The sequence below is a fragment of the Nonomuraea sp. B10E15 genome, from assembly GCF_039871615.1.
In the GTDB taxonomy this organism is placed as follows: Bacteria; Actinomycetota; Actinomycetes; order Streptosporangiales; family Streptosporangiaceae; genus Nonomuraea.
Genome location: NZ_JBDPMB010000029.1, coordinates 1 through 108,618, shown reverse-complemented (window position 1 = coordinate 108,618; position 108,618 = coordinate 1). Strand labels below are relative to the sequence as shown.

Annotated in this window: 100 protein-coding genes; 61 read left to right on the top strand and 39 right to left on the bottom strand. The window is 70.5% G+C overall.

Features of this window, described 5'->3' with window-relative positions; all coding sequences use genetic code 11:
• Positions 1–313: 313 nt before the first annotated feature.
• From ABGB14_RS44755 to ABGB14_RS44740, 4 genes are all read right to left on the bottom strand, one after another.
• Positions 314–1,084 (bottom strand): ABC transporter ATP-binding protein, encoded by a 771-nt coding sequence (locus ABGB14_RS44755; protein ID WP_347649969.1) that lies wholly within the window; start codon positions 1,082–1,084, stop codon positions 314–316.
• A gap of 158 nt (positions 1,085–1,242) precedes the next feature.
• Positions 1,243–2,049 carry an ABC transporter permease subunit gene (locus tag ABGB14_RS44750; protein WP_347649968.1) on the bottom strand — a complete coding sequence of 269 codons (807 nt, stop codon included), beginning with the start codon at positions 2,047–2,049 and terminating at the stop codon, positions 1,243–1,245.
• Positions 2,046–2,861 carry an ABC transporter permease gene (locus ABGB14_RS44745; protein WP_347649967.1) on the bottom strand — a complete coding sequence of 272 codons (816 nt, stop codon included), beginning with the start codon at positions 2,859–2,861 and terminating at the stop codon, positions 2,046–2,048. The genes ABGB14_RS44750 and ABGB14_RS44745 overlap by 4 nt, the downstream gene beginning before the upstream one ends.
• Positions 2,858–3,859, bottom strand: coding sequence for an ABC transporter substrate-binding protein (locus tag ABGB14_RS44740; protein ID WP_347649966.1), 1,002 nt, complete (start codon positions 3,857–3,859; stop codon positions 2,858–2,860). Before ABGB14_RS44740 ends, ABGB14_RS44745 begins: the two co-directional genes overlap by 4 nt.
• Before the next feature lie 608 nt (positions 3,860–4,467).
• Between ABGB14_RS44740 and ABGB14_RS44735 the strand changes: the two genes are divergently transcribed.
• The 4 genes from ABGB14_RS44735 to ABGB14_RS44720 are packed head-to-tail and all read left to right on the top strand — an operon-like array spanning position 4,468 to position 8,630.
• Positions 4,468–7,224, top strand: a complete 2,757-nt coding sequence (locus ABGB14_RS44735; RefSeq protein ID WP_347649965.1) for a nitrate- and nitrite sensing domain-containing protein — start codon at positions 4,468–4,470, stop codon at positions 7,222–7,224.
• Positions 7,221–7,643, top strand: a complete 423-nt coding sequence (locus ABGB14_RS44730) for a roadblock/LC7 domain-containing protein (protein WP_132339573.1) — start codon at positions 7,221–7,223, stop codon at positions 7,641–7,643. The genes ABGB14_RS44735 and ABGB14_RS44730 overlap by 4 nt, the downstream gene beginning before the upstream one ends.
• A 38-nt stretch (positions 7,644–7,681) precedes the next feature.
• The gene (locus ABGB14_RS44725) at positions 7,682–8,062 is read left to right on the top strand and encodes a DUF742 domain-containing protein (RefSeq protein WP_132601579.1); all 381 of its coding nucleotides are present in this window, start codon (positions 7,682–7,684) and stop codon (positions 8,060–8,062) included.
• Positions 8,043–8,630, top strand: coding sequence for an ATP/GTP-binding protein (locus ABGB14_RS44720; protein WP_132339571.1), 588 nt, complete (start codon positions 8,043–8,045; stop codon positions 8,628–8,630). The genes ABGB14_RS44725 and ABGB14_RS44720 overlap by 20 nt, the downstream gene beginning before the upstream one ends.
• A gap of 16 nt (positions 8,631–8,646) precedes the next feature.
• Here ABGB14_RS44720 and ABGB14_RS44715 read toward each other — a convergent pair whose 3' ends face one another.
• The gene (locus tag ABGB14_RS44715) at positions 8,647–9,630 is read right to left on the bottom strand and encodes an ABC transporter substrate-binding protein (RefSeq protein WP_347649964.1); all 984 of its coding nucleotides are present in this window, start codon (positions 9,628–9,630) and stop codon (positions 8,647–8,649) included.
• 539 nt (positions 9,631–10,169) lie between these two features.
• Between ABGB14_RS44715 and ABGB14_RS44710 the strand changes: the two genes are divergently transcribed.
• The 5 genes from ABGB14_RS44710 (at position 10,170) to ABGB14_RS44690 (ending at position 16,724) form a co-directional block, all read left to right on the top strand.
• Positions 10,170–12,725, top strand: a complete 2,556-nt coding sequence (locus ABGB14_RS44710) for a nitrate- and nitrite sensing domain-containing protein (protein WP_347649963.1) — start codon at positions 10,170–10,172, stop codon at positions 12,723–12,725.
• 173 nt (positions 12,726–12,898) lie between these two features.
• Positions 12,899–13,882 carry a DUF1838 family protein gene (locus ABGB14_RS44705; protein WP_347649962.1) on the top strand — a complete coding sequence of 328 codons (984 nt, stop codon included), beginning with the start codon at positions 12,899–12,901 and terminating at the stop codon, positions 13,880–13,882.
• Positions 13,879–15,264 (top strand): aldehyde dehydrogenase family protein, encoded by a 1,386-nt coding sequence (locus ABGB14_RS44700; protein ID WP_347649961.1) that lies wholly within the window; start codon positions 13,879–13,881, stop codon positions 15,262–15,264. Before ABGB14_RS44705 ends, ABGB14_RS44700 begins: the two co-directional genes overlap by 4 nt.
• Before the next feature lie 2 nt (positions 15,265–15,266).
• Positions 15,267–15,710: a hypothetical protein gene (locus ABGB14_RS44695; RefSeq protein WP_347649960.1), complete on the top strand. Its 444-nt coding sequence runs from the start codon at positions 15,267–15,269 to the stop codon at positions 15,708–15,710.
• Positions 15,711–16,724, top strand: coding sequence for a nitrilase-related carbon-nitrogen hydrolase (locus ABGB14_RS44690; RefSeq protein ID WP_347649959.1), 1,014 nt, complete (start codon positions 15,711–15,713; stop codon positions 16,722–16,724).
• On the opposite strand, the gene ABGB14_RS44685 is transcribed toward ABGB14_RS44690, so the two are convergent.
• The 3 genes from ABGB14_RS44685 to ABGB14_RS44675 are packed head-to-tail and all read right to left on the bottom strand — an operon-like array spanning position 16,714 to position 19,231.
• Positions 16,714–17,499, bottom strand: coding sequence for an ABC transporter permease (locus ABGB14_RS44685; protein WP_347649958.1), 786 nt, complete (start codon positions 17,497–17,499; stop codon positions 16,714–16,716). The two genes, ABGB14_RS44690 and ABGB14_RS44685, sit on opposite strands and share 11 nt — an antisense overlap.
• Entirely contained in the window at positions 17,496–18,275 is a 780-nt protein-coding gene (locus ABGB14_RS44680; RefSeq protein WP_347649957.1) for an ABC transporter permease subunit, read from the bottom strand. Before ABGB14_RS44680 ends, ABGB14_RS44685 begins: the two co-directional genes overlap by 4 nt.
• Positions 18,272–19,231 (bottom strand): ABC transporter substrate-binding protein, encoded by a 960-nt coding sequence (locus ABGB14_RS44675; RefSeq protein WP_347649956.1) that lies wholly within the window; start codon positions 19,229–19,231, stop codon positions 18,272–18,274. Before ABGB14_RS44675 ends, ABGB14_RS44680 begins: the two co-directional genes overlap by 4 nt.
• Before the next feature lie 225 nt (positions 19,232–19,456).
• Between ABGB14_RS44675 and ABGB14_RS44670 the strand changes: the two genes are divergently transcribed.
• Positions 19,457–20,266: a methyltransferase domain-containing protein gene (locus tag ABGB14_RS44670; protein ID WP_347649955.1), complete on the top strand. Its 810-nt coding sequence runs from the start codon at positions 19,457–19,459 to the stop codon at positions 20,264–20,266.
• 4 nt (positions 20,267–20,270) lie between these two features.
• Here ABGB14_RS44670 and ABGB14_RS44665 read toward each other — a convergent pair whose 3' ends face one another.
• The 4 genes from ABGB14_RS44665 to ABGB14_RS44650 are packed head-to-tail and all read right to left on the bottom strand — an operon-like array spanning position 20,271 to position 24,287.
• A complete protein-coding gene (locus ABGB14_RS44665; protein ID WP_347649954.1) occupies positions 20,271–21,719 on the bottom strand; it encodes a dihydroorotase family protein in 1,449 nt (482 codons plus the stop codon).
• A 38-nt stretch (positions 21,720–21,757) separates the two neighbouring features.
• Positions 21,758–22,534, bottom strand: coding sequence for an ABC transporter permease subunit (locus ABGB14_RS44660; RefSeq protein WP_347649953.1), 777 nt, complete (start codon positions 22,532–22,534; stop codon positions 21,758–21,760).
• Entirely contained in the window at positions 22,531–23,340 is an 810-nt protein-coding gene (locus ABGB14_RS44655; protein ID WP_347649952.1) for an ABC transporter permease, read from the bottom strand. Before ABGB14_RS44655 ends, ABGB14_RS44660 begins: the two co-directional genes overlap by 4 nt.
• A complete protein-coding gene (locus tag ABGB14_RS44650) occupies positions 23,337–24,287 on the bottom strand; it encodes an ABC transporter substrate-binding protein (protein WP_347649951.1) in 951 nt (316 codons plus the stop codon). Before ABGB14_RS44650 ends, ABGB14_RS44655 begins: the two co-directional genes overlap by 4 nt.
• 503 nt (positions 24,288–24,790) lie before the next feature.
• Between ABGB14_RS44650 and ABGB14_RS44645 the strand changes: the two genes are divergently transcribed.
• The 14 genes from ABGB14_RS44645 to ABGB14_RS44580 all read left to right on the top strand — a co-directional run bounded on the left by ABGB14_RS44645 (position 24,791) and on the right by ABGB14_RS44580 (position 36,481).
• Entirely contained in the window at positions 24,791–27,634 is a 2,844-nt protein-coding gene (locus ABGB14_RS44645; protein ID WP_347649950.1) for a nitrate- and nitrite sensing domain-containing protein, read from the top strand.
• The gene (locus ABGB14_RS44640) at positions 27,631–28,053 is read left to right on the top strand and encodes a roadblock/LC7 domain-containing protein (protein WP_132515580.1); all 423 of its coding nucleotides are present in this window, start codon (positions 27,631–27,633) and stop codon (positions 28,051–28,053) included. Before ABGB14_RS44645 ends, ABGB14_RS44640 begins: the two co-directional genes overlap by 4 nt.
• Positions 28,054–28,184: 131 nt before the next feature.
• Positions 28,185–28,508 carry a DUF742 domain-containing protein gene (locus tag ABGB14_RS44635; protein ID WP_132335392.1) on the top strand — a complete coding sequence of 108 codons (324 nt, stop codon included), beginning with the start codon at positions 28,185–28,187 and terminating at the stop codon, positions 28,506–28,508.
• Positions 28,489–29,076, top strand: a complete 588-nt coding sequence (locus ABGB14_RS44630) for an ATP/GTP-binding protein (protein ID WP_347649949.1) — start codon at positions 28,489–28,491, stop codon at positions 29,074–29,076. The genes ABGB14_RS44635 and ABGB14_RS44630 overlap by 20 nt, the downstream gene beginning before the upstream one ends.
• A 57-nt stretch (positions 29,077–29,133) precedes the next feature.
• A complete protein-coding gene (ffh, locus tag ABGB14_RS44625; protein ID WP_347649948.1) occupies positions 29,134–30,684 on the top strand; it encodes a signal recognition particle protein in 1,551 nt (516 codons plus the stop codon).
• Between the two features lie 584 nt (positions 30,685–31,268).
• Entirely contained in the window at positions 31,269–31,712 is a 444-nt protein-coding gene (gene rpsP, locus ABGB14_RS44620; RefSeq protein ID WP_132601374.1) for a 30S ribosomal protein S16, read from the top strand.
• 1 nt (position 31,713) lies between these two features.
• Positions 31,714–31,959: an RNA-binding protein gene (locus ABGB14_RS44615; RefSeq protein WP_132335352.1), complete on the top strand. Its 246-nt coding sequence runs from the start codon at positions 31,714–31,716 to the stop codon at positions 31,957–31,959.
• Positions 31,960–32,026: 67 nt separating this feature from the next.
• Entirely contained in the window at positions 32,027–32,527 is a 501-nt protein-coding gene (gene rimM, locus ABGB14_RS44610; protein WP_347649947.1) for a ribosome maturation factor RimM, read from the top strand.
• On the top strand, positions 32,527–33,306 hold the full coding sequence (gene trmD, locus ABGB14_RS44605) for a tRNA (guanosine(37)-N1)-methyltransferase TrmD (RefSeq protein WP_347649946.1): 780 nt from the start codon (positions 32,527–32,529) through the stop codon (positions 33,304–33,306). Before rimM ends, trmD begins: the two co-directional genes overlap by 1 nt.
• Positions 33,307–33,443: 137 nt before the next feature.
• The gene (rplS, locus tag ABGB14_RS44600; protein ID WP_132601383.1) at positions 33,444–33,806 is read left to right on the top strand and encodes a 50S ribosomal protein L19; all 363 of its coding nucleotides are present in this window, start codon (positions 33,444–33,446) and stop codon (positions 33,804–33,806) included.
• A 141-nt stretch (positions 33,807–33,947) separates the two neighbouring features.
• The gene (gene lepB, locus ABGB14_RS44595) at positions 33,948–34,805 is read left to right on the top strand and encodes a signal peptidase I (protein ID WP_347649945.1); all 858 of its coding nucleotides are present in this window, start codon (positions 33,948–33,950) and stop codon (positions 34,803–34,805) included.
• Positions 34,805–35,398, top strand: a complete 594-nt coding sequence (gene lepB / locus ABGB14_RS44590; RefSeq protein WP_347649944.1) for a signal peptidase I — start codon at positions 34,805–34,807, stop codon at positions 35,396–35,398. The genes lepB (ABGB14_RS44595) and lepB (ABGB14_RS44590) overlap by 1 nt, the downstream gene beginning before the upstream one ends.
• 51 nt (positions 35,399–35,449) lie before the next feature.
• A complete protein-coding gene (locus ABGB14_RS44585; protein ID WP_347649943.1) occupies positions 35,450–36,118 on the top strand; it encodes a ribonuclease HII in 669 nt (222 codons plus the stop codon).
• Between the two features lie 39 nt (positions 36,119–36,157).
• Complete coding sequence (locus tag ABGB14_RS44580; RefSeq protein ID WP_026215037.1) at positions 36,158–36,481, top strand: DUF2469 domain-containing protein; 324 nt, start codon at positions 36,158–36,160, stop codon at positions 36,479–36,481.
• A gap of 230 nt (positions 36,482–36,711) precedes the next feature.
• Here ABGB14_RS44580 and ABGB14_RS44575 read toward each other — a convergent pair whose 3' ends face one another.
• From ABGB14_RS44575 to ABGB14_RS44560, 4 genes are all read right to left on the bottom strand, one after another.
• Complete coding sequence (locus ABGB14_RS44575; RefSeq protein ID WP_347649975.1) at positions 36,712–37,620, bottom strand: tyrosine recombinase XerC; 909 nt, start codon at positions 37,618–37,620, stop codon at positions 36,712–36,714.
• A 530-nt stretch (positions 37,621–38,150) separates the two neighbouring features.
• Positions 38,151–39,401, bottom strand: a complete 1,251-nt coding sequence (gene dprA / locus ABGB14_RS44570; RefSeq protein WP_347649942.1) for a DNA-processing protein DprA — start codon at positions 39,399–39,401, stop codon at positions 38,151–38,153.
• A gap of 601 nt (positions 39,402–40,002) precedes the next feature.
• Positions 40,003–41,553, bottom strand: coding sequence for a YifB family Mg chelatase-like AAA ATPase (locus tag ABGB14_RS44565; protein ID WP_347649941.1), 1,551 nt, complete (start codon positions 41,551–41,553; stop codon positions 40,003–40,005).
• On the bottom strand, positions 41,553–41,912 hold the full coding sequence (locus ABGB14_RS44560; RefSeq protein ID WP_347649940.1) for a YraN family protein: 360 nt from the start codon (positions 41,910–41,912) through the stop codon (positions 41,553–41,555). The genes ABGB14_RS44565 and ABGB14_RS44560 overlap by 1 nt, the downstream gene beginning before the upstream one ends.
• Before the next feature lie 375 nt (positions 41,913–42,287).
• Between ABGB14_RS44560 and ABGB14_RS44555 the strand changes: the two genes are divergently transcribed.
• The gene (locus ABGB14_RS44555) at positions 42,288–42,464 is read left to right on the top strand and encodes a hypothetical protein (RefSeq protein WP_347649939.1); all 177 of its coding nucleotides are present in this window, start codon (positions 42,288–42,290) and stop codon (positions 42,462–42,464) included.
• Between the two features lie 866 nt (positions 42,465–43,330).
• Here the strand turns inward: ABGB14_RS44555 and ABGB14_RS44550 are convergent.
• Positions 43,331–44,746 (bottom strand): MFS transporter, encoded by a 1,416-nt coding sequence (locus tag ABGB14_RS44550; RefSeq protein WP_347649938.1) that lies wholly within the window; start codon positions 44,744–44,746, stop codon positions 43,331–43,333.
• A gap of 73 nt (positions 44,747–44,819) precedes the next feature.
• Between ABGB14_RS44550 and ABGB14_RS44545 the strand changes: the two genes are divergently transcribed.
• Positions 44,820–45,434 (top strand): helix-turn-helix domain-containing protein, encoded by a 615-nt coding sequence (locus tag ABGB14_RS44545; RefSeq protein ID WP_347649937.1) that lies wholly within the window; start codon positions 44,820–44,822, stop codon positions 45,432–45,434.
• 60 nt (positions 45,435–45,494) lie between these two features.
• Here ABGB14_RS44545 and ABGB14_RS44540 read toward each other — a convergent pair whose 3' ends face one another.
• Positions 45,495–45,635, bottom strand: a complete 141-nt coding sequence (locus ABGB14_RS44540) for a hypothetical protein (protein ID WP_347649936.1) — start codon at positions 45,633–45,635, stop codon at positions 45,495–45,497.
• 128 nt (positions 45,636–45,763) lie between these two features.
• Between ABGB14_RS44540 and ABGB14_RS44535 the strand changes: the two genes are divergently transcribed.
• From ABGB14_RS44535 to ABGB14_RS44505, 7 genes are all read left to right on the top strand, one after another.
• Positions 45,764–46,912, top strand: a complete 1,149-nt coding sequence (locus ABGB14_RS44535) for a histidine kinase (RefSeq protein WP_347649973.1) — start codon at positions 45,764–45,766, stop codon at positions 46,910–46,912.
• Complete coding sequence (locus tag ABGB14_RS44530; protein ID WP_347649935.1) at positions 46,876–47,529, top strand: response regulator transcription factor; 654 nt, start codon at positions 46,876–46,878, stop codon at positions 47,527–47,529. Before ABGB14_RS44535 ends, ABGB14_RS44530 begins: the two co-directional genes overlap by 37 nt.
• Before the next feature lie 231 nt (positions 47,530–47,760).
• Positions 47,761–48,687, top strand: a complete 927-nt coding sequence (rpsB, locus tag ABGB14_RS44525) for a 30S ribosomal protein S2 (protein WP_347649934.1) — start codon at positions 47,761–47,763, stop codon at positions 48,685–48,687.
• Between the two features lie 255 nt (positions 48,688–48,942).
• Positions 48,943–49,776 carry a translation elongation factor Ts gene (gene tsf / locus ABGB14_RS44520; protein WP_347649933.1) on the top strand — a complete coding sequence of 278 codons (834 nt, stop codon included), beginning with the start codon at positions 48,943–48,945 and terminating at the stop codon, positions 49,774–49,776.
• A gap of 145 nt (positions 49,777–49,921) precedes the next feature.
• Positions 49,922–50,620, top strand: a complete 699-nt coding sequence (gene pyrH / locus ABGB14_RS44515; protein WP_347649932.1) for a UMP kinase — start codon at positions 49,922–49,924, stop codon at positions 50,618–50,620.
• 43 nt (positions 50,621–50,663) lie between these two features.
• Positions 50,664–51,221 carry a ribosome recycling factor gene (gene frr, locus ABGB14_RS44510; RefSeq protein ID WP_347649931.1) on the top strand — a complete coding sequence of 186 codons (558 nt, stop codon included), beginning with the start codon at positions 50,664–50,666 and terminating at the stop codon, positions 51,219–51,221.
• Between the two features lie 117 nt (positions 51,222–51,338).
• On the top strand, positions 51,339–52,178 hold the full coding sequence (locus tag ABGB14_RS44505) for a phosphatidate cytidylyltransferase (RefSeq protein ID WP_347649930.1): 840 nt from the start codon (positions 51,339–51,341) through the stop codon (positions 52,176–52,178).
• Here the strand turns inward: ABGB14_RS44505 and ABGB14_RS44500 are convergent.
• Complete coding sequence (locus ABGB14_RS44500; protein WP_347649929.1) at positions 52,175–53,194, bottom strand: suppressor of fused domain protein; 1,020 nt, start codon at positions 53,192–53,194, stop codon at positions 52,175–52,177. The two genes, ABGB14_RS44505 and ABGB14_RS44500, sit on opposite strands and share 4 nt — an antisense overlap.
• 119 nt (positions 53,195–53,313) lie before the next feature.
• On the opposite strand from ABGB14_RS44500, the gene rlmN reads away from it, so the two are divergent.
• Positions 53,314–54,414, top strand: a complete 1,101-nt coding sequence (gene rlmN / locus ABGB14_RS44495) for a 23S rRNA (adenine(2503)-C(2))-methyltransferase RlmN (RefSeq protein WP_347621931.1) — start codon at positions 53,314–53,316, stop codon at positions 54,412–54,414.
• Between the two features lie 45 nt (positions 54,415–54,459).
• Here rlmN and ABGB14_RS44490 read toward each other — a convergent pair whose 3' ends face one another.
• Together ABGB14_RS44490 and ABGB14_RS44485 are read right to left on the bottom strand one after the other, a co-directional pair.
• Positions 54,460–55,131: a hypothetical protein gene (locus ABGB14_RS44490; protein WP_347649928.1), complete on the bottom strand. Its 672-nt coding sequence runs from the start codon at positions 55,129–55,131 to the stop codon at positions 54,460–54,462.
• Positions 55,128–55,949 (bottom strand): ATP-binding cassette domain-containing protein, encoded by an 822-nt coding sequence (locus ABGB14_RS44485; protein WP_347649927.1) that lies wholly within the window; start codon positions 55,947–55,949, stop codon positions 55,128–55,130. Before ABGB14_RS44485 ends, ABGB14_RS44490 begins: the two co-directional genes overlap by 4 nt.
• A gap of 112 nt (positions 55,950–56,061) precedes the next feature.
• On the opposite strand from ABGB14_RS44485, the gene ABGB14_RS44480 reads away from it, so the two are divergent.
• Positions 56,062–56,610 carry a DivIVA domain-containing protein gene (locus ABGB14_RS44480; protein WP_347649926.1) on the top strand — a complete coding sequence of 183 codons (549 nt, stop codon included), beginning with the start codon at positions 56,062–56,064 and terminating at the stop codon, positions 56,608–56,610.
• A 41-nt stretch (positions 56,611–56,651) separates the two neighbouring features.
• Positions 56,652–57,134 carry a GNAT family N-acetyltransferase gene (locus ABGB14_RS44475; protein ID WP_347649925.1) on the top strand — a complete coding sequence of 161 codons (483 nt, stop codon included), beginning with the start codon at positions 56,652–56,654 and terminating at the stop codon, positions 57,132–57,134.
• Here ABGB14_RS44475 and ABGB14_RS44470 read toward each other — a convergent pair.
• From ABGB14_RS44470 to iolC, 5 genes are all read right to left on the bottom strand, one after another.
• Entirely contained in the window at positions 57,100–58,116 is a 1,017-nt protein-coding gene (locus tag ABGB14_RS44470; protein WP_347649924.1) for an AI-2E family transporter, read from the bottom strand. The genes ABGB14_RS44475 and ABGB14_RS44470 overlap by 35 nt on opposite strands.
• Positions 58,117–58,178: 62 nt before the next feature.
• Positions 58,179–60,029 (bottom strand): 3D-(3,5/4)-trihydroxycyclohexane-1,2-dione acylhydrolase (decyclizing), encoded by a 1,851-nt coding sequence (iolD, locus tag ABGB14_RS44465; protein ID WP_347649923.1) that lies wholly within the window; start codon positions 60,027–60,029, stop codon positions 58,179–58,181.
• Between the two features lie 39 nt (positions 60,030–60,068).
• A complete protein-coding gene (gene iolB, locus ABGB14_RS44460; protein ID WP_347649922.1) occupies positions 60,069–60,950 on the bottom strand; it encodes a 5-deoxy-glucuronate isomerase in 882 nt (293 codons plus the stop codon).
• Complete coding sequence (locus ABGB14_RS44455) at positions 60,947–61,843, bottom strand: deoxyribose-phosphate aldolase (protein ID WP_347649972.1); 897 nt, start codon at positions 61,841–61,843, stop codon at positions 60,947–60,949. The genes iolB and ABGB14_RS44455 overlap by 4 nt, the downstream gene beginning before the upstream one ends.
• A 5-nt stretch (positions 61,844–61,848) precedes the next feature.
• Positions 61,849–62,799 (bottom strand): 5-dehydro-2-deoxygluconokinase, encoded by a 951-nt coding sequence (gene iolC, locus ABGB14_RS44450; RefSeq protein ID WP_347649971.1) that lies wholly within the window; start codon positions 62,797–62,799, stop codon positions 61,849–61,851.
• A gap of 288 nt (positions 62,800–63,087) precedes the next feature.
• Between iolC and ABGB14_RS44445 the strand changes: the two genes are divergently transcribed.
• Genes ABGB14_RS44445 through ABGB14_RS44405 form a run of 9 tightly spaced genes read left to right on the top strand, consistent with a single transcriptional unit; the run spans position 63,088 to position 73,941 of the window.
• On the top strand, positions 63,088–64,479 hold the full coding sequence (locus ABGB14_RS44445) for an extracellular solute-binding protein (protein WP_347649921.1): 1,392 nt from the start codon (positions 63,088–63,090) through the stop codon (positions 64,477–64,479).
• On the top strand, positions 64,454–65,386 hold the full coding sequence (locus tag ABGB14_RS44440) for a sugar ABC transporter permease (protein WP_347649920.1): 933 nt from the start codon (positions 64,454–64,456) through the stop codon (positions 65,384–65,386). Before ABGB14_RS44445 ends, ABGB14_RS44440 begins: the two co-directional genes overlap by 26 nt.
• Positions 65,383–66,201 (top strand): carbohydrate ABC transporter permease, encoded by an 819-nt coding sequence (locus ABGB14_RS44435; RefSeq protein WP_347649919.1) that lies wholly within the window; start codon positions 65,383–65,385, stop codon positions 66,199–66,201. The genes ABGB14_RS44440 and ABGB14_RS44435 overlap by 4 nt, the downstream gene beginning before the upstream one ends.
• Positions 66,201–67,265 carry an ABC transporter ATP-binding protein gene (locus tag ABGB14_RS44430; protein WP_347649918.1) on the top strand — a complete coding sequence of 355 codons (1,065 nt, stop codon included), beginning with the start codon at positions 66,201–66,203 and terminating at the stop codon, positions 67,263–67,265. Before ABGB14_RS44435 ends, ABGB14_RS44430 begins: the two co-directional genes overlap by 1 nt.
• Positions 67,262–68,446 (top strand): CehA/McbA family metallohydrolase, encoded by a 1,185-nt coding sequence (locus ABGB14_RS44425; RefSeq protein WP_347649917.1) that lies wholly within the window; start codon positions 67,262–67,264, stop codon positions 68,444–68,446. Before ABGB14_RS44430 ends, ABGB14_RS44425 begins: the two co-directional genes overlap by 4 nt.
• Before the next feature lie 25 nt (positions 68,447–68,471).
• Positions 68,472–69,371 (top strand): TIM barrel protein, encoded by a 900-nt coding sequence (locus ABGB14_RS44420; protein WP_347649916.1) that lies wholly within the window; start codon positions 68,472–68,474, stop codon positions 69,369–69,371.
• Positions 69,372–69,376: 5 nt separating this feature from the next.
• Entirely contained in the window at positions 69,377–70,474 is a 1,098-nt protein-coding gene (locus ABGB14_RS44415) for a Gfo/Idh/MocA family oxidoreductase (RefSeq protein ID WP_347649915.1), read from the top strand.
• The gene (locus tag ABGB14_RS44410) at positions 70,471–73,212 is read left to right on the top strand and encodes an alpha-mannosidase (RefSeq protein WP_347649914.1); all 2,742 of its coding nucleotides are present in this window, start codon (positions 70,471–70,473) and stop codon (positions 73,210–73,212) included. The genes ABGB14_RS44415 and ABGB14_RS44410 overlap by 4 nt, the downstream gene beginning before the upstream one ends.
• Before the next feature lie 30 nt (positions 73,213–73,242).
• A complete protein-coding gene (locus tag ABGB14_RS44405; RefSeq protein WP_347649913.1) occupies positions 73,243–73,941 on the top strand; it encodes a hypothetical protein in 699 nt (232 codons plus the stop codon).
• 28 nt (positions 73,942–73,969) lie between these two features.
• Here the strand turns inward: ABGB14_RS44405 and ABGB14_RS44400 are convergent, their stop codons facing one another.
• Positions 73,970–74,461 carry an Lrp/AsnC family transcriptional regulator gene (locus tag ABGB14_RS44400; protein ID WP_347649912.1) on the bottom strand — a complete coding sequence of 164 codons (492 nt, stop codon included), beginning with the start codon at positions 74,459–74,461 and terminating at the stop codon, positions 73,970–73,972.
• 270 nt (positions 74,462–74,731) lie between these two features.
• On the opposite strand from ABGB14_RS44400, the gene ABGB14_RS44395 reads away from it, so the two are divergent.
• The 8 genes from ABGB14_RS44395 (at position 74,732) to ABGB14_RS44360 (ending at position 83,523) form a co-directional block, all read left to right on the top strand.
• Positions 74,732–76,165 (top strand): gamma-aminobutyraldehyde dehydrogenase, encoded by a 1,434-nt coding sequence (locus ABGB14_RS44395; protein WP_347649911.1) that lies wholly within the window; start codon positions 74,732–74,734, stop codon positions 76,163–76,165.
• 21 nt (positions 76,166–76,186) lie between these two features.
• Positions 76,187–77,254: an ABC transporter ATP-binding protein gene (locus tag ABGB14_RS44390; RefSeq protein ID WP_347649910.1), complete on the top strand. Its 1,068-nt coding sequence runs from the start codon at positions 76,187–76,189 to the stop codon at positions 77,252–77,254.
• Between the two features lie 9 nt (positions 77,255–77,263).
• Positions 77,264–78,469, top strand: coding sequence for a spermidine/putrescine ABC transporter substrate-binding protein (locus ABGB14_RS44385; RefSeq protein ID WP_347649909.1), 1,206 nt, complete (start codon positions 77,264–77,266; stop codon positions 78,467–78,469).
• A gap of 52 nt (positions 78,470–78,521) precedes the next feature.
• The gene (locus ABGB14_RS44380) at positions 78,522–79,373 is read left to right on the top strand and encodes an ABC transporter permease (protein WP_347649970.1); all 852 of its coding nucleotides are present in this window, start codon (positions 78,522–78,524) and stop codon (positions 79,371–79,373) included.
• Complete coding sequence (locus tag ABGB14_RS44375) at positions 79,370–80,164, top strand: ABC transporter permease (protein ID WP_347649908.1); 795 nt, start codon at positions 79,370–79,372, stop codon at positions 80,162–80,164. The genes ABGB14_RS44380 and ABGB14_RS44375 overlap by 4 nt, the downstream gene beginning before the upstream one ends.
• A 39-nt stretch (positions 80,165–80,203) precedes the next feature.
• The gene (locus tag ABGB14_RS44370) at positions 80,204–81,598 is read left to right on the top strand and encodes an FAD-dependent oxidoreductase (RefSeq protein ID WP_347649907.1); all 1,395 of its coding nucleotides are present in this window, start codon (positions 80,204–80,206) and stop codon (positions 81,596–81,598) included.
• A gap of 14 nt (positions 81,599–81,612) precedes the next feature.
• Entirely contained in the window at positions 81,613–82,485 is an 873-nt protein-coding gene (locus ABGB14_RS44365) for an alpha/beta hydrolase (RefSeq protein WP_347649906.1), read from the top strand.
• 114 nt (positions 82,486–82,599) lie between these two features.
• Positions 82,600–83,523, top strand: coding sequence for a serine hydrolase (locus tag ABGB14_RS44360; protein ID WP_347649905.1), 924 nt, complete (start codon positions 82,600–82,602; stop codon positions 83,521–83,523).
• 22 nt (positions 83,524–83,545) lie between these two features.
• Here the strand turns inward: ABGB14_RS44360 and ABGB14_RS44355 are convergent, their stop codons facing one another.
• The 7 genes from ABGB14_RS44355 to ABGB14_RS44325 all read right to left on the bottom strand — a co-directional run bounded on the left by ABGB14_RS44355 (position 83,546) and on the right by ABGB14_RS44325 (position 92,184).
• On the bottom strand, positions 83,546–85,054 hold the full coding sequence (locus tag ABGB14_RS44355; protein ID WP_347649904.1) for a DHA2 family efflux MFS transporter permease subunit: 1,509 nt from the start codon (positions 85,052–85,054) through the stop codon (positions 83,546–83,548).
• A gap of 35 nt (positions 85,055–85,089) precedes the next feature.
• Positions 85,090–87,915 carry a BTAD domain-containing putative transcriptional regulator gene (locus ABGB14_RS44350; RefSeq protein ID WP_347649903.1) on the bottom strand — a complete coding sequence of 942 codons (2,826 nt, stop codon included), beginning with the start codon at positions 87,913–87,915 and terminating at the stop codon, positions 85,090–85,092.
• Positions 87,916–87,922: 7 nt separating this feature from the next.
• Positions 87,923–88,726 carry a cytochrome P450 gene (locus ABGB14_RS44345; protein WP_347649902.1) on the bottom strand — a complete coding sequence of 268 codons (804 nt, stop codon included), beginning with the start codon at positions 88,724–88,726 and terminating at the stop codon, positions 87,923–87,925.
• 48 nt (positions 88,727–88,774) lie between these two features.
• On the bottom strand, positions 88,775–89,452 hold the full coding sequence (locus ABGB14_RS44340) for a DUF998 domain-containing protein (protein ID WP_347649901.1): 678 nt from the start codon (positions 89,450–89,452) through the stop codon (positions 88,775–88,777).
• Entirely contained in the window at positions 89,449–90,654 is a 1,206-nt protein-coding gene (locus ABGB14_RS44335) for a glycosyltransferase (RefSeq protein ID WP_347649900.1), read from the bottom strand. Before ABGB14_RS44335 ends, ABGB14_RS44340 begins: the two co-directional genes overlap by 4 nt.
• Before the next feature lie 63 nt (positions 90,655–90,717).
• Entirely contained in the window at positions 90,718–91,530 is an 813-nt protein-coding gene (locus ABGB14_RS44330; RefSeq protein ID WP_347649899.1) for a DMT family transporter, read from the bottom strand.
• Positions 91,531–91,566: 36 nt separating this feature from the next.
• Positions 91,567–92,184, bottom strand: coding sequence for a DedA family protein (locus ABGB14_RS44325; RefSeq protein WP_347649898.1), 618 nt, complete (start codon positions 92,182–92,184; stop codon positions 91,567–91,569).
• Between the two features lie 389 nt (positions 92,185–92,573).
• Between ABGB14_RS44325 and ABGB14_RS44320 the strand changes: the two genes are divergently transcribed.
• Together ABGB14_RS44320 and ABGB14_RS44315 are read left to right on the top strand one after the other, a co-directional pair.
• Positions 92,574–93,788, top strand: a complete 1,215-nt coding sequence (locus ABGB14_RS44320) for a histidine kinase (RefSeq protein ID WP_347649897.1) — start codon at positions 92,574–92,576, stop codon at positions 93,786–93,788.
• Complete coding sequence (locus ABGB14_RS44315; protein WP_347649896.1) at positions 93,778–94,752, top strand: hypothetical protein; 975 nt, start codon at positions 93,778–93,780, stop codon at positions 94,750–94,752. Before ABGB14_RS44320 ends, ABGB14_RS44315 begins: the two co-directional genes overlap by 11 nt.
• Here the strand turns inward: ABGB14_RS44315 and ABGB14_RS44310 are convergent.
• Together ABGB14_RS44310 and leuE are read right to left on the bottom strand one after the other, a co-directional pair.
• Positions 94,660–95,301 carry a VC0807 family protein gene (locus tag ABGB14_RS44310; RefSeq protein WP_347649895.1) on the bottom strand — a complete coding sequence of 214 codons (642 nt, stop codon included), beginning with the start codon at positions 95,299–95,301 and terminating at the stop codon, positions 94,660–94,662. The genes ABGB14_RS44315 and ABGB14_RS44310 overlap by 93 nt on opposite strands.
• 214 nt (positions 95,302–95,515) lie before the next feature.
• Positions 95,516–96,175: a leucine efflux protein LeuE gene (gene leuE / locus ABGB14_RS44305; protein ID WP_347649894.1), complete on the bottom strand. Its 660-nt coding sequence runs from the start codon at positions 96,173–96,175 to the stop codon at positions 95,516–95,518.
• Between the two features lie 287 nt (positions 96,176–96,462).
• On the opposite strand from leuE, the gene ABGB14_RS44300 reads away from it, so the two are divergent.
• From ABGB14_RS44300 to ABGB14_RS44290, 3 genes are read left to right on the top strand one after another with little or no spacing between them, the layout of a single operon-like run.
• Positions 96,463–98,028, top strand: coding sequence for a cellulose binding domain-containing protein (locus ABGB14_RS44300; protein WP_347649893.1), 1,566 nt, complete (start codon positions 96,463–96,465; stop codon positions 98,026–98,028).
• Positions 98,029–98,042: 14 nt separating this feature from the next.
• On the top strand, positions 98,043–99,446 hold the full coding sequence (locus tag ABGB14_RS44295; RefSeq protein ID WP_347649892.1) for a carbohydrate-binding protein: 1,404 nt from the start codon (positions 98,043–98,045) through the stop codon (positions 99,444–99,446).
• 57 nt (positions 99,447–99,503) lie between these two features.
• Entirely contained in the window at positions 99,504–101,300 is a 1,797-nt protein-coding gene (locus ABGB14_RS44290; protein WP_347649891.1) for a glycosyl hydrolase family 18 protein, read from the top strand.
• Here the strand turns inward: ABGB14_RS44290 and ABGB14_RS44285 are convergent.
• Positions 101,293–102,873 carry a molybdopterin-dependent oxidoreductase gene (locus ABGB14_RS44285; protein WP_347649890.1) on the bottom strand — a complete coding sequence of 527 codons (1,581 nt, stop codon included), beginning with the start codon at positions 102,871–102,873 and terminating at the stop codon, positions 101,293–101,295. The two genes, ABGB14_RS44290 and ABGB14_RS44285, sit on opposite strands and share 8 nt — an antisense overlap.
• Before the next feature lie 117 nt (positions 102,874–102,990).
• Between ABGB14_RS44285 and ABGB14_RS44280 the strand changes: the two genes are divergently transcribed.
• Positions 102,991–104,385 carry a hypothetical protein gene (locus ABGB14_RS44280; protein WP_347649889.1) on the top strand — a complete coding sequence of 465 codons (1,395 nt, stop codon included), beginning with the start codon at positions 102,991–102,993 and terminating at the stop codon, positions 104,383–104,385.
• Here ABGB14_RS44280 and erm read toward each other — a convergent pair.
• Positions 104,374–105,120 carry an ErmE/ErmH/ErmO/ErmR family 23S rRNA (adenine(2058)-N(6))-methyltransferase gene (gene erm / locus ABGB14_RS44275; RefSeq protein WP_347649888.1) on the bottom strand — a complete coding sequence of 249 codons (747 nt, stop codon included), beginning with the start codon at positions 105,118–105,120 and terminating at the stop codon, positions 104,374–104,376. The genes ABGB14_RS44280 and erm overlap by 12 nt on opposite strands.
• 446 nt (positions 105,121–105,566) lie before the next feature.
• Here erm and ABGB14_RS44270 point away from each other — a divergent pair, with 446 nt between their 5' ends.
• The gene (locus ABGB14_RS44270) at positions 105,567–106,421 is read left to right on the top strand and encodes a hypothetical protein (protein ID WP_347649887.1); all 855 of its coding nucleotides are present in this window, start codon (positions 105,567–105,569) and stop codon (positions 106,419–106,421) included.
• A 36-nt stretch (positions 106,422–106,457) separates the two neighbouring features.
• On the top strand, positions 106,458–107,165 hold the full coding sequence (locus ABGB14_RS44265; RefSeq protein WP_347649886.1) for a DUF6597 domain-containing transcriptional factor: 708 nt from the start codon (positions 106,458–106,460) through the stop codon (positions 107,163–107,165).
• Here ABGB14_RS44265 and ABGB14_RS44260 read toward each other — a convergent pair.
• Positions 107,142–108,182 carry an AI-2E family transporter gene (locus ABGB14_RS44260; RefSeq protein WP_347649885.1) on the bottom strand — a complete coding sequence of 347 codons (1,041 nt, stop codon included), beginning with the start codon at positions 108,180–108,182 and terminating at the stop codon, positions 107,142–107,144. The genes ABGB14_RS44265 and ABGB14_RS44260 overlap by 24 nt on opposite strands.
• Positions 108,183–108,618 lie beyond the last annotated feature (436 nt).

Here is a 108,618-nt window from a genome sequence, read left to right as displayed (position 1 = left end):
ACGCCACGTCCGGTGGGTGCAGGCGAGCACTTCCCGCTCAGACCGACAGATCCCGTTGAAGACCCGAGGTCAGTCAGAGGGTGGGTCAGGACTGGCGGGAGGTGCTCCCCTACATCATCTCTGTCAGCGGGCGTCCCCCTGGAGGCGCTCAGCCACGTGCGGCGTGTGGCGTGACCTTGGCGCCAGCCGTAAAGAATGCTGTTTTTCCGCACGGCCCACGTGGCTGCGGACCCCAGGGCCGGACGCGGCCCTGAAGAGGGATGGTCGCACGTCCGCGTGGCTGCGGGCAGAAGGGGCGCGGACGTGCGGATGATCACACGGTCGCGTGGCCGCGGACCAGACGGCCGACCTCGGCGCGCAGGTGCACGAAGTCGGGGTGCTCGCGGGTGGAGATCTGGTCGCGCGGCGCGGGCAGCTCCACCTTGAGGTCGCCCACCACGTGCGCCGGGGCCTTGGAGAGCACCACCACGCGGTCGCCGACGTAGACGCTCTCGTCGATGTCGTGCGTGATGAGCACGATCGTCATCTGGTGGTGGCCGCGCACCTTGAGCACCAGATCTTCCAGGTCCTCGCGGGTCTGGGCGTCGACCGAGCCGAACGGCTCGTCCATCAGCATCAGAGTCGGCCGGTACGCCAGCGCACGCGCGATCGCCACCCGCTGCTGCATGCCGCCGGAGAGCTGGAACGGATATTTGCGCCCCGCGTCCTGCAGCCCGACCGATTCCAGGGCCTCGTGGGCGGCCTCGCGGCGCTGGCGCTTGTCCATGTTCTTGCGGCGCAGCGGCAGCGCCACGTTGTCGGCCACCGACATCCACGGGAACAACGAGCGGCTGTAGTCCTGGAAGACGACGGCCAGGTTGTCGGGGGTCTGGCGCACCACGTCGCCCTCGACCCTGATCTCGCCACCTGTCGGGTTGATCAGGCCGGCGATCGAGCGCAGCAGCGTCGACTTCCCGCACCCCGAGGGGCCGACGATGCACAGCAGCTCACCCGCCGCGACGCTCAGGTTGAGCCCGTCGATGGCGTGGTGCGCGTTCGGGCTGCCGCCGCCGTAAACGTGGGAGAGGTTGTCTATCTCGAGCAATGGATGTCCTTGGGGGCGAGGCCGCGGATTGCACGGCGGCTCTTGCGGAGCCGGGGACGACAACTTTATCGGAGGGTAAATTGCCGGACATGTCGGTTAGGTAACCTATTGGGAACGTGATCTCAGTCTTTCACGGGCGCAACCGCCATGGGGGACGCTCACGGAGCCGCCAGTTGCTGGGCGGCGTGGTGCCAGCCGAGCACCCGGCGCTCCGCGACCAGGAAAAGCTCGTTGAGCAAGTATCCCAGCACGCCCAGCAGCACGATCCCGGCCCAGATCCCGGGCAGGTCGAACGTGGAGTACGCGTCGGTGATCTGGAAGCCGATGCCGTTGGTGGTGCCGGGCAGCAGTTCGGAGAAGACCATGACGATCAGCGAGAGCGACAGGGCCAGCCGCAACCCGGCGAACATCTTGGGCAGCGTGGACGGCACCACCACCCGCAGCAGCAGCTCGGCCCGCGACAGCCGGAACGCCTGGCTCGTCTGCAGGTGCAGCGGCTCGACCGAGCGGGCGCCGTCGGCGGTGTTGAGCAGCACCGGCCACACGATGCTGAACATGATGAACGCCAGCTGCATCCGCAGCCCGAACCCGAACACCACGAGGAAGACGGTGACCAGCGCGGGCGGCGGGATCGCGCGCAGGAACTGCAGCACCCCGTCGAGATAGTCGTACGCCCTGGCGGACAGCCCCACCGCCAGCCCGAGCACGACCCCGGCCAGCGCGCCCCCCGCGAACCCCGCGGCCATCCTGCCCAGGCTCGGCAGGATGTTCTCCACGGCCGCGTCGGTCAGGAACAACGCATCCGGCGGGCCCGAGAACCACATGGCGTGCATCCGGGTCACGATCGCGCTCGGCGGCGGGAAGAACGTGCTGCCCGCCACCCGCGTGGCCGCCTCCCAGACCAGGACGAGCACGAGCAGCACCACCCAGCGGAACGTCGCCGTGCCCAGCCCTCCGCGCCTCATGGCCGCTCTCCCAGCTGCGCGTGGTGCCAGCGGAACGCCCGCCGCTCGGCGGCCACCAGCAGCGCGTTGACCACGACTCCGAACAGGCCGACCCAGAACACGCCGGCCAGGATGTCGACCATCCGGGCGGGCACGGCGATGCCGGCGAAGAAGATGAACACGCCGATGCCCTCACCCCGCCCGGCCACGATCTCGGTGCTGACGGTCAGGATGAGTGCCACTCCGGCGGCCAGCCTGATCCCGGTGGTGATGAAGGGCGCCGACGACGGCAGCGAGACGCGCAGCAGCACCGCCGGAGGGCCGAAGCCGTACGACCTGAGCGACTCCTTGGCCAGCGGGTCGACGCCGCGCAGGCCGTACATCGTGTTGTAGAGGATGGGCCAGAGCGAGGCGTAGACCACCAGCGTGACGCGCAGCTGGAGCCCGGTGCCGATGACGAGGGCCACCAGCGGGATGAGCGCCACCGACGGGATCGGCCGCAGGAACTCCACGACCGACCGCATCGCGGCGTCGACGATCGGGACGCTGCCGAGCAGCAGGCCGAGCGGCACCGCGATGGCGGCGGCGATGCCCAGCCCCATCGCCCAGGCGAGCAGGCTGGTCAGGGCGTGCCCGAGGAAGGCGGGATCGGCCGACAACGTGACCGCCCGCCCGACGATCTCCGTGGCCGGCGGCAGGAACTCCGGATCTGCCAGGCCCGTCCGGCTTGTCAGCTCGATCAGGGCGGCGAAGGCGAGCGCCCCAGCCGCCCGGCGCGACCATCGGGTGGTCGTGGACGCCGGACGGGCACGGGACAGGGTCTGCGCGCTCACCCGGACGTGGTGGGCGACATGAGGGTCTTCACGTCGATCGCCTTGGACAGCCACTTGGCCTCCAGCATCCAGTCGGCCACCCGCTGGAGGCGGACCGGATTGTCGTTGCTGGAGAAGTAGGGGAAGGTGACGGTGGCCGCCGTGGCGGCGTTGATCTGGGTGAAGGTCGGCAGCACCTTGGCCACGACCTCACGGTTGTTCTCCATCAGCTTGCCCGCGTTGTGGATGGCTCGCTGGAACGCCGCGGCGACCTTGGGATTCTTGTCGTACCACTCCTGCGTGCTGACGTAGCCGGAGATCGGGAACTCCGCGGCGGGGCCGGATGCGGGGTCGAGGATCTTGCGGGCGCCCATGGACGCCGTGGCGGCGGTGACCATCGGCTCGCCGAGGTAGGCGGCGTCGATCTGGCCGCCCTTCCAGGAGGGCATGATGTTCTGGAACGTCACCTGCACGTATTTGATCGTGGCCGGATCGACGTTGTTGGCCTTGAGCACCTGCGTGAGCGCCAGTTCCTGGAAGTTGTGCAGGACGTTCACATTGATCGTCTTGCCTTCGAGGTCTTTCGGCGCCTTGATGGGCGAGTCGGGCAGCGCCATGATGCTCAGCGAGTCGGGGGAGGCGCGCGAACCCTCGGCCAGGATCCGCAACTGGAGCGAGCCCTTGTCGTGGGCGGCGAACATCGAGACGTAGTTGCCGAACATGGCGTCGATCTCGCCGTTCAGCATCATGGGGATGGCCTCGGGGGAGGCCTGGACGACCTGCGGGGTGACCTCCAGGCCCTCCTTCTCGAAGAGCCCCTGGTCGATGGCCACGTAGAGGGCTGCGCTGTCGATGGCGGGCAGGGTGGCGACCTTGATCTCCGTCTTCTCCAGGCCGCCGTTGGCGGGTGCGGACGATGGCGCGCCGGCGGTCGTTGAGCCGCCGGTGCTGCACGCGACTACACCGAGTATCAGAGCGATCCCGATGATGGCGGTCCTGGCGGGACGGCCAAGCCTCATGTCAGGGACTCCCTTCAGATGGAGCCAGGGGGGAAACCGGGGGGCTTCTGCTCCCGGCGGGCTGCGTGCCTGACGCACAACAGAGATCGACCGTAGCACCAAATTAGTGGTCATTATCGCGAGAACAACACTTGTGGTTGCAATGTCTGTTTCGGGCTCTATCGTGAAATTCTGGTGACCGATACCCGCCCGAATGTTTGTCCGGTTTGGGACTGGAGGTGAACGCGAGGCAACAGTAACTGATGGTGCATACTATTCGATCTTTTCTGCGAGTCAAGAGGTGGCCCGCGGACGGCCCTCTATTGCCTGTTTCTCCTGATGAGAGGCCCTCTACCGATTCTGTCGAATTTTCTGGACACTGGGGGATAAACACCCCATACGGGCACTAGTGGTGGTTGGCCCTTGGCGACCCCTGTGCTCAAATGGCGCTTATCTGGACGTACATATTGCCCCACCTGCAATAACCTGCACGGCCCCCGAGAATTCCCCCTCCAGGCGAGAGGTTGCGAAGGCAAGTGAGAACGCAGAGCGCCGAAGCTTCCGCCGACCGCGAGCCGCACGGGCATGAGAAGCGACGGTTGTCTCAGCCGACCTCGAAAAGGTTCGGATTGGGCAACTGGCACGTACGGTCGCGGCTCGTCGCGCTGATCGTCGTTCCCACGGCCGTGGCCGTGGGGCTGGGCGGACTGAACGTGATCACCTCGCTCAGTGACGCCAACACCTATCAGACCCTCAGGGAGGTCGCCGAGTTCAGCCAGCAACTCGGCACCGTCACGCACGAGCTGTCCTTCGAACGCGACGAGACCGCGCTCTTCATCGCCCAGGGCCGTCCCGACAACCGCGAAGCCCAGCTGCGCACCACCTACAGCGCGGTGAACGGCCACATCGAGGAGGCCAAGGAGCGGGCGGCGGCGATCACGGACACCCACGCCGACGCCGTACGCCCGGTGCTGCGCCGGCTCGACGAGATCCGGACGGTACGCGACACCGCGGTCAACGGGAAGATCCAGCCCCTGCCGATGATCCAGAAGTACTCGCAGATCATCGCGGCCCTGCTGCAGTTCCACGACCAGGTCGGCCAGGTCGCGGTGGACGACGAGGTGTCACGCAGCGCCGGCTCGCGGGCCGCCATCGCCAGGGCCAAGGAGCAGGCGTCCGAGCAGCGCGGCATCCTGGCCAGCGCGCTGGACAGGAAGGGCTTCGACAGCGGCGAGCTCGACGCGCTCACCGACGCCAAGTCGCGGGAGGAGAGCGAGACGACGCTGTTCGCCACCCTGGCCAACCTCGAACAGCTCGAGCTCTACCGCAACACGGTCGTGGGGCACGACGTCGACCAGACCGACCTGTTCAGGCTCCGGGCCATGGCGCAGGCGGCCGAGGGCAAGGACCTGAGCATCGGTGGCCGGCCCGCCCAGGACGCGGCCACGTGGGTCGAGGTCAGCACCGGCAAGATCGACGCGCTGCGCACCGTGGAGAAGGAGCTGTCCTCCTCGGTCATCCTGCGTGCCAGGGCTCTGGAGGAGAGCGCCAACCGCTCGGCGCTGATCTCCGGCGGCTTCATCCTGGTGCTGCTGCTCGTGGTGCTCGCGATCATCTCGCTCATCGCCCGCTCGCTGATCAGGCCGCTGCGCAAGCTGCGCGGCGAGGCGCTCGACATCGCGGGCAACCGCCTGCCGGGCACCGTACGCGAGCTGCGTGAAAGCGGGGAAGGAACGGTCCCGCCGGTCGACCCGATCGGCGTGGACACGCACGACGAGATCGGTGAGGTCGCGCGGGCGTTCGACGAGGTGCACCGTGAGGCGGTGCGGCTGGCGGGCGAGGAGGCGCGGCTGCGGAGCAACGTGAACGCGATGTTCGTGAACCTGTCGCGGCGTAGCCAGACGCTGGTGGAGCGGCAGATCACGTTGATCGACGGTCTGGAGCAGGGTGAGCAGGACGAGCAGCGGCTCGGGAACTTGTTCAAGCTGGATCACCTGGCCACGCGTATGCGGCGTAACAGCGAGAACCTGCTGGTGCTGGCGGGGCAGGACCCGCCGCGCCGCTGGAGCCAGCCGGTCAAGCTGGTCGACGTCGCGCGCGCCTCCCTTTCGGAGGTGGAGAACTACGAGCGGGTCGTGTTGCAGGTGCCCGACGGGGTGTCGGTGGCCGGTCAGGCGGTCAACGACGTCATCCACCTGATCGCGGAGCTGGTGGAGAACGCTCTGTCGTTCTCGCCGCGCGAGACGCGGGTGACGGTGTCGGGCAGCAGGATCGACGGCGGCGGCGTGATGTTGTCGATCACCGACTCCGGCATCGGCATGACGCAGGAGGAACTGGCCCAGGCGAACGAGCGACTGACCGACGCGCCCACCGTGGACGTGTCGGTGTCGCGGCGCATGGGCCTGTTCGTGGTCGCCCGCCTGGCGCACCGCCACGGCATCCGGGTGCAGCTGCGCCCCCACAGTTCCGGCGGGCTGACCGCGATGGTGCTGATCCCGGAGAACATGCTGGGCACGCAGGCGCCTCCCCTCACCGGCACGCCGTCCTTCTCCGGCAACCAGCCCTCCGCGTTCTCCGGCAACCAGCCTCCCGCCCTCGCGGGCGCGGCGAGCGGCGGGCCCAGGGACGAGCCGTACTCCGGCCCGCATCCGGCCCCGCCGGCCGTGGACTGGCCGCAGCCCCCGTACCAGCTCGGCCCCGGCCACCCGTCCTTCCCGTCGAACCCGGACCAGGGCGGCAACTGGCCGCCGTCGGCTCCCTGGCAGCCCGAGCCCGGCGGCTGGCCGCAGGAACCGCTCGGCTACGACGGGGCCGACGTGTGGAACTCGGGCGGCCCGCACCGGGGCCCCGCGCAGAACGGCGACCGCGGCCTGCCCAGACGGCCAGGACCCGAGCGCCCGCCGGGCGGCTGGAGCAACGACACGATGCCGCCGCAGCGGCCGGGGTTCGACCGCCACGACCCGGATCCGGGCACGTCGGGGTCCATCCCGGCGTCCCCGCCCGCCTCCGGCGGGGACGACTACCTGCCGATCTTCGCCGCCGTCGAGTCCGCGTGGTTCGGCCGCGACGGGAGCGGCGCGAGCTGGGGCCCGTCCAAGGCGGACGAAGGCTGGAGTGCGGCGGAAGCGGTGGTGGAGCCTGTGCGTAATGGATCGACGGCCGCCGGGCTGCCCAAGCGGGTGCCCAAGGCCAACCTGGTGCCCGGATCGGCGGACACCTCGTCGTCGCCGAAGGGAGTGACGCCGATGCCGTCGGTGTCGCCGGACCGGATCCGCAACCGGCTCTCCAGCTTCCAGCAGGGGTTCCGGGCGGCACGTGATGACATCAGCGAGGGCAGGGCGTTCCCCTCTGGCCCAGCGGACGACAACAGGGAGGAGGACGCATGAGAGACCTGAGTCACGCGGCACGCGGAGTCGACTGGCTGATCACCGACTTCGTCAGCACCGTTCCCGGGGTCGCGCACGCGGTGGTGGTTTCGTCCGACGGGTTGCCGCTTGCGGCGTCGTCGGGTTTTCCGGCTGATCGGGCGGATCAGCTGGCGGCGATCGCGTCGGGTCTGGTGAGTTTGACGCAGGGTGCGGCGCGGGTGTTCGAGGGGGGTGCGGTCAATCAGACGATCGTGGAGATGCAGCGTGGGTTGATGCTGATCATGTCGGTCAGCGATGGTTCGTGTCTGGCTGTGTTGGCGGCTCCGGATTGTGACATGGGGTTGGTGGCGTACCAGATGACGCTGATGGTGGATCGCGCCGGTCAGGTGCTGACTCCGGCTGTGCGTGCGGAGCTGCGCGCCAGCCAGACAAGGTGACGTAGGTGACAGACCCCCGATGGAACAGCGGCGACTGGGTGCCTCCGCCTCAGCCCCAGTCCCAGTCGCCGCTGAGTCCCGACCCGGCGTCGCCCGTCCGCCCGTACGCGGTGACAGGCGGACGGACGGCGCCGCGGGTCAAGCTGGCGATGGAGGCCCTCGTGTCCTCGGCGACCGCCGAGCAGCGGGAGTTCTCGCACATCACGCCGGAGTACCAGGCGATCAGCCAACTGTGCCGGCAGGTCCGGTCGGTGGCGGAGGTGTCGGCCCTGCTGCGGATCCCCCTGGGCGTCGTACGGGTCCTGATCGCTGACATGGCCGCCGAAGGTCTGGTCCGCGTGCACCAGCCGCAGCTGGATGAGGGTAGGCCGGACGTCAACCTGCTGGAAAGGGTGCTCAGTGGACTTCGCAGGCTCTAGTCCCGGCCTCACCTCGACGAAGATCGTGGTGGCCGGGGGTTTCGGGGTGGGCAAGACGACGTTCGTCGGTGCGGTGTCGGAGATCATGCCGTTGACCACGGAGGCCGTCATGACGGATGCCTCCAAGGGCATCGACGATCTGGGCATGACGCCGTTGAAGTCGACGACGACCGTGGCGATGGACTTCGGCCGGGTCTCGCTGGATCGTGATCTGATTCTTTATCTGTTCGGGACGCCCGGACAGCATCGGTTCTGGTTCATGTGGGACGACCTGGTGCGGGGTGCGATCGGTGCGGTGGTGCTGGTCGACACGCGCCGCCTGGCCGACAGTTTCCCCGCCATCGACTACTTCGAGGAGGCGCAACTGCCGTTCGTGGTGGGCGTCAACGGTTGGGACGGACAATATCCGCACAGCGACGCCGAGGTCCGCGACGCCCTGACCCTGGCCCCGCACATCCCGATGGTGCGCCTGGACGCCAGGTCGAAGGACTCCGTGAAAAGCGCGCTGATCAACCTGGTCGAACACGCCCTCTCGGTCAGGATGGCCGTGCCGGGCTGGGGCGGCTGAGCCTCTTCCGCGAGCGTCACCGCCCGGGGATGGGCACGACCATCGAGGCCACGTCGACCTTCGACTCCAGGTAGCCGAACTCGTACATGAGGTCCGCCACCCGCTGGATGCGCGTGGCGTTCAACGACGTGGGAAACGTCCCCATCGCCATGGTCATCACCGCGTCCTTCGGGGTCTGGGTGTAGAGCGGGACGACCTCGGCCAGCACCGCGCGGTCGGTCACGGCCAGGCGCTGCGCCCTGGACACGGCGCGCTGGAAGGCCGCGGCGGTTCGCGGATGCCGGGCCGTCCATTCCTCCGTCGCGGCCCAGCCGTCGATCGGCAGCGCGTCGGTGGGGCCGGTGTTGGTGTCGAGCAGCAGCCGCGCGCCCGCCTGCTGCGCGGCCGACAGGAACGGCTCGACCATCCACGCGGCGTCCACCCGCGACTCCTTGAGCGCGGCCAGTTGGGCCTCGAAGTTCACCACGACGAACTTCACCTGGTCGGGGGCGACCTCATAAGCCTTCAGATGGGCGCTCATCGACATCGTGCCCAGGTTGTCGAGCGAGTTGACGGCGATCGTCGCGCCCTTGAGGTCCTTCGGGCCCTGCAGCGGGGAGTCGTTCATGACCACGACGCCCGCGATGCCCGGCGCCGCGGCCAGGCTGTCGTGCAGGATCTTGATCTTCGCCGCGCCGCTGTCCTGGATGTTGACCAGGGACACGTAGCTGCCCTTGAAGATGTCCATGGTGCCGTTGAGGATCTTCGGCATGACGGTCTGCGGCGCCTGGATGACCTCCGTCCTGACGGTCAGGCCCTCCTCCTTGAAGAACCCGCGGCGGTCGGCGATGAAGACCGGAGCCGACGAGGGCGTCGGGCTGACGCCGATGGTCAGCGCCGTCTTCTCAGGGCCTCCCTGCCGGCCGCCTGCGGGCGGTCCGGGGTCGGCGCCGCCGCAGGCGGTGATGACGATCGTGGCGGCGAGCGCCACGCAGGCGCGGAGGGCGGGCCCGGATCGCATGGTCCTCCTTGGCCGGGGCATCGAGGCCGCCGTGGACGCTGGGAAGTGGACGCGGGGAGTGGACGCGGGGAGTGGACACCGGGAAACGGAACCGGAGGCGGCGGCACGCGGACAGGCGGTGATCGTACAGCAGGAGTGTCGCGAATGCCATGAATGGTCCTGGGGCACGGCTCAGTGAAACATCGCTGATTGTCGGTCGCTGTCCGGCTTTCGTGACGTCTCTGCTTCGCTGGGGGTTGTTTTGCTGTACGTCATCCTTTCCAGGCAGTCAGGTGATTTGTAAGGTTGGCGCAACCTGCCTGGCGTGTGTTGAAATTGCTCTTCGTCTCGGGGGCGCATCAGATGCCGATGCCGGCGTATATGTAGGCCAGAGAGTGGAACCAGTGAGCAACCGATCGCCTGCGGACGTCCACCGTCCCCATCCGCCTTCACCGTCGAAGCCGCATGGCCGAAACGGCGGAAAAGGACGGCGTAAATTCCGGTTCCGGGATTGGCGGGTACGCTCGCGGCTCATCGCCCTGATCGTCATCCCGACCGGAGTGAGCATCGTGGTCGGCGCGCAGCAGGTCATCACGTCGTGGACGCTGGCCGGTCAATACCAGCGCGTCATGGACAAATCCGAGCTCAGCGCCTCCGTCACCGAGCTGACCCACCAGCTGGCCCTGGAACGCGACCTCGCCGTTCACTACGTGGCCGCCGGCCGTACCCCCGAACGCGAGGAGCCGCTGCGCGCGCAGTTCGGCCGAGTGGACTCCGCCGCCGAGGCGTTCCGCGAGAAGGCCGCGACCATCACCCCCGCGTACGGCGGGAGCGCGTCGACCCTCACCCGGCAGATGCTCAGCCGCCTGCCGGAGATCGCCGCCACCCGCAGCACCGTGCTCGGGTCCGCCCTGCTCGCCCTGCCCACCGTCACCAAGTACTCCCAGATCATCGCGGTGCTCGCGCAGTTCCACGACGAGATCGGCAAGGGAGGCGACCAGGAGGTGCTCGCCGGCGACGTGGCCGCCCTCTCCGCCCTGTCCAAGGCGTACAACGCCGCCTCCGAGCAGCGCGGCCTGCTCACCGGCGCGGCCGCCGCCGGGCGGTTCCAGAGCGGCGAACTCGACCGGTTCATCGCCGCCCGCGCACGGCAGGAGAGCGAGGTCAGCGTGTTCAAGTCGGTGGCCACGCCCGACCAGCGCCAGCTGTACGACGACACCGTCACCGGCGCCCTGGTGGACCGGGCCGAGGCGATCCGGCTGCGCGCGCTGGCCCAGGCCGCCGACGGCAACCGCATCGACATCGAGCCGGAGCGCCAGGACGACGCCGACCACTGGTTCGAGGCGAGCAGCGGCTCCGTGAACGGGATCTGGACCATGCAGCGCCGGCTCGGGGAGGAGATCAACGTCCACAGCAGGACGATGAAGGACGCCGCCCGCCAGGACGCGCTCCTGGCCGCCGCCTACAGCCTCCTGCTGCTGCTCGCGGTCCTGATCGTCACGGCCATCATGGCCCGGTCCCTGGTCAGCCCGCTGCGCAGGCTCCGCACCGAGGCCCTGCACATCGCCGGCGCCCGCCTGCCCGAGACGGTCCGCCTGCTGCGCGAGCGCGGCGACGGGACGGGACTCGTGCCCGCGCCCATCGGAGTCGACTCCCGCGACGAGATCGGCGAGGTCGCCCGGGCGTTCGACGAGGTGCACCGCGAGGCCATCCGGCTGGCCGGTGAGGAGTCCCGGCTGCGCGCCAACGTCAACGCGATGTTCGTCAACCTGTCCAGGCGCAGCCAGACCCTGGTCCAGCGGCAGCTCCAGATCATCGACGGGCTGGGGCAGGGCGAGCGGGACGAGCGGCGGCTGGCCGGCCTGTTCACCCTCGACCACCTGGCCACGCGCATGCGGCGCAACAACGACAACCTGCTGGTCCTGGCCGGGCAGGACGCCCCCCGCCGGTGGAACGAGCCGGTCGGCCTGGCCGACGTGGTGCGCGCCGCGCTGTCGGAGGTCGAAGGGGCTGAGCGGGTCGCGGTCAAGCTCGCCGGCGGCGTCGCCGTCTCGGGACAGGCGGTCAACGACATCGTCCACCTGCTGGCGGAGCTGATCGAGAACGCGCTGGCCTTCTCGCCGTACGAGACCCGCGTCACCGTCTCCACCGGGACCATGGAGAGCGGCGGGCTCATGCTCTCCATCGACGACACCGGCATCGGCATGACCCGGGACGAGCTCGAACAGGCCAACGCCCGGCTCGCCCGCGCGCCCACGGTGGACGTGTCGGTCTCCCGCCGCATGGGGTTGTTCGTGGTCGCCCGGCTGGCGCAGCGCCACGGCGTACGGGTGCGGCTGCGCTCGCACGCGGCCGGCCTGACCGCGATCGTGTTCCTGCCCGGCTCCCTGCTCCACTACCACCTGGGCCCGGCCCAGCCCACCCCCGCTGCCTTCCCTTCGTCGCCCGACCGGCCCTCCGGCTTCTTCACCCCGCCGCCCGCCTTCTCCACCACCTCCCCACCCGAGCCCCGGAGCACCCACCCGCCCGACCCGCACACCCCGCCCGGTGCCGAGCCGGAGCCCTACTCCACGCCCGCGGTCGCGAACTGGCCGTCCTTCGCCACCGACCCCTCGGACACCGCGGCACCGCGGGACCTCGCGCCGCCGCCGGTCTGGCCGGGCCCGCCCGGTCCGTACGGCCCCGCCCCACCGCCCAGATCGCCGGCATTCGACCCGCCGCAGGCGGGGCCACCCGCTCGGGGCGCGGACGACTACCTGCCGATCTTCGCCGCCGTGGAGTCGGCCTGGTTCGACCGCGACCGCAGCGACGTGTGGAGCTCGCCCCAGGCGGACGCCGGATGGAGCGCCGCGCAGGCCGCGGCCAGCCCTGTCGACGACGGCGCCACCCCGTCCGGCCTGCCCAAGCGCGTGCCCAGGGCCAACCTGGTGCCCGGCACCGCCGACAGCGCCTCCACTCCCAAGGGCGTGGCCCCCATCCCCCGGATCTCGCCCGACCGGGTCCGCAACCGCCTGGCCGGCTTCCAGCAGGGCGTCCGCGCGGCACGCGACGACCTCAGCACGGGCAACCCCACGCGACCCGGCCCGTGGAGAACGCCGCCGGGGCAGGGCGCATGACGGGACACGGCCCGCGCCGGGCGGCTCCAGCGGCGCCCGCACGGCACGCGGCCCGGCCGCACCGCGCTCGAAAGGGAAGAACCGCTGAATTCTGCGGGAAGTCACGGCTGGACAATGCCGGTGAGCGCATGATCAGAATAGGCGTCGTCCTGCTTTCTCGGTGGGGAGCATCCATGTTCACACGCAGACTGACGGCGTCTTTTGCTCTCGTCCTGTTGTTCGCGAGCGGCGCCATTCCCGGCGCGGCGGCGGACGCCGGGTCCAGGACGCCGACCCATCCCGGTCCGGTGTTCAGAACGGTCACCGGGAAAAGTGCTCTGCTCTCGCTCCAGACTTTCGGCCGCCCCGACGGCAAGGATATGGTTTTCCGGATTTCGGGGTCGGTTTTCGCGGACGTCACGGGCAACACCCTCGACCCCGCCATGCGGCACGGCCAGAAGCTCTTCAACATCGAGGGTTACAACATCCGGCGGCTCCACCGGGTGCCCGGCACCAACCAGCTTTACCAGCTCTCCCGCGAGATCGTGTTCTACACCGACCCCGCCGACCCGGCGCGGATCGTCCGCGAGTGGAAGAACCCGGTCGACGGCAGGACGTACCCGGTCGTCCCCATCAACAACGACGCGGTCAACTTCGGCCCATTCCCGATCACGCCCTCCTTCCAGGGGCCCCCGCTGGTGAGGGTGCACGACGAGACGGTGTGGACCAGCGACATCCCCGTACGCGCCGATCTGGGCGCCACGCTCGGCGAGCGGTTCGGCCTGGTGGGCGGCGTCTACACCGCGCAGGAGATGTTCGACTTCTCGGTGGACGGACGCGAGGTCGCCGCCCGCGCCGTCCCCGGCGCCGTCCCGCGCGGCGCGATGAAGACCAAGGTCAGCTGGGCCAGGACCAGCCCGTGGGCGCCGTTCATGTGCCTGGCGGAGACCGAGGTGCGCGGCGGGCTCACCTACCACGCCCGCGGCTGGTCGGTCGACTCCTACGACGACGTCGAACCGTGGTTGCGCGCGGCGGTCGAAGCGGAGCATCCGCGGTTCACCTCCGCGCCCGCCGGGCCGGGCCCGAGCGAGAACTCCTGGACGTCCTTCCACACCAAGCAACTCGGCAAGGGCGCCACCACCTGGGCGGCCTGGTGCGCCGCCAACGGCCGGTCATGAGCACCGTACGCAACCCGCTCACCGGCTGGGCCGAGCGGGAGCTCGTGCCCGCCACGCCCGCGCAGCTGGCGGACCTGGCGGCCGAACTGCGCGGGCGCGCCGGCGGCTGGCGGAGGGCGGACAGGAGTGAGGTCCTGTCGGCGTTCGCCGCCGCGCTCGCGGCCGACGACGACCTGCTGGCCGCGCTGGTGGCCGACACCGGTCGGGTGGGGGAGTCGTCGCTGGAACGGCGGCTCGCCGCTGACCTGGTCGGGCGCTGGGCCCGCGAGGCTCCCGCGCTGCTGGCGCCGCCCGAGCCGTTCGCCGCGTCGGCGCCGGGGATCGTCGTGGGCGGTGACATGGTCCCCTACGATCTCGTGGGCGTGCTCAGCCCGTGGAACCTGCCCCTGCTCATGGCCCTCATCGACGCGGCTCCCGCGCTGGCGGCGGGCTGCTCCGTGCTGGTCAAGCCGAGCGAGGTGACGCCGCGGTTCATCGAGCCGCTGATGCGGCTGGTGCCTCCCGAACTTCCGCTGAGGGTGGTCGAGGGCGACGGCGAGACCGGCGCGGCGCTGGTGGGAATGGTGGACGCCGTGGTGTTCACCGGCAGCGTCGAGACGGGGCGGCGGGTGGCCGAGGCGGCGGCCCGCGCGTTCGTGCCCGCGTTCCTGGAGCTGGGCGGCAAGGACCCGGCGATCGTGCTGGCCGGCGCCGACCTCGACCGGGCCGCGTCCGCGATCCTGTGGGGCGGCACCGCCAACGCCGGGCAGTCCTGCCAGTCGATCGAGCGGGTCTACGTCGAGCACGACGTCCACGACGACTTCCTCGACCTGCTCGCGAGCAAGGCCGCCAGGGTGGGCCTGACGTGCGAGGGCGGCCCGATAGGTCCCCTCATCCGGCCGGGGCACGAGCAGGTGATCGCCGCGCAGCTGGCCGACGCGACGGCCAGGGGCGCGATCGTGCACACGGGCGGGGAGATCGAACGCCACGGCGGCGGCCACTGGTGCCGGCCCACGGTGTTGTCCGGGGTCACCCACGAGATGCGGGTCATGACGGAGGAGACGTTCGGCCCGCTGCTGCCGGTCATGGCCGTGGCCGGCGCCGAGGAGGCGGTGGCCCTGGCCAACGACTCCGTCTACGGGCTGTCGGCCGCCGTCTTCGCCGCCTCGGAGCAGGACGCCATGGAGGTGGCGGCCCGGCTGCGCGTGGGGGCGGTCAGCATCAACGACGCCTCGCTGACCGCTCTCGTGCACGAAGGCGAGAAGGACTCGTTCGGGCTGTCCGGCCTGGGCCGCTCGCGCATGGGCGCCGCCTCGATCCGCCGGTTCCTGCGCCGCCGGGCGTTCCTGGTGAACCGGTCGCCGGCCGCCGACCCGTGGTGGCATCCGCTGGAGAAGGAGTGAGCGTGGGACTTCGCGAGGACATGCCGCTGCTGGCGCGGCACGAGGGCCGGTGGGAGGGCGAGTACGTGCACGTCGACCCCGGCGGCGCCGTGCTCGACCGGCACCGCGTCGAGATGACCTGCGCCATCGTCGGCGACGCCACCTACCACCAGACCAACCGCTACACCTGGGACGACGGCCGGGTGGAGGTGCACGAGTTCCCCGGCCGCCATCTCGGCGGCGGCCGCTGCGGGTTCGACACCGACCGGCTCAAGGGCGAGTTCTGGGAGCTGGACGAGTCCACCATCTACCTGCGCTGGCAGTTCAAGGCGGAAGGGGAGGACCTGCGGCTGTTCGAGCTGATCGTGCTGAGCGGGACGGGCGACACCCGCAGCAGGGTCTGGCAGTGGATCCGCGGCGGCGTGTGCGTGCGCCGTACCCTCATCAACGAGCGGCGGGTCGGCTGAATGACCGCCTACACCGCGCTTGCCCTGCAGGTGCGGACCCGCGCCGTCAACGCGGCCGCCGACCCGCGGGCCGAGATCGCCGCCGCCGTCGACCGGATCGCCGAGCGGGTCCGCGGCTCGGCGGCGTGGCTCGGGCCCGGCCTGCGCCTGGTGGTGCTGCCGGAATACGTGCTGACCGGGTTCCCCATGCGCGAGAGCTTCGCCGAGTGGCGCGAACGGGCCGCTCTCGACCCTGGCGGCCCCGAATACCGAGCGCTCGGGGAGATCGCCGCGCGGCACGAGCTGTTCCTGTGCGTGAACGCGTACGAGCGCGACGAGCACTTCCCCGAGCTGTACTTCCAGGCGTCGGTGATCCTCTCCCCGCAGGGGGAGGCGGTGCTGCGTTACCGCCGGCTGCACTCGATGTTCACGCCGACCCCGTACGACGTGTGGGAGCGGTACCTCGACGTCTACGGCATCGACGGGGTGCTGCCGGTGGCCCGCACCGAGATCGGCAACCTGGCGGTGCTCGCCTCGGAGGAGGTCCTCGTGCCGGAGCTGGCCCGCGCGCTGGCCCTGCGCGGTGCCGAGGTCTTCTGCCATCCCACGTCGGAGGCGTCCTCGCCGGCGCTGACGCCCAAGGCGATCGCCCGCCGCGCCAGGGCCGTCGAGAACCACGCCTACGTCGTCTCGGCCAACAGCGGCGGCCTGTCCGGCATCGCGATCCCCGGAGACTCCACCAACGGCGGATCCGAGGTGATCGACCACGAAGGCCGGGCGCTGGCGCTGGCGGGCGCGGGCGAGTCGCTGGTGGCCGCCGCGGAACTGGACCTGACGGCGCTGCGCCGGCACCGGCGGCGGCCTGGGATGGGCAACCTGCTCAGCCGCGTGAAGACCGGCCTGTGGGCTGAGGAGTACGCCCGCCACGACGGCGAGCGGCCCGGCGGCCTGGCGGCCGGGCCGCGCGACCGGGCCTGGTTCACGACCAGGCAGATCGAGGCGATCGAGCGGCTGTACGGCGAAGCTAGGCCCTGACGCCGCGGTGCCAGGAGAGCACGAGCCGCTCGACGCCCAGGAACGCGGCGTTGAGGGCGATGCCGAGCAGGCCGAGCAGCACGATCGCCGCCCACATGGCCGGGATGTCGAACTGGCTCTGCGCCTCCAGCATGCGGTGCCCGATGCCCTCGCTGCTGCCGACGAGCTCCGAGATCACCATCATGATCAGCGCCAGTGACACGCTCAGCCGCAGCCCGGCGAAGATCTTCGGGGAGGCGGCGGGCAGGATGACGCGGACGAGCCGCTGCCAGGGGCCCAGCCGGTAGACGACGCCGGTCTCGATGTACTGGCGGTCGACGTGGCGGGCGCCGTCCATGGAGTTGATCAGCACCGGCCAGATGACGCCGTACACGATGGAGGCCAGCTGCATCGGGGTGCCGATCTTGAACAGCACCAGGAACACCAGCACCAGCGTGGACGGCGGCACCGAGCGGCCGAAGTGCACGAGCGGCTCGACCAGGGCCGACAGCAGCCACGAGCGGCCGAGCGCGACGCCGACCAGCACGCCCGCCGCGCACGCCACCGCCCACCCGGCGAACAGCCTGGCCAGGCTCGGCAGCAGGTCGGCGACGGCCTCGTCGGTGAGGAACGCCCGCGACGGCGGGCCCGAGAACCACATCTCGTGCAGCCGTACGACGATCCGCGACGGCGGCGGGAAGTAAGGTGCGTCCGCAGAGCGGGTGGCCAGCTCCCAGCCGAGCACGGCCACGGGCAGCAGCCAGTACCACACCAGCCGGCGGGCGGCGGCGGTCATGACGGCTCTCCCGCGCGCGCCCGGTGCCAGCGGAACAGGCGGCGCTCGGCGGACGTGAACAGCACGTTGGCGGCCAGCCCGATGACCCCGGCCCACAGCGGGGCGGCCAGCATGCGGTCGGCCCGGTTGGCGCTGCCCGCCAGCGACTGGAACGCGCCGATCCCGCCGCCGCCGGGAGCCAGCAGCTCCACGCTCACCGCCACGATCAGGGTGACGGACACGGCGATGCGCACGCCGGTGGCGATGAACGGCGCCGCGCTCGGCAGGCTCACCCGCAGCGCCACGGCCAGCGGCCCGAAGCCGAAGCTGCGCAGGGTCTCCTTGGCCAGCGGGTCGACGTCGCCCAGGCCGTACAGGGTGTTGATCAGCAGCGGCCACGAGCAGGTGTAGACGATGAGCGCGACCTTGGCGTCGTGGCTCACCGGGAACAGGAACATGGCCAGGGGGATGAGCGACACCGAGGGGATCGGCCGCAGGAACTCCACCAGCGGGCGTACCGACCGCTCCACGAACGGCACCGTCCCGAGCAGCAACCCGGCGGGCACGGCGACCGCGATCGCGATCGCCAGCCCGCTCGCGCACGCCTCCAGCGTGGCCAGCACGTCGGCCCTGAACTGCGCTTCCAGCGGCAGCCGCGCCGCCGTCACCAGCACCTGCGACGTGTACGGCAGCACGTCGGGGACGAGCCCGACGCGCCCGGCCGCCTCGGCGACGGCGAGGAAGCCCGCCACGCCGAGCGCGCCGAGCGCGGCCCGCGCGATCCGCCGATCGATCATCCGCCCAGCGGCGCGAACAGCTGCGCCGCGTCCACCTTGGACTTGAGGTAGCCGTAGCCGTGCAGCAGGTCGCCGAGCTTCTGCACACCGGCCCTGTCGGCCTCGAGCGAGAACGTGCCGAGCGTCATCGCCGCCGCCGCGTCGGCCGGGATCTGCGTGTACGTCGGCACGACCTCGTCGATGGCCTTGCGGTCCTCGCCCGCGATCTGCTGGGCCTTGGCCAGGGCGCGGTGGAAGGCGGCGGCGGTCTTGGGGTTCTTGGCCAGCCAGTCTTCCGTGACGCCCCAGCCGTCGATCGGCACGCCGGCGGTGACGCCGTCGGTGGTGTCGATGATCTGGGTGGCGCCGTCCTTCTTCGCCGCGGTCAGGAACGGCTCGACCAGCCAGGCGGCGTCGACCTTGCCCGAGGACAGCGCGCTGATCTGGTCGGCGAACTGCACCGGGACGTATTTGACGTCGTCCGGCTTGAGCCCGGCCTCCTGCAGGTGGGCGTTGGTCAGCGTCTGCCCGAGCGCCTTCAGCACGTTGACCGCGATCGTCTTGCCCTTGAGGTCGGCGGCCGACTTGATCGGCGAGCCCTCGGCCACCACGACGCCGGCGACGTTGGGCGCGGCCTCCTGGCTGTGCTGGAAGAGCTTGAGCGTGGCCGCGCCGGAGTCGTTGATCGCCATCAGGGACACGTAGCTCGTCAGGAACGCGTCCATGCTGCCGTTGAGGATCTTCGGCATGACCGCCTGCGGAGCCTGGATGATCTCCGTCTTGACGGTCAGCCCCTCCTCCTTGAAGAAGCCCCGCTTCTCCGCGATGAACAGCGGCGCCGACGACGGGACCGGCACCACACCGACCAGCAGCTGGGTCTTCTCCAGCCCGCCCGCGGAGCCTCCAGGAGCCGCGGTGCCGCCGTCGCCGCTCTCGCCGCCCCCTCCGCACGCGCTCAGCGAGAGGGCGATCGCCATGCCTGCGGCTAGTATCCTGGCCAGCTTCATCGCTTCTGCCTTTCTGGGGGACAAGGGGGTGCCCAGAGGGTCGTCAGGATGTCGAGCCTACGGTAGCCGATCTCTCCTGACTCGCCCTTTGTCGATCAGCTATGGGCATGGCAAGCTCGGGTCCGGCACATCTGATCATCGGACCGACCGCACGGCGCCCCCCGGGCCGCGTGCCTGCTGATTGCGAGGAAGCTGATGGATGCCAAGGAGTACATGGCCGGCGTGTTCGACCGCGCGTCCGGCAGTTACGAACGCGTCGGCGTGCCGTTCTTCACGCCCGTCGCCGCCGAGCTCGTACGCCGCGCCGCCCCCGGCCCCGGCGACCACGTGCTGGACGCCGGGTGCGGCACCGGCGCCTCGCTCGTGCCGGCCGCCCAGGCCGTCGGCCCCACAGGCCGGGTCGTCGGTCTCGACCTCGCACCCGGGATGGTGGCCGCCGCCACCGCCGAGGTGGAGCGCCACGGCCTCAGCCAGGCGGCCGTCGTGCTCGGCGACGCGGAGCACGCCGAAGACCTGCTGCCGGGCGAGCGGTTCGACATCGTGCTGGCGGGGATGATGCTCTATTTCCTGCCCGACCCGCCCGCCGCCGTGCGCTCCATGGCCGGGCTGCTGCGGCCGGGCGGGCGGCTGGCGGCCAGCCTGCTGGTCCGGTCGAGCCCCGCCGAGGCCGAGCTGTTCGCGCTGGTGGAACGGGCGCTGGCGCCCTACACCACGGGGGCGGGCAGCGCGCCGTTCCACCACACCCTGGGTGCGCCAGGCGAGCTGACCGGGCTGTTCGAGCAGGGCGGACTGGGCGACGTCGAGTGCGCGGACGTGGTGTTCGAGGTGACCGTCGGGGCCGGGCAGGTGTGGGACTGGCTCTGGTCGGCCGCCCGCAGGGCCTCGCTGGAGAACATCCCCGAGTCGCTGCGCCCCGAGGCCAGGGCCGCGCTGGAGGCGTCGTTGCCGCAGGAGGGTTTCCTGCTGGCCCGCACCGTGCGTTACGCCACGGGCACGCGCGCGTGAAAGCTCACGCGGGCCGGGACACGTAGCGTCCCACCGGACGGCCCACGACCTTGCCGGCGTCCAGCACGCGGTTGCCGCGCACGAACGTGTCCGTCACCTTGGCCGTCAGCTCGAAACCCTCGAACGGCGTGTATTCCTGCGTCGACTCCGAGTCCTGCGCCCGGACCGTCCAGGTGCTCGCGGGGTCGACCAGGCAGATGTCGGCGTCGAAACCGGGGGCGATCGTGCCCTTGGTGCGCAGACCGTACCTCCTGGCGGGGTTCCAGGAGGTCAGCGCGGCGATCCTGCCGTACGGCAGGCCCCTGCGGCGGCCCTCCGTGATCAGGCCGGGCAGCAGGTATTCCGCCCCGCCGAACCCGGCCTTGGCCACGAAGACGTCGTCGCGCGGATCGCCGAACTTGAGCTCGTCGCGGCAGCAGGCGTGGTCGCTGACGACCCAGTCCACGGTGCCGTCGAGCACGTACTCCCACAGCGCCTCGACGTCCTCGCGCGGCCTGATCGGCGGGTTCACCTTCGCTCCGAGGCCGCTGGCCGTGTCGACGTCGGCCAGCAGGTGACCGATCGTGACCTCGCGGCGGAAGTCGATGTGCGGGAACGTCGCCGCCATCCGCACGGCCGCGTCCAGGGCCTTGCGGGACGACAGGTGCAGCAGGTTGACGTTGGCCAGCCCGGTCTCGTGGGCGAGGTAGGAGGCGATGAAGACGGCCAGCCCCTCGGAGTGCTGGGGGCGGGAGGCGCTGTAGGCGGCCAGCCCGCTCAGGTCTCCCGCCTCCTCGACGAGCTTCGTGTACGCGGTCATGATCTCGGCCGTCTCGCAGTGCAGCGACAACGAGATCTCGCCGGCCAGTTCGGGCAGGCGTTCCCTGGCCGCCTGCACCCCGCGCATCACGAACTCGAAGTGCGCGTAGTCGTAGCGCTCGCCCTCCGGCAGCATGAGGAACGCCCGCTGGTCGTCGGAGCGCCCGTGCAGCCCGTGCCCGCCGTAGAACATGAAGATCTTGAACGACGGCACCCCGAACCGCTCGACCAGGTCGGGCAGCTCGTCGATGTGCCCGCTCGACATGGGCGCCAGGTGGAATCCGTAGTCGACGTAGGCCCGGCCCTCGGCCTGCCTGAGCACCTCGGGGAAGAACTCGGTGTAGGGGCCGCCCTTGTTGAGGTAGTACTGGCCGGTCCGCATGTAGGTGAGCGCGGTGGTCACGCCGCCCTGCGCGCTCGCCCGGCTCTCCGACTCGGTGTCCTCGGGCAGCGGGTTGTAGATGCCCCAGTGCTGGTGGGCGTCCACGACACCGGGGAAGGCCAGCCTGCCGCCGCCGTCGATCACCTCGCCGGCTCCGGCCAGCCCCGGCCCCACCCGGACGATGCGGCCGTCCTCGACGGCGATGTCCGCCGCCACGGGCTGGTCGTGCTCGTGGGTGACGACCTTCACGTTCTTCAGCAGCAGCTCGGTCACGGGGGAGTGTCTCTCCTAGCGATTAAGCGATCAAGCGATCAAGCGATGCGGTGGGCGTCGCGGTGCCAGGCCAGCACGCGCCGCTCGACCATCAGGAACAGGGAGTTGAGGACGAAGCCGAGCACGCCGAGCACCAGCACGCCCGCCCAGATGGCCGGCATGTCGGCGTTGCTGTTGGCCAGGCTGAGCAGATAGCCGATCCCCTCGGTGCTGCCCTTGAGCTCGGAGATGACCATGAGGATCAGCGCCAGCGAGACGCTCAGGCGCAGGCCCGCGAAGATCTTCGGCGCCGCGGAGGGCAGGATGATGCGGAAGAGCCTGAGCGAGGCCGGCACGCCGAACACGGTGGCGGTCTCGACCTTCAGCCGGTCGACGCTGCGTGCGCCGTCGATGGAGTTGAGCAGGATCGGCCAGATGATGCCGAAGACGATCGTCGCCACCTGCACCTGGGTGCCCATCGTGAAGAGCACGAGGAAGAGGGGGAGCATGACCGGCGGCGGCACCGCGCGGGCGAACTCGACCAGCGGCTGCACGACGTCGGCCAGCCAGGCGGTCCTGCCCAGCGCGACGCCGAGCGCCACGCCGACGACCACCGCGACGGCCCACGAACCCGTCACCCTGACCAGGCTGGGCACGAAGTTGCCGACGGCCTCCTCGGTGAGGATGTACGGCCCGGAGAACCACATCTCGTACATCCGCGTCACGATCAGGCTCGGCTCCGGCAGGTACGCGATGTCGAGAGAGCGTGCCAGGAGCTCCCAGCCGCCGAGGACGACGGGGATCAGCCACAGCCGCTTCAGCAAGGTGCGCATCATGTCGTTCGCCACCTGAACAGACGCCGCTCGGCCCGTACGAGCACGGTGTTGACGACGAGCCCGAGGAAACCCGCCCACAGCAGGGCGGCCAGGACGTCGATCATGGCGTCGGCGCCGATGCCCGTGCTCGCCTGGATGAGGAAACTGCCGATGCCGGTCGACCCGCCCACGATGTACTCCACGCTGATCGCCAGGATGAGCGTGATGGACGCGGCGAGCCGCACTCCCGTCGCGATGAAGGGCGCCGCGCTCGGCAGGGACACCCGCCACAACACGGCTCCGGCGCCGAACCCGAACGTGCGCAGCGTCTCCTTGCTCACCGGGTCGACGTCACGCATGGCGTACATGGTGTTGATCAGGATGGGCCAGGACGCGGCGAAGACGATGAGCGCGACCTTGGCGTTGAGCTCGGAGGGGAAGAAGAACAGCGCCAGCGGGATCAGCGCCACGGACGGGATCGGCCGCAGGAACTCGACGAACACCCGGGTCATCTCCTCGATCACCGGGACAGTTCCCAGCACCAGGCCGATGGGGACCGCGACCAGGACGGCGAGCGGCAGCCCGACGATCGCGGCGGTGATGGTGCCCAGCAGGTGGTCGAGGAACTCCGGGTCGACGGCGAGTGCGACGGTCCTGGCCAGCGTGTCCACGGCCGGCGGCAGCCATTTGATCGCGCCCGACGCGCCGAGGACCTGCCACAGCAACAGAAAGCCCGCCACGCCTGCGGCGTGGCGGGCGTACTTGACCAGCCGGGCGCGGGCGAGCGGGGACCGCTCGCGCCGCGCCGGTGTGACTGTAGCCGTCATCCCTGGGTGGGAGCCGTGTAGATCATGGACTTCACGTCCATCTCCTTCTTGAGCATGCTCGAGTCGAGCATCAGGTCCGCCACCCGCTGGATGCGCTCGGCGCTCAGCGAGGTCGGGTAGGCGCCCAGGTTGATCGTGGCGGCGGTCTCTGCCGGGATCTGGGTGAAGGTCGGCAGGACCTTCGTCACCGCGCTACGGTCGGTGGCCGCGATGTTCTGCGCCTTGGCCATCGCCCGCTGGAACGCCGCCAGCGTCTTGGGGTTGTCGGCGACCCACTTCTCCGTGGCGGCCCAGCCGGTGATCGGCAGACCCTCGGTCGGGCCCGACATCGTGTCCACCAGCATGGTGGCCCCGAGCTCCTTCTTCGCCTGGCTGACGTAGGGGTCGGTCATCCAGACGGCGTCCACGTCGCCCTTGTCGAGCGAGGAGAGCCAGTTGGTCGTCGGGACCTCGACATAAGTGAGGTCCTTGTTGGGGTCGAGGCCGGCAACCTTGAAGTGCGGGTTCATGGTGAGGACGCCCAGGCCCTTCAAGGCGTTGACGCCGACCTTCTTGCCCTTCAGGTCGGCGACCTTCTTGATGGGGGAGTCCTTCTTCACCATGATGCCGAACGCGCCCTGCGCGCCTTGGTAGGAGTCGGCGATGTACTTGAACTTCTCGGTGCCCTGTTCCTGGATCGTCAGGATGGTGGCGTAGCTACCGAGAACGACGTCCATGGCGCCATTCGAAAGCTTTCCCAGGACCTGCTGCGGAGCCTGGATGGGCTCCTGCTTGACGGTGAGGCCTTCTTCCTTGAAGAAGCCTCGTTCCATGGCGATGAACAGCGGCGCCGAGTCCGCGCCGGGATATTGGCCGATCAGCAGGTCGGTCTTCATACCGGCGTCGGCGCCTGAGCCCTCGGCCTTGTCGTCAGAACCGGAGCACCCAGTGATGACGAGGGTGGCCACAAGCCCAACCAGGGCAGTACGCCCTAATGCACCGAACCGCATTGCGGGTCTCCTTTGAACCGGGGGGTGAGTGCGAACGGGGGTGTTCAACGACGCTGGCACCTTAGCGCAGGCCATGCTTACCAGGTCACCTGGAACGCCGGAAATTAACAAGATATATCCACATATATGGTATTTTGCGGTGGTTTGTCCGTTTGTCGGGAAATCTGGAGTCCTTGACGTGGGACCGTTGGGGCAGGTGTGGTGAATTGCGTAAAATGCTGAGCCGTGTGTTGCTTGTGATCTTTGCGGTATTGGCCGATCTCAGGTAGATGTGCTCCAATTAGCTCTCGCCCCAAGGGTGCGTCGGCGTCACATGGCAAACATGCGTAATGACGTGATCTACGTGCACCAGGCCATCCGAGGAGAGGTTGCGGAGGCAAGTGAAGACTGTGATCCCCCCTACGGGCGGCGAACAGGGCTTAACAGAAGAAGCCCCCCGACAAGGCCCCCGTGGGCCAGAGATGTCCGAGCCGGACGGCGTGGACGCGGTCGACAAACGCCAGGCGGGATCTCGCTTCTCCATACGCAACTGGCGAGTGCGCTCCAAGCTGCTGGTCATCGTCATCATCCCGACCCTGGCCGCACTCGTGTTCGGTGGCCTGCGCGTCACCACCTCGATCGCCACCGCCGGTGAGTACGCCCAGGTCAACGAGGTGGCCGTGCTCGCGAGCCGGCTGACCGCCCTCGCCCACGAAGTCGAGCGCGAACGTGACCTGACCGCCCGGTTCGTCGCCCTGGGACGCCGGACATCCGGCGACGAGAAGGCCCCCGCGGACGTCGCGGCCCAGTACGAGAACGTCGACAAGCTCGTCGCCGAGGTCAAGCCGGGCATCGAGACCCTCATGTCCTCCGACAACTCGGCGGCCCCCGAGGCCCTGCGCATCAAGAACCGCTTCGACGAGCTCGCCACCTCGCGAGACACCGCGGTCGCCTCCCAGCTCGACGTCAACTCCGTCATCGAGCTCTACGACCGGACCATCTCCGACCTCCTCTCGCTGAACGACAAGATCGACCAGGGCGCGGTCGACAAGGAACTGTCCGCGAGCGTGTCCGGCTTCGCCGCCCTGGCCCGGGCCAAGCAGTACGTCTCCACCCAGCGCGCGCTGCTCGTCGCCGCCCTGGCCACCGGCGAGTTCGGCAAGGCCGAGCTCGACGCCTTCATCGCCGCCCGCGCCCAGCGGAACAGCGAGCTCGCCACCTTCAAGTCGCAGGTCTCCCTCCAGCTCCGCCAGGCGTACGACGACTCCGTAAGCGGCCGGTCCGTGGACCGCGCCGAGGTCCTGCTGGCCCGAGCCCTGCTCCTGCAGGACGACGGCCTGCCCCTGCGCGACCGCAGGCTCGGCCTCACCCGCGACGGCAAGGCGTGGTTCGACGCCATCAGCGAGACCATCGACGGGATGCGCTCCGTCGAGCAGCAGACGGCCGACTCCATCGTGCTGCGCAGCCGCACACTGGAAGGCGCGGAGCAGCAGAACGCCGTGATCGTCGGTGGCGTGATCGCCGCCCTGCTCCTCCTCGTGCTGCTGGTCACCGTCTTCATGGCCCGCTCGCTGAGCGGCCCCCTGCGCAGGCTGCGCAGGGAAGCGCTGTTCATCGCCGGCCGCCGCCTGCCGGAGACCGTCAAGCAGCTGCGTGAGAGCGGCGAAGGCTCGATCGGGCCCGTGACCCCGATCGGCGTCGCCTCCAACGACGAGATCGGTGAGGTCGCGCGGGCGTTCGACGAGGTGCACCGTGAGGCGGTGCGGCTGGCGGGCGAGGAGGCGCGGCTGCGGAGCAACGTGAACGCGATGTTCGTGAACCTGTCGCGGCGTAGCCAGACGCTGGTGGAGCGGCAGATCACGTTGATCGACGGTCTGGAGCAGGGTGAGCAGGACGAGCAGCGGCTCGGGAACTTGTTCAAGCTGGACCACCTGGCCACGCGTATGCGGCGTAACAGCGAGAACCTGCTGGTGCTGGCGGGGCAGGACCCGCCGCGCCGCTGGAGCAAACCGGTCAAGCTGGTCGACGTCGCCCGCGCCTCCCTTTCGGAGGTGGAGAACTACGAGCGGGTCGTGTTGCAGGTGCCCGACGGGGTGTCGGTGGCCGGTCAGGCGGTCAACGACGTCATCCACCTGATCGCGGAGCTGGTGGAGAACGCTCTGTCGTTCTCGCCGCGCGAGACGCGGGTGACGGTGTCGGGCAGCAGGATCGACGGCGGCGGCGTGATGTTGTCGATCACCGACTCCGGCATCGGCATGACCCCCGACGAACTGGCCCAGGCCAACGAGCGCCTCATGGAAGCCCCCACCGTGGACGTGTCGGTGTCGCGGCGCATGGGCCTGTTCGTGGTCGCCCGCCTGGCGCACCGCCACGGCATCCGGGTGCAGCTGCGCCCCCACGGCTCCGGCGGCCTGACCGCCATGGTCCTCATGCCGGAAGCGCTCCTGGGCTCGCAGGCCCCCTCGTACGGCCCGACCCCCGCGAACAACGGCATGGGCCAGCAGGACAGCATCTCGTTCGACGAGGGCTTCGGCGCCGCCCGTCAGCCCACGGGACAGCCGCCCGTCCCCCAGTGGGGCGCGGGCGGAAGCTACCAGCCGGGGCCCGGGCACCCGTCGTTCCCCTCAGAGCCGTCGTTCCCGTCGCAACCGTCGTTCTCGTCGCAGCCCTCGTCCTTCTCTCCCCGGGGGAGCATGGACTCCGGCTGGCCCTCCGATCCGCGCAACAACGGCGGCGGTTACGACACCGCCGACGTCTGGGTCCCCTCGCGCAACCCCGCGAGCCCGCCCGGCAACTGGATGAGCAGCAGCAACCCGCTGCCGCAGCGGCCCACCGGCGACCGGGCGAACGCCGGCAGACCGGACCCCGACGCGGGAAGGTACGACTTCCCCGAGACCGAGTCCGCCGCGACAGGTCCGATGCCCGCCGTGCAGCCCGCCTCCGCCGGCGACGAATATCTGCCGATCTTCGCCTCGGTCGAGTCGGCCTGGTTCGAGCACGGCCCTGACAGCGACGCCACCTGGGGCTCCGCCAAGGCCGACGCCGGCTGGAGCGCCGCCGAAGCCGTCGTCGAGCCCGCACGCGACGGCGCCACGGCCGCCGGGCTGCCCAAGCGGGTGCCCAAGGCCAACCTGGTGCCCGGCTCCGCCGACACAGTCTCCGCGCCGAAAGGCGTCGCGCCGATGCCCGCGGTCTCGCCGGAGCGGGTGCGCAGCCGGCTCTCCAGCTTCCAGCAGGGGTTCCGGGCGGCACGTGATGACATCAGCGAGGGCAGGACGTATCCCTCCGGCCCCAGGAGTGTTGAAAGCAGGGATGAGCGGTCATGAGTGACCTGAGCCAGTCGGCACGCGGGGTGGATTGGTTAATCACCGATTTCGTCAACTCCGTTCCCGGGGTCGCGCACGCGGTGGTGGTTTCGTCCGACGGGTTGCCGCTTGCGGCGTCGTCGGGTTTTCCGGCTGATCGGGCGGATCAGCTGGCGGCGATCGCGTCGGGTCTGGTGAGTTTGACGCAGGGTGCGGCGCGGGTGTTCGAGGGGGGTGCGGTCAATCAGACGATCGTGGAGATGCAGCGTGGGTTGATGCTGATCATGTCGATCAGTGATGGTTCGTGTCTGGCTGTGTTGGCGGCTCCGGATTGTGACATGGGGTTGGTGGCGTACCAGATGACGCTGATGGTGGATCGCGCCGGTCAGGTGCTGACTCCGGCTGTGCGTGCGGAGCTGCGCGCCAGCCAGACCAGGTGATGTAGGTGACAGACCCCCGATGGAACAGCGGCAGCTGGAACTCCAACAGTGGCGGCTGGAACTCCCACAACAGCGGCAGCTGGGAGCCCCCACCTCCTCCGCAGCCCTCCAGCAACGATCCCGCCTCGCCGGTGCGGCCCTACGCCGTCACGGGCGGGCGGACCGCGCCCAGGGTCAAGCTGGCGATGGAGGCCCTCGTGTCCTCGGCCACGGCCGAACACCGGGAGTTCTCGCACATCACGCCCGAGTACAAGGCCATCAGCCAGCTCTGCCTCCAGGTCAGATCGGTGGCCGAGGTCTCGGCGTTGCTGCGGATCCCGCTCGGCGTGGTGCGTGTTCTGATCGCTGACATGGCGGCCGAAGGTCTGGTCCGCGTGCACCAGCCGCAGCTGGATGAGGGTAGGCCGGACGTCAACCTGCTGGAAAGGGTGCTCAGTGGACTTCGCAGGCTCTAGTCCCGGCCTCACCTCGACGAAGATCGTGGTGGCCGGGGGCTTCGGGGTGGGCAAGACGACGTTCGTCGGTGCGGTGTCGGAGATCATGCCGTTGACCACGGAGGCCGTCATGACGGATGCCTCCAAGGGCATCGACGATCTGGGCATGACGCCGTTGAAGTCGACGACGACCGTGGCGATGGACTTCGGCCGGGTCTCGCTGGATCGTGATCTGATCCTGTATCTGTTCGGGACGCCCGGGCAGCATCGGTTCTGGTTCATGTGGGACGACCTGGTGCGGGGTGCGATCGGTGCGGTGGTGCTGGTCGACACGCGCCGCCTGGCCGACAGTTTCCCCGCCATCGACTACTTCGAGGAGGCGCAACTGCCGTTCATCGTGGGAGTGAACGGCTGGGACGGCCAGTACGCCCACAGCGACGCCGAGGTCCGCGACGCCCTTACCCTGGCCCCGCACATCCCGATGGTGCGCCTGGACGCCAGGTCGAAGGACTCCGTGAAGGCCACGCTGATCAACCTGGTCGAACACGCGCTCACGGTTCGGATGGCCGTGCCCGGCTGGAGCGGCTAGCAGAGCGGCTAGGCTGGAGCCTTAGACGTACCTTCGCTTCGAGGACTGGCCAACCACGTGTTCGAGACGCTATCCGACCGGTTGACATCGGTCTTCTCCTCCCTCCGATCCAAGGGGCGGCTGTCCGATGCCGACATCGACGCCACCACCCGCGAGATCCGCATCGCGCTGCTCGAGGCCGACGTCGCCCTCCCTGTGGTCAAGGCGTTCGTCGCCCAGGTCAAAGAGCGCGCCCGCGGCGCAGAGGTCTCCCAGGCGCTGAACCCGGCGCAGCAGGTCGTCAAGATCGTCAATGACGAGCTGATCGGGATCCTCGGCGGTGAGACCCGCAGGCTCCGTCTCGCCAAGACTCCCCCGACCGTCATCATGCTCGCCGGCCTCCAGGGCGCGGGCAAGACCACGCTGGCGGGCAAGCTGGCCCGATGGCTGCGCGAGCAGGGGCACGCGCCCATGCTGGTCGCCGCCGACCTCCAGCGCCCCAACGCCGTCCAGCAGCTCCAGGTGGTGGGCGAGCGCGCCGAGGTCGCCGTCTACGCGCCCGAGCCCGGCAACGGCGTCGGCGACCCGATCGGCGTCGCCCGCACCTCCATCGACGAGGCCAGGCGCCTGCAGCACGACATCGTCATCATCGACACCGCGGGCCGGCTCGGCATCGACCAGGAGATGATGCGCCAGGCCGCCGACATCCGCGACGCGGTCCAGCCCGACGAGGTCCTGTTCGTGGTCGACGCCATGATCGGCCAGGACGCCGTCACGACGGCGCAGGCGTTCATGGAGGGCGTCGGCTTCGACGGCGTCGTGCTGACCAAGCTCGACGGCGACGCCCGCGGCGGCGCGGCGCTCTCGGTCAGGCACATCACCGGCCGGCCCATCATGTTCGCCTCGACGGGCGAGAAGCTGGAAGACTTCGACGCCTTCCACCCCGACCGGATGGCCTCCCGCATTCTCGACATGGGTGACATCCTCACCCTGATCGAGCAGGCCCAGAAGACGTTCGACGAGGAGCAGGCCGCCAAGATGGCGGGCAAGCTCACCTCGGGCGAGAACTTCACGCTCGAAGACTTCCTCGAGCAGATGCAGATGGTCCAGAAGATGGGGCCGATCAAGAACCTGCTCGGCATGATGCCCGGCATGGGGCAGATGCGCGACCAGATCAACTCCATCGACGACCGCGACCTCGACCGCATCGCGGCCATCATCCGCTCGATGACCCCGGCCGAGCGCCAGGACCCCAAGATCATCAACGGTTCCCGCCGCGCCCGCATCGCCACCGGCTCCGGCGTCACCGTCAGCGCCGTCAACAACCTGGTGACCCGCTTCTTCGAGGCCCAGAAGATGATGAAGCGGATGGCCGGCGGCATGGGCATGCCCGGCATGCCGGGCGGGGGCGGCCGCGGCAAGGGCGGCAAGTCCCAGAAGAAGGCCAAGAAGGGGCGGCGCGTCAGCGGCGACCCGCGCAAGGCCGCCATGGGCAAGCCCTCCGCCGAGACGCCCGCCGAGCCCAAGCAGGGCGGCGTGCTGGGCAACCTCGGTGGCAAGCTGCCCCCGGGGGTGGAGTTGCCGCCCGGCTTCGACCCCTCCAAGCTCCGGCTCCCCGGCCAGAAATAACCCCGCTCCCGCCGGTGCGCACCCGGGCCCGGCGGGCCCATCACCGCGCCTCCGCCCGGCCCGCTCGCCACACCTTCGAGCGCCTGGCCGGCGCGTCCTGGGCCGGGTTGCCGCCCTGGCCGGGTTGCCCGGCACGCCTCCGGCCGGCCCGGTCATCCCGACTGCCGGGCCTGGCCGCCCGCCTCGCCCACCCACCGCGTCGACCGGCGCACCTCCTGCCGGCCGACCGGTCGGCGGCGGTCCGGGCTTCGCCCGTTGCCCGGGCCGTCCGCGGTTGCCCGAGGCCCGTCCACCGGTCGCTCGGAATGAGGGTGTGGTGAAGGGCGCGGGGTGGGGGGCATACCAGGGCCGATGGGGCCGTAGCGGAAGGGAGGCCGGGAGCTTGCCGACCCTTTGCGGCGACGTGCCGCCGGCGGTCGTGGGCAGTGTCGTCGATCTGGCAGAATGACATGTTGGAACACCGTGACCAGGCGGGTGCCCTCTCACCTCCCGCAGGACACGCCTGTCCCTGGAGCGTCGTCCCGTCGTGCCCCACTCGGCGAGGCGCCGTTCACCCACATGCGAATGCAGGAGAGACCACACCCGTGGCAGTCAAGATCAAGCTCAAGCGGCTCGGCATGATCCGCAACGCTCAATACCGCATCGTCGTCGCCGACAGCCGCACCAAGCGTGACGGCCGGGCGATCGAGGAGATCGGCCTTTACCACCCGAAGGAAAACCCTTCGCGCATCGTGATCAACGCTGAGCGTGCGGCCTACTGGCTGGGCGTCGGCGCGCAGCCGACCGAGCCGGTGCTCAAGCTCCTCAAGCTCACCGGCGACTGGCAGAAGTTCAAGGGCGAGCCCGCCCCCGAGCCTCTCAAGGTCGCTGAGCCCGCGCCTGACCGTCACGCCCTTTACGAGGCCGCGGCCAAGGAGGCGCTGTCCGGTGGCGACACCGGCACGGCCGCCACCACGCCGCCGAAGAAGGCCAAGAAGAAGGAAGAGGCCGAGGCCCCCGCCGAGACCCAGGCCGAGGGCGAGGCCTGACGTGCTCGAGGAGGCTCTCGAGCACCTCGTTAAGGGCATCGTCGAACATCCAGACGATGTCCGGGTCCGCGCACGCCGCATCCGCAGCGGGCGCGTCCTGGAGGTCCGGGTGCACCCCGAGGACCTGGGGAAGGTCATCGGACGCGGCGGGCGCACCGCCAAGGCGCTGCGCACGGTCGTGAACGCCCTGGCCGACGGGAAGTACGTGCGAGTCGATCTGCTCGATCTGCACGAAGTAGTCCGTTAGCGTCAGGTTTGCGCGCCCTCATCGGTCCTTCCGATGGGGGCGCTCGCGTTGAGGAGGGCGAATTCACGTGCAGTTGGTCGTCGGCCGGATAGGCCGTCCGCACGGCGTACGCGGTGAGGTGACCGTGGAGGTGCGCACCGACGATCCCGAGCTGCGTTTCGCCCCCGGCACGTCGATCGCCACCGATCCCGCAGGCCGAGGGCCGCTCGTCGTCGAGAGCCGCCGCTGGCACAAAGGGCTGCTGCTGGTGTCGTTCGCCGGGGTCGCCGGCCGTGACGCGGCCGAAGATCTGCGCAACACCATGCTGGTCATCGACTCCGGCGAGGTGCCGCCGCCCGACGATCCCGACGAGTTCCACGACCACCAGCTCATCGGCCTGGCGGTCGAGACCGCTTCGGGCGAGCCCGTAGGCGAGATCACCGATGTGCTCCATCACGGCCAGGACCTTCTGGTCGTGCGCCGGCGCGGTGCCGACGACGCGCTGATCCCGTTCGTCAAGGCCCTCGTGCCCGTGGTCGACGTGGAGGCCGGACGGCTGGTCGTCGATCCGCCGGAGGGCCTGTTGTGATGCGGATCGACATCGTCTCGATCTTTCCCGAGTACTTCGGGCCGCTCGACGTCTCGCTGATCGGCAAGGCGCGCGAGCGCGGCACGCTCGACGTACGCGTGCACCAGCTCCGCGACTGGGCCCACGACGTGCACAAGTCCGTGGACGACACCCCTTACGGCGGGGGCCCCGGCATGGTCATGAAACCCGAGGTGTGGGGCGAGGCCATCGACTCCGTGATCGGTGACGGCACGCCGCGGATGATCGTGCCGACCCCGAGCGGGCGGCCGTTCACCCAGGAGCTCGCGCAGGAGCTGGCGGGCGAGCCGTGGCTGCTGTTCGCGTGCGGGCGTTACGAGGGGATCGACTCGCGCGTCGTGGAGGAATACTCCGGGCGGCTGCGGGTCGACGAGGTCGGCATCGGCGACTACGTGCTGGCCGGCGGCGAGGTGGCGGTGCTGGTCATGGTGGAGGCCGTCGGCAGGCTGCTGCCAGGTGTGCTCGGCAACGCCCAGTCGGCCGTCGACGACTCCTTCGCCCCAGGGGCCATGCGCAACCTCGTCGAGGGGCCCGTCTACACCAAGCCTCCCGTCTGGCGGGGGCGTCAGGTGCCCGACGTGTTGCTGTCCGGACATCACGGAAAAATCGCGAGATGGCGGCGAGATGAGGCGCTGCGCCGTACCGTGCGAAACCGGCCTGAACTCGCGGCGGAGCTCGACCCCGAGACGCTCGACAAGCACGACAGGAGACTTCTCGAGGAGCTGTCGTTTCGCGTCGAGCCCGAAGATATGGCAAACTGAATCGCTGCCAACCTGTTGTGGTTGGTCTGTCATGCCCGGGAAACGGTCCTGGGTTTCATCACATCAGCAGGCGTGTCCGCCACGAGCCATGGCCGGGTGGACCTCCGCGTGCTCACGAGGACTTGAGGACAGCTCTCATGCACACGAAGATCCAGGAGCTCGAGAAGGCGACCCTGCGCAGCGACGTGCCGGATTTCCGCCCCGGTGACACGCTCGAGGTTCACGTACGCGTCGTCGAAGGCAACCGCTCCCGCATCCAGGTCTTCAAGGGCTTCGTGCTGCGCAGGCAGGGCAGCGGCGCCCGCGAGACCTTCACCGTTCGCAAGGTCAGCTATGGCGTCGGCGTCGAGCGCACCTTCCCTGTGCACAGCCCCGTCATCGAGAAGATCGTGCTCGTCTCCCGCGGCGACGTGCGCCGCGCGAAGCTCTACTACATGCGTGACCTGCGCGGTAAGGCCGCCCGTATCCGCGAGAAGCGCGAGACGACGCCCGCGAAGTAGGTCCTGCTCATTCCGAGGTCCGCGCTACGGCGCGGGCCTTTCGGCTTTACGGGGCCGTTTCCTTTATGTGGAGCGACTCGTGCGTGGGTGTAACGTCGGTCCAGGCTTGTCGAGCCAGGACATCATCTAGGCTCGTCAGCGATGACTAGCGAGAGCCAGGAGCACGGCGCGGCGCGCCGCCCTGTCGAGGACGAGGTGGACGTGGTCGCCGAAGAGACTCAGAAGCCGGCTAAGGGCGGAAAAAAGGAGAAGAAGGGGTCGTTCTGGAAAGAGCTTCCTGTTCTTGTCGTTGTCGCTCTGGTGCTGGCACTGATCATCAAGACCTTTGTGGTCCAGGCCTTCTATATTCCGTCGGAGTCGATGGAAAACACCCTGCTGACCAACGACAGGGTTCTCGTCAACAAGCTCGTCTACCACACGCGCGACATCGAGCGCGGCGACGTGGTGGTCTTCTCGGGCGTCGATTCCTGGGACGGCGAGTTCCAGATGGAGGAGCCGTCCAACCCGGTCGCGGCGTTCTTCCGCTGGGTCGGCACGGCGTTCGGCGTCATCCCCGGCGAGAAGGACTACATCAAGCGGGTCATCGGCATCGGCGGCGACCACGTCAAGTGCTGTGACTCCAAAGGCCGCATCACCGTCAACGGCACGCCCATCAACGAGGAGAGCTACCTCTATCCAGGCAACGTGCCCTCTGACAAGTTCTTCGACGTCACGGTGCCGTCCGGGCGGCTGTGGGTCATGGGCGACCACCGCTCGGTGTCACTCGACTCCCGCGCCCACACCGGCGACGCGGGCGGCGGATCCATTCCGGTGGGCCAGGTCATCGGACGGGCGTTCGTGATCGTGTGGCCGTTCGACCGCGCCTCCTCGATAGACATCCCCGAGACGTTCGCCCAACCCGCGCTCCACGCGCTCGGCGGGTCCGTACCGCTGGTCGCCGGGTTCGGGCTGGCCGTACCCTTGGTCCTGGTTCGGCGCAGGCTGCGGAGGAAACGCTGATGGCCGTCACCAAGAAGGCGGAGGGCGTGGGCAAAGAGAAGAAGAAGGGCAGTTTCCGCGAGACGGTGCTGCTGCTCGTTCTGGGGATCGGCATCGCGCTGCTGCTGCAGGCCTTCGTGGTCGGGTCGTTCTACATCCCGTCCGTGTCGATGGAGAACACCCTGCAGCTCAACGACCGGATCTTCGTCAACAAGCTTTCTGGCAAGCCTGAGCGCGGCGACATCGTGGTGTTCAAGGGCTGGAACGGCGAAGACACCATCAAGCGCGTCATCGGGGTCGGCGGCGACCACGTCAAGTGCTGCGACGCCGACAAGCGCATCACCATCAACGGCAAGCCGCTTGACGAGTCCTCCTACCTCTACCCGGACGATTACGCTTCCGGCGATAAGTTCGACGTCAAGGTGCCGGCCGGCAAGCTCTGGCTGATGGGCGACCACCGCAGCGCCTCGGCCGACTCCCGGGCGCACATGGAGGAGCCGGGTGGCGGTTTCATCTCGGAAGACGCGGTGATCGGCAAGGCTGTGGTGCGCTATTGGCCGCTGTCGCGGGGCTATCTCTTCTCCCAGCCTGAGGCTTTCGACAAGGTCAAGTAGATCCGCTTCCGGTCGCGGTTTGCGGCGAATGAGGCGTACGCTGCCTCTGTCATGACAGTTGCGTTCCGCCCTCGCCCCAGCGTCGTCCGGCGAGATTCCGGACTCTACGCCTACGAACGGGCGCTCGCCCGCCGCGGCCTCACCCCTATCGCGGGTGTCGACGAGGCCGGCCGTGGCGCGTGCGCCGGGCCGCTCGTGGTCGCGGCCGTCATCCTGCGCAAGCCGGTCGACGGCCTGGGAGACTCGAAACTGCTCGCTCCGGCGGTGCGCGAACGGCTCTACGACGCGATCGTGCGCGTCGCCCATGTAGGCATCGTGACCATCCCACCTGGGGAGATCGACGCCAAAGGTCTCCACAAATGCAACGTTTCGGGAATGCGGCGTGCTGTCGCACAGTTGTCCGATAACCCTGAGTACATCCTGACGGACGGCTTCCCGGTGCCCGGGTTGCCCGCGCCGTCGCTCGCCGTCTGGAAGGGGGACCAGGTGGCCGCGTGCGTGGCGGCTGCGTCGATCGTGGCCAAGGTGACGAGGGATCGCCTGATGGTCGCGCTGGACGAGCGCTTCCCGCAGTACGGCTTCGCCGAGCACAAGGGGTATGTCACACCAGGACACCGGCTGGCGCTGGAAACGCATGGTCCGTGTCCTGATCACCGTTACTCCTTCGTCACGGTGGCGAGGGGGATGGGTGAAAATGAAATGGGGGCCGGGGTTGCCTGACCAGGCGAACCGGGGGACCGGTACGACAGGAGGACCGCGATGAGCGCAGAGGATCTCGAAAAGTACGAAACCGAGATGGAGCTGCAGCTTTACCGCGAATACCGCGATGTCGTCGGTTTGTTCACATACGTGGTGGAGACTGAGCGGCGGTTCTATCTGACCAACTCGGTCGATCTCGATGTCCGCACTGCGGAGAACGGCGACGTCTTCTTCGACGTGAAGATGCAGGACGCTTGGGTGTGGGACATGTACCGGCCCGCCCGATTCGTGAAGAACGTACGGGTCGTCACGTTCAAGGACGTCAACGTCGAAGAGCTGGCCAAAGCAGACCTGGAGATGCCCAAGGAGGGCTTCTCCGGGTAACCGCGCGGTGAGAGGCGACGCCTCCGCAACCTCTCGCGCCACGGGAGCGTGGCCCCTCAACGCCCCCCGGGAACGGGGCGATCCTCGGGCTGAGCCGGCGTGGTCCTGACGCGCCGTGACCGGCATCCGTCCGGACGGCAGCGACCCGAGGGGCTGCAGCAGGGGTCTGTCGTTGTGTTGCTCGGGCGCGGCGGTGAAGCAGCCCGCGCCCGTCACGCCAGCGGGCTCGCTCAGGCCCTGGGATGCGCTTGCCGGTAGGCCGCCCGCAGACGCTCGATAGAGACGTGAGTGTAGATCTGCGTGGTGTTCAGCGACGCATGCCCGAGCAACTCCTGAACGCTACGCAGGTCCGCACCACCCTCCAGGAGGTGCGTCGCCGCGGTGTGCCGGAGACCGTGCGGCCCCATGTCCGGCGCCCCATCGACCTGGGCCAGTCGCGCGTGCACCACCCGCCGGACGGTTCCCGCATCGATGCGGCCCCCGCGCACACCGAGAAAGAGCGCGGGCCCCGACCTGGCTCGGGCCCACAGCGGCCGTCCATGAATACACCATTTGTCCAGCGCTCGGAGAGCGGGCAGCCCGAACGGCACCGAACGCTCCTTACGCCCCTTGCCCAGAACCCTGATGACGTGCCGGTCACGGTCGACATCATCGACGTCCAGTGCGCACAGCTCGCTCACCCGCACACCTGTGGCGTACAACAACTCCAGCAACGCCTGATCGCGGAGTTCTTTCGGCTCCGCGGTGGCGGGGACGTCCATCACGGCCTGCGCCTGCTCCTGGTCGAGCACGGACGGCAGTGACCGGGGTGTCCTGGCGGTGCCCAGCAACAATCCGGGGTCCGTGGACAGCCAGCCGCGACGATGACAGTAGGCGGTGAAGGTGCGGGCACAGGCGGTTCGGCGTGCCAGCGTGGCTCTGGACTTTCCCGCTTCGTGCTGGCCGGCCAGCCACCCCCTCAGAGCCCCGATGTCCAGGCCGTCGAGGTGCCCGCCCATGTGATCGAGCAGAGAGGCGATGTCGGTCAGGTAAGCCCGGACCGTGTGTGGTGAGAGGTCACGCTCCAGCCGCAGATATCGGCCGAAGTCGGCCAGAACTTCGTCCCTGCTCGCCGACGTACCACCGTCCGTCCGGGCCATGTCTTCCACGTCACCATCATCTTTCGTGTCGGTCATGTCGCGGTGCCGAGCGCCGTCGTTGCGCTGTCATGATGCCGCGTTTCCCTTGCTTTGCGCTGGCTGAGGTGCCGCGTCCCTTCGGTTGCGCCGGTCGTGATGTCGTGCTCCCGTCGTCTCTTTCGTCCCGCCGGCCGAGTCCGTGTAGCGGTGACGGTTCCCCTCTCGCCGTCGCCGGCCGTGTCCGGGCGATGGCGACGGCTCCCTTCGCCGTCGCCGGTACGAGCTCCGTACTGCCCGCATCATCGCCTCATGCGCCGAGAGCAACCTCAACAACCGATTGTCATGATCCACAACTATGTCAGCAAAAAGTAGGAGTCACTGGTGCGTGGTCCTCTTCGCCTTCCGGTGGACACACGCCAGACTGTTGTGTGCGGCCATCGCGGTGCTCTCCCACGGTCTTGATGCAGGCCCTCCAAGGATCACGCGATGGCCGTCACCATGTCCGCCCCCGCCCGGTGACGCGGTGCGGGTCAGGGACCGTGACACGTCCGTCAGGCGTCCATCCTCCCCGCCGCCTGGTAGGGCACGGGCAGGTCGTCCGGAAACGGAGGATCGTCCGCCTGTCCGGCGGCTTCCGCGGTGGGTGGGGGTTGTAGGGCGGTTGACTCGGGAGCCTTGCGATAGCTCGTTGCCGGCTTGCGCAGGCGCCAGCCGTTGGCGGCGCGTTCTATGTAGCCTGCGGCTGCCAGGCCGCCCAGCGCGCTCAAGGTCACATCCAGGCTGACTCCCGCGGCAACCGCTATGGAGGCTGGACCGGCGCCGCCTCGGGCAGGGACCGCGTCCAGCACCCTCTTGGTGGAGTCGTTGAGTTTGTCCCTGGAGACAGCGGCCACCCGGCTCTGCGGAGCAAGATCGTCGCCTATCACGCCGACGAGGTCGATCATCTCCTCCGGGGTCGTCACACATACCGCTTTGCGCTCCCGAAGGAGCCGGTGACAGCCGGCCGACATGCTCGAAGTGATCGGGCCAGGCACCGCCCCCAAGTGCCTGTTGAGGGAGAGGGCATGGGCGGCCGTGTTGAGCGCGCCGCTGCGCAACGCCGCCTCCACCACCACGGTGCCTCTCGACAGGGCGGCGATCAGGCGGTTTCTGATGAGGAAACGTGCCCGGGTGGGATGGACGCCCGGTGGGCACTCGCTGATCACGACCCCCCGCTCCCTGACGGCCGCGAACAGGGTGTCATGGCTGCTCGGATAGCAGACGTCCACGCCGCAGGCCAGAACGGCCACCGTCGGTGCATCCGATGCCAGAGCCCCCTTGTGGGCCGCCCCGTCCACGCCGTAGGCGCCACCTGACACGACCGTCCAGCCTGATTCGCTGAGACCGACACCGAACTGGGCCGCGATGTGCGAACCGTATGACGTGGCGGCGCGGGCGCCGACCACGGCGACGGACTTGAGGCACGCGAAGCGCAGGTCGGCCGTGCCGTGCAACCACAGCCCGAGGGGGCGGCTCGGCCCCAGCTGGTCCAGCTGGGTAGGCCATTCCTGGCTGCCGGGAATGATCAACCTGGCTCCGGCTTTCTCGCCTGATTCCAGGTCGGCTGCGGGCTTGGCGGTCGCCAGGCGGGCGTACCAGGCGTTCAGGCGGCGGGTCAGGTCGGGCGGGCGCTCGTGCCGGGCCTCTTGGGCGGCGAAGTCGGATGGCAAGGCGCGTGCACGGATCGCCGCCGCCGCCTCCGGCGCGCCGTACTGGGCGACGAGGCGGCCCATGACCGGGTCGCCCACGTCAGCGGCGCGCATGAGAGCAGCCCTGGCCACCAGCTCGTCTGTCTCCGGTCGCCCTGATCGCCGGGTCATGGCGACCGTAGCCCGCTCACCGTCCGCGGGGGGTCGAGGTGCTTGTGAGGATCCGGCGTCCGGCGTGCGAGGAGCCGGCGCAGCGGGGGTCTCCTGGCTGGGAGAGGTTTGTGTACTCACGTCCTGGACGGGTGAGGTCTGGCCGCTCACGTCCTGGACGGGTGAGGTCTGGCCGCTCACGTCCTGGACGGGTGAGGTCTGGCCGCTCACGTCCTGGACGGGTGAGGTCTGGGCACTCGTGACCTGGATGTGGAACTGCTGGGCGGGCGGGACGGCTGGATTGGAGGCAGAGGGCCGAGGCGTCGTGGTCGCTGGGGCGGCGGGAGTGGATGGCATGGGGCTGACGGTGCCTTCGTGGAGTGGGATGGACGATGGGAGGGCCAACGGGGCGTTCGGAGACGGGGCAGAGCCGGCGCAGGGCGCGGACGCGGCGGGCGCGTGCGGAGGTCTTGGAGCCCAGGGGGAGGGCCTCTCGAGAACCTGGAAGTCCGAGCTGGAAGGGGCGCGGCGGCGATCGGGGCGCCGGCGGAAGGATCCGGCGGTGTCACGACGTGACTCCCAGCCAGAAACTGAGGGCGCCGGTGGTTTCGTCCTCCTCCGGGCGGTCCTTGCCTGCCAGATCGGCGAGGGTCCAGGCGACCCGGACCACCCGGTCGAGGCCGCGTGCGGTGAGGATGCCGGAGTCGAGGCAGGACGTCATGGGCCGCATGGCCGCCTCCCCTGGGCGGTAGTCGGCATGCAGCATGGAGGAGGGGATCTCGGCGTTGGTGCGCCAGGGGGTGCCGGCCAGGCGCTTGGCGGCTCGGTCGCGGGCCACCAGCACGCGTTCGGCCACCGTCCTGCTGGTCTCCACGAACTGGCGGTCGGCCAGGAGCTCGCGCCTTGACGAGCGGACGACCGTGACCTTCATGTCGATGCGGTCAAGGAGCGGGCCTGAGAGTCTGCCGAGATAGCGACGTCTGGTGGTGGGGGAACATCTGCACGTCTCGCTCTTGTCGTCGGCCTGGGCGCAGGGGCAGGGGTTCGCGGCCAGGACCAGCATGAACCGCGCCGGGAACGTGACCGATCCCGCGGATCTGGACACCGTCACCCGGCCGGACTCCAACGGTTGCCGCAGGGAGTCGAGGACATGGCGGGGAAACTCGGGAGCCTCGTCCATGAACAACAGGCCCCTGTGAGCGAGGGAGACCGCCCCCGGGCGCACGACCGTGCTGCCGCCGCCGATGATCGCGGCGGACGTCGCCGTGTGGTGCGAGGCGACGAACGGCGGCCTGCTCATCATGGGTGAGTCGGGCGGCAGCACACCCGCGACGGAATGGATGGCGGTGACCTCCAGGGCATGATCGAGCTCCAGATCCGGCAGCAGGGTGGGGAGGCGTTCGGCCAGCAGGGTTTTGCCGGTGCCGGGCGGGCCGAGCATCCACAGGTTGTGGCCGCCTGCCGCGCACACTTCGAGGGCTCGACGGGCCACCGGCTGGCCGACGACGTCAGACAGGTCGGCTGCGGGGACGGGGGCGGAGCTCTGAGGCTCCACGATGTCGCCGGTCCGGGCCTCGGGCGGGTCGTCGCCGGTGCGCAGCCACTCGACCAGCTGGCGCAGGCCGGACACGGGGACGACCTTGACGTCGGGCACCAGGGCCGCCTCGGCCGAGTTGGCGGCGGGCACGACGACCGTGGCGCCACCGTGCCCGGCGGCACCGTGCCCGGCGGCGCCGAGCACCGAGGGGAGGACGCCGCGCACGGGTCTGATGCGGCCGTCGAGGCCGAGCTCACCCAGGAAGAACGGCTCCGCGATGCGCTCAGCAGGGATCACTCCCGCCGCGCCGAGGATCGCGACGGCTATGGCCAGATCGAACTGGGATCCGCGTTTGGGCAGGCTGGCGGGGAAGAGACTGACGATGATGCGGGCATCGGGCCAGGGATAACCGCTGTTGACGACCGCCGACCTGACTCGGTCGCGAGCCTCGCTGAGCGCGGTGTCGGGAAGGCCGATGAGGTGGATGCCGGCCAGTCCGTTGCCCACGTCGGCCTCGACCTCGACGGTGCGCCCGGCGACTCCGACGACGGCCACGCTGCGGGTGCGGGCCACGGCCATCAGATCGCCCCTCGCACGTGGCGCAGCGCGAAGTCGCCGGCGAAGCGCTCGATGGCGATCACGTCCACGCGCACGGTGTCGAAGGTGCGTTGCTGCGTGGCCAGCCATTTCGCCGCCAGCAGGTGAAGCCGGGCCAGCTTGGCCCGGCTCACGCCCTCCAGGGCTGTGCCGTGGGACGTGCCCGATCGTGTCTTGACCTCGACCACGATCAGGCGGGGGCCTTCTTCGGCGATGACGTCGATCTCGCCGTGACGGCAGCGCCAGTTACGCTCGATCACTTTCATCCCTTGTGCCTCCAGATAGGTCACGGCTAGCTGCTCGCCCTGTCTGCCGAGGCCGAGTCTCTTGTTTGCGGGCATGTGCCACCTCCGTCTGGCTGTCGGGCCCCGACTCTCGTGGATGGGGGTGGAGCGAGGTCGGCCGAACGGGGTTCTGGGGATGGCGGGGTGGGTTACCGGGAGGTTGTGGATAAGGGCCGAGCCGGTCATCAGTCGCCCGCGACCGCCGACCGCGGTGCGGCCGGGGGTCGCGGGCGCCTCTCCTGCGACGCTGCTTGCGGTGGCGGCCCTGTGGCGCGGCATGTCGGCGAGAGAGGGGGCGGGAACGCAGGCGTCGGCATACGGTCGTGGCGAGGTTGAGGAGAAGGAACCCGCCCAGTAGCGCGGCCAGGGCGATCGCGCTCACAAGCGGGGTGGCCGAAGCCGAACGCGCGAGAAACGGCGAGGGCGTGGTGGATGGCAGTGCCTTATGGACCGGTCGCGCGGCGGGAGCGGTGGCGAACGTCGCTGGTGGACCGGCAGTCGGCCGGTTCGCTGCGGGCGCTCGTGCAACGGGTGCGGTGGTTGCTGCCGCGGCGGGCGCTGGTCGAAGGGGGATCGCGGCCGATCTCGCCTGCGGTGGAGCGACGGTGACCGAACGTGCCGGCGCTGGTGGCGTGGTGGGAAGGTCGGACGGTGACGGGGAACCGTGGTGGCCTGAAGGATCAGGGCCTGCCGTGGAGTCCGCCTGCCAGAACGGGAGAAGGCGGATGGGGGCGTGGCCCAGGAGGAGGAGAGGGTCGAGGTAGCGGGTGTCGTGGAGGAGACCCCAATGGAGGCACGGCGCCTGACAGTGATCGGTCGAGGACTCGAGCACGCCCAGCTTGGCTCCCTGTTCGACGGACTGGCCCTGTGTCACCGATGACGTGACCGGTACGTACGTCGTGCGCAGGCCACCTGCGTGCTCGACCGTGACCACGCCCCGCCCGCCGACCGGACCGGCGAATCGGACCGTGCCCGCGCCTGCCGCCAGCACCGGGGCGGCTTCCTGGGCGGCCAGGTCGACACCGCGGTGACCTGCCAGCCAGGGCTCCGGGGGCGGAGCGAATCGGCGGATGACGCGAGGGCGGCCGTCCAGCGGCCAGCGCCATGCGGGCGGTGAGGCCCTTGCCGCTGCGGGTGCTGGGACAGCGAGGACGGTGGCCGCGAGAACGACGGCCGTCAAGGCGGTGCGGGTGGTGGTGAGGGCCGTCAAGGCGCTGCGGGTGGTGGTGAGGGCTGTCTGGGCCGTGCTGGTGGAGGCGGCGGTTGTCAGCGCCGTGCGGGTGGTGGTGAGGGTCGTCGGGGCGGTGCCGGGGGACTGCGGGTGGTGGCGGGCCGGTGGGCAGGCGGTCATGGCGCGAGTTTCGGCTACGGCGCCTTGGCGGCGGGTCGGTGAACGCCGCTCTGTGGAGGACGCTGGGTTGTCCACAGGCCGGGCGCTGATTTGGGGTGCGAGACCACGCTGATCGGCGGGTCGTTCAGGAGACCCGGGGCTTGGAGTTGAGGAGGTCGTCAAGAGAAGAGGAGAGTGCCGGGTCGGCGCCTGGCTCGCCCGAGGCCCTGAACCTGGTACGGCGCGGACGCAGTGGAGACGTCCAGATCCACAGGGTGCTCAGGGCGATGCCCGCGGCGCAGACCAGGATGACCGGACGCAGCCCGATCGCCTCCGCGAGAAGGCCTCCGAGCAGACCGCCGAGGGCGAGGACGCCCTGCACCGCGAACGTCATGGTCGCGTTGACCCGGCCGCGCAGTTCGGCGGTGGTCTCGCTCAGGGTGATCGCGCCCATGCAGGTGGCGAAGGCCACCACGATGCCGCCTGTGAGCGTGCCCGTCACGGCCAGGACCGACAGTTTCCACCACAGCGGGCCGGTCAGCAGTCCCACCGCGAGGATCTCCGAGGGGAAGAAGAGGACGGCGGCGAGCAGGACCCGGTTCTCGCCGTAGCGTTTGGACAGGCGGGCCGAGAGCCAGGCGCCCAGCAGGCCACCCGCCCCGCTCAACGCGATGAGGACACCGATCACGCCCTTGGGGATGCCGAGGGTGTTCACCATGTAGAGCATGTAGACGGCCGTGAACGCCATCGCGAAGAAGTTGATCGTGACGCCCGCGCCGAGCAGCGCGCGCAGGACCGGATGGGTGACGCTGACCTTCAGTCCTTCCTTGACGTCGCGCCACATCCCCCGGGAGGCGGCCGGTTCGTTCCGTTCCGGGGTGCGGATGGAGCGCAGCAGCAGGGCCGAGGCCAGGAACGACAGCGCCTCCGCCAGGACGGCCAGCGGTGCCGTGAGCACCTGCACCAGGAGCCCGGCCAGCCCTGGTCCGCTCACGGAGGCCACCGAGTAGGACGCCTGCAGGCCGGCCATCGCCTCGGTGCGCTGCCCGGAGGGGACGACGGCCGCCAGATGGGGGAAGTTCGCGGCTCTGAACAGCACTCCAGCCGTGCCGATCACGAGGGCCACGATGATCAGCCAGGCGACGTTCAGCACGCCCAGCAACCAGGCGACCGGCACGGTGGCGGCGGCCGCGCAGGAGACGAGCTCGCACGCGATCATCAGGGGACGGTGCCGCGTGAGCCGGTCGGCGATCGCCCCCGACTGCAGCCCGAACAGCAGGGCGGGCACCGAGGCGGCCGCGGTCAGCAGGCCCATCTGTGAGGGCGATGCGGTCAGCAGGGTCACCGCGGTCAGGGGGATGGCCAGCTTGGACACCTCTGATCCGGTGATCGAGACCGTCCTGGCCGTCCAGAGCAGGCGGTAGTCGCGCTGCTTGCGCAGCGGAGCGGCGGCGGCTTCGAGCGGGGGGACGGGCCCGATGGTCGGGCTGCCCGCATCGGGCGGTCCGCCGGCTGGGTGCTCGACGGCACGCCCACGCCGAGTGTGAAAGGTTTCCTTCATAGATGTGAAGCTAATCCTTCAGAGTTGTGAAGGCAACCTTTCAGATATCCGCGGGCAGAGGTACCGTGGGCACATGACGCGGGAACCTGGTTGGCTCAGCGATCCGAAGGCGATGCGGGCGCTGGCGCATTCGGCGCGGCTGACGATCCTCACCCAACTGGCCGACGAGGGCAGCGCCACCGCCACCGAGGTGGCCGAGAACGCGGGCATCACGCCCAGCGCCGCCAGCTATCACCTGCGCATGCTCGCCAAATACGGTTTCGTCGAGGACGCGCCGCCCCGCGGCGACGGCAGGGAACGACTGTGGAAGGTCGTGGACACCCCGATCGGCGTGGGTGTGAGTCCCGGCGACCCGCCGGAGGTGCGCGAGGCGAAGAAGTCGTTGATAGCGCTGTTCAACAAGGAGGCCCGCGAGGAGGCGGAACGCAGCTGGGCCAACCTCGACAACGACACGGAGGAGTGGCGCTACGCGAGCGGTTTCAGCCGCACCAGGATCAGGGTCGACGCCCAGGAACTCGGCCGGCTCAACGAGGAGATCAAGAAGCTGATCGAGCCGTACGTCGCCCGCTTCCGCAGCCAGGACCAAGCCCCGGGCGGGGCCAGGATCGCCGAGGCGCATATCAGCCTGTTCCCGGTCGCGAAGCGGGTCGCCCCCGGCCTGCCCACCGAGGACCACGACGCGCCCTGACAACCTCCGCAGGCCCACCGAGGGCGGCGACCGCGTCCCGACCGGGCATGCCCCGCGCGATCACGACGTGGCCGACCGGCACCATTCGACGAACCGGGCGAACCGCTGCTCGATGGACTCGGCTCTGTGCCTCAGCTGGATCGCCTGGTCGACCGCGAGCGCGTCGCCATACCACATCGCCAGGCCGGTCACTGCAGTCATGAAACCCGGCCTCCGCGTGACGGGGCCACCGCCGTGCGTCCCCTGTGCCGGTGGAATTTCGCCACCCTGATGGTGGGGTCAGGTCTACCGCGCCGGTCGTGCGGAGCGGGCAGACTGCTCGGGTGAGCATGATGCGCCGCATGGCCGAGCCCGTGGGCGGCCTGCTGCTGAACGCCGCCGCCGGCGTGGCGGCATGGGCGCTCCTCCTGCTGCTCGCCGGGTGCGCGGCGCTGGTCCCGATCGGCGGGCTCGGCGTGCGCCCGCTGGCCCGGGTGCGGTCGATGGTCCACGGGCTGGCGACGTTCCAGCTGGCCTGGGCGGCCCGCGCGCTCGGCCACGAGCCGGCGGCGCCGGAGAGCGCCCACGCGCGGGAGGGCGCTCACGCCCGCGAGACGGCCTGGCTGACGGTGCAGGCCGTGACCGGCCCGGGCGGTGTGCTCCTCGTGGGCGGGGTGCTGTCGGCCGACGCCGTCCTCTGGAGGCTGCAGACGGTGCGGCCGAGCAGCCAGCTCACGGTCGCCCTGTCTCTGGCGCTCGTCGCCATCGTCGCCGTCGCGGTGGCCGCCGTACCACTCCTGCACAAGGCGCAGGCGCGGCTGGCGGAGCTGCTGCTGCGCCCCGGTGACACGGACCGGATCAGGCAGCTGACCGAGTCGAGGGCCGCGGCGGTGAGCGCGCAGGCGGCCGAGCTGCGCAGGATCGAACGCGACCTGCACGACGGCGCGCAGGCCAGGCTGGTCTCGGTGCGCATGAACCTCGGCCTGGCCAGGCGGGCGAGCGATCCCGGTCAGGTTCGCGAGCTGGTGGAGGAGGCGTGGGAGTCGGCCGGGCAGGCCCTGACCGACCTGCGCGACCTGGTCAACGGCATCCACCCTCCCGTGCTGGCCGACCGGGGTCTGGCCGGGGCGCTTGAGGCCGCCGCGCTGCACGTCCCCCTCACGGTGGACGTCGACATCGACCTGCCCGCCCGGCCGGAGGCGCCCGTCGAGTCCGCGGTCTACTTCGCCGCCGCCGAGGCCCTGACGAACGCGGCCAAGCACAGCGGCGCCCGCCGCGCGTGGGTGCGGCTGTGCCACTCGGAAGGCGTCCTGCGGCTGGTGGTGGGCGACGACGGGAAGGGCGGCGCCGACGCGGGCGGCACCGGCATCGACGGCATCAGGCGCCGGTTGTCGGCGTTCGACGGGACGCTCGACGTCCGCAGCCCGGCCGGCGGGCCGAGCGAATTCATCGTGGAGATACCGTGCGCGTTGTCATCGCAGAAGATCTCGCCCTCCTGAGGGACGGGCTCGTCCGCCTGCTGTCGGCGTCCGGGTTCGAGGTGGTCGAGGCGGTCGGCAACGGGCCGATGCTGCTCAGCGCGCTGACCCGCCACCGGCCCGACGTCGCCGTGGTCGACGTACGGCTGCCGCCGACCCTGACCGACGAGGGGCTGCGCGTCGCGCTGGAGGCCCGCAGGCGACGGCCGGGGCTGCCGGTGCTGATCCTGTCGCAGTACGTCGAGCAGCTCTACGCCCGTGAGCTGCTGTCCGACCAGGCGGGTGCGGTCGGCTACCTGCTGAAGGACCGGATCGGCGACGTCGACCAGTTCGTCGAGGCGGTGCGCAGCGTGGCGGCCGGAGGCACGGCGATGGACTCCGAGGTGATCGGCCAGCTGCTCGCCCGCAGGAAGCGCGACGAGCCGCTGGGCCGCCTGACCCCCAGGGAGCGCGAGGTGCTCGCGCTCATGGCCGAGGGCCTGTCGAACGCCGCGATCGCCGCCCGCCTGCTCGTCACGGACAAGGCCATCGCCAAGCACACCAACAACATTTTCGCCAAGCTCGGCCTGCCGCCGAGCGACGATCACAACCGCCGGGTCATGGCGGTACTGGCCTACCTGAGGGCGGAACCGGGCTGACCCGCGTCGTTTGACCACATGCGGTCGGCCTGAGGCGGCGTGGGAGGTAGACTTTCCGGTGGCCTGTGGCACAGGCCGACTTCGCATGCCTCATTGCGGACCGCGCCGTCGGTCCGGGCCAGGCGCCCGGCTGGAGCGGTTTCGGGGCATCAGGGCGGCAGACACGCGCTGTCGCGTCACAACCGAGAATCGCGCCCATCCGCAGGGCGCCCAGACCTGGAGGACCAGCACATGGCCCCCGTCGTCACCATGCGACAGCTGCTCGAGAGCGGCGTTCACTTCGGTCACCAGACCCGGCGCTGGAACCCGAAGATGAAGCGCTTCATCTTCACCGAGCGCAACGGCATCTACATCATCGACCTGCAGAAGTCGCTGTCCTACATCGACCGCGCCTACGACTTCGTGAAGGAGACCGTCGCCCACGGCGGCACCATCCTGTTCATCGGCACGAAGAAGCAGGCTCAGGAGGCCATCTCCGAGCAGGCGGCCCGGGTCGGCATGCCCTACGTCAACCAGCGCTGGCTGGGCGGCATGCTCACCAACTTCTCCACCGTGCACAAGAGGCTGCAGCGCCTGAAGGAGCTCGAGGAGCTCGACTTCGACAACGTCGCCGCCTCGGGGCTCACCAAGAAGGAGCTCCTCATGCGCCGGCGCGAGAAGGACAAGCTCGAGCGCACGCTCGGCGGCATCCGTGACATGGGCCGCGTGCCCAGCGCGGTGTGGGTCGTCGACACCAAGAAGGAGCACATCGCGATCAGCGAGGCCAAGAAGCTCGGCATCCCTGTCGTCGCGATCCTCGACACCAACTGCGACCCCGACGAGGTCGACTACCCGATCCCGGGCAACGACGACGCCATCCGCGCCGTCGGGCTGCTGACCAGGGTCGTCGCCGACGGTGTCGCCGCCGGTCTGATGGCCCGCTCCGGCGCCGCCCGCGGTGACGAGAAGCCGGCCGCCGCCGAGCCGCTGGCCGAGTGGGAGCGCGAGCTCATCGAGCAGGGCACCGGCGAGCGTCCGGCGGACGAGGCCGACTCCGCCGCTCCGGAGGCCCCGGCCGAGGCCGCTCCCGCCGAGCCGGCCGCCGCGGCCGAGGCTCCCGCCGAGACCGCTCCCGCGGCCGAGGCCCCCGCCGAGGACAAGCCCGAGCAGCAGGGCTGACGGCTGATCGAGGGACGCGTCCCCGCCGACGGGGGCGCGTCCCGGCCTGGCGAAGCCGGGCCCGCACAGGTGATAGGCCGCGGCGAGGCTGGGCAGCATACCGGGCGAGGCAGCAGTAGGGCCGGGCCGGTGCGCGCCCCCGACCGAGGCAGAGTTCCTGTACGGCACGCGCCCGCCGTGCCGACCCCGGGGTGGGCCGCCGATCACGGCGCCCGCCCGATCCACGACGACGAAATTTCACAAGGAATAAGAGCAATGGCTTCCGTGAACATGGCCGACGTCAAGCGGCTTCGCGAGATCACCGCTGCCGGCATGATGGACTGCAAGAAGGCGCTCGAGGAGTCCGGTGGCGACTTCGACCGCGCCATCGAGCTGCTGCGCCTGAAGGGCGCCAAGGACGTGGGCAAGCGCGAGGCGCGCACCGCCTCCAACGGCCTCGTCGCGCTCAAGCAGGACGGCGACTCCGCCGCCGCGCTCCTGGAGCTCAACTGCGAGACCGACTTCGTGGCGAAGGGCGAGCGCTTCCAGGAGCTGGCCGCCCAGGTCGTGGCGCACATCCTCGAGAACAGGCCCGCCGACGTGCCGGCGCTGCTGGAGTCCTCGTTCGACGGCAAGACCGTCAAGGACCACCTCGACACCGCCAACGCCGCGCTCGGCGAGAAGATCGAGATCCGCCGGTTCGCGGTGCTGGAGGGCGGCTACGTCGGCGCCTACATGCACCGCACCGACCCGGCGCTGCCGCCCGCGGTCGGCGTGCTGGTCCAGCTCGACAAGCCCAACGCCGAGGTCGCCAAGGACGTCGCGCAGCACGCCGCGGCGATGGCCCCGCAATACCTCAAGGCGGCCTCCGTACCCGCCGAGGTCGTCGAGAAGGAGCGCAAGCTCTTCGAGGAGATGACCCGCGAGGAGGGCAAGCCCGAGGCCGCGATCGGCAAGATCGTCGAGGGCCGCGTCAACGGCTGGTACAAAGACTTCACCCTCCTCCAGCAGACCTTCGTCAAGGACGGCAAGAAGAGCGTGGGCAAGTACGCCGAGGAGAACGGCGTCGAGGTCCTCGGCTTTGTCCGTTTCAAGGTCGGTCAGGCTTAGGCTTAGGCAAGCCGCCAGCTCAACGAACCGCCGAACGAAGGAGGCCGCCGCCGTGCAGGAACACCGGGAGCCAGCCCACGAATCCCCACGGACGGCGGCTTCCTCGTCTCCACACCCGCCGAACCCGCTGCGGTGGAAACGGGTGATGCTGAAACTGTCGGGCGAGGCGTTCGCCGGCAGCGAGCCGCTGGGCATCGACCCGGTGATCGTCGACCACCTGGCCGACTCGATCACCGAGGCGGTCCAGGAGGGTGTGCAGGTCGCGGTCGTGGTCGGCGGCGGCAACATGTTCCGCGGCGCCACCCTCTCGCAAGGAGGCATCGACCGGGCCAGAGCCGACTACATGGGCATGCTCGGCACGGTCATCAACTGCCTGGCCCTGCAGGACTTCCTCGAACGGCGGGGCGTGGAGACACGCGTGCAGACGGCCATCACCATGCAGCAGGTGGCCGAGCCGTTCCTGCCACGCCGCGCGATCAGGCATCTCGAGAAGGGCCGCGTGGTCATCTTCGGCGCCGGGCTCGGGTCGCCCTTCTTCTCCACCGACACCGCGGCGTCCCAGCGGGCGCTCGAGATCGGCGCCGAGGCGCTGCTCAAGGGCACACAGGTGGACGGGATCTACGATTCCGACCCCCGCAAGAATCCGGATGCGGTCAGATTCGACCACCTTGACTACGGCGAGGTGCTGCTCCGCGACCTCGCGGTCATGGACGCCACCGCGATCAGCCTGTGCAAGGACAACGATCTGCCGATCGTGGTCTTCGACCTCATGGGCGAGGGCAACATCCTGCGCGCCGTCCGCGGTGAGAAGATCGGCACGCTGGTCAGTCCCGCAGGCAAATGAGCGAGCGAGCCCGACACCGCCAGCTAGAAGACAGGGAGCCGCTGTGATCGACGAAACCCTCCTCGAAGCCGAGGACAAAATGGACAAGGCCGTGTCTGTCGCGAAGGAGGACTTCGCGAGCATCCGTACGGGCCGGGTCACCCCTTCGATGTTCAACAAGATCAACGCCGAATATTACGGCACGCCGACGCCGATCCAGCAGCTGGCGTCGTTCCACGTGCCCGAGGCGCGCATGGTGCTCATCCAGCCCTACGACAAGAGCTCCATGTCCGCGATCGAGAGGGCCATCCGCGACTCCGACCTCGGCGTCAACCCGACCGACGACGGCCAGGTGATCCGCGTGACCTTCCCGGAGCTGTCCGAGGAGCGCCGCAAGGAATACATCAAGGTCGCCAGGAACAAGGGCGAGCACGCCAAGGTGTCGGTGCGCAACATCCGCCGGTCCGCCAAGGAGGTCCTCGACAAGATGATGAAGGATGGCGAGGCGGGCGAGGACGAGGTCAGGCGGGCCGAGAAGGAGCTCGACGACATCACCCAGAAGCACGTCGCGAAGATCGACGAGCTGCTCAAGGTCAAGGAAGCCGAACTGCTCGAAGTCTGAGCGGGGCGCCCGGCGGCGGGCCGCCTCCGGTGGGCCCCTGCCCATGGGGCGAAGGCAGCGGGCATGCACTCTGCGGCCCTCGCCCGGACGGCGGGGGCCGCGGCTTTGGAGAACACTGTGGAAAAAAGTACGGCTGGCACCAGCTCGAGCGGCGGCAGCCGTACCGGCAGAAACCTGCCTGCCGCGATCGCGGTGGGCGTCGTGCTGGGCGCGCTGGTCCTCGGCACCCTCTACACGGTCAAAGAGCTGTTCCTCGTGGTGGTCGCGGGCGCCGTCGGCGTCGGCACGGTGGAGCTGATCAGGGCGTTCGCCACCCGTGACATCAAGGTGCCGGTCGCGCCCGTGCTCGCCGGGCTGGTGGCCATGCAGGTGGCGGCCTACTGGGGCGGTTCGGTCTGGTTACTGGCCGCGTTCGCCGGGTTCGCGCTCGTCCTGCTGATCTGGCGGATGTTCGGTGACGGCACCGACGGCTACGTACGCGACGCGTCCGCGTCGGTGTTCACGCTCTTCTACCCCTGCCTGCTTGCCGCGTTCGTGCCGCTGCTGCTCAAGCCGGACGACGGCGACCACCGCGTGCTGATCTTCATCGCGGTGACCATCGCCAGCGACATCGGCGGCTACGTCGCCGGGGTGTTGTTCGGCCGTCACCAGATGACGGTCATCAGCCCGAAGAAGACCTGGGAGGGCTTCGCCGGGTCGCTCGTCGCGTGCGTGGCGGTCGGTGGCTGGCTGGTGACGTGGCTGCTCGGCGGCGAGCTCTGGCAGGGGGCGCTGATCGGCGGGCTCGCGGCGGTGCTGGCGACCGCGGGCGATCTGATCGAGTCGATGATCAAGCGGGATCTCGGCATCAAGGACCTGGGCACGATCCTGCCCGGCCACGGCGGTCTGATGGACCGGCTCGACTCGCTGGTGACGGTGCTGGTGCCGGCCTGGCTGCTGATGACGCTGTTCTTCTAGCGGTGTGTCTCCAGCGCCTGCGCCGTGACGGGGGTCAGCCAGAGCCACCGTACGGCCTCGCCCCCGAACGCGAACCCCGACATGTCAGGCATGTGGGGTGGGCTGTGCATCATCAGCACCCCCGAATACTGCGGCCCCAGCGGGAACGTCGCAGGCTCGTGATACCACTTCGCCGTGTGCCCGTGGCCGAGCCACGTGACCGAATGCCACGGATATTGCGACAACCACACCAGCAGCAGCGCCGCGTCCTTCGGGTCCTCCCGGGTGGCCACGGCCAGCTCGATCCTGGCGTACGCGCCCGGCTCGTCGATCCACTGCTCCACCGTGGGCATGCGCTGGCAGCTCATCCCGACCGTCGACAACACGGTGTAGTCGCGATCGCGGTGCGGTGGCCGCTCGGTGATGCCCACGGTCGGCAGCCGCTCGCCGCCGGCGTCCCAGTACCGGCCCGCCGGGCCGAGCGCGCGGTCCAGATGGCCCATCACGAACTGCTGGAACGACGGCCACGAACCCTCGCCGTGCCGCCAGCGCCAGTAGGACTCGGCGTTGGAGATGCGCGGGCGCAAACCTTCGAGCGCCTCCGACAGCGCCCACGCGAACGGCGACTCGCCCACCGCGTCGCGCGCGTAGCCGGGCATGCCCCGGTTCATGTCGGCCCAGCCGGGGATGACCGCCAGCAGGTCGTCGTCCTCGTAGAGGGCCACGCCGTCGCCCTCCTCGAACCACAGCGCGCTGAGCTGCCCGAGCGGACGGCGGCCCTCGGGGTGCAGTGTGCCGGCCCTCGGCATCAGCGGCGGCAGGCCGGCGTTGATCCTGGCCAGGTCGACCACGGGCGGGGCGGGGCGGTGGTTGGCCAGCCACACGGCGCCGTGCACCGTGCCGTCGGGTGAGCACAGGTAAGCTACCGAGGAGTCCTCATCACGCTCGACCACGAGCGTCCGGCTGCCGTACGGATTGCCCGCGGCGAGGACGACCTCGGCGCCGCTCTCGCCAGCTGCCGCCCGGAAAATCGCCATACGAGATGACTGTAGATCGGGCGGCAACCGCGACGCGAGCCCAACCGACACCAGGAATGCCACCTCCTATCCCAACGTTCATTACCCTGGCCGACAACCCCTCAAGCAAAGGCGGCAACGTGTCCCAGCCCCCAGGCCAGCTCACCTTCGTCGCGCCCCGGCGAGCCAAGCCCGCACGGCACCTGGCCGACCTGTCGATGGCCGATCGGCGGGCCGCGGTCACCGAGCTGGGCGAGAAGGCGTTCCGTGCCGACCAGCTTTCGCGCCACTACTTCGAGCGCCTGACCACCGACGTCGGCTCGATGACCGATCTGCCGGCCGCGTCCCGCGAGAAGCTGTCCGCGCTGCTGCCCGAGCTGCTCACGCCGGTCAGGGAGATGGCCACCGACGGCGGCACGACCCGTAAGACGTTGTGGCGGCTGTTCGACGGCGCGCTGGTCGAGTCGGTGCTGATGCGCTATCCCGACCGGGTGACGATGTGCGTGTCGTCGCAGGCCGGCTGCGGCATGAACTGCCCGTTCTGCGCCACCGGCCAGGCGGGCCTGACCCGCAACATGTCCACCGCCGAGATCGTCGAGCAGGTGGTCTCCGGCGCTCGGGCGCTGGCCGCCGGCGAGGTGCCGGGCGGCCCCGGCCGGGTGAGCAACGTCGTGTTCATGGGCATGGGCGAGCCGCTGGCCAACTACAAGCAGGTGATCGGCGCGGTGCGGCGGCTGGTGGAGCCCGCGCCGCACGGCCTCGGCATCTCCGCGCGCGGCGTCACCGTATCCACGGTGGGGCTGGTGCCCGCCATCGGCAAGCTCGCCGACGAGGGGCTGCCGGTCACGCTGGCGTTGTCGCTGCACGCGCCCGACGACGAGCTGCGCGACACCCTCGTGCCGATCAACACGCGGTGGAAGGTGGCCGAGGTCCTCGACGCGGCGTGGGCGTACGCGGCGAGGACCAAGCGGCGGGTCTCGATCGAATACGCCCTGATCAAGGACATCAACGACCAGGAGTGGCGGGCCGACCTGCTCGGCAAGCTGGTGAAGAACAAACTGGTGCACGTCAACCTGATCCCGCTCAACCCCACGCCGGGCTCCAAGTGGACGGCGTCGCGGCCTGAGGACGAGCGGGCCTTCGTACGACGGCTGCAGTTCCACGGCGTGCCCGTGACGGTCCGCGACACCCGCGGGCGCGAGATCGACGGCGCGTGCGGGCAGCTCGCCGCCGCCGAGTGAGTGCGGGCACGTCCAGGGGCGCCGGCAGGAACACGCCGGTGGTGCCTAGCTCGTCCTGAGGCGGCGCCAGGCGTAGCCGGCCAGGGCGATCAGGCACCAGGCCAGGGAGAGGGCGGCCAGCTCGGGGAAGCGGCCGAGCAGGTCGCCGGCGTTCGCGGCCCGCATCCAGGGGATCAGCGGCACGGTCAGCCAGTAGAGGGGCGAGGTGCTGACCAGCAGCGTCGCCAGGAAGCCGAGCAGCAGCCCCGTGATCGAGACGGCGGGAGAGCGCACGATCGCCCGGCTGGTGAGCGCACCCAGCGCCGTTCCGGCCAGCGCGGCCAGGGCATACAGCGCGATCACGGCGGCCAGCACGGCGGGCGGCGGGGTGGCGCTCACGCCGAGCAGCAGGGCCCAGGCCAAGGCGATCGCGGCGAGCCCGGCACATGCCGCGAAGGCCGCGATGAGTCCCGCGGCCACCTCCCTGCCCCGGCCGCCCGCCTGGATGGCCGACATCTCGCGCTGCCGGTCAGGCTCGGTGTCGAGCAGGCTCCTCGCCGCCCACGCCAGCACCGCGACGATCAGCACGGCGCCGTCGGTGAGCACGGACGTCTCCTCGCCCTTCGGGGCGCGGCTGCCGTAGAGGATCGCCAGCAGGGCCAGGGCGAGCAGGAGCGCCTGGTAGACGCGGTGGGACCGGACGTAGGCGGCCAGGCGGAAGGCGGCCAGGGCGATCATCGGCTCTCCTCGATCTCGCGGGCCTGGTAACCCTCGCCGCGCATCCTGGCCACGAACCGCTGGACGTCGGCGGCCGGCAGCGTCACGGCCACGGTCGCGTGCCGGCGCTCGGACGGCCCGCCCGGGGGGCGCGAGCGCAGCGCGGCCGCGGCGGGCGGGGAATCCCGCGCGGTGGTGGCGACCCCGGTTGCGGCGGGCTCGGCTTCCGGCGCGGGGGTGTCCGGCGTGCCTTCCTTCAGCCGGCCGGCGACCATCGACCAGTGGCGGACACCGGGCAGGGCTCGCAGGCCGCCCTGGTGGTCGCTGGCGACGACGATGCCGCCCCCGGCGGCCACCTCGGCCGCGATCGCGGGCAGCGCCGCGCGCGTGCCGGCGTCGAGCCCGGCGAACGGCTCGTCGAGGAGCAGCAGCCCCGGCTCGGCCATCAGCGCCTGGACCAGCCCCACCTTGTGCGCGCTGCCCTTCGACAGCTCGCCCAGCGGGAGACCGAGCAGGTGGCCCATGGCAAGGCGCTCCGCCCACGGCTCCCAGCGGGCGCCGCCGCGCACCCGTGACATGTGCCGCAGGTAGTGCGTCACCGTGAAAGGCTGGCCCGCGGGGAAACGGTCGGGGGCGAAGCCGACGACCGCCGGGCGGCCGGTGATCGTGCCCGCGCTCGGCCTGGCCAGGCCCGCGAGGAGGCGGAGCAGGGTCGACTTGCCGGCTCCGTTCACCCCGGTCAGCTCGATCACGTCGCCGGGGGAGAGCTCGGCGCCGGCGTCTTCGATGATCAGCGGATCGCGCCGCCGGTAGCGGAAGGACACGTGGGAGAGACGCATGGTGCTGTAACGGTATAGGCGGGGGCGCATCGTCGTGATAAAAGACCGCATCAGTGAACACGCTGGAAATGTCAAAATAGAGGTCCCGGCGCCATCTCAAGAGGAGTAAGGCTTGAACCGCTTTCCGCGGGTCATGGGCATGCGTTCAGGCTATGACCCCGCCGAAGTCGACGCCCTGATCGGGCGGATCGAGTCGACCCTCGGCAGGGGCTCGCACACCATGGAGCCCGTCACCGCCGACGAGGTGCGCGGTGCGACGTTCCGCACCAAACGCGGCGGCTACCAGGAGACCGCCGTCGACTTCGCGCTCGAAGCGTTCGTGGTGGCCCTGGAGACGCAGGCCAAGCGGCCGGTACGCCTGGCCATGGCCGAGCCCACCGGCGAGATGGTGCGGGAGGAATGGTTCGAGACCCAGGCCGCACGCGTCGAGCGGGTGGCCTTCCGTCCCGGACGCATGGGCGCCGGCTACAACGAGGACGAGATCGACGCCTTCCTCGACCGGATCGTGGCCACTCTGCGCGGCACCACCGACTATCCGCTCACGGCGAAGGAGGTGCGGGAGGCCACGTTCTCCACCGTGATGTTCCGGTCCGGCTATCTGATCGCGGACGTCGACTCCTTCCTGGCCGACATCGCCGAAGTCCTCGACCAGCGTAACTAGACGCTCTCCAGGCAGGTGCCTCATGACTCATAATGAGGTCCATGGCGGTATCGGTGCGGCCCGTCGGCCCTGACGACACCGAGGCAGTGGCCCGCGTGCTCAGCGAGAGCTGGGGCGGCACCACCGTGATCGCGCTGGGTCGCGGAGAGCTGGTGGACGCGGTCGAGCTGCCCGGCTTCGTCGCGGAGAGCGGCGGCGAGGTGGCGGGCGTGCTCACCTACCTCGATCGTGACGGGTTCGTCGAGATCGTCACGGTCGACGCCGTGCTGCCCGGGCAGGGGGCCGGCCGGGCCCTGCTCGACGCCGTGCGCGCCCTCGCGTCCGCACGCGGGATGGAGCGGCTCACGCTGATCACCACGAACGACAACACGCGTGCCCTGCGTTTCTACCAGCGTTACGGCTTCGACCTCGTCGCCCTGCACCGTAACGCGGCGGACGAGGCGCGCGAGCTCAAACCCGCCATCCCCGCGGAGTCCGACGGCATCCCGATCAGGCACTACCTGGAGCTGGAGCTGGCTCTCTGACCGCCTTCCTCCTGCTCTGCACCAGGGCGACGATCACGGAGGTCACGGGAGCGGCCAGGAACGCGCCGGTGATGCCCGCGATCACGCTGCCCACCGTGATGGCGACCAGGATGACCGCGCCGGGCAGGTCGAGGGCCTTGCCGTAGATCTGCGGCGCGAGCACGTGCCCCTCCAGCTGCTGCACGGCCACGGTCACCGCGACCACGATCAGCGCCACCAGCCAGCCCTTGGCCACGAGCGCCACCACCGCGGCCAGCAGCCCCGCCATGAACGCCCCCACCACCGGGAGGAACGCCCCCACGAACGTCAGCACCGCCAGCGGCAGCGCGAGCGGCACCCCGAGGATCCACAGCGCGAGCCCGATGAAGAACCCGTCGAACGCGCCCACGATCGCCACCCCGCGGATGTAGCGGCCGATCACGGCGAAGATCAGATCGCCGGTCCTGGTCAGGCGGGTCCTGGCGGAGGCGGGTGCGAGGTCCACGAGCCAGCGGAAGAGCCGGTCGCCGCCGTGCACGAAGTAGACCGACAGGATGGCGGCCAGCACGGTTCCGACGACGACCTCGCCGACCGTCCTGACCCCGGCCAGCGCCCCCGTGGTGATCTGCCCGCCCTGCCCCGACAGGTAGTCCCTGGCCTGGGTGAGGAGCCGCTGGTCGTCGAGCCCGACGGCGGCGACCAGGCGGTGCACGTCGCGCAGCACCTGGTCGACGCTGGTGCGCAGCTCCGACACGCTGGCGACGGTGGGCGGCACCAGCAGCGCGATCAGCGCACCCGCCAGCACCAGCCCGCCGACGAACGTGACCGCGGTGGCCGCCGCCCTGTTGAGCCCTCGTGACCTGAGCCAGCGGGCCGGCGGCAGCAGCAACGCGGTCAGGAACACGCCGATGACGATGGAGATGGCCACCGTACGCACGTGGTACAGGCAGAACAGGGCCACCGCCGTGACCGCGAGCCACCCGAGCAACCGCCACGGTCCCATGCCCCACCCCCCGATCGTGCCTGGTCAGAGGCCTTCCCTCGGAAGATCGGGGGCAACCCAGGTCAGGCCGGCGGGGCGAGGTGCGGGCGCTGGGAGCGCTTGCCGGACTCGTACGCCTCGCGCGCTGCGTAGGTGGCGCTCGTCGTCGCCACCTGCGCCACGGGCACGTCCCACCAGGCTTCCGACGATGGTGCGTCGTCCGCCAGCCGGTCGGTGCGTACGTGGATCACGGTGGTCTCCGTCGCCGACCGGGCCGCGTCGAGCGCCTTGCGCAGGTCGGCGACCGATTCGGGGCGCAGCACCGAGGCGCCGAGGCTGGCCGCGTTGGCGGCCAGGTCGACGGGGAGCGGGTCGCCGTCGCGACGGGCGTAGGAGGTGCCGAGCCGCTCGGCGCCGACGCTCTCGGACAGGCGGCCGATGGAGGCGAAACCGGAGTTGTCGACCAGGACGACGATCAGCTTGATGCCCTCGGAGACGGCCGTGACGAGCTCCTGGGCCATCATGAGGTAGGAGCCGTCGCCCACCAGCACGAACACCTCGCGCTCCGGCGCCGCCATCTTGACGCCCAGGCCGCCCGCGATCTCGTAGCCCATGCAGGAGTAGCCGTACTCGACGTGGTAGCTGCCCGGGCCGCTGGGCCGCCAGAGTTTGTGCAGGTCGCCGGGCATGGATCCGGCCGCGCACACGACCACGCCGTCGTCGCCGGCCGCGGCGTTGACCGCGCCGATGACCGCCGACTGCGGCAGCGGCGAGCCCTCCAGCGCGTACGCCTCGTCGACGGCGGCGTCCCAGGCACGGGTGAGCTCGGCGGCCCGGGCGCGGTAGGCGGGTGGTGTGCTCCATCCCGCGCACGCCTGGCCCAGGTCGGCCAGCCCCTCGCGGGCGTCGGCGACCAGTTGCAGGCCGGACAGCTTGGCGGCGTCGAAGCCGGTGATGTTGACGTTCACGAACCGCGCGCCGGGGGCGAAGATCGTCCGGGAGGCGGTGGTGAAGTCGCTGTAGCGGGTGCCCACGCCGATGATCACGTCGGCCTCGCGGGCCAGCGCGTTGGCGGCCGTGGTGCCCGTGGCGCCGACGGCGCCCATCGCGAGGGGATGGCCGTGGGGGAGCGCGCCCTTGCCCGCCTGGGTCTCGGCGACCGGGATGCCGTGCGCCTCGGCGAAGGCGCGCAGCTCGTCCGTGGCCTCGCTGTAGATCGCGCCGCCGCCCGCGACGATCAGCGGGCGCTCGGCCGAGGTGATCAGCTCGGCGGCCCTGGCCAGGGCGGCGCGCTCAGGGCGCGGCCGGGGAATGTGCCACACGCGGCGGGCGAACAGCTCGTCCGGCCAGTCGAACGCCTCCGCCTGAACGTCCTGCGGCAACGCCAGCGTCACCGCGCCGGTCTCGGCGGGGTCGGTGAGCACCCGCATGGCGGCCAGCAGCGCGGACGGGAGCTGCTCGGGGCGGTTGATCCGGTCCCAGAAGCGGGAGACCGGCTTGAAGCAGTCGTTGACCGAGATGTCGTAGGAGCGGGTGTCCTCCAGCTCCTGCAGCACGGGGCTCGCCACGCGGGTGGAGAAGATGTCGCCGGGCAGCAGCAGCACGGGCAGCCGGTTGATCGTCGCGCCGGCCGCGCCGGTGACCATGTTGGTCGCGCCGGGGCCGATGGAGGTGGTGCAGGCCAGGGTCGTCAGCCGGTTGCCGGCGCGGGCGTAGGCGGCGGCGGTGTGCACCATCGCCTGCTCGTTGCGGGTCAGGTGGTAGGGCAGGTCGCCGGCGGAGGTGGCCAGCGCCTGGCCGAGGCCGGCGACGTTGCCGTGGCCGAAGATGCCGGCGCAGCCGCCGAAGAACCGCCGCTCCACGCCGTCGCGCTCGCTCCACTGCTGCGCCAGGAACCGCACCACGGCCTGCGCCACGGTCAGCCGGGTCGTCATGGGACCTCCTCCGCCGGTCTCAAGGAGACCTCGACAAGCTCAGTCATGTGCCCTCCCGAACGGGAGTCTCGGGTCGATGGGCTGGGAGTCCCACGACGCGCGGATCCAGGCGTGGCCGGGGTCGTCGCAGAACGCCATCGAGCGCTGCTCCGCCGGGCCTGCCAGGACGTTCAGATAGTAGAGGTCGTAGCCGGGCGCGGCCATGGAGGGCCCGTGGTAGCCGTACGGGACCAGCACGACGTCGCCGGACGAGACCTCGGCCAGGGTGTCGATCTGGCCGCGTTCTGAGGAGTAGACGCGCTGGTAGCCCAGACCCCGGCCGGCGACCTCGAAGTAGTAGATCTCCTCCAGCACGGCCTCGCCCGGGTTGGGGGTGTCGTGCTTGTGCGGCGGGTAGGACGACCAGTTCCCGCCGGGGGTGAGCACTTCGACCGCCACGAGCTTGTCGCAGTCGAAGGCGTCGGGGGAGCAGAAGTTGTTCACCTGGCGGCTGGCCTGACCCGCGCCCCTGATCTCCACGGAGACGTCGGCGGCGGGCACGTGGCGGGGCTCCAGCGCGCGGGTGGCGCGGGCCGAGGGCAGCGCGATGCGCCCGTCACCCCTGAGCGTCACGTGGGCGCCGATCGGAAGGTAGACGAAGTCGGACGGTCCGTCGAACACGGAGGAGCGCCCGGCCAGCTCGTACGTCACCGCATCGGGCCCGTGCGTGCCGGGCGGCGGGGAGGCGGATGGGGTGAGGGCGACCGTGCACGAGCCCGACAGGGGGAGCACGAGCATCTCCTCCTCGCCCGTGTCGAACGAGACCGTGGCGTCGGCCAGGTTCGCGACGCGCAGGCCCGAATAGGTCCATCCGGCCAGGGACGGGGTTATCTCCACCGCCCAGGGGCCGTTGGCGGACTTGCCGTACGGAAGGTATGTCATGCGCGGGCCTCTCGAACCAGGGCGGCGGCGCCGTCCACGGCGGTTGCTACGTCGTCGTCCGGAGGGTAGAGCAGAGCGCGCCCGACGACGAGTCCCCGGACGCCCGGCAGTCCGAGCGCGCGGTCCCAGTCGGCGTAGGCGGCGTCGATGTCCGGTGGGTCGCCGCCGAGCAGCAGGGCGGGCAGCGTGGTGGCCGCCATCACCCGCTCCATCTCCGCCACCGCGGGGATCTTGAGCCAGGTGTAGGCCGAGGTCACGCCGAGCGCCTGGGCGACGCTGATCGCGCGGATCACGGCGTCGGGCGACAGGTCGTTGCGGACCGCGCCCGTCTCCGCGCGCAGAGACCAGAACGGCTCCACCATGGCGACCAGGCGCCTGCGGGCCAGGTCGCTGACCGCGCGGGAGCACGACTCCAGCGTCGTCACGGTCGCGTGGTCGCCTGGGTCGATGCGGCAGAGCATCTTGCCGCCGTCGAGGCGCATCGTGTCGATCGACGCGGCGTCGAAGCCGGTGAAGCGGTCGTCCAGCTCGAACACCGAGCCCTGCAGGCCGCCCCTGTTCATGGAGCCGAAGGCCAGCTTGCCCTCCAGCGCCCCCAGCAGGAGCAGGTCCTCCAGCACGTCGGGGGCGGCCAGGATGCCGTCGACACCCGGCCTGGCCAGCGCGGTCTGGAGGCGGCCGAGCAGGTCGGCGCGGCTGGCCATGGCCAGCGGGCGGTCGCGTACGGCCAGCGCCCCCCTGGCGGGGTGGTCGGCGGCGATGATGAGCAGCCGCTCGCCCTCGCGGGGCATGCCGCGTCGCTGCCGCCGGGCCGCCGCCTCGGCGATCTCCTCCGGCTTGGTGGCGCGGATGTGGGTGAGCCGCGCGTATCCGGCGGCCCTGGGCAGCGTGATGTCGCTCAAGAGCGATCCCCGTTCTCGGTGCCGTTCAGCAGGTCCTCCACGTCCGCCGTCGCCGGCATGGCGTCGGCGCAGGCCAGGCGGGCGGCCACGAAGGCGCCTGCGGCGTTGGCGAAGCGGATCGTGTGCTCCAGCGGCCAGCCGCGCAGCAGGCCGAGGCAGAGGGCGCCGCCGAACGCGTCGCCGGCTCCGATGCCGTTGACCACCTTCACCTCCACGGGCTCCACCAAGACGCTCTCCTCGGCGGTGCGGGCGAAAACCCCTTCAGGGCCCATCTTCACGATGGCGACCTTCACCCCGGCGTCCAGCAGTGCCTGCGCCGCGGCCTCCGGGTCGCGCACGCCGACCGCGGTCTCCACCTCGTCGAGGTTGCCGACCGCGACGTTCGTGTGCGGCAGCGCCCGGCTCGCCGCCTTGTGCGCCGCCTCCCGCGACGGCCACAGGCTGGGCCGGTAGTCGAGGTCGAACACCGTCCAGCCGGTGGTGCGCGCCGACAGGGCGGCGGCGTGGGCCGCGGCGCTGGGCTCCTTGCTCAGGCCGGTCAGCGAGAACCAGAACAGGCTGGTGGCCGCGATGGCGTCGAGGTCGAGGAGGTCGGGGGAGATGCGCAGGTCGGGCGGATGCTCGCCGCGGTAGAAGTAGATCGGGAAGTGGTCGGGAGGGAAGATCTCGCAGAACGTGACGGGTGTGGGCGGGCCTTCGATGGTGCTCACGTAGGCGTCGTCGACGCCGAAGTCGCGGATCGCCCGCCGGACGAAGTCCCCGAAGGGATCGGCTCCCACGGCGGTGATCACGGCTGAGCGCAGCCCGTGGCGCGCCGCGGCCACGGCGACGTTCGTCGGGCTGCCGCCGAGGAACTTGCCGAAGGTCTCGACGTCGGCCAGCCCGACGCCGGTCTGCAGCGGGTAGACGTCGACGCCGCAGCGGCCGATCGTGATCAGGTCGTGCACGGCGGGCCCGGGCGGGCGGCCTGTCGCGGGGAGCGGGGTCTGCACCTGACGCACCTCCAGGGTGAGGCTTCTCTCGACACTATGGCATATTGTCATGACATTCGGATGTCCGCTATGTTGCCTGATGTGCCCATCCTCGCGGCTGACCCTCTCCTTCGGGCAAACGCACAGCGTACGGGCGCCTCCGGAAGCGTGGCCCGGCGAATTGGGCGGGCCTTTACGTCATATGCATGTCATGACATATTGGCCCATGGCTTCCTCCCCCTAAGGACATGTCGGAGGGTTTGCATGGCAGAGCGGAAACGGTCGCTGGGAGTGGTCGCGGTCCTCGCCGCGGCCGGGCTGGGGCTCGCCGCGTGCGGCCAGTCGTCCGGCGGAGGCGAGGGTGAGGCCATCGAGCTGACGATCACCCAGAACGCCATCAAGGGCGGCAAGAACGCCGCCGGAGCGACCTTCATCGAGGACTGGGTGATCCCCAAGTTCGAGGCCGCCCAGAAGGCGAAGGGAAAGGACGTCACGGTCAAGTTCGTCCCCAGCGGAGTCGACGACGAACAGTACAAGACCAAGCTCTCCCTCGACCTCAAGTCAGGCAAGGGCGCGGACGTCATGGACATCGACGGCATCTGGGCCGGCGAGTTCGCCGAGGCGGGCTACATCAAACCGCTGCCGGAGCTGGTCGGGCCGGAGGCCGACAGCTGGGACGGCTGGTCGCAGATCCCCGAGGCCGTCCAGGGCATGGCCGAGTTCAACGGCAAGAAGTACGCCCTGCCGGTCGGCACCGACGGCCGGGTGCTCTACTTCAACAAGACGCTCTTCCAGAAGGCCGGGCTCCCCGCCGACTGGCAGCCGAAGAGCTGGCAGGAGATCATCGACGCGGGCACGAAGCTGAAGTCCGCCGGCGTGCCCGTGCCGATCCAGATCAACGCCGGCACCGCCATGGGCGAGGCCACCTCGATGCAGGGCGTGCTGCCGCTGCTCGCCGGCGCGGGCGGTGAGGTGCAGCAGGACGGCAAGTGGACGGGCGCCTCCCAGGCGCTGAAGGACGCGCTCGGCCTCTACCAGAAGATCTACGGCGGCGGCCTCGGTGACCCCAAGCTCCAGCAGGAGGCCAAGGGCCGCGACAAGTCGTTCCAGCAGTTCGCCGAGGGCGAGGTCGGCATCCTGATGGAGGGCGACTACTTCTGGCGCGGCGTCGTCAACCCCAAGGACGGCGTGGCGAAGATGGCCGACCGCGACCAGGTCGTCGGCTACGCCATGATCCCCGCGATGGAGCCCGGCAAGGGCCTGCGCGGCCAGGACTTCGTCAGCATGTCAGGCGGCGCCCTGCGCACGGTCAACCCCAACAGCGAGCACCCGAAGGAGGCCTTCGAGCTGCTGACCTTCACCCTCTCGCCCGAGGCGCTGAAGGAGGAGACCAAGGACGGCAACGTACGCGTCACCCCGCGTACCGACGTCAACAAGGAGATCCTCGCCGGCGAGCCGCTGCTCACCTTCATCTCGGAGAAGGTGCTGCCCGTGACCGCCTACCGGCCGCCCGTCGCCGTCTATCCGCAGGTGTCGGTGGCGCTGCAGGAGGCGACCGCGGCCGTCGCCGGCGGCACGCCGCCCGACCAGGCGGCGGCCGACTACCAGAAGAAGCTTGAAGGAATCGTCGGTGGCGCAGGCAACATCGCCTCCTGAGGCCGTCGAGGAAGACGAGCGGACCCGCCGCGGCTACAGCTCTGACGCGGCGGGCCTGGGCAGCCTGCGGGCAGGGGCGTTCGTCGCCCCCGCCCTGCTGCTCATCGCCGCCTTCCTCGTGTTCCCCGCGCTCTGGGTGCTCTACCTGGGGCTCACCAACTACCGCCTGACCGGCGCCGCCGCGGCCGAGCCGGAGTTCGTCGGGCTCGACAACCTCCTCGACGCGGTCTCCAACCCCACGTTCTGGAACTCGACCTGGCTGACCGTGCAGTTCGTGCTCGGCTCGGCCGTCATCGGCCAGGTCGTGCTCGGCTTCACGATCGCCTGGCTGCTGCGCGACCGCGTCGGACCGCTCAAGCGGCTGGTCGAGGGCCTGGTCATCCTGGCCTGGATCCTGCCGAGCGCCATCGTGTCGTTCCTGTGGGTGGCGCTGCTCGACCGCGACGGCGGCACGCTCAACGCGCTGCTCGGCATCCCCGGCTTCGCGTGGCTGCTCGACCACCCGATGTTGTCGATCATCGTCTTCAACACCTGGCGCGGCACCGCGTTCTCGATGATGTTGTACGGCGCCGCGCTCGGCAACGTGCCGCCCTCCCACCTGGAGAGCGCCCGCCTGGCCGGAGCCACCGGCTGGCAGCAGCTCAGGGACGTCGTCTTCCCGCACATCCGGGGCCACATCCTGACCAACCTGCTGCTCATCAGCCTGTGGACGTTCAACGACTTCTCCCCGTTCCTCATCACCGCGGGCGGCCCCGACGGCAGGTCCGAGGTGCTGGCGGTGCACGTGTACAAGGTCGCGCTGCAGAGCGGCGAGCTGGGCTACGGCGCCGCCGTGTCCACGATCATCCTGCTGATCAACCTGGTCGTCGCGGTCTTCTACCTGCGGCTGCTCCGGAGCAAGAAATGACGCGCTTCGTCCTGGGCCGGATCGGCTTCTGCACGCTCATCGCGGTGCTGCTGGCCTTCTTCACGATCCCGCTGTTGTGGCTGGTGACCGCGCCGTTCACCTCCGACCCCTCATACGAGGTCAAGGTGCCCGACTTCACCTGGGACAACTTCCAGGCGGTCGTGGAGCACCCGTACGCGCTGCCGTCGCTCTACAACTCGCTCGTGTTGTCGGTCGGCACCGCCGTGCTGGTCGTGCTGTTCGCGGCGCTGGCCGCGTACGCGCTGAGCCGGGTGCGCCTGCCCGGCCGGGACGCCCTGCTCTACGCGCTGCTGCTGCTGTCGTCGATCATCACGGGCACGGCGGCCATGGTGCCGCTGTTCCAGCTCGCGGTCGAGCTGAACCTGATCGACTCGCAGTTCGGGCTGATCCTCATCCTGACCGGCGGGCTGCTGCCCGCGGCGATCTTCATGCTGAAGGACTTCATGGACTCCACGCCGAAGTCCTACGAGGAGTCGGCGCGGGTCTTCGGGGCCTCGCCGCTGCAGATCGTCCGGCACGTCGTCGTCCCGCTGGTGCGGCCCGGGCTGGCCACGATCGGGGTGTGGGCCCTGGCCAACGTGTGGGGAAACTTCCTCATGCCGTACCTGCTGCTGAGCGACGTCGAGAAGCAGCCGGCCGCGGTGATCACGTACACGCTGTACACCGAGGGCGGCCAGGCCAACCTCAGCATGTTGTCCACGTTCGGCCTGCTCTACTCGATTCCCGTGGTGCTCATGTACCTGTTCGTCAGCAAGAAGTACGGCTTCCGCTTCCACGGAGGGATCAAGCGCTAATGGCCGCCATCGAACTACGCGGGCTGACCAAGGTCTATCCCGGCGGGGTGAAAGCGCTCGACTCGCTCGACCTCGGCATCCCCGACGGCGAGTTCTTCGCCCTGCTCGGCCCCTCCGGTTGCGGCAAGACGACCCTGCTGCGCACGATCGCCGGGCTGGAGACGGCCACCGGCGGCGCCGTGGTCATCGGCGACCGCGACGTGACCGGGGTTCAGCCGGGCGGCCGCGACGTCGCGATGGTCTTCCAGGACTACGCGCTGTTCCCGCACATGGACGTCACGGACAACATCGCCTACCCGCTGCGGATCAAGAAGGTCGCCAAGGGCGCGCGCCGCCAGAAGGCGGAGGAGGTCGGCGCGCGGCTCGGCCTCGACCACCTCATGGACCGCCGCCCCGGGCAGCTGTCGGGCGGCCAGCAGCAGCGGGTCGCGCTGGCCAGGGTGATGGCCACGCAGGCGCAGGCGTTCCTGTTCGACGAGCCGCTGTCCAACCTCGACGCCCGCCTGCGGCTCGAAGCCCGGACGTTCCTCAAGAAGCTCCAGCGCGAGCTGGGCGTCACCACCGTCTTCGTCACCCACGACCAGGCCGAGGCGCTGGCCATGGCCGACCGGATGGCCGTCATGGAGAACGGGCACATCCGGCAGATCGGCACTCCGGCCGAGGTGTTCCAGCGGCCGGCAAACACGTTCGTGGCGGGGTTCATCGGCTCGACGCCGATGAACCTGCTGGATGGCGCCGTACGAGGTGACACGCTGGAGGTCGCGGGCTGCAAGGTGGCGGTCCCGGCCGCCGCCGAGGGGCGGCTGACCGACGGGGAGAAGATCGTCTACGGCGTGCGGCCGGAGTACATGACCTACTCGGCCGGGCCCGCCGAGGGCGCGCTGAGCGGGAAGGTGGTCATCGTGGAGAACCTGGGCGCGTCCCACCTGGTGACCCTGGACGTCAACGACGTCCTGGTGCAGGCCGTCGTGCCCGAGGGCAGCGAGCCCGCCGTCGGCGACGACGGCCACGCGCTGCCCCGCCGCGACCGGGCCCTCGTCTACCGGGACGGTGAGCTGGTGTGATCATCGAAGGCCGCTGGAGCCTGGACGACAGGCTGGAGCAGATCCTGCGCGAGGTGCCCTTCGAGGTGGGCGCGGGCGCGGCCGCCGTGACCGTGCGGCTGGCGTACGACAGGTCGCAGGGCGTCATCGACCTCGGGTGCGCCTCGCCCGCCGGGTTCCGCGGCTGGTCGGGTGGCGCGCGTGACACGTACACGATCGGCGAGGACTGGGCGACCCCCGGCTACCTGCCGGGCGAGCCCGAGCCGGGCACGTGGCACGTGTGGCTGCGGCTGCACCGCATCCCGCCGCAGGGCCTCGACTACACGCTGGAGATCACCACCGCGACCGTCGCGCCACCGGAGCCGGTCGTGGCGGAGCCGCCGCACGGCGAGCGCCCGGCGCGGCGCGACATCCCCGACACCGGCGGGCTGCGGTGGTTCGCGGGCGACTTCCACGCCCACACCCTGCACAGCGACGGCGGGCTCAGCATCCATGAGCTGGCCGAGCTCGCCCACGGCAGAGGGCTCGACTTCCTGGCCGTCACCGACCACAACACCGTCAGCCACCACCCCTGGCTGGCCAAGATCGACCGCGAGATCACGCTCATTCCCGGCCAGGAGGTCACCACGGACCGGGGCCACGCGAACGTGTTCGGCGACGTCGGCTGGGTGGACTTCCGGCGGCCGGCGGACTCCTGGGCCGAGCACGCCGAGCGCGCGGGCGGGCTGATGTCCGTCAACCATCCGCTCGGCGGCGACTGCGCCTGGCTGCTGCCGATCGAGCGCCGGCCCGCCATCGCAGAAGTGTGGCACTCCGGCTGGTGGGACCGCCGCTGGGGCGCGCCGCTGGCGTGGGCCGACGCCTGGCGCCACGACCTGACCGTGATCGGCGGCAGCGACTTCCACCGCCACGGTTCCGACGGCCTGCCCGGCGCCCCGACGACGTGGGTGCTGGCCGAGGACACGACCACGGTGCTCGACGGCGTGCGTGCGGGGCGCACCGCCGTTTCCGCCGGTCCCGACGGGCCGCTGCTGCTCAGGCTGGGCGACGAGTTGCTCGCGCTGGACGCCGACGGCCTGGTGCTGGTGGCCCCCGACGGGCGGCGGCGGGTCGTCCGCGGGGACCGTACGCTCCTGCCCGCGTCCGGCGGCCGCCACCGGCTGGAAACGTACGAGAACGAGGTGATGGCGCTATGCGAGTGAACGTGCCGACGAACGGAGTGAGGTCATGAGCACGCGAGTGCGGAAGGTCGCCAACGCGCCGGTGAGTTTCGGCGTGTTCGAGCTGAGCGACGCGCCCCCGCCGCTGAACGCCGGCGAGATGGTCGGCGCGTTGTCCGAGGCCGGTTACGAGGGCATCGATCTGGGCCCGGTGGGTTACCTGGGCACCAGCCACGACCTGGCGGAACGGCTCGACGGCATGCTGCTCGCCGGCGGCTGGGCCGACCTGCGCTACAACGACGCCGAGGAGTTCCGCAAGGGCCTGACCGCGCTGGAGAGGACGCTCGACGTGTTCGCCGCCGCGCCGCCCGCCCCCGAGCAGCTGGCGCCGCGGCCCACGCTGGGTTGCTCCGGCTCGCCCGAGAGGTTCGCCCGCCCTGGTGGGAGCGTTCCAGGGCTGCCGTCCTCCGAGTGGCCCGGGTACGCCGCCCGCGTCCAGGAGGCGGTCGGCCGGTGCCGCGAGCGCGGGTTCGAGCCCGCCTTCCATCCTCACCTCGGCACGTACGTCGAGACCCCCGACGACGTCGAGCGGCTGCTGGAGCTGACCGACGTCGAGCTCTGCCTCGACACCGGCCACCTGCTGCTGGGCGGGGGAGACCCGGTGACGAAGCTGCGCGAGTGGGCCGGGCGGGTCGGCCACGTGCACATCAAGGACGGCGACACCAAGATCCTGGCCCAGGCCCTGGACGACGGCGTCGACCTGCGCGAGCTCATGGGCCGCGGCGGGTTCTCCTCTCTCGGCGAGGGCGAGCTGGACCTGGCCGGCGTGATCGCGGCGCTCGACGAGATCGACTATGAGGGCTGGGTCATCGTCGAGCAGGACACCCTGCCGGGCCGCCGCACGGTCGCCCAGAACATCGCCGACCAGGCCGCCAACCGCGAGCGACTGAGGGAACTGGGACTTTGACACAGGTGAGAATCGCCCTGGTGGGCTGCGGAGCCGTCACCCAGGCGGTCTACGTGCCGTTGTTGTCGAGGCGGCGTGACCTGTTCGAGGTGAGCGCCGTCTGCGACCTGTCGCGGACGCTGGCCGACGCGGTCGGTGACCGGCTGGGTGCCGCCAGGCGGTACACCGAGCTGAAAGAGATGCTGGCCGACGGCGGCTTCGACGCCGTCGTCATGCTGGCGTCCGGCTCGCACGGCGAGGCCGTGCGGCAGGCGCTGAGCGCTGGTTACGCCGTGCTGTGCGAGAAGCCGCTCGCCCTGACCAGGGCCGAGGTGGCGGCGCTGCCCGAGGGGCGGCTGATGGTCGGCTACATGAAGCAGTACGACCCGGCGGTGCGCAGGGCCGAGAAGCTGCTGGCGGAGCTGGGCGGGCCGGAGGCGATCAGGTCGGTCGAGGTGGTCGTGCTGCACCCGAGCGGGGAGTCGCAGCTCGCCTTCGCCAACCTGACGCAGGCCCGTGACGTGGACCCCGGGCTGCTCGCCTCGCTGCGGGCGGCCGAGAGCGATCTCGTCTCGCGGGCGCTGGGGGAGTCGGCGCCGGAGCCGGTGCGGAACCTGTACGGAGTCGCGCTCGGCTCCATATGCCACGACTTGTCGCTCTTGAGGCGCTTCACCGGTTCGCCCACCGAAATCTCGCACGTCGAGACGTGGGGACCCGCGCCCGGATCCATCGAGATCTCCGGCCCGCTGCCCGTCCGCGGCCGGTTCCAGATCCGCTGGCACTACCTGGAGGACTACCCCGCCTACCGCGAGACCGTGGCCATCCACCACGACAAGGGCTCGCTGGAGCTGGTCTTCCCCGCGCCCTACCTGATGAACGCCCCCACCACGCTCACCGTCGTCTCCGGCGACGGGAGCGGCGAGGGCGGCGAGAGCCGCACCCATCGGCGCGAGGTGACCGAGGCGTTCGAAGTACAGCTGGCCGCCTTCCATGCTTTCGTGAACGATGGCGAGCCGCCGCTCACCGACGCGGGCGGCGCGCTCGAGGACATCGTGACGGCCCAGCGGATCGCCGCCCGCTACGCCGTACAACATGGACTGCCCATGGAAGGGGAGGCAGCGTGAGCACGGAGATCGTGGTCGTACCGCACACGCACTGGGACCGGGAGTGGTACGAACCGTTCCAGCGCTTCAGGCTGCGCCTCGTGGCGCTGCTCGACGAGGTGCTCGACACGATGGAGCGCCAGCCCGCCTACCACTTCACCCTCGACGGGCAGCTCGCCTGCGTGGACGACTACCTGGAGGTCCGCCCGGAGAACCGCGACCGGGTGGCCGCGCTGGTCGAGTCGGGGCGCCTGGCGGTCGGGCCGTGGCAGATCCTGCTCGACGAGTTCCTGTGCTCGGGCGAGAACATCGTCCGCAACCTCGAACTCGGCATGGCCAGGGCCGACAAGCTCGGCGGGGCCATGCCGGTCGGCTACCTGCCCGACATGTTCGGGCACGCGGCGCAGATGCCGCAGATCTTGCGCCGGGCGGGGCTGCTGCACGCCTGCGTCTACCGGGGGGTGCCGTCCTCGGTGACCACCGACGCCTTCGCCTGGGTCGCGCCCGACGGCACGGCGCTGCGCACGCAGTACCTGCCCGCCGGCGGCTACGGCAACGGGGCCCATCTGTTCCACGACCCGGCGGGACTGAAGGAACGAGCGGACGCGTTCACCAGGACGATGCGCGAGTGGCACGGGCCCGAGGGCTCGCTGCTGGCGATGTACGGCACCGACCACTCCGCGCCCGTCCGAGGGTTGCCGGAGATGGTGGCGGCGATCGGCGCCCGCATGGACACCCTGTCCGGATACATCGGGGACTGTTCTGGTGAGGTGGACGGCCTGCCCGAGGTGCGCGGCGAGCTTCGCTCGCACGCGCGCGCCAACATCCTGCCCGGCGTCATCTCCGTCCGCGCCCACGTCAAGCAGGCCATGAGCCGCGCCGAGCGGATGGTCGAGCGCTACGCCGAGCCGCTGGCCACGCTCTGGGGCGAGGAGTGGCCCGGGCGTTTCCTCGACATGGCCTGGTGGCGGCTGGTGGACGCCAGCGGCCACGACTCCGTGACCGGATGCGGCGTCGACGACACCGCCCAGCAGGTCGCCGCCCGCATCGCCGAGGCCGAGCACCTAGGGCAGGCCGTGCGCGACATGGTGACCGCCCGGCTGGCCGGCGCGGTGCCGTCCGACGGCGTGCTCGTCGCCAACCCGACGCCCGCCCCCAGGCGCGGCGTGGTCCTCGTGGACGTGGCCGGCCACCACCCGCTGGTGGACCCCTCGGGCGCGGCCGTGCCCGTCCAGCCGCTGGAACACGCGGCCACGCTGCTGCTGGACGACGAGATGGACCCGGCCACCGCGCTGAGCTTCGTCCACGGCACCGAGTTGTACGGCCAGCACATCACGTCCTGGTCCGTCGAGGACGGCACGCTGACGTTCACGGTGGCCCGCGAGACGCAGGCGGTCTTCGACGTCGACGACCTGCGCGGCGAGCTCGACGGCGTGACGCGCGTCCGCATCGTCGCCGAGCCCCGGCGCACGGTCGCCGCCCTGGTCGAGGTCCCGCCGCTGGGCCACACGAGCGTCCGGCCCGCGCCGCACGAGCAGGTGTTCGGCCCGCCCGCGGGGGCGAGCGGCCTGCCCACCGAGCACGACCCGTCCTGCTGGCTCAGCTCCGACTCGGCCGCCCTGCCGGTGCGCGGCGACGAGGAGGTGCTGGACAACGGCCTGCTGCGCGTCACGATCGCCCGCGACGGCACGCTCACGCTTGTGGGCCAGGACGGCACGACGGTCACGGGCGCCGGCCGCATCGTGGACGGCGGGGACGTCGGCGACACCTACAACTACGCGCCCCCGCCGGCCGACCTGATCGTGGACGAGCCGGTGTCGGTCGAGAGCGAGCTGATCGCCTCAGGCCCGCTGGTGGCCATGGTGGACGTGCGCCGCACGTACCGGTGGCCGGCCGCCGGCGGCGCCATCGACGGCGCCCCGGAGCTCCCCGCCATCGCGCGGACGCCCGCTGCCGAGGACGTCGTCGTCACCACCCGCGTCGAACTGCGCGCGGGCGAGCCCTTCGTCCGGCTCGACGTCGAGTTCGACAACCGCTGCGCCGACCACCGGGTGCGCCTGCACGTGCCGCTGCCCGACCGGGCCACGCAGTCGTACGCCGAGGGGCAGTTCGCGGTGACCACCCGCGGGCTGACCCCGGAAGGGGGCTGCGGCGAGACCCCGCTGCCCACGTTCCCCGCCTCCTCCTGGGTGGCGGCAGGGGGCGTGGCGGCGCTGCTGGAGCACGTGACGGAGTACGAAGTGGTGGACGGCGCCGAGCTGGCCCTCACGCTGCTTCGCTCGGTCGGCTACCTGTCCCGTAACCGCAACCCGCTGCGCCCCGAACCGGCGGGCCCTCAGCTTCCGACCCCGGCCGCGCAGTCGCGCGGGGTGCGCAGGGTGAGCCTGGCGCTGATGCCGTACCGCGAGTCGTGGGAAGAGGTCGTGCCCCACGCGGAGGCCTTCCGCCACGACCTGCTGGTGGTGCCCGGGCAGGGCGCGCAGCACCTCTCCCTGCCCGCTCCGGCGGCGGGCCTGTCGGTGACCGGGAACGGCGTGACCATGACCTCGCTGCGCGACCGCGACGGCTGGCACGAACTCCGGGTGGTCGCCCTCACCCCCGGCGACACGGAGGCGGTCGTCGAGGGCTCGTTCACCCGGGCCAGGCACGCGGATCTGCGCGGTCGCCCCGGCGAGGACCTGCCGGTCACGGACGGCACCCTCCGCCTTTCGCTGAAAGCCTGGGAGATCGCCACGATCCAACTCGCCAACTCTGGGTAATTATTGGAACACATATAGTAATGTCATGCCGTGATCACTTCCCAACACGAAGGGCTGACCAAACTCGCCACCCTCGATCTCGGGCACACCGCGCAAGGGCTGCGCGCGCTGTTCGATCTGCGGATACCCGATACGGGCGAGGCCAGGCTGGCCTCGCCCGACGACCGCCGGATAGCACGCTGGGCGGCCAAGCCCATAGAGACCGGCCATCCGGGACTCGTGCTCAATCCACTGGTGATCGGGCCCGACAACACCCCGCTCATCACCGACGTGGCCGAGGCGGTGGGCAACATCGGTCTGGCCGTCATCTCCGCCGTCACCAAGTCCCAGGACCCGTTGATCAAAGAAGTCCTGAGCACGTTGGACGCGGCCCTCGGCAAAATCGATCAGAAGCTGGCCGGGCGATACGGTCAGTACATCTACGTCTCTCTGACTGGCGTCGCCCAGAAGGAATGGGGGAACCTAATGGCTATGCAGACACATTCGTACCAGGGGGATTTCGCCGAGAGCCTCCTCGCCGAGGGCGAGGCCAAAGGTGAGGCCAAAGGTGAGGCCAAAGGCAAGGCGGAAGAGGGGGCGAAGATGCTGCAGATGCTGCTGGAGGCGCGGGGCATCGAGGTGTCTGAGGAGGTGCGGGCGCGGATCACGTCGTGCATGGACACGGCGGTGCTGGAGGAGTGGTTCCAGCGGGCGCTCACGGCCGACTGTGCGGAGCAGGTCTTCGGGTGAGCCCCGCGGGAGCCCGCCGCCAGGTCGGTCAGCGGGTGCCCCAGGAGTAGGTCTGCTTGCGGAGTTTCAGGTAGACGAACGACTCGGTGGCGCGGACGGCGGGGATGGCGCGGATCTTGCTGAGGATCTCCAGCAGGTGCCCGTCCCCCTCGCACACCACCTCCACGATCACGTCGAACGACCCGGCCGTGAGCACCACGTAGTCGATCTCCTCGATCGCCGCCAGCTCGTCGGCCACCGACTCGAGGTCGCCCTCGCAGGTGACGCCGATCATGGCCTGGCGCGGGAAGCCCAGGGTGAGAGGGTCGGTGACGGCGACGATCTGCATGACGCCGGCGTCCTGCAGCCGCTGGACGCGCTGGCGCACCGCCGCCTCGGAGAGCCCGACCGCCTTCCCGATCGCCGCGTACGGCATGCGCCCGTCGGCCTGCAGCTGCTCGATGATCTGCTTGGACAGGTCGTCGAGCACCACGGGCCCCGAGCGGGGAGTGGAGCGGCGTACGCGCGGCGGCGTGGTCATCGGATGTGGTTCCTCCTAGCGGTCCGGCATGGCGGGGGCGTTCCCGCTGGGATGCCGTCCTGGTGCGACATGGTGTCAGTTCCCGGGTGACTGTCAAGCGAATTCGTAGCAATTTGATATATTCACCACGAAATCCCTTGTTTCGCTGCGACCGCTCTGTAAGAGTCGCGGGCATCTCAGCCGCCTCACGAGGAGGTCATTCATGACCGAGCTTGCCGAGGTCACCCATAGACAGAGCACCTGGGTCTGGCGACCGACGAAGGAGGGCGCATGACGACCCGTCTGCAGAACTATGTCAACGGCGAGCTCGTGGACGCCAAGAGCGGCCGGTTCTCCGACATCATCGACCCGTGCGCGGGCGAGGCCTACGTTCAGGCTCCGGTCTCCGGGCAGGACGACGTCGACGCGGCGTTCGCCGCCGCGGCCGCCGCGTTCGAGTCGTGGGGCAGGACCACCCCGGGTGACCGGGCCAACCTGCTGCTGAAGGTGGCCGACGCGATCGAGGCGCGGGCCGACGAGATCAACGAGGCCGAGTGCCGCGACACCGGCAAGCCACGTGCCCGCATGGCCGAGGACGAGACCCCGGTCGCCGCCGACCACTTCCGGTTCTTCGCGGGCGCGGCCCGCACGCTGGAGGGTCCGACGGCCGGTGAGTTCCTCGCCGAGCACACCAGCGTCATCAGGCACGAGCCGATCGGCGTGGTCGGGCAGGTCACGCCGTGGAACTATCCGGTGATGATGGCGGTCTGGAAGATCGCACCCGCGCTCGCGGCCGGCAACACGGTCGTGCTCAAGCCGTCCGACACCACCCCGGTCGCCACGCTCAAGCTCGCCGAGATCCTCGGCTCGGTGCTGCCCGCCGGGGTCTTCAACGTCGTCACCGGCGACCGCGAGACGGGCGCCCTCGTGGTGAGCCATCCGGCCGCCTCGATGGTGGCCATCACCGGCTCGGTCGGCGCGGGCATGTCGGTGGCCAGGAGCGCCGCCGACGACCTCAAGCGGGTGCACCTGGAGCTCGGCGGCAAGGCGCCCGTCGTGGTCTTCGAGGACGTGAAGGACCTGCGTGCGGCCGCCGCCGGCATAGCCGAGGCCGGCCTCTACAACGCCGGCCAGGACTGCACCGCCGCCTGCCGGGTGCTGGTGCAGGAGAGCGTGCACGACGCGTTCGTGGCCGCGCTGAGCGAGGCCGCCGCAGGCACCGTGACCGGCGGCCTGGACACCGAGGACGCGCTGTACGGGCCGCTCAACAACGAGAACCAGCTGGCCAGGGTGCAGGGCTTCATCGACAGGCTCCCCGCGCACGCCACGATCCTCACCGGCGGCAAGCGTGTCGGCGACAAGGGCTACTTCTTCGCCCCCACGGTCGTCGACGGGCTCAGGCAGGACGACGAGATCGTGCAGAACGAGGTCTTCGGCCCGGTGATCACCGTGCAGACGTTCACGGACGAGGCCGACGCGCTGGCCAAGGCCAACGACGTCAGATATGGCCTGAGCGGCTCGGTCTGGACCTCCGATCACGGCCGTGCCATGCGGATGTCCAACCGGCTGGACTTCGGCACGGTCTGGGTGAACACGCACATCCCGTTCATCTCGGAGATGCCGCACGGCGGCTTCAAGCATTCCGGATACGGCAAGGATCTGTCGGTGTTCGGCCTGCACGACTACACCAGGGTCAAGCACGTCATGCACTACATCGGCGAATAGCGGCAGGGGCGAAACCTGGACATGACCGGGCTATCGGCAATCGAGCTGGAGGACGTCGTCAAGGAGTACCTCTCGCATGGCGAGGTCGTCCAGGCGGTCAAAGGCGTGACGCTGGACGTCGCCGAGGGGGAGTTCTTCTCCCTCCTCGGCCCGTCCGGCTGCGGCAAGACCACGACCATGAGGATGGTCGCCGGGTTCGAGGCGCCCACGAAAGGCCTGGTGAAGCTGCACGGCAAGGACGTCACGGACGTCCCGCCGAACAAGCGCGACGTCAACATGGTCTTCCAGTCCTACGCGCTCTTCCCGCACATGAACGTCTGGGACAACGTGGCGTTCGGCCTGAAACAGCGCCGGACGCCGCAGGAGGAGATCAGGCGGCGGGTCGGCGAGATGCTGGAGATCGTCGACCTGGCCGGCAGGGAGAAACGCCGGCCGCGCGAGATGTCCGGTGGCCAGCAGCAGCGCGTGGCGCTGGCCAGGGCCCTGGTCAACCGGCCACGGGCGCTGCTGCTCGACGAGCCGCTCGGCGCGCTCGACCTCAAATTACGCCAGGCCATGCAGATCGAGCTCAAGCGCATCCAGCGCGAGGTCGGCATCACGTTCGTGTACGTGACGCACGACCAGAACGAGGCGCTGACCATGAGCGACCGCATCGCCGTCATGAACGACGGCCTGGTCGAGCAGCTCGCCAGGCCGCGCGAGATCTACGAGCGACCCGCGACCGCGTTCGTCGCGGGCTTCATCGGCACCTCCAACCTGCTCGCGGGCACCGCGACCGGCGGCGAGGTGAAGGTCGGCGGCGGCCGGGTGCTGGTGCCCGGTCACGACGGCGAGGTGACGGTGACCGTACGCCCCGAGAAGATCACCATCGTGGCGGAGGACCCGGGGCCGGAGGTGAGCGGGGTGCGCGGGACCGTCGCCGAGGTCGTCTACCTGGGCACCTACACCAGCTATTCCGTGAGCCTCGCGGACGGGACCGACATCACCGTCTTCCAGCAGAACGCGCATGACGCGGTGGCGACGGCGGAGCGGGGAGACTCCGTCTGGCTGTCGTGGCGGGCGCAGCACTCGTACGTGATTGGAAGTTGACAGCGTCTCATGCACCCCCCACTGCGCTCATCCCGCACCAGACGTGACGTCTTCCGGCTCGCCGGTTATTCGGCCGCCGGGCTCGCCCTCGCCGCCTGCGGCGTGCAGGGGCAGAAGGTCGCGCCGCCCAAGGCGGACGCCGTCCAGGATTTCTGGGCGAAACAGACCAAGAACGGCAAGGTGGTCTTCGCCAACTGGCCGGAGTACATGCCGGGGGACAAGGGTCCGCTCGAGCGGTTCAAGAAGGACACCGGCATCGCGTACGAGTACAAGGAGGTCATCCAGGAGAACGCCGACTTCTTCGGCAAGGCGGACCCCGTGCTCCGCGCCGGCCAGTCGCTGGGCTACGACATCGTCGTCATGACCAACGGCATCCAGCTCCAGCACATGCTCCAGCTCGGCTACGCGGTTCCGCTCGACCACGCGCGGTTGCCGAACTTCCAGGCGAACGCGGGCCAGAAGTTCAAGGAGCGCTCCTACGACCCGGGCAACAAGTTCACGATCCCGTACGCGTCGGGCGTGACCGGGATCGCGTACAACACCGACCATGTCAAAGAGGAGATCACCAGCATCGAGGCGTTGTTCGATCCCCGGTACAAGGGGCGGGTCGGGATGATGAACGACGCCCAGGAGATCGGCAACTTCGGCATGTTCGCGGTGGGCGTCGACCCGGAGAAGTCGACGGAGGCGGACTGGAAGAAGGCCGGGGAGAAGCTCAAGGCACAGCGCGATGCCGGACTTGTGCGGAAATATTATGATCAAGGGTATATCGATGCCGTGGCGAAGGGCGATGTCTGGGTGACCATGGCCTGGTCGGGCGACGTCTTCCAGCGCCAGCTCGCCGGCGAGCCCGTCGCCTTCGTGGTGCCCGAGGAGGGCGGCACGATCTGGACCGACAACATGCTCATCCCCAAGGGCGCCGCCAACCCCCTCGACGCGCTCATGCTGATGGACTACCTCTACCAGCCCGCCGTGGCCGCCGAGCTCGATGAGTTCATCCAGTTCGTCACGCCCGTCCCGGCCGTCCAGGACCTGCTCAGAGAGCGGGCCAGGACGGCCGAGGGCAAGGACAAGAAGGCGCTCGACGACATGGTCGACAGCCCGCTCATGTTCCCGAGCGAAGCCGACTACGCCAAGCTGCGCACGTACACCACGCTGACCACCCAGCAGGAGCAGGTGTTCAACCCGATCTTCCAGTCGATCACCCAGGCGTAGGCACGATGACCCGTCACCTGCCGCAACCCGCCGGACCCGGGAGAGCGTGACGATGCGGCGGCTCACCCCCTACCTCCTCGCGCTGCCGAGCTGGATGTGGCTGGCCATCTTCCTGGTCGTGCCCATGGTCGCGATGGCGTCGGTCTCGCTGCAGACCGGCAACGCCTACGACGGCTACGCCATGACCTTCAACGTCTCCACCTACGGGGAGGCGCTCGGCAGGTACAGCACCCAGCTGCTCCGCTCGCTGGTGTACGGCGGGCTCGCGACCGTGGCCATGCTGCTGATCGGCTACCCGGTGGCCTACTGGATCGCCTTCAGGGGCGGCAACCGCAAGTCCGTGTACCTCTTCCTGCTGCTGCTGCCGTTCTTCGTGTCGTTCGTCCTGCGGACGATCTCGTGGAACTTCCTGCTGGCCGACAACGGCATCCTCTTCGGCACGCTGAAGGGCTGGGGGCTGCTGCCCGAGAGCTTCCACGTGCTCGCGACGACGCTGGCCGTGGTGGGCGGGCTGACGTACAACTTCCTGCCGTTCATGATCCTGCCCATCTACGTGGCGCTGGAGCGGGTGGACCCGCGGGTGGTGGAGGCGGCCCAGGACCTGTACGCGACGCGGGCGGGGGCCTTCCGCCGGGTCGTGCTGCCGCTGTCCCTGCCCGGGGTGTTCGCCGGGGTGCTCATGACGTTCGTGCCGGCCACGGCCGACCCGATCAACGCGCAGATCCTGGGCGGCACGGGCAACACCATGATCGGCAACAACATCCAGACCGAATATCTGGTGAACCTCGACTACCCGACGGCCGCCGCGCTGTCGTTCACGCTGATGGCGGTCCTGCTGGTGGGGATCTTCGCCTACGCCAGGGCGCTCGGCACGGAGAACGTGCTCGAGGCGGCGGCCCGATGAGGACCGGCGAGCGGGGCAGGCTGGGGGACCGGCTGCTGCACGCGTACACGTGGCTCGTCATCGTGTGGCTGTCGGCGCCGATCGCCGTGATGATCCTGTTCGGGTTCAACGACAAGCAGAGCAAGTCCAACACCAGCTGGCAGGGCTTCACCCTCAGGTGGTACGCCGAACTGTTCGAGATCTCCGACCTGACCGTGGCGCTGCGCAACTCGCTGGTCATCGCCCTGGTCAGCACCGTCATCACCGTCGTGCTCGGCACCATGCTCGGGCTCGCGCTCGGCCGCCACCGCTTCCGCGGCAAGGGCGTCACGAACTTCCTGGTCTTCGCCGCCATCTCCACGCCCGAGCTGGTCATGGGGGCGTCGCTGCTGTCGTTGTTCGTCTCGGGCAACGTGCCGCGCGACGCGAACACGATCATCGTCTCGCACGTGCTGTTCTCGCTGTCCTTCGTGGTGGTGACCGTGCGGGCGCGGATCGTCACGCTCGACCCGTCGCTGGAGGAGGCCGCCAGAGACCTCGGCGCCACGGCCTGGGGGACGTTCCGGCAGGTGACGCTGCCGTCGATCATGCCCGCGGTGACGGCGGGCGCGATGTTGTCGTTCGCGCTGTCGATCGACGACTACGTGGTGACCAGCTTCGTCAACGGCTCGACCGTCACCTTCCCGCTGTGGATCGTCGGCGCGGTGAAGACCGGCATCCCGCCACAGGTCAACGTCATGGGTACGCTGATCTTCGGTGTCGGGGTGCTGATCGCCGTCGCCAACGCCGTGGTGGCCAGACGGCGCGCCTGAGCCTTCGACCACACGGCTCGATCGTAGGGATGTGGGAGTGTGGATCCGCTGAAGGCGCTGGCTGACGCGGAGCGCGCGCCGTACTGGCTGGACAGCCCGGCCCGGCCAGAGCCGGCCCCGCGGCTTTCCGGCCGCACCAGCGCCGACCTGGTCGTCGTCGGCGGCGGCTTCTCCGGCCTGTGGACGGCCCTGATGGCCAAAGAGCGCAACCCGTCGCTGGACGTCGTCCTGCTCGAAGGGCGCAGGATCGGCTGGGCGGCCACCGGCCGCAACGGCGGGTTCTGCATGGCCACGCTCACCCACGGCCTGGCCAACGGGCTCGAACGGTGGCCGGAGGAGATCGACCGCCTGGAGCGCATGGGCGTGGCCAACCTCGACGAGATCGAGCGCACGCTGTGGCGCTACCGCATCGACTGCTCGTTCGAGCGCACCGGCGAGTTGCACGTGGCCACCGAGCCGTGGCAGCTCGACGGGCTGAACGAGCACCTCGACCTGATCGACGAGCTGGGCCTCGACTACGTGCCGCTCGGCCGGGATCAGGTGCGGGCCGAGCTCGACTCGCCGACCTACCTGGGCGGGCTGTGGGAGCGCAGCGGCTGCGCCATGGTCGACCCCGCGCGGCTGGCGTGGGGGCTGCGTGACGCGTGCCTGCGGCTCGGCGTACGCGTCCACGAGCGCAGCCCGGTGCGCTCGCTGCACGACGACGGCACCACGATCACCCTGCGCACGCCGTACGGCACGGCCGCCGCGCGCCACGTGGCCCTGGGCACCGGCGTGTTCCCGCCGCTGCTGCGGCGGTTGCGGCACTTCGTGGTGCCGGTCTACGACTACGTGCTGATGACCGAGCCGCTGACGGCGGCGCAACTGGCCGAGGTGGGCTGGAGCAACCGGCAGGGCGTCGGCGACTCGGGTAACCAGTTCCACTACTACCGGCTGACCGACGACAACCGCGTCCTGTGGGGCGGCTACGACGCCGTCTACTACAACGGCGGCCTGGTCAAGCACGAGTACGACCAGCGCGACGCGACGTTCGTCAAGCTCGCCGAACACTTCTACGCCACGTTCCCGCAGCTCGCGAACGTGCGGTTCAGCCACCGGTGGGGCGGCGTGATCGACACGTGCAGCCGGTTCAGCGCCTTCTACGGGCAGGCCCACGGAGGCCGGCTGGTCTACGCGGCCGGTTTCACCGGCATGGGGGTCGGCGCCACCAGGTTCGGCGCGAACGTCATGCTCGACCTGCTGTCGGGCGAGCGCACCGAGCGCACCGAGCTGCGGATGGTGAAGGAGAAGCCGATCCCGTTCCCGCCCGAGCCGGTGCGGTCGGGGGTGATCCAGTTCACCCGGTGGTCGATCGCGCGGGCCGACCAGCACGAGGGCAGGCGCAACCTGTGGTTGCGGGCGCTCGACCGGATGGGGCTGGGGTTCGACTCATAGCGCAGACTTGGCGTATGAGAGCAGAATTCGTCGTGGGCGGCCTCACCCTGGTCGGTGACCTGCGGGTGCCGGAGGGCGGGGGGCCGCGTCCCGGGCTGGTGTTCACGGGTCCGTTCACCGGGGTGCGCGACCAGGTCACCGGCCTGTACGCGGCCCGGCTGGCGGAGCGGGGCTACGTGACGCTGTCCTTCGACCACCGCAACTGGGGCGAGTCCGGCGGGGAGCCGCGCCGGCACGAGGATCCGCAGGGCAAGCTGCACGACCTGCGGGCGGCGGTGTCGATGCTGCGGTCGCGGCCGGAGGTGGATCCGGAGCGGGTCGGGGTGGTGGGGATCTGCCTGGGCGGCGGATATGCCCTGAAATTTGCTGCTTTCGATCCCCGGGTGCGGACTTTTGTCGGCATCGCCGGGGCGTACAGCAACCCCTACGCCCTGCGGACGGACATGGACTACCCGGCCGTGCTCGGCTCGCTCACGGAGGTGCTGGAGCGGCAGGACCAGGGCGGGCCCGTCGCGTACGTGCCCGTCGTCGCCGAGAGAGCCGAGGCCGCGATGCCGGGCGACGAGCCGTACGCCTACTACGGCTCCGAGCGCGGCGCCTCGCCCCACTGGGCGAACGAGGTGACCAGGGCGAGCGTGCGCGAGCTGATCACGATGGACAACATGATGGGGGCCGACTTCCTGTCCCCGAAACCGGCGCTCATCGTGCACGGGGTCGTCGACCGGTTCTGCTCGCCGGAGGGCGCCGAGGAGGCGTACAAACGGCTCGACGAGCCGAAGGAGCTCGTCTGGGTGGACGCCAAGCAGCACACCGACCTCTATGACCAGGAGCCGTACGTCACCAGGGCCGTGGACGCGACGGCCGCCTTCCTGGAGAGGCATCTCTGACCGGTCGGCGAGGAGGTGCTGAAGGCCGGTCCAGGAAAGTACCGCATGTGAGGGATGAAGCCGCCGAATCGGGCATTAATCACGTAACCCCTGCAGACTCGACGGGGGTTGCGCATGCGTACAAAGTGGGCGGCCTGGGTGGGCCTGGCGCTCGTGGCGGCCTGCGGCGCCGAGCGGGCGCCGACCGTGCCCGTCGCGGTGCGGGCCTCCGCCAAGGCGCCGGTCAAGGTGGCGCGATGCGTCATGAAATTTCCTGATAAACGGGCCGCGCGCGTGGCCCGCCAGCGCCTCGAGCACGACCTCTCCCGCTACCTGCGCACCCGCCCAGGCCGCATCGTGTACGGCGCCCACGACCTGGTCAGCGGGATCACCCTGGGCCAGGGCGAGCACCGGCACGACCTCATCACCGCCAGCGGCGCCAAGGTGGACATCGTCGCCGCGCTGCTCCAGCGCCGCCACGCGAGCGGCCTCAGCGAAGGAGACCGCGACCTGGCGGAACGCATGATCACGGAGAGCGACAACAAGGCGGCGGACGCGCTCTGGTCGCGGGTGGGCGGGGGCGGCGCCATGAGCACCTTCTACCGGCGGATGGGGATGAGAGAGACCACACCGGGGCCCGGCATCTACTGGGGCGGCACCACCACCAGCCCCGCCGACCGCATCCGCCTGCTGGACGTCCTGATCGGCGGCGGCGAAGGGCTGCGCGCCGCCGATCGCCGGCTGCTGCTGGGGCTGATGGGCCGGGTACGCAAGGAGCAGGCGTGGGGCGTCAGCGCCGCGGCCCGGCCCGGCGACCGGGTGGCCCTGAAGAACGGCTGGACCCCGCGCCCGTTCATCCACAACACGTGGGCCGTCACCAGCTACGGCCGCATCCAGGGCCCAGGCCGCGACCTGCTGCTGTCGGTCCAGACCGACCAGCAACCCGGCCACGGCGCGGGCGTCCAGACCATCGAGCGGGTGGCCCGTACGATCGGCGCCCGCCTCGACGGCCTCTCCCCGACCTACACCCGCCCCTGCCCCACCAACCCCATCCCCTGAACCTTGCGGCACCCATCGGTGCCTACGCCCGGTGGGCCAGGGCCTCCTCAGGGATCTCTTTGGGCACCCCGCGCAGCCCTGCCAGCGCCAGCCCCGCGACCACGGCCAGCAGCGCCGCCGTGACCAACGACGTCACATGCACACCCGCGAGGAACGCCTCCTGCGCGGCCCGGACGAGCTGGCCCGCCTGGCCGGGCGGCAGGCCGGTGGCCGTCTGCAGCGCCCCGGCGATCGACTCCCTCGCGGCCGCGCCGTCCACCCCGGCGGGCAGTTCCAGGTTCGCCCGGTAGGCGCTGGTCAGCACCGTGCCGAGGATCGCGATGCCGAGCGCCCCGCCCAGCTCGAACGCCGTCTCCGACACCGCCGACGCCGCCCCCGCCCGTTCCCTGGGCGCGGTGGCCAGCACGTTGTCGTTGTTCACCGTGAACGCGAACCCGACGCCCATGCCGCCGATCACCATGACGGGCAGCAGGGCGAGGTAGTTCAGCTCGGTGCCGAGGGTGGCGTAGTAGAGGAACGAGCCCGCGTTCATGGCCAGGCCGAGCGCGACCACGCCGTTGCGGCCGATGAGGTTGATCAGCTTGGCGGCCAGCACCCCGCCGACGGCGCCCGCCAGGCCGCCCGGCAGCTGGGCCAGCCCTGCCTGCAGCGGCGACCAGCCGAGCACGAGCTGCAGGTACCACGCGAACATCAGCATCATCGCCGACATCGCGAAGATCGCCAGCAGGTTCGTGGCGATGGACGCGCTGAACGCCCTCCTGCGGAAGAGCCGCACGTCGATCAGCGGTTCGGCCAGGCGCGTCTGCCGCCACACGAACACCGCCAGCAGCAGCACGCCGGCCACGCCCGCGGCCGCCACGTCGGCGTGGCCGAGCCCCTTGTTCGCGGCCTCCTTGACGGCGTAGATGGCCGTCACGACGCCGCTGAAGGACAGGACGACGCTGGGCAGGTCGAGCCGGCCCGCGTCCGGGTTGCGCGACTCGGGCAGCACCAGGGCGCCGCCCACCAGCACCAGCAGCATGATCGGTACGTTGATCAGGAACACCGAGCCCCACCAGTAGTGATCGAGCAGCACGCCGCCGACGACCGGGCCGATCGCGAAGCCCGCGGCGCTCATCCCGCTCCAGACGCCGATGGCCGCGGTCCGCTCGCCGGGCTCGGTGAACACGTTGCGGATGATCGACAGCGTGGACGGCATGATCGTCGCCCCGGCGACGCCCAGCAGCGCCCTGGCCGCGATCAGCAGCTCGGGGCTGGGGGCGTACGCGGTGACCACGGAGGCGGCGCCGAACGCGACCGCGCCGATCAGCAGCAGGCGCTTGCGGCCGATGCGGTCGCCGAGGTTGCCCATGGTGACGAGCAGGCCGGCCAGCGCGAAGCCGTACATGTCGCCGATCCACAACAGCTGCGTGGAGGTGGCGCCCAGGTCGGCCACCAGGCGCGGCAGCGCGAGGTGCAGGACGGTCAGGTCGAGGGAGAGCAGGAGTGTGGCCAGGCAGGCGATCGCCAGCGCGGCCCATCTGTTCGTCATGCCGCTCACGGTCGTGGGAGCGGCTGACGGCCGGCCTACCGCTCGCTGACCAACCGGCTGATCTCGCTCAGCCCGGCCGCGATGCGGGTGCGGGTGTCCTCGGCGCTGTACCAGTCGTCGGGGCATTCGGCCCGCGCCCGGGTGAGCAGCGCCTGCGCCTCGTCGAGGTCGCCGCGGCGCAGCGTCACCTCGCCGAGGCCGAGGTGCGCCCACGCGAGGGTCTCCATGGAGCCGTTCCTGCTCGACAGCTCGGCCGCGAGCACGTAGTCGGCCTGCGCGGCGTCCGTGGTGTCCATGTAGAGCAGCGCGTCGGCGCGGCGGCACAGGCTCTCGGCGATCTCGGTCGTGGCGCCCAGCTCGCGCGCCATCGCCAGTGCCTCGTCGGCCAGCGCGTACGCGGTGTCGTAGTCGCCGCGCTCGTGGTGGAACTCGCAGAGCCCGGACAACACGAGCGTCGTGCCCCAGCGCTCGCCGATGGCCCTGAACGCGGCCAGGCTCTGCTCGAAGTGGGCCAGCGACTCCTCGGGCCTGTCGAGGGCCTGCAGGACGAACGCGGCGCCGACGTAGGACAGCGCCTGCTGCCAGGGCGGGAGCTCCTGCACGATCCGTCTGATCTCGTCGAAGGCCTCCCGGAAGTCGCCGGGAGGCCCGGTGAACATCGACAGCAACATCATCATGAACTCGATCCGCACCGGCATGTAGTCCCAGTTCACCAGCCGGCGCACCTCGGCCAGCCGCTCGCGCAGCCCGTCGTCGGCGCCTCCCGCCCAGGCCGTGACGAGCACGCACATGACGTATTCCTCGTCCAGGTCGGGCGGGCGCCGCGAGCCGAGCTCGGCCAGCAGCCCGGCGGCCAGGCCCGCGCTGGTGGCGCGGTGACCGCGCATCCACCAGTAGCAGGCGCTGTGGGCCAGCAGCCGCAACGCGACCTCCAGCCGCCCTGCCTCGGTGGTCCAGCGCACGGCGGCGTTGACGTCGTCGCTCTCCTCGTCGAACCGGGCCAGCCACTCCAGCTGCTCGCCCGTGCGCAGCCACGGGTCGGCCTCCATGACGAGGTCGAGGTAGTAGCCGGCGTGCGCGTCGCGGATCGCCTCGACCTCGCCGGACTCGGCCAGCCTCTCGGCGCAGTAGGCCCGGATCGTGTCGAGCATGCGGTAGCGCCCGTCGACCACCTGCACCAGGGACTTCTCCGCCAGCGAGAACAGCACCTCCTCCGGCAGCCCGCACACCCGCTCGGCCGCCGTGGGCCGCGCGCCGCCCACGAACACGGTCAGCCTCCTGGCCAGCCGCTGCTCGTCCTCGTCGAGCAGGTCCCAGCTCCACGCGACGACCGCGCGCAGCGTCTGGTGCCGGGGCAGCGCCGTGCGGCTCCCCCGGGTCAGCAGCCGGAACCGGTCGTCGAGCCGCGCCGCGATGTCGGCCAGCGGGAGTGTGCGCAGTCGCGCCGCGGCCAGCTCGATGGCCAGCGGTAACCCGTCGAGCGCCCGGCAGATGCCCGCCACCTGGGCGGCGTTGCCCGCGTCGACGGCGAAGCCGGGCGCCACGGCGGAGGCGCGGTCGGCGAACAGCCGGACGGCGGGATAGCTGAGCGGGTCGCCCGACTCCGGCGGAGGCGACCGCAGCGGCGCCACCGGCAGGATCGACTCGCCGGTGATGCCGAGTGCCTCCCGCCCGGTCACCAGCACCCGCAGCCGGGGAGAGGAGGCCAGCAGCAGGTCCGTCAGCTCGGCGGTGGCCGCGATGAGGTGCTCGCAGTTGTCGAGGACCAGCAGCAGCCTGCGGCCGGCCAGCGCGGTGACGAGCCTGGTGGCCGGGTCGACGGCGGGCCGGTCGGAGGCGTGCGTCACGGCGTCGCGGATGCCGAGCGCGGCGAGGACGGCCGCCGGAACGTCGGCCCCGTCGGAGACCTGCGCGAGCGGCACGAAGCACACGTCGCCCGCCTCCTGGCCGGCCGCCTCGATCGCGAGGCGCGTCTTGCCCGCGCCGCCCGGCCCGATCAGCGTGACGAGCCGGTGCTCGCGCAGTCTCGCCGCCACCTGCTGGAGCTCGTCGGCGCGGCCGACGAAGCTGGTGAGCTGGGCGCGCAGACCCTGCCGCGAGCTCTGCCCGGTCGCGGGCGCGGCCGAGGCGCCGAGCGCCGGGTCGGCCCTGAGCACGGCCAGGTGCGCGGCGGCCAGCTCGGCTCCCGGCTCGACCCCCAGCTCGTCGTCCAGCAGCTTCCTGGCCTCGTCGTAGACGGCCAGCGCCTCCGCCTGGCGGCCGCTGCCGTAGAGCGCGCGCATGAGCTGGGCCCGCAGCCGCTCGCGCAGCGGGTGGGCGGCGGCGAGTCGGCTCAGCTCGGCGACCAGCTCGCGGTGCCTGCCCAGGTCGAGGTCGGCCTGCACCCGGTCTTCCGTGGCCGACAGGCGCAGCTCCTCCAGCGCCGTCGCGGCGGCCACCGCGTGCGGGGCGTCGGAGAGCGGGGTGCCACGCCACAGGTTCAGCGCCTCGCGCAGCAGCGCCGCCGCCCGCTCAGGGTCGCCGCCGGCCAGGGCCTGCCCGCCCGCCCGCGCCAGCTGCTCGAACCTGCACGCGTCGACGTCCTGCGGATCGGCCACCAGCCGGTATCCGGCCGGATGGAACTCCACCAGATGCCGGCCCAGCGCCCTGCGCAGCCGGGACACCTGCGACTGCAGCGCGTTGGCCTCGCCCTCAGGAGGGCTGGGGCCGTACATGCCGGCCACGAGTTGCTCCGCGCCGACGATGCGGCCGGCGTGCAGGGCGAGCAGGGTCAGCAGGGCGCGCACGCGGGGACCCCCGAGCGCGACCTGCTCGCCGTCCTCGCCCAGCACGGCGGTGGGCCCGAGGATCTGGAAGCGCATACCCCGATTATCGCGGGCGCGGCGGCCGGGATGTAGCGAGCAGCGCGTCGAGCACACCGGCGGCGAGTGCGAGGGCGTGGCCGGGCGCGGGGCAGGGGCGGATGCCGGAGCCGAAGGTCAGGTGCGGGCTCGGGCCGCGCGCGGGGTCGAACCTCTCGGCGTCGGCGAACACGTCGGGGTCGCGGTTGGCGGCCACCAGGTCGATCGTCACCGTCTCACCGGTCCTCGTGTCGAGCCTGCGGGTGGCCCTGAGCGGCGGGTCCTGCCTGAGCGTCTCCTCCAGCAGCGCCCAGGGGTCGTCGCCGGGCTTCGCGTGCCGGAGCGCGTTCTCGATCAGCCCTTCCGTGGCGGCGTGACCCTGCAGCAGCAGGGTGATCACGGAAACGTCCGCCAGCGTGAGCAACTGCGCGACGGCGGCGTCGGCCTGCGGGCTCTCCTCGCCGGACAGGTAGCCGGACGCCGCAGCGGACACGGTGGTGGACACGGTGGTGGACACGGTGGCGGACACGGTGGCGGTGTCCTCGACACCGAGCGCGGACGCGAGCACGGCCGTGGGGACGCCCCGCCAGTCGCCGTCCCGCTCCTCGGTCATGGCCGCGGCCGCCCGCCTCAGCTCGGCGGGCTCCAGCCCGGCCAGCAGCTCGACCAGGGCTCGGCGCCGCCCGGCGTGGATCTCACCGGTGCTGAACCGTGACACCTGGGCGCGCAGCCAGGCGAGCGTCCCCTTCGCGCCGTCCTGGCGTACGGGAGGCGGCACGTACGCGGCGTCGTCGAGCACGGCACGGGCCTCGGCATGACGGGTGATGTGCATGACGTCACGCTAGAGCGGGATCGTTTCGCCGGCGCTCGAAGCATGCCGTCAGGCGGCCAGCCGTTCCTGGCGCTCCGGCGGCCCGGCCTCGGCGGACCTCGCGGGGGCCGTGGTCCGGGCGGCGCTCCGCCGTCCGGCGAAGGCCAGCGCCATCACCACGATGAGCAGCATCTCGGCCACCACGAGCCCCCGCTCCAGCAGCCCGTAGTAGGCGGCGCCGTCGATCAGCGGCGAGGTGATGGAGGCCGGGTGCGCCGCCAGGTAGAACGCCAGCGACAGCGCGGAGGTCACGCTCAGGGCCTTGACCGCGTTCCAGCCGGGCGCCGCCGCGCGGCCCCTGGCCAGGCTCCAGCCGGCGACCGGCAGCGAGGTGAAGACCACGGCCGCCGCCCAGCGGTGGATCTCCCCGGAGAGCGTGCCGATCTGCGACGACCCTGGGTCGGTGGGGAAGATCGCGCTCATCATCAGTCCCGCCGCGCCGGCCAGCAGCAGGACACGGGCGGCCGCGGTGCGCGCCGGCTCCGTGGACGCCAGCCCGTACGCGAGACTCAGGCACGCTCCCGCGAGTGCCAGCATCCCGATCAGTACGGGCGCCAACCCGCCGGAGACCAGCGCGTAGTCGCTGATCAGCGGCTGCACGGGCAAGGTGATTTCCGCGTAGGCGAGGGCGCAGAAGGACACCACCGTGCCGATGACGGTGCCCCACACGGTCTGCTGCCGGGTCATAGCGCCACCTCGTCATAGATCGTCTCGAACCGGGCCAGCGACGTCTGGTCGTCGTGGGTGAGCGCCAGCTCGCGGCTGGCCTTGCCGAGCCTGGCGCGCAGGCCGTCGTCGGTGAGGATGCCCGTCAGGCGCCTGGCCAGCGTGGCCACGTCACCCGGCTGGTACAGGTAGCCGTTGCCGTCCACCAGGTGCGGCAGCGCCATCGCGTCGGCGGCCACCACGGGCAGCCCGGTGGCCATGGCCTCCAGCGTGGCGATGCTCTGCAGCTCGGCGATGCCCGGCATGGCGAAGACGTCGGCGGACGCGTACGCCTGGGGCATGATCTCGTCGGGCACGAAGCCGAGGAAGAACACCCGATCGCCCACGCCGATGCGCTTGGCCAGCCGCTCCAGCTCCATGCGCTGGTTACCCCGGCCGACCAGCACCGCCTGCGCGTCGGTGTCGTTCAGCACGATCGGCAGCGCGCGTACGATCTCGTCGATGCGCTTCTCCTCGTCCAGGCGGCCGACGAACATGACGGTGGGCCGGTCGGGGAGGTCGAACGTCCTGCGGGCCCACGCCTTGGGCTCGGAGTGCGGGCGGAACCTGGTCAGGTCGATGCCGCAGGAGACCGGCTCCACCTCGCGACCGAAGCCCTGTTCGGACAGGAGGTGGGCGGCCAGCGGGGTGGGCGTGGTGATGTGGTCGGCGCGGTTGAAGATCCGGCTGAAGTCGCGCCAGGCCAGCTTGCCCGCCCTGGCCCGCAGCCGCTCGGGGATGTGGCCGAACTGGAAGAGGTTGTCGGGCATGAAGTGGTTGGTGGCGACCACGGGCACGCCCGCGCGGCGGGCGGCGGCGATGGCGGCCCGGCCCACCACGAAGTGGCCCTGCGTGTGCAGCACGTCGGGGGCGATCGAGGCGATGAGGCGGTCGAGCCTGGTCGGCACGGTGACCCGCATCGTGGGGTGGACCAGCAGCGGAGCGGAGCGCAGCCGGTGGACCACCACGCCGTCCTCCACGTCGGCGCTGGCCGGTCCCACCTCCGACTGGCAGACCACGTGCACCTCGTTGCCGCGCGCGGCCAGGCCGGTGGCGAGGCGGTGGGTGAAGTAGGCGGCGCCGTTGACGTCGGGCGGGTAGGTGTCGCTCGAGATCAGGATCCGGCGTGGGCGTTCGGCGGCCGGGGCGAGGGCCGGCTGCTCGGTGACGCTGTGCAGGGGCATGGCCATGAGAGTGACTCCAATGATGAGAGGCCAGGGGAGGGCCGGTGAGACGTACGGGACAGATCAGGCAAGGTCGCGGTGTGCCTCCAGCGGGCTGGTCCGTGCCAGGGCGACGGTGCCGGCGGCGGTGAGCGCGGCGGCCGCGACCGGCAGGACTCCGGTCGGCAGCGGCTCGCCGAGCAGCAGCGCGCCGAAGGCCACCGCGGTCAGCGGGTCGGCGATCTGCAGCGAGGCGAACGAGACGCCGAAGTGCCCGACGGCGTAGGCGCGCTGGAGCATCATCAGCGCCAGCAGGGCGGGGATCGGCAGCGCCAGCAGGTACCACCAGTTCCACGCGCCGTCCACCAGCACGCGCACGAGGGTGGCGGTGGCGCCGTACAGGACGCCCGAGCTGGTCGCCAGCAGCGCCGCCCGGCCCGCGGGCGAGACCGCCCGCGAACCGGCCCACAGCAGGACCGAGGCGACGCCGGCCACGCCCAGGAGCGTGAGCACGCCGGTCGGGCTGAGGTAGGTGGGGCCGTGCGACTCGGGAACCAGCAGGACCAGGCCGATCAGCCCGGCCGCCACCACGCCGGCGGCAGCCAGTTCCCTGCGCGACGGCCTGCGGCCGTGCAGCGTGGCGGCGATGGGCAGGGCGAACAGCAGGCTGGCCACGCCCATCGGCTGGACGATGGTCAGCGGGCCCAGCCCGAGCGCGACGATGTGCAGGCCACCACCCGCGAGAATGGAGGCGCCGCCGATCAGCCAGCGCGGCCTGCGCAGCAGCGCGAGCAGCCCGGGCTTGGCGGTGCCGACCGCCTCGAACTGCTGGAGGGCGGCTCCGAGCGCGAAGAACAGCGAACCGACCAGGGCTATCACCGCGGCCAGCACAGTCATGCGCACTCCTTTCAGACGGATGGTCGCCGGGCAGGGTCAAACGGGTGTGTCCGTGGGAAGACGTTCAGGGGAAGGCTGGATGGCGCGGCGCTTCCTGATCCACCGCACGATCTCGACGGCCGCGGTGACGGACACCGCGATGCCCAGCCCGAGCAGCAGGCCCTTGATGGGGTCGTTCTCGAACGCCATCCCGCCGAAGAAGCCGATCAGGCCGGAGTACACCGCCCACGAGCTCGCCGCGATCACGTCGAAGAACGTGAACGAGCGCAGCGGGTGCCGGACCGCGCCCATGGTCAGCGTGGTCGCGGTGCGCCCGCCGGGGATGTACCTGGCCACGACGAGCACGAGCCCGCCCCGCTCTTCCAGGGCGCCGCGCGCCCAGACGAACGCCTTCTTCTCCCGCAGCCTCCCGCCTGACGTCTTGCCGATCAGGTAGGAGATGTGGTCGCCCGCGAAAGCTCCCAGAGCCGCGACGATGATCACCAGCGCGAGGTTCGTCTCGCCGGACGCCGCGAACACCCCGGCGGTGATCACCGACGTCTCGGCGGGCACGATGGGGAAGAACCCGTCGAGCAACGCCAGGCCGAAGAGCACGGCGTACAACCATGGTGACGCCATGGCCTGTTGAACCAGGTCGAGAATGGCGTGCGACATAACAGGGGCTCCGATCGTCAGGGCACTCACATAGCGTGTCGGCGCTGGACCGTGGGGAACATCGGGGATGCCCCCGGTCGAACGCGGGCCCATCCCCGATACGGGTCAGGGCCTGTACCCCATGAAGGTAGAAACTCCGCAGGTCACGGCACATCGGACGATCGGCACGCACCGCCCCCTACTTTCGTCAGGGTCGCGGTGCGACCTTCCGATGACACCATTGATCCAACCCGGATCGGCCCTTCCGGGCACCAGTGCAGATAGGCGCTTTCACGGTGGGGTTAGCTCTACTCCGGCGGTGACCCGAGCCCCACCCCGACTTTCGTCAGGGGTGTCACCTGCCGTCCGTGGAGGGCGCCGGCCGGCACGCGGCGGATAACGTCGACGCCGTGAAGCACCTGCGCCCCCTCCGCCGCGAGACCCGCCGCAAGCTGGTCTACGACCTGCTGCTGTGGGCCGTGCTCAGCGTCTTCGTGTCCGCCATGGGGCCCGACCCTTTCCTGGACCCCGCGGGGTTCGCGATGATCACCGTGCCCAGGCTGGTGCTCGCTGCCGCGGCCGTGCTGGTCGGCCGGCGCTGGCCGCTGGCCGCCCTGGTGCTGCTGCTGCCGCTCGGGCCGTGGCAGTTCACCGAGGGATTCGCGACCGTGGACCTGAGCTGGCTGCTGCCCCGGCGCAACGTGAAGATCCTTCCCCTGCTGCCCACGTCGCCCTTCATCGTGTGGTACGCCTACCTCACCGGGCGGCGCATGACCAGGGCGTGGCCGGCGCCGGCGGCGTTCTGCCTGGTCACGATCGTGGGCGTGGGCGTGGTCCTGGCCAGGGGCAGTGACCTGGCCCTGTGGCTGTCCATGACCACCGCGCTCATCGGCACCTACCTGGTGCCCTACCTGCTCGGGCTGCTCAGGAGGAGGCTGCTCCAGCAGCGGCGGGTGGCCAGGCTGTCGGTCGAGGCCCAGGCCAGGCTGCGCGAGCGGGCCAGGATCGCCCGCGACATGCACGACTCGCTCGGCCACGACCTGGCGCTGATCGCGGTCAGGGCGGCCGGGCTGGAACTGGCTCCCGGGCTGGGCCCCACCGAGGTCAAGGCCGCGGGCGAGCTGCGGGTCGCCGCCGCCGACGCCACCGAGCGGCTGCGCCAGATCATCGGGCTGCTGCGCGAGGAAGCCGACGCGCCGCCGCTGGCGCCCGCGGACGAGGACGTGACCGAGCTCGTACGCCGGGCCAGGGACTCCGGCATGAAGGTCGACCTCGACCTGATCCACGGGCCGGTGCCCGGCCTGGCACGCGCGGTGGTCCAGGAAGGGATCACCAACGTCGCCAAGCACGCGCCGGGAGCGGCCGTGCAGGTCGGCGTCTCGCCCGAGCGGATCACCGTGCGCAACGGGCCGCCGCGCTCCCGGCCCACCGCGCAGCCCGGCGGTCTCGGGCTGGCGGGCCTGCGCGAGCGCGTACGGCTGGCCGGCGGCTCCCTCACCGCGGGCCCGATGTCCGAGGGCGGCTACGAGCTGGCCGTGACCCTCCCCCACGCGGGGGAGGAGGATCCCCGCGGCTCGGGAGGTGACGAACGGCCGGGCGCGCGACGCTCCCTCCATGACCACTGAACAGGGACCGGCGATCGGCCGCGTCACCGCGGCGATCGTGACGGTCGCCGCCATGCTCCCGTACCTCACGCTGAAGATCCTCTGGCTGACCGGAAGCTCCGTCGGGGTCACCGAGCCGGACCTGATGAACGATGCGGCGATGGTCGGGCTCAACGCCATGACCTTCGGCATGGACGCCGTCGGGCTGCTGCTGGTGGTGGCCTTCACCACGCGCTGGGGCATGCGGCTGCCGGCCTGGCTCGTGTTGCTGCCGCTGTGGGTGGGCACGGGCCTGCTGTCGGTGGTGACCGTCACGGCGCCGATCCTGGTGGCGACCGACGGGATCGCGGTGTTCAGCGGCGGCGCCATCGAGGCGTGGGTCTACATGATGGTCTACGGCGGTTTCGTCGGGCAGGGCATCGGCCTGATGACGACCTTCGTCCTCTACGCCCGCGACCGGTGGCCCGCGATCTTCACCGCGCGGCTCGGACACGCCTTCCCCGGCCCTGCCGAGTCGTTCCAGAGGGTCGTGGCCTGGGGAGCGCTGCTGGTCACCACGGTGGTCGCCGGGGTGCGCCTGTCGTGGACGTTCGGCGCGCCCGCCGTGGCGGTCGTCATGGACGGGTTCAAGGCGCTGCTCGCCCTCGCCGGGGCCGTCGCGTTCGTGGCCGTCGTCCGGCGGCGCGGGAACAGCCCGTTCTGGCGGCTGCTCGTGCCGGTCTGGCTCGGCTCCGGCTCGTTGTTCGGCTGGGGCCTCTACGCGATGATCGTCAGCTTCGCCGGAGGTCCGCTCGCCGGTGGAGGCTCGGGAGCGGTCGGCCTCGTGGAGCTGTTCGGCATGCTGACCGGGCTGGTCATGGGGATGAGCGGGGCGTACGTGCTGGCCGAGCGGTCAGGCGTGGGCGACGTGCAGCCGCTTGAGGAGGCGCTTGAAGGCGACGATCGAGATGGTGATCGCCAGGCCGCTTATCACGGCCACCGCTGACGTCCGCAGCACCATGTACGAGCCGAGCGAGCCCGCGACATATTCGTAGACGGCCAGGCAGATGCTCAGAGACGAGTTCATCAGCAGCACGAACGCCCACAGCAGCGTGATCCTGGCGAAGAACCTGCGCACCCGCTCGTGTTTGAGCACCGCCGACGGCAGGTGGATGTAGTCGAGCGTGAGCTTCTGCACGAGCGGCCTGTTCAGCCGCACGGACGCGAGGAAGACCATGCTGATGCAGATGGTGCCCATCTCCGGCTGGATGAAGAACCACATCCAGGTGCCGGTCCAGAAGGCCACGATCGCGCGGATGGTGATCGCGAACGCCGCCAGATACATGGTCGCGGGCACCTTGATCCGCCTGACCAGCCGCCACGCCACCCCGAAATAGACCCAGGCGACGGTCATGACGAGCGCCCACTGGAATCCGAGGACGACCATGGCCAGGTAGAACACCACCAGCGGCGCCACCACGCTTTCGAGCAGCTTGGGTGCAGCCTGCCGGGCGAGCGCCGTGAGGCGTGGAAGGGTGACCTGAGGGTGGTTCAAGGCTGCTCCGCAGATAGGCCGACGATCAGCGACTACCCGGGCCTCGCAGGACCAGGCTCTCCAGATGGACCGCTCGTGGTAACCAGAGCGTCATCAGCGCCGTCCCGGGAAGCGGGCCGGTGGCCTACCGTACCCGAGGCCGGCTGATGCGACTGCCTCCTTCGGCACGTTCCCGCTGTTCCATACGGATTCGGCTGGGTGTTGAACCTGGCGTTCATCCGAGTGACGCGGTGGCGAGCTTCGCGCCGAACCCGACGAAGACGACGCCGACCCCCGAGGTCAGCCCCGCGCCCAGCTTCCTGTGCCGGCGGAACTGGCCGGCCAGGAACGTGCCGCCGAAGATCAGGGCCGTCAGGTAGAGCACGCTGAACACCTGGATGATCGCGCCCAGGATGGCGAACGACAGCGCGGGGGCCGGATAGGCGGGGTCCACGAACTGGATGAAGAACGAGACGAAGAACAGGATCGCCTTCGGGTTGAGCAGGCTGATGCCCAGGGCCTTGCGGAACGGCCGAAGGCGGCGTTCGCGCTCCTCCTGGGGCCGCGTGGTGGTGTCCCCGCCGGGCCCGGCCCGCCAGGCCCGCACCGCGCCGCGGATCATCTGGAAGCCGATCCAGGCCAGGTAGCCGGCGCCCGCGTACTTGACGATGGTGAAGAGCAGCGGGGTGGAGCGGAGCAGGGACGCGGCGCCGGCGGCCGCCAGGACCATCAGCACGGTGTCACCGACGAACACGCCCGCGGCGGCCCGGTAGCCCTGCCGGACACCGTGCCGGGCGGCGAGGCTGAGCACGTACAGCGAGTTCGGGCCCGGCAACAGAATGATCAGGAAGGCGCCGATGACGTAGGCCCAGAAGTCGGTGATGCCGAAGAACATGCGGACTGCCCTCCGCGAACGCTTGCTGGTGACACATCACGATATCGCCTGGTTTGTCCAACCCTCATGGTCTCGTGTGGCGGAGACGTGTTTGGGTCTTGTAAGGCTCCTGAGTCAAGGTTACGATCGCCGCGAATACTTAGGAAAGTTTCCTAAAAGATGGAATCCACCGGTTCGCGCTGACACCTCCGACGCCCGTGCCACCTCCCCACGGGCCGTGCCGTACGCCTTGCGCTCTCACCCCCCGGCGCAAGGCGTACGGCACGCACACCCCCCAAGGAAGAACCGTGAGACTTCGGCCGATTCTCCTGGCGCTCGCGACCCTCGCACTCAGCCTGACCGCCCCGCCCGCCCACGCCGCCTCCGCCACCGCGACCTTCGTCAAGGTCTCCGACTGGGGTTCGGGTTTCGAGGGCAGGGTCACCGTCACCAACGGCACCTCCACCACCATGAACGGCTGGAACGTCCAGTTCGACGTCCCGGCAGGCTTCTCCATCCCGTCCGCGTGGGACGCGGTCATGTCGAGGAGCGGGCAGCACTACACGTTCACCAACCCGTCCTGGGCGTCGCCGCTGGCCGCAGGGGCGAGCGTGAGCTTCGGCTTCAACGGCAGCCCGGGCAACTTCCCCGGGGTCTCCGGCTGCACGCTGAACGGCGCTCCCTGCGGCGACTCCGGTGCGGATCCCGGCGGGCTCGGCGAGGTCGGCGGCATCACGCTGACCTCCACCACCGCGACCAGCGCCGCGCTGAGCTGGAGCGCCGTCCCCGGCGCCACCGGCTACAAGGTCCGGCTCGACGGTGGCGCTGCCGTCACCGTCACCGGCACCACGCACACGCTCACCGGCCTGGGCCCCTGCACCTCGCACACGGTCACGATCATCGCGACGGACGCCTCGGGTGACGGCCCCGCCGGTGATCCCTTCGGCTTCACCACGGCCGGCTGCCAGAGCGGCACGCTGCCCAGGCACTTCCTCACCGGCTACTGGCACAACTTCGTCAATCCCGCCGTCGAGCTCAAGCTGTCGGCCGTGCCCGACGAGTACGACCTGATCGCGGTGGCGTTCGGCGAGGCCACCGCCACCCCGGGCGAGGTCGTGTTCGGGGTCGACCCCGGACTGGCCACGGCGCTGGGCGGCTACACCGACGCCCAGTTCAGGGCGGACGTGCAGGCGCTGAAGCAGCGCGGTAAGAAGGTCATCCTGTCGGTCGGCGGCGAGGCCGGGCGCGTGCAGGTCGCGAGCGCCGCGGCCGCCACGCGGTTCGCCGACTCGGTGTACGCGCTGATGCGGAGCTACGGCTTCGACGGAGTGGACATCGACCTGGAGAACGGTCTCAACGCCACCTACATGGGTCAGGCGCTGAGGTCGCTGCGCGCCCAGGCCGGTTCCGAGCTGATCATCACCATGGCCCCGCAGACCATCGACATGCAGTCGACCGGGATGGAGTACTTCAAGCTCGCCCTGTCCATCAAGGACATCCTCACCGTCGTCCACACGCAGTTCTACAACTCCGGCTCGATGCTCGGGTGCGACCAGGCCTTCGCGTACGCGCAGGGCACGGTCGACTTCATCACCGCGCTGGCCTGCATCCAGCTCGAGAACGGGCTCCGTCCCGACCAGGTGGCGCTGGGCCTGCCGGCCGGGCCGGGCGCCGCGAACGGGGGCGTGGTGCCGCCCTCGGTCGTCAACCGGGCGCTCGACTGCCTGGCCGAGCGGACCGGCTGCGGGACCTTCGTGCCGCCGCGCGCCTACCCGGACATCAGGGGCGCGATGACGTGGTCCATCAACTGGGACGCGAGCAACAACTGGTCCTTCTCCAAGACCGTCAAGCCTCACCTCCAGGGAATGCCATGAAATTTCGCCGCAAAATGCTCGCATTAGCCACCGGCGTCGCCCTCGCCCTGACCGGCCTGGCCACCAGCGGGCCCGCCGCCCACGCCGCCGGCACGGTGCGGCACATGGCCGCCGCCTGGGCCCCGGGGACCGCGTACGCCACCGGCGCGGTCGTCACCTACAACGGCGTCGACTACGTCTGCCTGCAGGGCCACACCTCGCAGACGGGCTGGGAGCCGCCCGTCGTGCCGGCGCTCTGGAAGCCCACCTCGGGCGGCGACCCGGACCCCGATCCCGGCGCCCCCGGCACGCCGGGCACGGTGAGCACGTCGGTCACCAACTCGAGCATCTCGCTGCGCTGGGGCGCCGCCGGCGGCACCGTGACGGGCTACCGCGTGTACGAGGGCTCGACCCGGCGCGCCCAGGTCACCGGTACCAGCGCCACCATCTCCGGGCTCGGCGCGTGCACGACCCACACCTACACCGTGAAGGCGTACAACGCGGCGGGCGAGTCGGCAGGCCGCGACGCCACCGCCACCACGTCGGGCTGCACCGGTAACAACCCCAGCAAGATGCCCGGCGCCCCCTACCTCTACATGGGCTGGGGCAACCCGCCCAACCCCGGCGCCGTGATGGACGCCACCGGCGTCAAGTCGTTCACCATGGCGTTCATCCTGTCCAGCGGCGGCTGCACCCCGGCGTGGGACGGGCAGCGCCCGCTGACCGGCGGCGCCGACCAGCAGGCGATCAACACGATCAAGTCGAAGGGCGGCAGCGTCCAGATCTCCTTCGGCGGCTGGCAGGGCAACAAGCTCGGCCCCAACTGCTCCTCGCCGCAGGCGTTCGCGGGCGCGGTGCAGCAGGTCATCAACGCCGTCGGCCCGGCCGTCGTCGACTTCGACATCGAGAACACCGACGAGTTCGAGAACTACACGGTCCAGGACCGCATCCTGAACGCCCTCAAGATCGTCAGGCAGAACAACCCGAACGTCAAGATCGTCGTCACCTTCGGCACCACCAGGACCGGCCCGAACGCCCACGGCGTCCGCCTCATCAACCAGGCCAGGGCCCTCGGCGTCCCGATCGACAACTTCACGATCATGCCGTTCGACTTCGGCAGCTCCAACATCTACCAGGACACCGTCAACGCCTCCGAGGGCCTGAAGAACGCGCTCAAGAACGCGTACGGCTGGTCCGACGCCCAGGCGTACGCCCACATGGGCATCTCCGGCATGAACGGCCTGTCCGACCAGCAGGAGCTGACCTCGCCCGGCACCTGGACGCAGATCCGCGACTGGGCCAGGTCCAAGGGCCTGACCAGGCTCGCGTACTGGGCGGTCAACCGTGACCGGCCCTGCCCCGGTGGCGGCGTGACCTCCAACTGCAGCGGCATCGCGCAGTCCGACTGGGAGTTCACCAGGACCACCGCCGGCTTCTGACCCCGCGCGAATCCGGCCCGCCCCTTCGCCGGGGCGGGCCGGGCCAGGAGGAACGTCATGAATCTCCGAGTGGCGACGGCCGCGCTCGTCCTGGGACTCACCACGCTGCACGCCGCCCCGGCCCAGGCCGCGAACATCCTGCCCAACCCCGGCTTCGAGTCGGGCCTCAGCGGCTGGACGTGTTCCGCCGGGGCGCAGGCGGTGGCGTCCCCCGTGCGCGGCGGCGCCTCCGCGCTCCGGGCCACCCCGCAGGGCAGCGACCTCGCCCGATGCGGCCGGCAGGTCAGCGTACGGCCGTCGTCGGCGTACACGCTGTCGGCCTGGGTCCAGGGCGGTTACGTCTTCCTCGGCGCCACGGGCACCGGCGGCGCCGACCCGCAGACCTGGGGTTCGCCCGGCGCGGCCTGGACCCGGCTGCACACGACCTTCACCACGGGCCCGTCCACCACCTCCGTGACCGTCTACCTGCACGGATGGTACGGCCAGGGCCCCTACCTCGCCGACGACGTCGTCCTCGACGGCGTCTCCGGCGAGCAGGACACCTCGGCGCCCAGCGTGCCGGGCGGCGTGTCCGCCGGCGGGGCCACCGCCACGAGCCTCGACGTCACCTGGTCGGCCGCCACGGACGACGTGGGCGTCACCCGTTACGAGGTGTCGCGCGACGGCGGCTCGCCCGTCGCCGTCACCGGGACGAGCCACCGGGTGACCGGGCTGAGCGCGGACACCACGTACCGCTTCAGGGTCCGTGCCTGCGACGCGGCGGGCAACTGCTCCGCCTACAGCCCCGAGGCGAGCGGCACCACCGCCGCCGGGAACGGGGGCGACGGCGGGCTGCCCGAGCGGGTGCTGGTGGGGTACCTGCACGCGTCGTTCGCCAACGGATCCGGATACGTCAGGATGAGCGACGTCCCGCAGGAATGGGACGTCATCAACCTCGCCTTCGGCGAGCCCACCTCGGTCACCTCGGGCGACATCAGGTTCAGCCTGTGCCCGGCCGCCGAGTGCCCCGGCGTCGAGTCCGACGCCGACTTCGCCGCCGCCATCAGGGCCAAGCAGGCGCAGGGCAAGAAGGTGCTGATCTCGATCGGCGGCCAGAACGGCCAGGTGCAGCTCACGACCGCGGCGGCGCGCGACGCGTTCGTCGAGTCGGTCTCGGCCGTCATCGACAGGTACGGGCTCGACGGCCTGGACATCGACTTCGAAGGCCACTCGCTCCACCTCGACCCGGGCGACACCGACCTGGACGCCCCGACCACGCCGGTCGTCGTCAACCTCATCGCGGCGCTGAAGAGCCTCAAGAGCCGCTACGGCGACGGATTCGTGCTGACGATGGCGCCGGAGACGTTCTTCGTCCAGCTCGGCCACCAGTTCTACGGGCCGGGCCCGAACGGCGCCGCCGACCCCAGAAGCGCCTCCTACCTGCCGGTCATCCACGCGATGCGCGACGACCTCACCCTGCTCCACGTGCAGGACTACAACTCCGGGCCGATCATGGGCCTGGACGGGCAGTACCACACCATGGGCGGGCACGACTTCCACGTCGCCATGACCGACATGCTGCTGGCCGGCTTCCCGATCATGGGCGACGCCGACAACGTGTTCCCGCCGCTGCGCCAGGACCAGGTGGCCGTCGGGCTGCCCGCCTCGGTCAACGCGGGCAACGGATTCACGACCGTGACGGAGGTGCAGAAGGCGTTCGGCTGCCTGGCCACGGGCACCGGCTGCGGAACGTACCGGCCGCGTGGCGTCTATCCGGGGCTGCGGGGCCTGATGGCCTGGTCGATCAACTGGGACCGGCACAACGGGTTCGAGTTCTCCCGGAGCCACCGGGCGTACCTGGACGGGCTCACCTGACGCGGACGAGCTGGGTGGGCTTGAGCGGGACGCCGAGGCCGGGCGGCCGGTAGGTGGGCAGGGCCTCGCCGTACTCGTGCATCCAGGCGTGGTCCACCAGCATCCGCATCCGCCCGGCGGGCGGCACCCGGCCGGGCCCCGCGGGGGCGACCCGGCCGATCATCCGCGTCACGGCCGCCACCACGAGTTCCGTGTCAGGAGCGGACAGGTCGCAGTGGTCGTCAGGCCCGATGAGCAGGTCGACGTCGGGCGGCAGCGGGTAGATGGGGCGCGGCAGGGCGAGCACGCGCGGCGGCGGGGCCATCGGCCAGCCGTCGCGCACCGCCTCCAGCAGCACCGAGCGCGACGTCTTGTGCGCGAACAACCCGTCGGCCAGCGCCCAGCTCAGCGCGCCCACGTCGGAGCGGTCCTCGCCACAGGCGTGCAGGCACAGGTACGGCACCAGCGGAACCCCCGCACCGCCCGCCTGCGCCCAGCCGCCGCCGCACCCGGTGAGCACCAGCAGCGCCAGCATCGCCCGGTAGGCGGTGTCGGCATGCGGCGTCTCCAGCCGCCCGGGCACGATCACGCACTCGCCGCGCGTCTTCTCCGCCGTCACGCCCAGCTCCCGCGCGATCTTCACCGCCCGCGACGCGGCCACCCCGGTGCAGGCCTCCTGCCAGGCCGGCGTGTACGGCTCCGCACGGTCGTCGTAGCCGCGCGGCCACACGCCCGGCAGCCGGGGCCTGGCCACCCCGTAGACGGCCAGCAGCAGGTCGAACACCGTCGTCACCAGCTCGCCGCCCTCGCGCAGCACGGGCACGCCGCGCCGCAGCACCCCCGGGCCGTCGTCGAAGCGCGGCAGCAGCACCTCCACCGCCTCGCCGCCGTACACGCTGAGCCGGTCGCAGGCGCCGCCCGTCAGCCCGCCCGGCACGTACGCCTCCTCGCGGTCGCGCAGCCGTACCAGGAGCGGCAGATCGGTGTGCTCCATCGCCTGCCCGGCGAACGGCGTGCGGTCCAGGAAGAACTCCTTGAGCAGCACGTGCCCCATGGCCATGGCCAGCGCGCCGTCCGTGCCGGGCCGCACGACCAGCGTCTCGTCGGACAACCGCGTCGGATGCGTGCCGATCGCGACCACCTTCTGGCCCTTGTAGCGGCCGGCGATCACCCAGGGCGTGTCCGCCGAGCGTACGAGCCGGTTGTTCTCACCCCACAGCAGCACGTACGCCGCCCGCGCCCAGTCCTCGGCGCGTGACGGACCGGCGAAGCGCGGCCCCAGCACCTGCTCGGGGGCGCACGGGTGCTCGGTCAGCACCGCACCGCCGAGCTCGCCGACCAGGCGCGCCAGCGGGGAGCTGGCCAGCGCCGCCACCCGCTCGGGCCCGTGCTCGTCGGCGGTGTGCACGATCGCCGCCGCCACCAGCTCGGCGGCCGTCGCGTCGTCGAGCGGCACCCGCCGCTCACCCCTGGCCCGCTGGTGTTCCTGTGAGTTGGCTGTGAGTTTCGCCCAGGCCGCGACCGGGTCGCGCAGCCCGTTCCTCACCTCGAAATAGAGCCTGACCAGTGCCTGGTTGACCTGCGATCCCCCCATGCGAAGAGTTCAACACAAAGAGTGATGCCGTATCGCTATACGTGTCGGCATGTCGGGGATAAGAATCGGAACCCCTGGTGGCGGCGGCGCTCCGGGTGCGGCAGGCTATATCTCGCCATGGATTACGCAGTTCTCACGGGCATCGTCCTCGTCACCGGTGTCGTGCTCGCCCTCGTCGCCCAGTGGCGAGACTGGCGGCCGCCGCTCCTTGTCGCCGTCGCCGTGGGCATCGCCGTACGCGTGCTGATCATGTACACGTCGGCGATCGATTCGTGGCAGCCCGTCGACTTCGTGGAGAGCTTCAAGCCCGCGGGCGAGGCCGTGCTGCGGGGCGAGGACCCGGTGCTGGCCAGCGAGGGCGGCTGGCACTTCCTGCCGACGATCCCCTACGCGTACGGCATCCTGCTGTGGCTCGGCATCCCGTGGGAATACGCCGGGCGCCTGGTCACCGTGGTCGCCGACATCGTGCTCATCCCGCTGGTGGCCAAGCTGGCCGGCGGTCCCAAGGCGTCGCTGCGGGCCTTCCAGTACGCGCTCAACCCGCTCGCCCTGATGGTCGCCTGCATCCATGGCCAGGTCGAGCCGGTCGCGCTGATGTTCGGCGTCGCCGCGTTCGTGGTGGCCAGAGGGCCGGGCGCGCCCGAGCGTCCCGGGATGACCACCGACGTGATCGCGAGGGTGCGCGCGGGCCTGGCCGCGCACGGCGTCCGGGCCTCCGTCCCACGGGTGATCGGCCGCGGGGGCATGCTGCACCGCTCGCTGCTGCCGGGCGAGGACGACCGCGCCGACCTCAGACGGGGCGCGCTGGCGGGCCTGCTGATGGGCCTGGCGCTGTGCGCCAAGAGCTGGCCCATCTGGCTGATCCCCGGCATGCTGCTGCTCCTGCCCCATCTGCGCGCCCGCGTCGCGGCCCTGTTCGCGACCGGGCTGGTGCCCGTCTTCTTCCTGGTGACGCTGCCGATTTTCGCGGGCACGTCGCTCGACCAGATCCCGGCGGTCATCCACACCATCCAGGACATCCGGCCCATCGTCGGCGAATGGGGCTGGACGCCGTGGCTGACCGAGGGGCAGTGGGCGCTCCGGCCCGACCTGGCCTCGTTCGGCACGAAGCTGATCTACGTGAGCGTCGTCGCCGCCGTGCTCTACTGGCGGCGGGCCGACCCGGTCGACATGACGATCGCCGTGCTGCTGGTCTTCATGGTCATGACGCCCCGGCTCGGCGCCCAATACCTCATGTGGTTCATGCCGTTCCTGGTCGCCAGGCCCACGAGGTTCGCCTGGCCGGCCATCATCGGCGCCTCGCTGTGGGCCGGCTACGGCTACCTCTACATGACGCAGTTCGACTTCAACGGGTGGTGGCTGCAGCACGCCGACTGGTCGCGCGCCTCGATCCTGCTGCTGCCGATCCTGGCCCTGGCCATGCCCTGGGGCCGCCGCCGCGTGGCGACGGCCCCAGGTCGGGTCCCGTCTCAGGGGTGTTCCGGCGAGTCGCGGATCACGTCACCGGCATAGGCGCCCCCACAACGTGATCCACTGGTCGGGGTGCACGTGTCCCACGACGGCGTCGCGGGACACGCCGGCCGCCGCCAGCGCGGTGTCCACCCCGTCATACCTCGCCTTCAGCGATGCGCGCACCGACCCGCCCACGCCGCCGAACCCCACCTCGACCAGCTCCTGGTAGGAGCTGCCGCCGCTCACGAGCGGCTCGGGCCTGCGCTGGATGCGCAGGATCGCCGAGTCGACCGACGGGACGGGCCGGAAGCTCTCCCTGCCGATCGTGTCGCCCAGCTTCCAGCTGAACCACGGCCACGACTCGACCGTGACCAGGCTCCAGCGGCCGTAGCCGCCCGCGCGCTTGCGGGCGTACTCCCGCTGCGTGAGCAGCGTGGCCGAGGTCAGGGCCGGTGCCCGCAGGCACCAGTCGACGATCTTCGACGTGATCGAGTAGGGGATGTTCCCCACGACCGCGAACGGCTCCCGCGGCGCCCTCACGGTGGTGAAGTCGCGCCTGACGATGTCGATCCTCGGGTCGCTGCGGGTGCGCGAGGCCAGGCGCCCGGCCAGCCGGGGATCGACCTCGTAGCCGACCACCTGGGCGCCCGCCTCGGCCAGCGCCAGGGTGAGCGCGCCCTCGCCGGGGCCGGGCTCCAGCACCAGCCCCTCCGGGCCGGCGGCCTTGACCATCAGGTCGACGGCATGCCGGTCGACCAGGAAGTTCTGCGAGAGCGTGCGCCGCGCCCGATCCACGGGCGTGCGGCCGTCACCGCTGTTCCTGGCCTTCTTCTGAGTGTGTGAATAGTTTCCGTGTGCGTAATTCCGCGCCACAGCACTGCCCTTCCGGGTCCTCGAGACAACGGGTTGCTCGAAGGGCCCTGGGCACGCGCGCGGACGCCCAGCCTCAGGTGATCGCGTCCGCTAGCGGGCCAGAGCCCGGCTGCGGCGGATGCGGATGAAAACCTGGCAGGTGAACATGCATGACATGGGGCTGACCCTAAGCCGACCCTCGGCGACTGGGCAAAACATTTAATCGGTCGCGCCGGCGAGGGCCGGACCGCGATGGAGTGCGTGCGGCCAGCGGTCGTGCCGCCGTCGCTCGCGCGCGGGCGCGTATCCGATTCCGACAAGACTCCCGCCCTCGCCCTGGGTAGCGTCGCCGTGACGACCGACGTTCCACCTCTGAAGGACCAGCCGACATGGACATGCTCGACCGCGCACGACGCTACCTGGACCTGAACGCCAGGCTGATCGACCGGCTGCGCTTCGAGGCGCTGTTCGGCGACGGACCGCGTGAGCGGGTGCTCGACGTGCTGCGCTGCTACCAGAACGCCGACGGCGGCTTCGGCAACGCGCTGGAGCCCGACCTGAGAGGCCGGGGCAGCCAGCCCGAGCCGGTCGAGGTGGCGTTCTGGATCCTCGACGAGCTCGACGCCTTCGACTCCCCGATGGTGCCCGCGGCCTGCGACTACCTCGCCCAGGTCAGCGCCGAGGACGGCGGCGTGCCGTTCGTGCTGCCGTCGGTCAGGAACACGCCGAGAGCCCCATGGTGGGAAACGGCCGACGACCCTCCGGGCAGTCTCGTGCCCACCGCGTCGATCGCCGCGCTGCTCCACAAGCACGGCAGCACCCACCCGTGGCTGGCCGCCGCGACCGCGTTCTGCTGGTCGCGGATCGCCGAGATCGGCGAGACGAATCCGTACGAAGCCCGCGCCGTCGTGACCTTCCTCAACCTGGTGCCCGACCGGGACAGGGCGGAGGCCGAGTTCGCCCGGATCAAGGAGGCCATCCTCGCGACGGTCGTCCTCGACCCCCACGCCACGGGGGAGGCGCACTTCCCGCTGGACTTCGCGCCGGAGCCGCTGCGGCTGCCGCTGTTCACGCAGGACGTCCTCGACGTTCACCTCGACGCGCTCGCCGCCGCCCAGTCCGAGGAAGGCGGCTGGAACGGCAACTGGCTGATGTGGACGCCGCTGGTGGCGCACGAATGGGGCGGCTACATCACCGTCCACCAGCTGAAGACACTGCGCGCGTACGGACGGCTGAAGGGGTGAGGCCGTTCTGTCGGTGAGGCCGCGTATGTTGAGGGCATGTACGCGGAACGGCCTCCAGACCCCGATCTCGCCGGCCGTGTCGCCTGCGTGTGGCACCTGGTCAGCGAGACGGAGCAGACCCAGCTCGTCGTGCCCGACGCCTGCGTCGACCTCATCTGGGGCCCTCGCGGGCTGTTCGTGGCGGGCCCCGACACCGGGCCCATGCCGACGTCCATGGCGGTGGGTGACACGTTCACGGGTGTGCGGTTCCGTCCCGGCGCGGTGGGCGACTTCTTCGGCGTGCCCCTCCACGAGCTGCGTGACCGGCGCGTCCCCCTGTCCGACCTGCCCTTCCCTGCCGAGCGCATCGAGGAGGCCGCCCCGCGAGCCGGCGCGCGGCCGGCCGCCATGCGCGCCGAGGTGAGGCGGCGGCTGGCCGCGACCACGGGCGCCGACCCCGCGGGTTCCGCCATCACGAGGGCGCTCCGCGAGGGCCGCACGGTCGCGGAGGTGGCCTGGCAGCTCGGCTTCAGCGAGCGCCAGCTCCACCGCCGCAGCCTGGCCTCCTTCGGCTACGCGCCGAAGACCCTCCAGCGCATCGTGCGTTTCCAGCGCGCACTCGGCCTGGCCCGTGCCGGCGTCCCGCTGGCGGAGGCGGCCGTCACGGCCGGTTATGCCGACCAGAGCCACCTGTCCCACGACGTCAGGCGGCTGAGCGGCGGCTCCATGCGCCGCCTGCTCTCACCTGCGCGGCGGTCCGCCTGACACGAGGCTCTGCGCCCACCTGGCGCGTGGATCGCTGTCGATCAGCAGCGCCCGGGTCAGCAGGCTCAGCGGGATGGCGAGGATCGCGCCCAGCGGTCCCAGCACGAACGTCCACACGATCAGCGACAGGAACGTCATCGTGGTCGAGAGCCCCACCGCGTCCCCGAGGAACTTGGGCAGGATGAACGACTGCACCACGACGTTGATGACGCTGTAGGCGACGATGACCAGCACCATCGTCTGCACGCCGCCGTCCAGCAGAGCGAGCATGGCGGGCGGCACCAGCCCGATGACGAAGCCGATGTTCGGGATGTAGTTGGCGATGAGCGCCAGCACGCCCCAGAGCAGCGGCAGCGGCACGTCCAGCACCGACAGGGCGACCACGTCGAGGGTCGCGCAGATCAGCCCGAAGACGGTCGAGACGATCAGATAGCGCCGCGTCTTGTGCGCGAACGTGGCCAGCGCCGTCACCAGCTGCGGCCGATAGCCTTCACCGGTCGTCAGGACCTTCGACGTCACAGGCGCGTCGAGACACATGGCCAGCAGCAGCACGATGATGAGGAAGAGCGCGGAAAGAACGCCGATCAGGCTGCCGAGCAGGCTCTGCGCCAGGCCGAGGATCGACCCCGCGTCGAACGCCTGCAACATCTTGTCGAGCACGTCGTTGCTGACGCCGTGCGCGGCGGCCCAGGCCAGCGTGTCGGCGAGGAGCCGGTCGAACTGTGCGGCGTACGCCGGCAGCAGCGAGACGAGCTGGGTGACCGAGATCGTCAGGATGCCGACCATGCCCAGCAGCGCCAGCACGACGATGAGGAAGGGCACGGCGACCTGCAGCCACGTGGGCGCCCTCCTGGCGGCCAGCCACGTGCGCACCGGCGAGACGGCGATGACGAGCACGAGCGCCAGCACGACCGGGCCCACGATCGAGGCGACCTCGCGGATTCCGAAGAGGGCGACCACCGCGGCGGCGATTCCCACCATGATGATGAGCGCCCTGGGGACGGGTTGATCTGGCACGCCCCCCTACCTACCCGTACCCGCAGGGAGCACCGCCGATTTGACGGTTCCGAGAGGCGTACATAGAGTTCAGCAGTCCCACGAGAGCGGCGTTGATCGCCGATCTCACTCGGGGGCCACCCCCAGACACTGACCGACCTCGTGGATGTTCGCGTCCACTCTGAAGGGCTGGTAAGTTAGAGGGGTTGTCTCCGAAAGGGGGCGGCGCTTAATTCCCGCAGGTTGTGCAGGTCCGGTCAATTTGACAGGGACTTGAACGGCTGAAAGAGTTAAGACACAACGAAATGAACGCCTCTGAGCGAGGATCCCGGGTTCGGGGTTTTGGTGAGGATGGACGCGTGCGTTTCTTGAGAACTCAACAGTGTGTTAAAAGCCAGTGCATGATGCACAACCCCGTTGATCGACGTTTGTCGGTTGATGGATTCCTTTTTGTTAG

Excerpts from the sequence above, each read along its gene's own strand:
- ABGB14_RS44680 (WP_347649957.1), bottom strand. The coding sequence starts at position 18,275 with ATGATCGATCGGCGGATCGCGCGGGCCGCGCTCGGCGCGCTCGGCGTG.
- ABGB14_RS44290 (WP_347649891.1), top strand. The coding sequence starts at position 99,504 with ATGAATCTCCGAGTGGCGACGGCCGCGCTCGTCCTGGGACTCACCACG.
- ABGB14_RS44435 (WP_347649919.1), top strand. The coding sequence starts at position 65,383 with ATGACGCGCTTCGTCCTGGGCCGGATCGGCTTCTGCACGCTCATCGCG.
- ABGB14_RS44360 (WP_347649905.1), top strand. The coding sequence starts at position 82,600 with ATGCGTACAAAGTGGGCGGCCTGGGTGGGCCTGGCGCTCGTGGCGGCC.
- ABGB14_RS44475 (WP_347649925.1), top strand. The coding sequence starts at position 56,652 with ATGGCGGTATCGGTGCGGCCCGTCGGCCCTGACGACACCGAGGCAGTG.
- ABGB14_RS44365 (WP_347649906.1), top strand. The coding sequence starts at position 81,613 with ATGAGAGCAGAATTCGTCGTGGGCGGCCTCACCCTGGTCGGTGACCTG.
- ABGB14_RS44280 (WP_347649889.1), top strand. The coding sequence starts at position 102,991 with ATGGATTACGCAGTTCTCACGGGCATCGTCCTCGTCACCGGTGTCGTG.
- ABGB14_RS44355 (WP_347649904.1), bottom strand. The coding sequence starts at position 85,054 with ATGACGAACAGATGGGCCGCGCTGGCGATCGCCTGCCTGGCCACACTC.
- ABGB14_RS44640 (WP_132515580.1), top strand. The coding sequence starts at position 27,631 with ATGAGTGACCTGAGCCAGTCGGCACGCGGGGTGGATTGGTTAATCACC.
- ABGB14_RS44385 (WP_347649909.1), top strand. The coding sequence starts at position 77,264 with ATGCACCCCCCACTGCGCTCATCCCGCACCAGACGTGACGTCTTCCGG.
- ABGB14_RS44330 (WP_347649899.1), bottom strand. The coding sequence starts at position 91,530 with ATGACTGTGCTGGCCGCGGTGATAGCCCTGGTCGGTTCGCTGTTCTTC.
- ABGB14_RS44295 (WP_347649892.1), top strand. The coding sequence starts at position 98,043 with ATGCTCGCATTAGCCACCGGCGTCGCCCTCGCCCTGACCGGCCTGGCC.
- ABGB14_RS44500 (WP_347649929.1), bottom strand. The coding sequence starts at position 53,194 with ATGGCGATTTTCCGGGCGGCAGCTGGCGAGAGCGGCGCCGAGGTCGTC.
- ABGB14_RS44585 (WP_347649943.1), top strand. The coding sequence starts at position 35,450 with ATGACAGTTGCGTTCCGCCCTCGCCCCAGCGTCGTCCGGCGAGATTCC.
- dprA (WP_347649942.1), bottom strand. The coding sequence starts at position 39,401 with ATGCGCGCCGCTGACGTGGGCGACCCGGTCATGGGCCGCCTCGTCGCC.
- lepB (WP_347649945.1), top strand. The coding sequence starts at position 33,948 with ATGACTAGCGAGAGCCAGGAGCACGGCGCGGCGCGCCGCCCTGTCGAG.
- ABGB14_RS44550 (WP_347649938.1), bottom strand. The coding sequence starts at position 44,746 with ATGAAGGAAACCTTTCACACTCGGCGTGGGCGTGCCGTCGAGCACCCA.
- ABGB14_RS44545 (WP_347649937.1), top strand. The coding sequence starts at position 44,820 with ATGACGCGGGAACCTGGTTGGCTCAGCGATCCGAAGGCGATGCGGGCG.
- ABGB14_RS44485 (WP_347649927.1), bottom strand. The coding sequence starts at position 55,949 with ATGCGTCTCTCCCACGTGTCCTTCCGCTACCGGCGGCGCGATCCGCTG.
- ABGB14_RS44270 (WP_347649887.1), top strand. The coding sequence starts at position 105,567 with ATGGACATGCTCGACCGCGCACGACGCTACCTGGACCTGAACGCCAGG.
- ABGB14_RS44345 (WP_347649902.1), bottom strand. The coding sequence starts at position 88,726 with ATGCACATCACCCGTCATGCCGAGGCCCGTGCCGTGCTCGACGACGCC.
- ABGB14_RS44390 (WP_347649910.1), top strand. The coding sequence starts at position 76,187 with ATGACCGGGCTATCGGCAATCGAGCTGGAGGACGTCGTCAAGGAGTAC.
- ABGB14_RS44660 (WP_347649953.1), bottom strand. The coding sequence starts at position 22,534 with ATGATGCGCACCTTGCTGAAGCGGCTGTGGCTGATCCCCGTCGTCCTC.
- ABGB14_RS44445 (WP_347649921.1), top strand. The coding sequence starts at position 63,088 with ATGGCAGAGCGGAAACGGTCGCTGGGAGTGGTCGCGGTCCTCGCCGCG.
- ABGB14_RS44685 (WP_347649958.1), bottom strand. The coding sequence starts at position 17,499 with ATGACCGCCGCCGCCCGCCGGCTGGTGTGGTACTGGCTGCTGCCCGTG.
- ABGB14_RS44265 (WP_347649886.1), top strand. The coding sequence starts at position 106,458 with ATGTACGCGGAACGGCCTCCAGACCCCGATCTCGCCGGCCGTGTCGCC.
- ABGB14_RS44655 (WP_347649952.1), bottom strand. The coding sequence starts at position 23,340 with ATGACGGCTACAGTCACACCGGCGCGGCGCGAGCGGTCCCCGCTCGCC.
- ABGB14_RS44565 (WP_347649941.1), bottom strand. The coding sequence starts at position 41,553 with ATGGCCGTGGCCCGCACCCGCAGCGTGGCCGTCGTCGGAGTCGCCGGG.
- ABGB14_RS44690 (WP_347649959.1), top strand. The coding sequence starts at position 15,711 with ATGACCGCCTACACCGCGCTTGCCCTGCAGGTGCGGACCCGCGCCGTC.
- ABGB14_RS44400 (WP_347649912.1), bottom strand. The coding sequence starts at position 74,461 with ATGACCACGCCGCCGCGCGTACGCCGCTCCACTCCCCGCTCGGGGCCC.
- ABGB14_RS44420 (WP_347649916.1), top strand. The coding sequence starts at position 68,472 with ATGAGCACGCGAGTGCGGAAGGTCGCCAACGCGCCGGTGAGTTTCGGC.
- ABGB14_RS44715 (WP_347649964.1), bottom strand. The coding sequence starts at position 9,630 with ATGCGATCCGGGCCCGCCCTCCGCGCCTGCGTGGCGCTCGCCGCCACG.
- ABGB14_RS44490 (WP_347649928.1), bottom strand. The coding sequence starts at position 55,131 with ATGATCGCCCTGGCCGCCTTCCGCCTGGCCGCCTACGTCCGGTCCCAC.
- ABGB14_RS44335 (WP_347649900.1), bottom strand. The coding sequence starts at position 90,654 with ATGCCCCTGCACAGCGTCACCGAGCAGCCGGCCCTCGCCCCGGCCGCC.
- iolD (WP_347649923.1), bottom strand. The coding sequence starts at position 60,029 with ATGACGACCCGGCTGACCGTGGCGCAGGCCGTGGTGCGGTTCCTGGCG.
- ABGB14_RS44430 (WP_347649918.1), top strand. The coding sequence starts at position 66,201 with ATGGCCGCCATCGAACTACGCGGGCTGACCAAGGTCTATCCCGGCGGG.
- ABGB14_RS44580 (WP_026215037.1), top strand. The coding sequence starts at position 36,158 with ATGAGCGCAGAGGATCTCGAAAAGTACGAAACCGAGATGGAGCTGCAG.
- iolB (WP_347649922.1), bottom strand. The coding sequence starts at position 60,950 with ATGACATACCTTCCGTACGGCAAGTCCGCCAACGGCCCCTGGGCGGTG.
- ABGB14_RS44380 (WP_347649970.1), top strand. The coding sequence starts at position 78,522 with ATGCGGCGGCTCACCCCCTACCTCCTCGCGCTGCCGAGCTGGATGTGG.
- ABGB14_RS44705 (WP_347649962.1), top strand. The coding sequence starts at position 12,899 with ATGTTCACACGCAGACTGACGGCGTCTTTTGCTCTCGTCCTGTTGTTC.
- ABGB14_RS44340 (WP_347649901.1), bottom strand. The coding sequence starts at position 89,452 with ATGACCCGGCAGCAGACCGTGTGGGGCACCGTCATCGGCACGGTGGTG.
- ABGB14_RS44700 (WP_347649961.1), top strand. The coding sequence starts at position 13,879 with ATGAGCACCGTACGCAACCCGCTCACCGGCTGGGCCGAGCGGGAGCTC.
- lepB (WP_347649944.1), top strand. The coding sequence starts at position 34,805 with ATGGCCGTCACCAAGAAGGCGGAGGGCGTGGGCAAAGAGAAGAAGAAG.
- ABGB14_RS44535 (WP_347649973.1), top strand. The coding sequence starts at position 45,764 with ATGATGCGCCGCATGGCCGAGCCCGTGGGCGGCCTGCTGCTGAACGCC.
- ABGB14_RS44670 (WP_347649955.1), top strand. The coding sequence starts at position 19,457 with ATGGATGCCAAGGAGTACATGGCCGGCGTGTTCGACCGCGCGTCCGGC.
- ABGB14_RS44470 (WP_347649924.1), bottom strand. The coding sequence starts at position 58,116 with ATGGGACCGTGGCGGTTGCTCGGGTGGCTCGCGGTCACGGCGGTGGCC.
- ABGB14_RS44740 (WP_347649966.1), bottom strand. The coding sequence starts at position 3,859 with ATGAGGCTTGGCCGTCCCGCCAGGACCGCCATCATCGGGATCGCTCTG.
- ABGB14_RS44560 (WP_347649940.1), bottom strand. The coding sequence starts at position 41,912 with ATGCCCGCAAACAAGAGACTCGGCCTCGGCAGACAGGGCGAGCAGCTA.
- ABGB14_RS44645 (WP_347649950.1), top strand. The coding sequence starts at position 24,791 with ATGTCCGAGCCGGACGGCGTGGACGCGGTCGACAAACGCCAGGCGGGA.
- ABGB14_RS44375 (WP_347649908.1), top strand. The coding sequence starts at position 79,370 with ATGAGGACCGGCGAGCGGGGCAGGCTGGGGGACCGGCTGCTGCACGCG.
- ABGB14_RS44730 (WP_132339573.1), top strand. The coding sequence starts at position 7,221 with ATGAGAGACCTGAGTCACGCGGCACGCGGAGTCGACTGGCTGATCACC.
- leuE (WP_347649894.1), bottom strand. The coding sequence starts at position 96,175 with ATGTTCTTCGGCATCACCGACTTCTGGGCCTACGTCATCGGCGCCTTC.
- rplS (WP_132601383.1), top strand. The coding sequence starts at position 33,444 with ATGCACACGAAGATCCAGGAGCTCGAGAAGGCGACCCTGCGCAGCGAC.
- ABGB14_RS44555 (WP_347649939.1), top strand. The coding sequence starts at position 42,288 with ATGGCAGTGCCTTATGGACCGGTCGCGCGGCGGGAGCGGTGGCGAACG.
- ABGB14_RS44315 (WP_347649896.1), top strand. The coding sequence starts at position 93,778 with ATGACCACTGAACAGGGACCGGCGATCGGCCGCGTCACCGCGGCGATC.
- ABGB14_RS44325 (WP_347649898.1), bottom strand. The coding sequence starts at position 92,184 with ATGTCGCACGCCATTCTCGACCTGGTTCAACAGGCCATGGCGTCACCA.
- tsf (WP_347649933.1), top strand. The coding sequence starts at position 48,943 with ATGGCTTCCGTGAACATGGCCGACGTCAAGCGGCTTCGCGAGATCACC.
- ABGB14_RS44350 (WP_347649903.1), bottom strand. The coding sequence starts at position 87,915 with ATGCGCTTCCAGATCCTCGGGCCCACCGCCGTGCTGGGCGAGGACGGC.
- ABGB14_RS44750 (WP_347649968.1), bottom strand. The coding sequence starts at position 2,049 with ATGAGGCGCGGAGGGCTGGGCACGGCGACGTTCCGCTGGGTGGTGCTG.
- trmD (WP_347649946.1), top strand. The coding sequence starts at position 32,527 with ATGCGGATCGACATCGTCTCGATCTTTCCCGAGTACTTCGGGCCGCTC.
- ABGB14_RS44675 (WP_347649956.1), bottom strand. The coding sequence starts at position 19,231 with ATGGCGATCGCCCTCTCGCTGAGCGCGTGCGGAGGGGGCGGCGAGAGC.
- pyrH (WP_347649932.1), top strand. The coding sequence starts at position 49,922 with ATGCTGAAACTGTCGGGCGAGGCGTTCGCCGGCAGCGAGCCGCTGGGC.
- ABGB14_RS44395 (WP_347649911.1), top strand. The coding sequence starts at position 74,732 with ATGACGACCCGTCTGCAGAACTATGTCAACGGCGAGCTCGTGGACGCC.
- ABGB14_RS44575 (WP_347649975.1), bottom strand. The coding sequence starts at position 37,620 with ATGGCCCGGACGGACGGTGGTACGTCGGCGAGCAGGGACGAAGTTCTG.
- ABGB14_RS44285 (WP_347649890.1), bottom strand. The coding sequence starts at position 102,873 with ATGGGGGGATCGCAGGTCAACCAGGCACTGGTCAGGCTCTATTTCGAG.
- ABGB14_RS44540 (WP_347649936.1), bottom strand. The coding sequence starts at position 45,635 with ATGACTGCAGTGACCGGCCTGGCGATGTGGTATGGCGACGCGCTCGCG.
- rpsB (WP_347649934.1), top strand. The coding sequence starts at position 47,761 with ATGGCCCCCGTCGTCACCATGCGACAGCTGCTCGAGAGCGGCGTTCAC.